The 85,507-nt window shown below is 32.4% G+C and carries 82 protein-coding genes and 3 pseudogenes (1 of these 85 cut by a window edge); 21 read left to right on the top strand and 64 right to left on the bottom strand.

Going from position 1 to position 85,507, the window contains the following annotated elements:
* Positions 1 to 209: 209 nt before the first annotated feature.
* From ERL59_RS03590 to ERL59_RS03570, 5 genes are all read right to left on the bottom strand, one after another.
* Positions 210 to 1,025 carry an ABC transporter permease gene (locus ERL59_RS03590; RefSeq protein WP_235929771.1) on the bottom strand — a complete coding sequence of 272 codons (816 nt, stop codon included), beginning with the start codon at positions 1,023 to 1,025 and terminating at the stop codon, positions 210 to 212.
* A 5-nt stretch (positions 1,026 to 1,030) separates the two neighbouring features.
* Positions 1,031 to 1,807 (bottom strand): ABC transporter ATP-binding protein, encoded by a 777-nt coding sequence (locus ERL59_RS03585; protein WP_160644561.1) that lies wholly within the window; start codon positions 1,805 to 1,807, stop codon positions 1,031 to 1,033.
* 16 nt (positions 1,808 to 1,823) lie between these two features.
* Positions 1,824 to 2,831, bottom strand: a complete 1,008-nt coding sequence (locus tag ERL59_RS03580; protein ID WP_160644559.1) for an ABC transporter substrate-binding protein — start codon at positions 2,829 to 2,831, stop codon at positions 1,824 to 1,826.
* A gap of 348 nt (positions 2,832 to 3,179) precedes the next feature.
* Positions 3,180 to 3,788, bottom strand: coding sequence for a hypothetical protein (locus tag ERL59_RS03575; RefSeq protein ID WP_160644557.1), 609 nt, complete (start codon positions 3,786 to 3,788; stop codon positions 3,180 to 3,182).
* Between the two features lie 242 nt (positions 3,789 to 4,030).
* Positions 4,031 to 6,937, bottom strand: a complete 2,907-nt coding sequence (locus ERL59_RS03570; RefSeq protein ID WP_160644555.1) for a hypothetical protein — start codon at positions 6,935 to 6,937, stop codon at positions 4,031 to 4,033.
* Between the two features lie 588 nt (positions 6,938 to 7,525).
* On the opposite strand from ERL59_RS03570, the gene ERL59_RS03565 reads away from it, so the two are divergent.
* Entirely contained in the window at positions 7,526 to 8,275 is a 750-nt protein-coding gene (locus ERL59_RS03565) for an HAD family hydrolase (protein WP_160644552.1), read from the top strand.
* 46 nt (positions 8,276 to 8,321) lie between these two features.
* Here ERL59_RS03565 and ERL59_RS03560 read toward each other — a convergent pair whose 3' ends face one another.
* The gene (locus ERL59_RS03560) at positions 8,322 to 10,211 is read right to left on the bottom strand and encodes a terpene cyclase/mutase family protein (protein ID WP_201763461.1); all 1,890 of its coding nucleotides are present in this window, start codon (positions 10,209 to 10,211) and stop codon (positions 8,322 to 8,324) included.
* Positions 10,212 to 10,286: 75 nt separating this feature from the next.
* On the bottom strand, positions 10,287 to 11,045 hold the full coding sequence (locus ERL59_RS03555) for a carbon-nitrogen hydrolase family protein (protein WP_160644550.1): 759 nt from the start codon (positions 11,043 to 11,045) through the stop codon (positions 10,287 to 10,289).
* A gap of 232 nt (positions 11,046 to 11,277) precedes the next feature.
* Here ERL59_RS03555 and ERL59_RS03550 point away from each other — a divergent pair, with 232 nt between their 5' ends.
* Positions 11,278 to 11,658, top strand: coding sequence for a hypothetical protein (locus ERL59_RS03550; RefSeq protein ID WP_160644548.1), 381 nt, complete (start codon positions 11,278 to 11,280; stop codon positions 11,656 to 11,658).
* Positions 11,659 to 11,745: 87 nt separating this feature from the next.
* Here the strand turns inward: ERL59_RS03550 and ERL59_RS03545 are convergent, their stop codons facing one another.
* The 4 genes from ERL59_RS03545 to ERL59_RS03530 all read right to left on the bottom strand — a co-directional run bounded on the left by ERL59_RS03545 (position 11,746) and on the right by ERL59_RS03530 (position 15,998).
* Positions 11,746 to 12,369, bottom strand: coding sequence for a histidine phosphatase family protein (locus ERL59_RS03545; RefSeq protein WP_160644545.1), 624 nt, complete (start codon positions 12,367 to 12,369; stop codon positions 11,746 to 11,748).
* A gap of 51 nt (positions 12,370 to 12,420) precedes the next feature.
* Positions 12,421 to 13,029, bottom strand: a complete 609-nt coding sequence (locus tag ERL59_RS03540) for a transglutaminase-like domain-containing protein (RefSeq protein WP_160644543.1) — start codon at positions 13,027 to 13,029, stop codon at positions 12,421 to 12,423.
* 252 nt (positions 13,030 to 13,281) lie between these two features.
* On the bottom strand, positions 13,282 to 14,853 hold the full coding sequence (locus ERL59_RS03535; RefSeq protein WP_160644541.1) for a copper amine oxidase N-terminal domain-containing protein: 1,572 nt from the start codon (positions 14,851 to 14,853) through the stop codon (positions 13,282 to 13,284).
* A gap of 107 nt (positions 14,854 to 14,960) precedes the next feature.
* Positions 14,961 to 15,998 (bottom strand): M42 family metallopeptidase, encoded by a 1,038-nt coding sequence (locus tag ERL59_RS03530; RefSeq protein WP_160644539.1) that lies wholly within the window; start codon positions 15,996 to 15,998, stop codon positions 14,961 to 14,963.
* A 194-nt stretch (positions 15,999 to 16,192) separates the two neighbouring features.
* On the opposite strand from ERL59_RS03530, the gene ERL59_RS03525 reads away from it, so the two are divergent.
* Positions 16,193 to 16,918: an EcsC family protein gene (locus tag ERL59_RS03525; protein ID WP_160644537.1), complete on the top strand. Its 726-nt coding sequence runs from the start codon at positions 16,193 to 16,195 to the stop codon at positions 16,916 to 16,918.
* A gap of 65 nt (positions 16,919 to 16,983) precedes the next feature.
* Here ERL59_RS03525 and ytxJ read toward each other — a convergent pair whose 3' ends face one another.
* The 28 genes from ytxJ to ERL59_RS03385 form a co-directional block, all read right to left on the bottom strand.
* Complete coding sequence (gene ytxJ / locus ERL59_RS03520) at positions 16,984 to 17,325, bottom strand: bacillithiol system redox-active protein YtxJ (protein WP_160644535.1); 342 nt, start codon at positions 17,323 to 17,325, stop codon at positions 16,984 to 16,986.
* 98 nt (positions 17,326 to 17,423) lie between these two features.
* Positions 17,424 to 18,203, bottom strand: coding sequence for an ABC transporter permease (locus tag ERL59_RS03515; RefSeq protein ID WP_160644533.1), 780 nt, complete (start codon positions 18,201 to 18,203; stop codon positions 17,424 to 17,426).
* Entirely contained in the window at positions 18,200 to 19,177 is a 978-nt protein-coding gene (locus ERL59_RS03510) for an ATP-binding cassette domain-containing protein (protein ID WP_201763460.1), read from the bottom strand. Before ERL59_RS03510 ends, ERL59_RS03515 begins: the two co-directional genes overlap by 4 nt.
* Positions 19,178 to 19,444: 267 nt before the next feature.
* Entirely contained in the window at positions 19,445 to 19,648 is a 204-nt protein-coding gene (locus ERL59_RS03505; RefSeq protein WP_160644531.1) for a hypothetical protein, read from the bottom strand.
* 82 nt (positions 19,649 to 19,730) lie between these two features.
* Positions 19,731 to 19,937, bottom strand: a complete 207-nt coding sequence (locus ERL59_RS03500) for a hypothetical protein (RefSeq protein WP_160644530.1) — start codon at positions 19,935 to 19,937, stop codon at positions 19,731 to 19,733.
* A 72-nt stretch (positions 19,938 to 20,009) separates the two neighbouring features.
* Entirely contained in the window at positions 20,010 to 20,216 is a 207-nt protein-coding gene (locus ERL59_RS03495; RefSeq protein WP_160644528.1) for a hypothetical protein, read from the bottom strand.
* A 252-nt stretch (positions 20,217 to 20,468) separates the two neighbouring features.
* The gene (locus tag ERL59_RS03490; protein ID WP_160644527.1) at positions 20,469 to 23,579 is read right to left on the bottom strand and encodes an MMPL family transporter; all 3,111 of its coding nucleotides are present in this window, start codon (positions 23,577 to 23,579) and stop codon (positions 20,469 to 20,471) included.
* Positions 23,580 to 24,035, bottom strand: a complete 456-nt coding sequence (locus ERL59_RS03485) for a MarR family winged helix-turn-helix transcriptional regulator (RefSeq protein WP_160644525.1) — start codon at positions 24,033 to 24,035, stop codon at positions 23,580 to 23,582.
* Between the two features lie 201 nt (positions 24,036 to 24,236).
* Positions 24,237 to 25,685 carry a YcdB/YcdC domain-containing protein gene (locus tag ERL59_RS03480; protein ID WP_160644523.1) on the bottom strand — a complete coding sequence of 483 codons (1,449 nt, stop codon included), beginning with the start codon at positions 25,683 to 25,685 and terminating at the stop codon, positions 24,237 to 24,239.
* Between the two features lie 255 nt (positions 25,686 to 25,940).
* Positions 25,941 to 26,132 carry a CDGSH iron-sulfur domain-containing protein gene (locus ERL59_RS03475; RefSeq protein WP_160644521.1) on the bottom strand — a complete coding sequence of 64 codons (192 nt, stop codon included), beginning with the start codon at positions 26,130 to 26,132 and terminating at the stop codon, positions 25,941 to 25,943.
* Between the two features lie 158 nt (positions 26,133 to 26,290).
* Positions 26,291 to 26,749: a GNAT family N-acetyltransferase gene (locus tag ERL59_RS03470; RefSeq protein WP_201763469.1), complete on the bottom strand. Its 459-nt coding sequence runs from the start codon at positions 26,747 to 26,749 to the stop codon at positions 26,291 to 26,293.
* Between the two features lie 231 nt (positions 26,750 to 26,980).
* On the bottom strand, positions 26,981 to 27,670 hold the full coding sequence (locus tag ERL59_RS03465) for a YhgE/Pip family protein (RefSeq protein ID WP_328699893.1): 690 nt from the start codon (positions 27,668 to 27,670) through the stop codon (positions 26,981 to 26,983).
* A gap of 173 nt (positions 27,671 to 27,843) precedes the next feature.
* A complete protein-coding gene (locus ERL59_RS03460; protein ID WP_160644517.1) occupies positions 27,844 to 28,416 on the bottom strand; it encodes a TetR/AcrR family transcriptional regulator in 573 nt (190 codons plus the stop codon).
* A gap of 113 nt (positions 28,417 to 28,529) precedes the next feature.
* On the bottom strand, positions 28,530 to 29,063 hold the full coding sequence (locus tag ERL59_RS03455) for a chromate transporter (RefSeq protein ID WP_160644515.1): 534 nt from the start codon (positions 29,061 to 29,063) through the stop codon (positions 28,530 to 28,532).
* 2 nt (positions 29,064 to 29,065) lie between these two features.
* Positions 29,066 to 29,713 carry a chromate transporter gene (locus tag ERL59_RS03450; protein ID WP_160644513.1) on the bottom strand — a complete coding sequence of 216 codons (648 nt, stop codon included), beginning with the start codon at positions 29,711 to 29,713 and terminating at the stop codon, positions 29,066 to 29,068.
* 116 nt (positions 29,714 to 29,829) lie between these two features.
* The gene (locus ERL59_RS03445; RefSeq protein ID WP_160644512.1) at positions 29,830 to 30,885 is read right to left on the bottom strand and encodes a glycoside hydrolase family 15 protein; all 1,056 of its coding nucleotides are present in this window, start codon (positions 30,883 to 30,885) and stop codon (positions 29,830 to 29,832) included.
* Positions 30,886 to 31,017: 132 nt separating this feature from the next.
* Positions 31,018 to 32,226: a chromate efflux transporter gene (gene chrA / locus ERL59_RS03440; protein WP_160644511.1), complete on the bottom strand. Its 1,209-nt coding sequence runs from the start codon at positions 32,224 to 32,226 to the stop codon at positions 31,018 to 31,020.
* Positions 32,227 to 32,282: 56 nt separating this feature from the next.
* Positions 32,283 to 32,792, bottom strand: coding sequence for a dihydrofolate reductase (locus tag ERL59_RS03435; RefSeq protein ID WP_160644509.1), 510 nt, complete (start codon positions 32,790 to 32,792; stop codon positions 32,283 to 32,285).
* Between the two features lie 28 nt (positions 32,793 to 32,820).
* On the bottom strand, positions 32,821 to 33,294 hold the full coding sequence (locus tag ERL59_RS03430; RefSeq protein ID WP_160644507.1) for a DUF523 domain-containing protein: 474 nt from the start codon (positions 33,292 to 33,294) through the stop codon (positions 32,821 to 32,823).
* Positions 33,295 to 33,345: 51 nt separating this feature from the next.
* A complete protein-coding gene (thyA, locus tag ERL59_RS03425; protein WP_160644505.1) occupies positions 33,346 to 34,140 on the bottom strand; it encodes a thymidylate synthase in 795 nt (264 codons plus the stop codon).
* A gap of 137 nt (positions 34,141 to 34,277) precedes the next feature.
* A complete protein-coding gene (locus tag ERL59_RS03420) occupies positions 34,278 to 34,949 on the bottom strand; it encodes a hypothetical protein (RefSeq protein ID WP_160644504.1) in 672 nt (223 codons plus the stop codon).
* Between the two features lie 9 nt (positions 34,950 to 34,958).
* Positions 34,959 to 35,492 (bottom strand): PilN domain-containing protein, encoded by a 534-nt coding sequence (locus tag ERL59_RS03415; RefSeq protein WP_160644501.1) that lies wholly within the window; start codon positions 35,490 to 35,492, stop codon positions 34,959 to 34,961.
* Positions 35,489 to 36,421, bottom strand: coding sequence for a type IV pilus biogenesis protein PilM (gene pilM, locus ERL59_RS03410; RefSeq protein WP_160644499.1), 933 nt, complete (start codon positions 36,419 to 36,421; stop codon positions 35,489 to 35,491). Before pilM ends, ERL59_RS03415 begins: the two co-directional genes overlap by 4 nt.
* On the bottom strand, positions 36,391 to 37,152 hold the full coding sequence (locus ERL59_RS03405) for a prepilin peptidase (RefSeq protein WP_160644497.1): 762 nt from the start codon (positions 37,150 to 37,152) through the stop codon (positions 36,391 to 36,393). The genes pilM and ERL59_RS03405 overlap by 31 nt, the downstream gene beginning before the upstream one ends.
* A gap of 34 nt (positions 37,153 to 37,186) precedes the next feature.
* Positions 37,187 to 37,618, bottom strand: a complete 432-nt coding sequence (locus tag ERL59_RS03400) for a type II secretion system protein (protein WP_160644495.1) — start codon at positions 37,616 to 37,618, stop codon at positions 37,187 to 37,189.
* A 31-nt stretch (positions 37,619 to 37,649) separates the two neighbouring features.
* Positions 37,650 to 38,858 (bottom strand): type II secretion system F family protein, encoded by a 1,209-nt coding sequence (locus ERL59_RS03395; protein WP_160644493.1) that lies wholly within the window; start codon positions 38,856 to 38,858, stop codon positions 37,650 to 37,652.
* On the bottom strand, positions 38,839 to 39,912 hold the full coding sequence (locus ERL59_RS03390) for a type IV pilus twitching motility protein PilT (RefSeq protein WP_160644490.1): 1,074 nt from the start codon (positions 39,910 to 39,912) through the stop codon (positions 38,839 to 38,841). The genes ERL59_RS03395 and ERL59_RS03390 overlap by 20 nt, the downstream gene beginning before the upstream one ends.
* Position 39,913: 1 nt before the next feature.
* A complete protein-coding gene (locus tag ERL59_RS03385; RefSeq protein ID WP_160644488.1) occupies positions 39,914 to 41,611 on the bottom strand; it encodes a GspE/PulE family protein in 1,698 nt (565 codons plus the stop codon).
* A gap of 317 nt (positions 41,612 to 41,928) precedes the next feature.
* On the opposite strand from ERL59_RS03385, the gene ERL59_RS03380 reads away from it, so the two are divergent.
* Together ERL59_RS03380 and ERL59_RS03375 are read left to right on the top strand one after the other, a co-directional pair.
* Positions 41,929 to 42,351, top strand: coding sequence for a hypothetical protein (locus tag ERL59_RS03380; RefSeq protein ID WP_160644486.1), 423 nt, complete (start codon positions 41,929 to 41,931; stop codon positions 42,349 to 42,351).
* Position 42,352: 1 nt separating this feature from the next.
* Positions 42,353 to 42,868, top strand: a complete 516-nt coding sequence (locus tag ERL59_RS03375) for a PulJ/GspJ family protein (protein WP_160644483.1) — start codon at positions 42,353 to 42,355, stop codon at positions 42,866 to 42,868.
* A 30-nt stretch (positions 42,869 to 42,898) separates the two neighbouring features.
* Here the strand turns inward: ERL59_RS03375 and ERL59_RS03370 are convergent, their stop codons facing one another.
* Positions 42,899 to 44,416 carry a hypothetical protein gene (locus ERL59_RS03370; protein WP_160644482.1) on the bottom strand — a complete coding sequence of 506 codons (1,518 nt, stop codon included), beginning with the start codon at positions 44,414 to 44,416 and terminating at the stop codon, positions 42,899 to 42,901.
* Between the two features lie 391 nt (positions 44,417 to 44,807).
* Here ERL59_RS03370 and ERL59_RS03365 point away from each other — a divergent pair, with 391 nt between their 5' ends.
* From ERL59_RS03365 to ERL59_RS21540, 3 genes and pseudogenes are all read left to right on the top strand, one after another.
* The gene (locus ERL59_RS03365; RefSeq protein ID WP_160644480.1) at positions 44,808 to 45,647 is read left to right on the top strand and encodes an SDR family oxidoreductase; all 840 of its coding nucleotides are present in this window, start codon (positions 44,808 to 44,810) and stop codon (positions 45,645 to 45,647) included.
* Between the two features lie 265 nt (positions 45,648 to 45,912).
* Positions 45,913 to 47,052, top strand: a pseudogene (locus ERL59_RS03360) (S8 family peptidase); the annotation flags it as partial.
* Positions 47,032 to 47,658 (top strand): choice-of-anchor J domain-containing protein, encoded by a 627-nt coding sequence (locus ERL59_RS21540; RefSeq protein WP_407925674.1) that lies wholly within the window; start codon positions 47,032 to 47,034, stop codon positions 47,656 to 47,658. The pseudogene ERL59_RS03360 and the gene ERL59_RS21540, both read left to right, overlap by 21 nt.
* 175 nt (positions 47,659 to 47,833) lie before the next feature.
* On the opposite strand, the gene ERL59_RS03355 is transcribed toward ERL59_RS21540, so the two are convergent.
* The 3 genes from ERL59_RS03355 to ERL59_RS03345 are packed head-to-tail and all read right to left on the bottom strand — an operon-like array spanning position 47,834 to position 51,001.
* Positions 47,834 to 48,799, bottom strand: coding sequence for a 2,3-diaminopropionate biosynthesis protein SbnB (locus ERL59_RS03355; protein WP_160644477.1), 966 nt, complete (start codon positions 48,797 to 48,799; stop codon positions 47,834 to 47,836).
* A gap of 12 nt (positions 48,800 to 48,811) precedes the next feature.
* Positions 48,812 to 49,780, bottom strand: coding sequence for a 2,3-diaminopropionate biosynthesis protein SbnA (gene sbnA / locus ERL59_RS03350; RefSeq protein WP_160644475.1), 969 nt, complete (start codon positions 49,778 to 49,780; stop codon positions 48,812 to 48,814).
* Between the two features lie 21 nt (positions 49,781 to 49,801).
* A complete protein-coding gene (locus tag ERL59_RS03345; protein ID WP_160644473.1) occupies positions 49,802 to 51,001 on the bottom strand; it encodes a phenylacetate--CoA ligase family protein in 1,200 nt (399 codons plus the stop codon).
* A gap of 208 nt (positions 51,002 to 51,209) precedes the next feature.
* Between ERL59_RS03345 and ERL59_RS03340 the strand changes: the two genes are divergently transcribed.
* On the top strand, positions 51,210 to 52,166 hold the full coding sequence (locus ERL59_RS03340; protein ID WP_160644471.1) for a YheC/YheD family protein: 957 nt from the start codon (positions 51,210 to 51,212) through the stop codon (positions 52,164 to 52,166).
* Between the two features lie 203 nt (positions 52,167 to 52,369).
* Here the strand turns inward: ERL59_RS03340 and ERL59_RS03335 are convergent, their stop codons facing one another.
* On the bottom strand, positions 52,370 to 53,056 hold the full coding sequence (locus ERL59_RS03335) for a hypothetical protein (RefSeq protein WP_160644469.1): 687 nt from the start codon (positions 53,054 to 53,056) through the stop codon (positions 52,370 to 52,372).
* A gap of 314 nt (positions 53,057 to 53,370) precedes the next feature.
* Between ERL59_RS03335 and ERL59_RS03330 the strand changes: the two genes are divergently transcribed.
* Positions 53,371 to 55,473 (top strand): neutral/alkaline ceramidase, encoded by a 2,103-nt coding sequence (locus ERL59_RS03330; protein ID WP_160644467.1) that lies wholly within the window; start codon positions 53,371 to 53,373, stop codon positions 55,471 to 55,473.
* Between the two features lie 143 nt (positions 55,474 to 55,616).
* Here ERL59_RS03330 and ERL59_RS03325 read toward each other — a convergent pair.
* From ERL59_RS03325 to ERL59_RS03295, 8 genes and pseudogenes are all read right to left on the bottom strand, one after another.
* Positions 55,617 to 56,407: pseudogene (locus ERL59_RS03325) on the bottom strand (aminoglycoside N(3)-acetyltransferase).
* Between the two features lie 142 nt (positions 56,408 to 56,549).
* Positions 56,550 to 57,248, bottom strand: a complete 699-nt coding sequence (locus ERL59_RS03320) for a LiaF transmembrane domain-containing protein (RefSeq protein WP_160644466.1) — start codon at positions 57,246 to 57,248, stop codon at positions 56,550 to 56,552.
* Between the two features lie 73 nt (positions 57,249 to 57,321).
* Complete coding sequence (locus ERL59_RS03315; protein WP_160644464.1) at positions 57,322 to 57,516, bottom strand: hypothetical protein; 195 nt, start codon at positions 57,514 to 57,516, stop codon at positions 57,322 to 57,324.
* Between the two features lie 315 nt (positions 57,517 to 57,831).
* Positions 57,832 to 57,915, bottom strand: a complete 84-nt coding sequence (locus tag ERL59_RS21535; protein WP_407925673.1) for a putative holin-like toxin — start codon at positions 57,913 to 57,915, stop codon at positions 57,832 to 57,834.
* 119 nt (positions 57,916 to 58,034) lie between these two features.
* Positions 58,035 to 59,417 carry an ABC transporter substrate-binding protein gene (locus ERL59_RS03310; protein WP_407925672.1) on the bottom strand — a complete coding sequence of 461 codons (1,383 nt, stop codon included), beginning with the start codon at positions 59,415 to 59,417 and terminating at the stop codon, positions 58,035 to 58,037.
* A 15-nt stretch (positions 59,418 to 59,432) separates the two neighbouring features.
* Positions 59,433 to 60,239: a carbohydrate ABC transporter permease gene (locus tag ERL59_RS03305; protein WP_160644462.1), complete on the bottom strand. Its 807-nt coding sequence runs from the start codon at positions 60,237 to 60,239 to the stop codon at positions 59,433 to 59,435.
* Entirely contained in the window at positions 60,236 to 61,177 is a 942-nt protein-coding gene (locus ERL59_RS03300) for a carbohydrate ABC transporter permease (RefSeq protein ID WP_160644460.1), read from the bottom strand. The genes ERL59_RS03305 and ERL59_RS03300 overlap by 4 nt, the downstream gene beginning before the upstream one ends.
* Positions 61,174 to 62,295: an ABC transporter ATP-binding protein gene (locus ERL59_RS03295; protein WP_160644458.1), complete on the bottom strand. Its 1,122-nt coding sequence runs from the start codon at positions 62,293 to 62,295 to the stop codon at positions 61,174 to 61,176. The genes ERL59_RS03300 and ERL59_RS03295 overlap by 4 nt, the downstream gene beginning before the upstream one ends.
* Positions 62,296 to 62,676: 381 nt before the next feature.
* On the opposite strand from ERL59_RS03295, the gene ERL59_RS03290 reads away from it, so the two are divergent.
* The 4 genes from ERL59_RS03290 (at position 62,677) to ERL59_RS03275 (ending at position 68,446) form a co-directional block, all read left to right on the top strand.
* Complete coding sequence (locus ERL59_RS03290; RefSeq protein WP_160644457.1) at positions 62,677 to 63,594, top strand: proline dehydrogenase family protein; 918 nt, start codon at positions 62,677 to 62,679, stop codon at positions 63,592 to 63,594.
* A 28-nt stretch (positions 63,595 to 63,622) separates the two neighbouring features.
* Positions 63,623 to 65,167, top strand: coding sequence for an L-glutamate gamma-semialdehyde dehydrogenase (gene pruA, locus ERL59_RS03285; protein ID WP_160644455.1), 1,545 nt, complete (start codon positions 63,623 to 63,625; stop codon positions 65,165 to 65,167).
* 357 nt (positions 65,168 to 65,524) lie between these two features.
* Positions 65,525 to 67,039, top strand: coding sequence for a sodium/proline symporter PutP (putP, locus tag ERL59_RS03280; protein ID WP_160644453.1), 1,515 nt, complete (start codon positions 65,525 to 65,527; stop codon positions 67,037 to 67,039).
* Between the two features lie 162 nt (positions 67,040 to 67,201).
* A complete protein-coding gene (locus tag ERL59_RS03275) occupies positions 67,202 to 68,446 on the top strand; it encodes a PucR family transcriptional regulator (protein WP_160644451.1) in 1,245 nt (414 codons plus the stop codon).
* A gap of 175 nt (positions 68,447 to 68,621) precedes the next feature.
* Here the strand turns inward: ERL59_RS03275 and ERL59_RS03270 are convergent, their stop codons facing one another.
* The 5 genes from ERL59_RS03270 to ERL59_RS03250 all read right to left on the bottom strand — a co-directional run bounded on the left by ERL59_RS03270 (position 68,622) and on the right by ERL59_RS03250 (position 71,266).
* Positions 68,622 to 69,170 carry a GNAT family N-acetyltransferase gene (locus ERL59_RS03270; protein ID WP_160644449.1) on the bottom strand — a complete coding sequence of 183 codons (549 nt, stop codon included), beginning with the start codon at positions 69,168 to 69,170 and terminating at the stop codon, positions 68,622 to 68,624.
* Positions 69,171 to 69,573: 403 nt separating this feature from the next.
* On the bottom strand, positions 69,574 to 70,293 hold the full coding sequence (locus ERL59_RS03265; protein WP_160644447.1) for an AAA family ATPase: 720 nt from the start codon (positions 70,291 to 70,293) through the stop codon (positions 69,574 to 69,576).
* Between the two features lie 16 nt (positions 70,294 to 70,309).
* On the bottom strand, positions 70,310 to 70,483 hold the full coding sequence (locus ERL59_RS03260; protein ID WP_160644445.1) for a hypothetical protein: 174 nt from the start codon (positions 70,481 to 70,483) through the stop codon (positions 70,310 to 70,312).
* The gene (locus ERL59_RS03255; RefSeq protein ID WP_160644443.1) at positions 70,467 to 70,676 is read right to left on the bottom strand and encodes a DUF3951 domain-containing protein; all 210 of its coding nucleotides are present in this window, start codon (positions 70,674 to 70,676) and stop codon (positions 70,467 to 70,469) included. The genes ERL59_RS03260 and ERL59_RS03255 overlap by 17 nt, the downstream gene beginning before the upstream one ends.
* 263 nt (positions 70,677 to 70,939) lie before the next feature.
* Positions 70,940 to 71,266, bottom strand: coding sequence for a hypothetical protein (locus ERL59_RS03250; protein ID WP_160644441.1), 327 nt, complete (start codon positions 71,264 to 71,266; stop codon positions 70,940 to 70,942).
* A 292-nt stretch (positions 71,267 to 71,558) separates the two neighbouring features.
* Here ERL59_RS03250 and ERL59_RS03245 point away from each other — a divergent pair, with 292 nt between their 5' ends.
* The 5 genes from ERL59_RS03245 (at position 71,559) to ERL59_RS03225 (ending at position 76,224) form a co-directional block, all read left to right on the top strand.
* Positions 71,559 to 72,500, top strand: a complete 942-nt coding sequence (locus ERL59_RS03245; protein ID WP_160644439.1) for a helix-turn-helix transcriptional regulator — start codon at positions 71,559 to 71,561, stop codon at positions 72,498 to 72,500.
* Positions 72,501 to 72,524: 24 nt separating this feature from the next.
* Positions 72,525 to 72,944: a VOC family protein gene (locus tag ERL59_RS03240; RefSeq protein WP_160644437.1), complete on the top strand. Its 420-nt coding sequence runs from the start codon at positions 72,525 to 72,527 to the stop codon at positions 72,942 to 72,944.
* Positions 72,945 to 73,190: 246 nt separating this feature from the next.
* On the top strand, positions 73,191 to 74,003 hold the full coding sequence (locus ERL59_RS03235) for a polysaccharide deacetylase family protein (RefSeq protein ID WP_160644436.1): 813 nt from the start codon (positions 73,191 to 73,193) through the stop codon (positions 74,001 to 74,003).
* Between the two features lie 837 nt (positions 74,004 to 74,840).
* Entirely contained in the window at positions 74,841 to 75,095 is a 255-nt protein-coding gene (locus ERL59_RS03230; protein WP_160644434.1) for a YpbS family protein, read from the top strand.
* 178 nt (positions 75,096 to 75,273) lie between these two features.
* Entirely contained in the window at positions 75,274 to 76,224 is a 951-nt protein-coding gene (locus ERL59_RS03225) for an AraC family transcriptional regulator (RefSeq protein WP_160644432.1), read from the top strand.
* Positions 76,225 to 76,444: 220 nt separating this feature from the next.
* Here the strand turns inward: ERL59_RS03225 and ERL59_RS03220 are convergent, their stop codons facing one another.
* The 3 genes from ERL59_RS03220 to ERL59_RS20670 all read right to left on the bottom strand — a co-directional run bounded on the left by ERL59_RS03220 (position 76,445) and on the right by ERL59_RS20670 (position 80,380).
* Positions 76,445 to 77,791, bottom strand: a complete 1,347-nt coding sequence (locus ERL59_RS03220; protein ID WP_268894484.1) for an aspartate aminotransferase family protein — start codon at positions 77,789 to 77,791, stop codon at positions 76,445 to 76,447.
* Between the two features lie 69 nt (positions 77,792 to 77,860).
* On the bottom strand, positions 77,861 to 78,841 hold the full coding sequence (locus ERL59_RS03215) for an LNS2 domain-containing protein (protein ID WP_160644430.1): 981 nt from the start codon (positions 78,839 to 78,841) through the stop codon (positions 77,861 to 77,863).
* An 81-nt stretch (positions 78,842 to 78,922) separates the two neighbouring features.
* Positions 78,923 to 80,380 (bottom strand): phosphatidylinositol-specific phospholipase C domain-containing protein, encoded by a 1,458-nt coding sequence (locus ERL59_RS20670; RefSeq protein WP_201763458.1) that lies wholly within the window; start codon positions 80,378 to 80,380, stop codon positions 78,923 to 78,925.
* Positions 80,381 to 81,214: 834 nt separating this feature from the next.
* Between ERL59_RS20670 and ERL59_RS03205 the strand changes: the two are divergent.
* Positions 81,215 to 81,331 (top strand): annotated as a pseudogene (locus ERL59_RS03205) (hypothetical protein); the annotation flags it as partial.
* 473 nt (positions 81,332 to 81,804) lie between these two features.
* A complete protein-coding gene (locus ERL59_RS03200) occupies positions 81,805 to 81,948 on the top strand; it encodes a hypothetical protein (protein WP_160644427.1) in 144 nt (47 codons plus the stop codon).
* Here the strand turns inward: ERL59_RS03200 and ERL59_RS03195 are convergent.
* The 4 genes from ERL59_RS03195 to ERL59_RS03180 all read right to left on the bottom strand — a co-directional run.
* Positions 81,935 to 82,555, bottom strand: coding sequence for a GyrI-like domain-containing protein (locus tag ERL59_RS03195; RefSeq protein ID WP_160644425.1), 621 nt, complete (start codon positions 82,553 to 82,555; stop codon positions 81,935 to 81,937). The genes ERL59_RS03200 and ERL59_RS03195 overlap by 14 nt on opposite strands.
* Before the next feature lie 71 nt (positions 82,556 to 82,626).
* Entirely contained in the window at positions 82,627 to 83,547 is a 921-nt protein-coding gene (locus ERL59_RS03190; protein ID WP_160644423.1) for a helix-turn-helix transcriptional regulator, read from the bottom strand.
* A gap of 263 nt (positions 83,548 to 83,810) precedes the next feature.
* On the bottom strand, positions 83,811 to 84,041 hold the full coding sequence (locus ERL59_RS03185; RefSeq protein WP_160644421.1) for a hypothetical protein: 231 nt from the start codon (positions 84,039 to 84,041) through the stop codon (positions 83,811 to 83,813).
* Between the two features lie 82 nt (positions 84,042 to 84,123).
* On the bottom strand, positions 84,124 to 85,507 hold the 3' portion of the coding sequence (locus tag ERL59_RS03180) for an NCS1 family transporter (RefSeq protein WP_160644418.1). 110 nt of this gene lie beyond the right edge of the window; the window shows 1,384 of its 1,494 coding nt (coding positions 111-1,494); the start codon falls outside the window, past its right edge; it ends in the stop codon at positions 84,124 to 84,126.

Raw genomic sequence — 85,507 nt, 5'->3', positions numbered from 1 at the left:
TCAGTTTTCAAGGTGCAAATATTTGTCGTCTCATTGTTTGAGAGCGACTTATTTATCATACAACAAATGCTTGTATATTGTCAAGCATTTTCTATTATTCAATGTCGTCTATTTTAGCGGCGACTTGATTAATATATCATATGCTAGATATTAATTGCAAGCATTTTTTTTATGTTTTTAGGTAATAATATACTTTATTTTTTACTATTTCATTTATTTAGTCTCATTTCTAAATAAGCCACTCCCTGATACATTATTGTTGCAAAAATGGCAATAATAAATAAACTGCCCATTACTAATGTAAAATTAAAAACTTGGAAGCCATAAATGATCAAATAACCCAGTCCTTGTTGAGATACTAAAAATTCCCCAACGATAGATCCTATCCATGCCAATCCTACGTTAACCTTTAACGTTGACACTATAGTTGGAATAGAGGCGGGCAAAATAACTTTCATAAAGGTTACTGTTTTACTTGCACCAAAAATCTGGACTACCTTTATATAGTTTGAATCAATTTCTCTAAAGCTATTTAAAACAACTAAAGTTGTTATAATAACGGTGATTGCAAGTGTCATTGCAATAATTGATAAATATCCTGGTCCTAACCCTACAATAAAAAGTGGACCTAACGCTATTTTAGGCATACTATTCAATACAACCAAAAAAGGATCTAGCACTTTTTCTAATATTTTAGAACTCCATATTAAAATGGCTAAAAGGGTTCCACATAAAGTCCCTAAGAAGAAGCCAATCACTGTTTCAATTACAGTTGTACTTATATGAGGTAACAAAGAACCATCGATTAACTTCATATATAGTAAGTTTAATATTTTACTTGGATAACTAAAAAGCAATACATCTATCCAATTAAAACGTCCTGCAACTTCCCATAAACTAAAAAATGATAACAGAATAATCATTTGTATAACAAAGACCATACGTTTTTCTTTTTTCTTTTTTCTAGCAAAATTTCTTTGAATCTTATTTACAAGTGAACTTGGATCAGAATTTTTCTGTACCAAAGGGATCACCCTTTATCCTCTATATTTTCTAACTCATGCCATATTTCATTAAATAATTTTCTAAAATCCTCTTCTTCTCTTGATTGAAAAGGCAACATATTTCTAATTGTATCTGGAATATTCATTATTTTGTGAATTCTTCCTGGATTTCGATTTAAGATAACAACTCTATCACTCATTGCAACAGCTTCAGAAATATCATGCGTTACTAAAATAGCGGTTTTATTATGTGTTTTTAATGTTTCAAAAACTAAATCTTCTAATTTTAATTTGGTTTGATAATCTAGAGCTGAGAATGGTTCGTCTAGCAATAAAATATCAGGTTGAGTTGCTAATGTTCTTACTAAAGCGACTCTTTGTCTCATCCCACCAGATAACTGATCAGGGTATAAATCAAATGTATCAGATAAGCCCATCTCATTTAATAAATACATTGTATGAGATTTAGTCTCAGCATTTAATTTTTTCATGATATCTAAACCAACTAAAGCATTGTTTAATATGGTCCTCCAAGGAAATAAATAATCATGTTGAAGCATGTAACCTATTTTATTTGAAGGACTTGATATTTCTTGATTAAAAATTGACACACTGCCCTGAGAAGGTTTAATTAGTCCTGCTAATATAGATAAAATTGTTGTTTTTCCACATCCACTAGGACCCACAAAACTTACAAATTCCCCTGATTCAATAGAAAGGTCAATATTTTCAACTGCAAGAAGTGCCTGTTGTTCAGAAACATAAACATGTGAGACATCAATTAATTTTACAGCATGATTCATTCATCTCATTCCTCTATTACTCTAGATTGTCAATTGCTTTTTTAGCAAAAGAATTATCAACTAATATTTGATGCGGTGCCCTTTCTTCTAGTTCTCCAGCCTCTATCATCACATCTAATAAGTTGTTCCATTCATCTTCATCTACAATAGGATCTGCAGCATATGATCCTTGATCTCTGTAACGATCAATAACTAGTTCTATGATCTCACCATCAATATCTTCAAAATATGGTGAAATTGCATCTTTAATTTGTTGTATGCTGCTAGTCTCTACCCACTTTTGAGCCCTATGAATTGCATTCGTATATTTTTGAATGGCATCTTTGTTGTTTTTAATAAAACTCTGCTTACTCATATAAACGGTGTATGGTAAATGTCCGCTTTCAATACCAAAAGAAGCCATGACATATCCCGTTCCTTCTTGTTCAAAAACTGTAGCTGTTGGTTCAAATAACTGCACAAAATCACCAGTTCCAGAGGCAAATGCTGAAGCAATATTAGCAAACTCAATATTTTGAATTAATTCCATATCATTGTGAGGGTCAATACCATGTTTCTTCAGAGCAAACTCTCCAGCCATTTGAGGCATCCCGCCTTTTCTCTGACCTAAAAATGTACTTCCTTTTAAAAGCTCCCAACTAAATGAACTAATCGGATCTCTCGACACTAAAAAACTTCCGTCAGTTTGTGTTAACTGAGCAAAGTTAATTATAGGATCATCTGAACCTTGCTGATAAACATATATTGAAGTCTCTGAACCAACTAAAGCAATATCAATTCCATTTGCAAGCAGTGTAGTCATTGTCTTGTCTCCACCCCATGTAGTAGTTAGTTCTACTTCTAAGCCTTCATCTTCAAAAAAACCTTGAGATAATGCTACATATTGTGGAGCATAAAATATGGATCTAGTTACTTCACCAACACGCAGTATAGTAGGCTCATCCTCATCACTTCCACAACCACTAAGAATGGTTCCAAAGGATAAAGCGGAAATCAACAATAATATAAACATCTTTTTTCCCATATAATCACCTTCCTTTTAAGTAAAAAATGATTCTTCTTTTTATGAAAGATCTATGTCTTATCATTATTAACTAACTATATAAACACCTACAGTCCACAATCAATTGCACTGAAATGCAGGATAAAAATATAATATGCTTTCGCCTAGAAAAAGGTTATTCTATTGTGAAAAAATCATTAAAAATTGTAGGCTTACTAAAAAAAGGAGTCTGAAATATGAAGACATTATAAGTAATCACTTTTAAAAAAGAGGCAGTCCAGAAAGTGAATAATGTCAATCATTTCACTAACTGAAACTGCCTCTTTTAAAAAAATGTCATATGTTATCAGGTTAACTTTATAGTGTAAATTACTTTTGTAACCGTGAAGACAATTCTTGAGAAATTTTATCTTTATGTTTTATTAGATTCAATATATTTTCATTCTTTTCAATTTCGTTGAACTCGGAATAATATTCATTTGTTTCATAAACAATATCATCAACAATGAAGTAATATTGAATTTTTTCTTCAGCAGATTCATCATAATTTAACGGGCTTGAATAAGATATATTTGTCTGTTTTATATAAACTGAATTAAAGTTAATGATATAGTATTCGTTCTTTGTTTGACCCATTTCACCAAAAAAATGAATACTAAAATAAATTGGCAAGGAGTTATGCAATTTAATTTCAACATTTCCTCCTTCAGTTGAATATCCCATATAATCAAATTCTAATTTTTCCATCCCTTGATTCGAACCTACAAATGAAACCACATTAGAAATTTCTTTATTATAACTTTCTTCAGGTATTTGAATTTCGTTCAGTTGTTTTTTAATTTCATTTATTTCCTCAATTAATTCCTGATTTTTCTTGTTAGATTCATCTAATTCCTTCGTTATCTGATTTAATTCACTCTGATTACATCCTGTTAAGAAAGTAATTATTGCCAAACTAATAAATAAACTTCTAAGCATTTAGTTCATTCCTTTATTTAATTTTTAAAATCATTATTAAACACATTATAATATAAGTTCTTAATTGAAAATATGTAATTTATTTGATATATTTCCTAATTATAATCAGTATCTAATAAAATACAAAGTTAATGATTTTATAAAGTATTGCTACTAAAAATTTTTAATAAAAAGAAGCAGTCCCTTAAGTGATTTTCAAACATTTCACTAGATGGAACTGCTTCTCTTATTTATTATTATTCTTAATATTCTTCAATGATTATTGAACTGGCATTATTTTCCCCTACGGCTTGATTACTAAGCTCCCCATCGTACCAACCGTCAGTAGCTACTGTTTTGCTTCCTCTAAAACTAGTATCTGAGAATAAGGTTACTCTATAATCACCGATAACAAACATTGCACTTAGTGAATTATCTGGAAAACCTAAGTGCTCTATGGATCTATATTCTCCTGGAGTGGTTACAAACTTTTCGGCTCCACCCACAAATAAATGATTTTTATCTCCTAAATAGACTCCTTTGGGGAATATTCTAAATGATGACATTGCATTATCTCCTAATCCACCAGTATTTGCCATATTACTTATATGAGATCTCGTTGGATACATATATCCATTATAATTATAGTGATGAAACATTCCAATTCCATAGTCTCCAATCACTAGTACAGAAGATAAAGTATCGTTAGCAAATCCACAATTCGGTGTCCAACTACAATTATAAACATGACTTGGTGCGAAATGTTTAAACTTTCCTCTATAATTAGTATGTTCAAATAGCCAAACACCTTCACCACGAAATAATATCATTGATGAAGTCTTATTATCCAAGTTATGCCTATCTAAATTATGATGTCCATAATCCTCTTTAATTATAGCTTGATTCCCTGTATAATCATCATTCTCAAATAATGCTAATGCATAGTTTCCAACCACTTTCACTGATGATACCCCATCTTGAAGAAACCAATAATTCAAACTTTTACCACTCATACCCCAATGCAAACCATCGTCAGTAAACATCATCGGTTCTAAGGTACCACTAAAGTCTGGTCCACTAAATAGATATACACCACCATAATTATCAAAATGATTTTTAACATAAACGGAAGACACGGTATCCGACCCTATAATCGTATCTTTAAAGTCTCGAACAAAAGCCAATCCATCTTCATTTGTGAAAAATGCTTGTGCATACCCACCACGATTAAATTCTGGCCATAGTTGAACCCATATATGTCCTTGTACCAACATGGATGATAATTTGTTATCAAAGTCATAGCCTGTCTGATTTAAATTATCGATCACACCTAGTGATACTGTAACACAATCCCCCTTGAAGTTTGGTTTGTCAAACAAAAATGCTGTTTTTGTCACTGTAAAATGATTAGGAATTGAAACTCTTTCAGATTGAATGGGCTGACCATTATAAAGGACTGTTTTTGTTATATAAAAAGATTGATCAAGGTTCTCTTTCAATAAGTCATATAACTCAGGAGAAATGTTTACAGAAGCATCACTTCCTTCAAAATCACCCATTTTTGTACTACCAAGATATATGGAATAATAAACTCTCTCCCCAGTAGGTATTTGATCATCCGTCCAAGCAAATGGAATTGAACATCCAATAACCATATTTCTTAATTGCGCGTCATTTAATTCCACCTTTGAATACACTATATTAGAAGGAGTGGAAATTTGTACTCTTTTTAATACTATACTAGTGAATTCATTAAGACTAAATGATCTGACAAAATACCTATTGTTTTGATCAGGTCTTATTTTATTGTCTATCCATTGGGTTCTAGTTGGATCAAAGATCGTTGCAACAATCACATCATTTTTATAAACATAGTAACCAGCCACTTTTCCATTGTTCACTTTATCATCATCAACAGGACTTTGAGCCATCTGATCAGCAGGTACTGGATCCCAATTCAGAGTAATCGTTAAGTTCTGAAAATCTGGGGATGCTGTTAAGTTATTCGGTTTTGCTAAGTTTGCATCTTCATCAAAGATAGGTATTTCCTTAACTGAATATATACTATTTTTAATAGTGACCATATGAGAGCTCATATGAGGTGTAAGTCCATAATCTTTTACGTTTCTAAGATCATCATCAAGTTCTTTAAAATTTTGTGCTTGTGCATAATTCACTTTTGTTTGGGTAACTAAATCATATACAACCCAAACAAATGGATGACCATCAATAAGTTCCCCAAACGTTGCAGTAAATGTTTCTGTAACAGACGAATGGTAGGTTCTAGAAAATGAGGTTGTTTGATTTTTAGAATAATTATATTCAATACTATTTTTAAATTCCCATTCCGCTTCTCCAATTAAAAAGTTGGACTTTTTCTTAAAACCCCATTCAATCCCTATTGCAGTTCCATGTGTTATTGATGTTGATTTCTGCTTTTGATCATCTACACCAATCTCTCTTGAGATAGATTGAGTTATCTTAGCTCCATTTGAGTCTCCCTGTTTGGCTACTTCCCACCATTCTTCAACATCTAGCGTAAGACCTTGAGCATAGTATGAGTCTTTATTTAACAAAAGGGTAAGTGTATCCGGTGGGTTTACTGGGAAGTAATTCGTCACCATTCCATTTTCTGGATTATAAATTCCTATAAAGGTATCCACATTGGAGTCTTTCTTATTTAATGCATGATTTAAGTCGCTTAAAAATATTTCGTTCTCTGGATAAGGACCTTTATTTACACTGAAATTAACAGGTATAGAAGTTGCACGGTCTACTAATAAACCATGATGGATGGTTCTATTTTCGTAAGTGGATTGAGGCACATCGCTCAAACTCCTAATCCCTTCGATATTAAGTTCAGGTAAAGATCTTTTCATTTCTTCACTAACTTCTCCTGCAGTACTACCAACTTCCCCAGTATTACTTGCAGTATTCTTACTTAAATTAGATGATTTTAAGTTAGAAGGTAAAGACCCTGTATCGGATTCTACTTTTTCTGTTGGCTTAGGAAAATATACCTTATGAGTACCATAATCAACCATTTCATAACCTTCTCGTTCTTGTGCATTTACTTTTGTATCAGTGAATACACTCAATATAATTATTAGCGTCAATAGCATAGACAAAATTATAAAACTAGACAAAGAAACTCTTTTGAACATTACCATTCACATTTCCTCCCCTATAATTGCTTTCATTTGTTAAACTAATTCCCTCCCTTTTGAAAGCCCTTACAATTTTTGATGTTGTTGATAAGCATAAAACTACTATACTTTCATATTCTTGTATTCCATTTTTCTATTTTTGAATTAATAGAATAGAGAATCGATTAACTACACTTCATACAGTAGTTTGTTATAACTAACATTTTACGACACATTGTATAATTATTCAACATAATATTCTAATTTTTTTGAAATTTCTAAAAAATATGTATCTTTTTATTTAAAACTTAAAAACTCTAATTTCCGCCCTTTTACTCAATAGGCTGCAACTTTCGAGAATAATAAAACTATTTCTAATCTAATAATTTCCGTAATTTAAATAATATGTTCTCACTGATTACATCCAACCTGTGGTTATTTTAAAAAGAATTTTATTAAAAATAAAATTCAGTGCTTATATTGACAATTTCACTCCAATATCAAAATTTATATAATATTAATAAAACTCAAATAATTTGAAAATAAATATACATTAACATTGAGAATGTGTTATGATAGTCTTTAAACCAAATAGAGGATAGGAGGAAAAAAATGAGGAATCAGTCCGTATTATTTGATCTCGATGATACATTAATTCATTGTAATAAATATTATAAAAAAGTGTTGGACACATTTATAGAATTGATGAACGATTGGTTTGGTGAACATGGCATAACAAACCAACAAATAAAAGAAAAACAATTGGAGATAGACATTCATTTAGTTGAAAAATATGGTTTCTCAGCTGAACACTTCCCTCTATCACTAGTTAGAACTTATAAATTTTTCTGTAAACTTATTGTTAAAAAAATAGATAAAACTAAAGTGAAATTGCTAAAAGAGTTAGGGGAAACGGTATATAGTCAAGATGTAGAAGCTTATCCAAATATGTATGAAACGTTGGAGAGATTACAAAAAGATGGGCATCATCTTCATTTATATACTGGTGGTGAAAACTCCATCCAATATAAAAAAATAAAACACTTAGGTTTAGAGGATTTTTTTGAAGAACGTATTTATATAACTAAACATAAAACATTACAAGCTCTTAAAAATATTGTCTTTAAGGAGCAATTAAAAGTTGATGAAACTTGGATGATCGGTAATTCCTTAAGAACTGATGTTAAACCTAGTTTACAAATTGGGCTCAACACGATTCATATTCCTTGTGAAACTGAATGGAAATATAACATTGTTGATTTAAATATCAAGCCCAAAAATATTTTCTACACATTAGATCGTTTAGATGAAGTTCCTGATTCCATCGATCAAGGAATTAAAAAAAGATTGATTTACGAATAACTGTAAGATAATCCAAAATAAAATATTGATTCAATTTTTCAATGTATCAAATTTCACTCTTTATATATTTTTTATAGTAATGACTTAAAGCTAATAATGGGAATATTTGATTGTAACTATGGTAATAAATGTATGATAAATCTGGAAATCCAGCACCAGTTGGATAATCCAGGTTTCTTTTGTTTTCTACTATAAATTTAATACCACGCTTCATTTCTTGTGTAGGCTGATTCTCTATAGCAATTAAAGTGTCTACTACCCATGCAGTCTGTGATGTTGTACTAAAACTAAGTCTCACATACTTTTTCAAAATGTTACTTGAACATGATTCTCCCCATCCTCCATCTTTATTTTGGATTGAATATAACCAACGCTTTGCCCTTTGTATGACTGAATCTTCAACTTCTACTCCAACAGCTAATAGTCCTGTTATGGCAGCCCAAGTACCATAAATGTAACAAATACCCCACTTTCCATTCCATGAACCATCAGATTCTTGATTTCTTTTTAACCAATTTATGGCTGATTTTACTTGTGGATGATCTTTTTTTAATTTTGCATAATTCCCAAGTAACTCTAGAGTTCTTCCAGTTAAATCTGCACTGGAGGCGTCCAATGCCCCTTCTTCCACATGATCAACCGGCAATATGGTAAATATTTTTTTATCTACATTTTTCTCAAATGCAGCCCACCCACCATCATCATTTTGCATAGATAGAATCCAATTTAAACCACGATTCCATGCTTGAAGAATTTTTTTATCATGTTTTGATGTTTCATACATTGCTCTTAATGCAGCAGTTGTATCATCAATGTCTGGATTTTTCGTATTTCCCTCTGTAAAACCCCAACCTCCAGGTTTTCCATCTGGATTATGAATGGCCCAATCACTCTTTATACGTTGTTGTTGACCCTCTAAGTAATGGATTGAGCTTTTTATACTAGAATCTTCATAAGGAACACCTGCTTCTTGCAAACTATAAGATATAAGCGCAGTATCCCATATTTGAGAAGGTGAATTTTCCACATGTTTTTTACCATCAAAATCACAGGTGTAAGTTTTCATTGAATTGATTGCATTATTTATCAATGAATGTGACTGATTATAACCAAGTGCTAAGAAGCTATAAATCATTAAACAAGTAGCACTCGTATAATTGTATAAAGTACCATCTGACTCTAATCTTTGTAACATAAACTTTTTAGTTTTTTTATAAGCTCTATTTTTAAGCAGACAAGAAATATTATATTGCTTTTTAACCTCTTCTTCGATGTAATTTCTAAAAGAGATGACGTCTTCGTGTTCAGTTGGAGACCTTTGTATATCAGCAGAAGTGGAAGGAGACATTAAATGAGATATATCTGGTGTGTATTCCGTTTTTATAGAATAATGTAAATTACCTGCAATCATGATTGGTGCAAAATGTACTCTTGCATAACAGCTTAAATCAAAAAAATTCAATGGAAATTTTGTTGGTAGTAATATGAAAGTGATAGGAATTGGAAAAGGTTTTGGCCAAGGATATTGCCCATTTACTGCTAGTAATGCTTTAACCAAAAAATGAGCTTTCCTCAATCCACCCATAGCGAGGATTTGCTTTTCTGCTTTTTTCATATTTGGATCGCTTTTCTTAAAGTAACCTGAAAAAAGCAAAGCATTGTAAGCTGAAACAGAAGCAGTAATATTTCCTGGGGTTTCATCTTTATAATGCTTCCATGCTCCGTTACTATCTTGTTTATCTACTATATATTCAGTGACTGAACGTATAAACTTTTCGTCTTGATGCTTTATTGCTCGCATGGTCATAATCATAAATGCATCAAACATCACACCATCTTGAAAACAGTAATGCCATGCGCCATTTGAAGATTGCTTTTCCTTTAGGCTTTCTGTGCGATTTTTTATTTCTTGAATGATTTTACTTTCTGTAATCAAAGTTGATCATTCCTTTTTAAGTGGGTTAATAATATGTATTAATCCACTTAAAAAGCTATTCATCTCATCATAAATTCATTTTAATAAATCTGGTTTATAACGTTTGGCTAACAACCGATGTGCTTCTGCTATATCGATATCCCTCACTAATAATTCCTCTACATTTTTTTGACCAACTACGAGTCTTTCACCTGAAGGGGAAATTAATGCCGATGTACTTTTCTGACTTTCAGTTGCATAATTAATACTTGCATAAAAAATATTGTTTTCAAGACTCCTGCATACCATGGCTTGATCAAAAAACTCTGGATTATGTACGTTGCCAGTAAACTGAGGATGAAAAACAATAGTTGCTCCACGAACAGCAGCCCACCTCACTGTTTCTGGATACCTAACTCCCTCATGACAAATGGAAATTCCAAATTTGACATGATTAATTTCAAATAGATGTCTTCCATCACCCGGAACGTAACCAAAAAAATCTTCATCTGGATCAATTTGATTTTTGGTTTGATAACCTAAAACTTTACCATTTTGATTTATGACAAATGCAACTAAATGAAAACCAAGGTCATCTTTCCATTCCATAGGTAATATGATGGATATATTAAATTCTTTTGCCAATTCACAAACTTCTTCAATTGCAGATGATTGAAAGTTGTGGTCATATTCATCAATTTCATAGCCTACTCCTCGTAATCCAGGAATAATAGATTCTGGAAAACAAACGAGATCACATTGATTAAGGTGAGCTTGTTTTATCATCTGTTTTACAATTGCTAATCCTTCAATTGCAGACTTAGGAAACCTTGTTTGAGCCAATCCGATTCTCATGTTATACCTCCCATGAATCTCCATAAATTTAGTTTTCTATAGTCATGTATTATACTAGATTTATCTGAAATCTACATCAATCATGCTATAGAACACTTGTGTTTTACAAACCTATACTCATGGTATAGGATAATAGATAAATATCTATTCAAGTGAAAAATTGCTGACTATGCTTTTGGTTTGATCAAATTAATTAATCTTCTTATTCAATACAAAGAAAGGAGCAATACAAATGGGTTTAGTTAAAAAACTCCTCATTAAAAATGGTTATCATGCAGCCATTATCAACGCACCAGAATCATTCTCACTGCCTGCTGATGAACTCCCATCAGATGTAGAGATTTCGAATCACCTTGATGGTGAATTTGATTTTATATTGTTATTTGCACACAATCAGAAGGAATTAAAAGAATATACACCAGAAATAATCTCTCAATTAAAGAAAGATGCTTTATTTTGGGTTGCTTATCCCAAAAAAAGCTCTAAGATTAATTCTGATATTACAAGGGATACAGGTTGGGAAAGTTTGAAGGAATTAGGTTACCTAGGTGTTTCCCTTATCTCTATAGATGAAACTTGGTCTGCTTTCAGATTACGGAATAAAGGGAAATAATACCATATCCTTGACAGAAAATAACCAAGTGTAAAAAATTACACTTGGTTATTAAAAACTATAACTCTATATTAAGGATTTAGAATTTCAAGACAATTCCTTATAATGAGAAGTATCTCCATACAATCGAATGAAAGGCTCATTCCTCTCAAATTCTATCATACTAAGACTAGTTTGATAAATATGTGGAGAATCCCAAAAATCTATCAACTCTTTTTTTTCAAAGTAAGACATGATGGTTTTTAATGTAAGGCCATGTGTTACAATTAAAATCGTTTTCCCTTGATGTTTTAATAAAATATCCTTTACAAACGGGATTACCCGATTATGCAAATCCTGAAAAGTTTCTCCCCCCATCGATTCATATAAATGGGGTGTTTTCCAAAATGCATGGTGCTGTTCAGGATATTTTTGTTCTAGTTCACTAATGATCTGCCCTTCCCATTCTCCCATGTTTATTTCTTTTAATACATCTGATGGAATGATCTCTATTTCTCTTTGATTCCTGACAAGCTTGGCTGTTTCCCTCGTTCTTCCACTTGAACTAGTATAAATAATATCAATCACTGTATCATTCAATGACTCTCCTAACCACTCTGCTTGTTGAATACCTAACGAAGTTAACGGAGAATCTTTGTGACCCTGCATTCTTTTTTCTAAATTCCACTCGGTTTGTCCGTGTCTTGCAACATACAGTTTTGTTGTTGGCAAATGATTCCCTCCCAATTGTACTTCTTCTATGATTTATATTAATCTATCTTATCACAATTCGGTAGGAAGTTTATGAAGATACATGTTTATGCAATTTGTATTTTCTTTTAACGTTTTAATCGTTTTTGTATTCGGCTTTGAGAAAATGATTGGATAATCTATTTCACTATATTGTTCCCTTATAGGAAATGCCAGTTTTTCTTCACTAAATGAGAATTGAGCATTAACTCCTTCTTTATTCCCTCTAGCATCTAGACGAATCCATCGCTCTAAAGATTGTATATACACAGCATTCAAACAGTGAACACAATATCCTGATTCTGGTGAGGAGCCAACGGTTAATTTTTGATAACAAAAACCAGTAGGAATTCCTTTACATCTTAGTAAGGCAGCAAGTAAGTTTGATTTTGCATAACAGATACCTTCTTTATATTCCAAAACCTCAGATGCTTTATTTGTTATACGAGTACTCTGAATATCCCATGAATGAGAAATTTGATCACGTACAAATTCAAAAGCAGTTTGAATGATTTCAATTTCATTGATTTTATTTTGAAATAATTCTTTTACTTTATCTTTAATTAAAGGATGACTGAAATCCACTTCATCTAACTCTAATAAATATTCTTGTACTGTATTAGTTTCACAAATTAGTTTCATTAAATCCCTCCACTACAATAACTTGATAGAATTATTTTAAAATAAAATGAATATTTACTCAACTTAAAAAGTTGCCCTATGATATGACAACTTCTTATCATTTTAACTATTCTTTCTGAGCTACAATCAAAAACCGATGTAACTTTACTTCTATAAAACTTTCTCTTTGATTTTTTATGCACCTAACTGTCTTAAGAAACAAAAAACGGGTATTGGTTGAATACTCCAATACCCGTTCTCCAGTTTAATAGTTTAATATTCTTTTGTTATCGTAATACGTTTTATATCTTGATCATAATAAATCTCACTATCTAAATTTTCAACAATAAATCTAAGAGGTACAAAAGATTTTCCATCAATAATCATAACATTTGTTTCCAGTTGAACTACTTCACCGTCAACTAACACTTCATTGCTGTCAATTGTAAAAACTAGCTCTTTACCATTTATGCTGTCAGCAATGTTAATCTGTTTAGTATCTCCATCCCACTTCACAGCAGCATCCAATTCAGTAGAAACATAACGTAAAGGTGCATAAGTAACTCCATTTTCAACAAAAGGCTCATCCATAAGTTGCGCTAACTCTTTATCATTTTGAGGATACAATAAAACTTCTAATTTATTCATTTCCAATAAACTCAACAACTCATACAATGGTGATTTCTTATCCATTTCTTTAAATAAAAACGCAGGAGATGAAGCATTCTCTAGATCCATAAAGTCAATTGCATTCGTCGTATCAATTTCATCTATTTCTACATCTCCATTTATATTCCACATTTCATTTTCACCATAGAATTTAAATCCTTTAATCGCAGAAAGCTCATCTATTTCAGGTTGAACGACTAATTCCATTGCTTGTTTACGAATGTTTAAATCTTTGTCTAAGTATAAATCCATTGTTAAATAATTATCTTCACTGAAAATAGCACTTAGTGTTGGGTCATTATTAAATTCTTCTAACGTTACATCCAATTCTTCTACAAAAGGTTTAACTTGAGTATTTAAAGTAGTAAAAATATACTCAATAGCTAGATCTCTGTTTAACAACATTTGTAAATTAGGGTCCATTAGGTCTTCTTCAGTCATGAAAGATTCAATCATAGGTAAATATAAATCATACAATTCTGCGATAAATTTCTTAAGTTCCTCTTCATCTTCAAACATGTTTTGAACAGTTTCTATCAATAAAGGTAGTAATTCACTGCCATCAATTTTAATATGAACTTTCTTTAAATCAACATCTTGCCCATTGATTTCTTCTTCTACACTATCAACCGTAACAGTTGAAGGGTTAGGTGCGTTGCTGATTAGAAATTCAGCTATAAGTTTTTGTATATCTATGCTTGATTGTTCAAATTCTTCAAAGTCAGATAAAAGTTCAATTGATTCATCGTCTAATTCTTGGATTGAATCCATTCCTAAATAAAATGGTTTTTCAATACCATCGATTAAAAATGTATAATTAAGATCGTTATAATGTTGATTCAAAACCATCTCAAACGGAATGGCTTCCAATGCAGGTAACTGTATAGATCCTTTCATTGATTGTTTAAAGGCATCTTCAACTTTTATATCACTAAATATTATCTTCACATTGTTTAAAAATTCTAACATTTTTGCTTCATCTTCTGAAAGTTCTTCACTTTCATCAACAATAAATTCAAAAGAATATTCCCCGGAACCTTCATATGTAGGTACATCAAATTGTGACATAAGTGCTTTGTTTATGTCTACTCCTCCAACAGATTGGCAACCAGTCAGTATAGCTCCCATAAGCAGAATAAATACCCCTGCAAATGAAAAGACTTTATTTCTTTTCATTGAAATCCTCTCCCTTTTTTCTTTTTTAAATAAGCTCATTACTATTAAACGTCATTCTATGAAAAAAGTTTCATTTCTAAAAAGTAAAATTGTGTAAATTCTATGAATTATTTTATAACATAGGCAGAAATTAAAGCACCTGTATTGATAATTGCTTTCATATGAGTACGCTCCATACTATGTGATGCATGCACACCTGGACCAATTAAAGCAGCTCTTATGTCATTCCCTCCCCTTAATGCAGCAGATGCGTCAGAACCATACTGTGGATAAATGTCTACTACAAATTCTATTTCCTCTTCTTTCGCTAATTGGATCAATCTACTAGTCATGTCATAATCATATGGACCTGATGAATCCTTAGCACAAATGGAAACATCTAGTTCTGAACATGACAAATCATCTCCAATAGCCCCCATGTCTATCGCGATGAACTCTTCAATATTATGAGGGATGAAGGCTGCTCCATGCCCCACTTCTTCATATGTAGTAATGAAGATTTTAATTGTTTTTTGAGGCTGAATATTTTCTCTTTTCATCAATTCCATAAATCCAAACAAAGCAGCTACACTTGCTTTATCATCTAAATGTCTAGATTTCACAAATCCATTTTCGAATAATTTTGGTCTGGCATCAAAAGAAATAAAATCCCCAACACGAATCCCTAGTTCTTCTACTTCTGATTTAGAATGTACGATCTCATCAATACGAACTTCCATATTTTGATCTTCACGTTTCATATCTCTTGCATCTTTATATACATGAACGGATGGATGGGTTGTAAGTATCGTGCCTTCATATACACGGCCATCTCGTGTATGGATTTTACAATACTCACCTTCTATTGCATTGAGCATATACCCACCTATAAGTGTAAGCTTTAAAGTGCCTTCTCTAGTAATAGAACGTACCATAGCACCCAAAGTATCAACATGAGCAGATAAACCAAGACACTCTTCTTTAACACCTGGAATCGTGATTATGCCATTTCCTTTATTCGTTTTTTCAAACGAGAACCCAAGATTTAAAACTTCTTCCTCTACTATCTTCATAATATCATGACAAAATCCACTAGGACTCGGAGTTGATAGTAATTTCATCAGTATATCTTCTACATACTTTTGATCGATTTTTGACTTAAACATAAATTCACCACTTTTACTATTTTTTTATGATTCTATATTGAAATATGAGGCAAAAGATACAAACTGTCAAGATGGTATAAAGAACTAAATTTATACTTCTATGAATTTTAAAAATAGTGTTACAATAAATTATAAAATACGTAGTTTTTTGTTGAGTTATATTTTATATTTTTTTAAAGAAAGGTAATAATTTCATGACATATGAAGAACAAATGAATTTAAAGTTAGAGCAATGGATACTTCAATTGCAAAAAAAGCCTGGAATTTTAGAAAGAAGTTCTAGAGGTTTATCAAAAAAAATAAATCAAAAAATCCCACAAAAAGCACATGATACCATAACTGCAGCAATCAAAGGTATGATACAATCCATTATCTATGGTGTTGACATTACGCCTAAGGGGAAAGTTTTATCAACTGAACTGCCTTTAGAAATAAAGGATCAAAAAGCAGAGGAATGGATTATAAAATATAAAAAAATAGCAGCGCTTGAAGGTGCAGGAACAGGAGCAGGAGGTATTTTTTTAGGACTGGTAGATTTCCCAGCGCTTCTATCGATTAAAATGAAGCTACTATTTGAATTAGCTCATATTTATGGATATAATACGAAATATTTTCATGAAAGATTATACATCCTCAATATTTTTCAATTAGCTTTTTCTGGTTATGATCACCGATTAAAAACATTAAGCAGCATCCATAACTGGGACTCAACAGCAAAAACTTTAAATGACCCTGAAAACATTGATTGGGAGAAATTCCAACAGGAATATCGCGATTCGTTGGATTTTAGAAAAATGTTGCAAATGCTTCCTGGTATAGGTGCGGTAGTAGGAGCATGGGCTAATTTTGGACTTATACAGGAGCTTGGTGATACTGCGATGAATTGTTATCGAATGCGAATATTAAAGAGTGAAATCTGATGTTAAAACCCACAAAAAAGTACTGAATAAGAACTTTTTGTGGGTTTTGGATTGATATTAATTGTTTAATTCAATACTGCCTTCATGTGCTCTACAGTTATGGACCAATGAGATGTATTCCAATAAGGCTCCCTATTTTTAACATAAATCACTTGAGGTGATTCATGCTTCACATTTAAGTCTTCAGCAATTTGATTAGAAACAGGTCTTGATTCGATAACCTTCACCATCAAATATTCCACTTCTTCATTAGGTTCAGTTTTTAAGTATTTTTGAAACTCCCTCAATCCGTTTGAGCTAACAGGACACGTTGTACTATGTTTTAAAATTACAAAAGGATTTTCTCTAGATGCATTTAAATAACTTTTCCATTGTTCTAATGTAGTAATTTCCTTCCAATCTCTCATCGTATACACCTCATGTTCTAATATCTTTTGTATTATCAATTATTTGATATTTAAAATTTCTCTCAAGCCTTATCATACCACAAGCTGATTTTAGTTTCCTAATCACGACTCACTGCTTTTTTCGCACTTAGAGATGCAAATGTTATCGTAATGGAACAAATCAATACAATCACTAACGCTGCATTCAGCAACGGCTCAGCCTCCCACCCATTAATTAATACAGAGCGCATTCCATCAAAAATGTATGTAGTTGGATTTATTTTAGAAACAAATTTTAACCAATCTGCTTCAATGAGTTCATATGGAACGAATGTAGTACTTAAAAAAACTAGTGGGAAAAAGACAAAAGTTCCTGCTTGAGAAGCCTGTGCATCCTTCGTTTTCAAAGCAAAAGCCACAGAATACCCTGCAAACGCTAATCCAAAACCGGCAGCTAATAAAATAACAACGATAGCTCCTCCAAATCCAGCAGCAATTTCTAATCCCATCCATATTCCAACTAGTAAAATTAATACCGTTTGAATAAATAGTTGAATCATCCCTGCTAAAATTGGACCTAATACTATAGCTACTCTTGAAGTGGGCGTTAGTAGCAACCTTGAAAAATATCCATTTTCTAAGTCTTGTACTAATGATTGACCTGCTCCTCCAGATCCGCCTATTGCTCCACTGACAATGGAAACTGGTAATATAAAAGCTAGATAACTAGCTCCAGCAAAAGCAGGAATATTGGAAATTCCACTTAAACCCGCTTGATATACGACTAAGAAAAATAAACTGATAATAATATTAGGTATAAAGATAAATGGATTTCGGAATATTGCAATTGTACTTCGTTTAGTCATTAAATATGTATCAACAATAAAATTGGAATTCATTTAGATACCACCCCTTCCTGTCTGTTCCCCTTCTCTTCTAGATGATCCCCAGTTACCCGTAAAAAAACATCATCCAAAGTTGGAGGTGCTAAATTCAGACTTACAGGAGGAATGCCTTCTCCGTCTAACTTTCTAACCATCTCAGGAAGAAAAATAGCTCCGTTATCTACATAAAGCGTTAATTCTTCATTTGTCAGTCTAAAATCTTTCATCCATGGTTCAAGTACATCTTTTGCTTTTTCTGCATCTTCTCTTTGATGAAAAGTTAATTCAATGACATCCATACCCACCGTTTTTTTCAATTGTTGTGAAGTTCCTGATGCAACAATTTCGCCCTTATTTATAATAGAGATTCGATCAGCTAATTGATCTGCTTCTTCTAGATATTGTGTTGTTAAAAAAATAGTCGCTCCAAACTGACGATTCAAAGTTCGAATTTCATCCCAAATCGCATTTCTATTATACGGATCTAAACCCGTTGTTGGCTCATCTAAAAATAAGATTTTAGGTCGATGGACAAGACACAGTGACAAATCTAATCGTCTACGCATACCACCAGAGTATTTTCCAACTTTACGATCCGCATCATCTGTTAAGTTTATTAATTCTAATAATTCTTGAGCACGTTTTTTTGCATCTGACTTTGAGAAACCAAACAACCTTGCTTGTAAATGTAATAATTCTCTTCCAGTAAGGGATGGGTCTATTCCTGTTTCTTGTAGGGCAACACCAATTTTTCTTCGAATGGAAAATGGATCTTTCTGTACATTGAATCCTGATACAACTGCACTGCCAGAAGTTGGGTTAAGTAAGGTTGTAAGCACTTGTATCGTTGTTGATTTTCCAGCACCATTAGGTCCTAAAAATGCAAAAAATTCTCCTTCCCTGACTTCAAAGGATATGTCTTTAATTGCTTTCACGTCTCCCTTAAAGGTCTTCACTAAATTTTGAACAACGATAGCATGATCAGACAAATGATAACCTCCTTATGATTTCCAATTTATAGATATACTTTATTATTATTGTAGAGTATTTCCATCTGAATTCATACTATATTTTTTTAAAGAGATTGCTGTAAAAATCCAAACTTAATACATGTTTATAAAATATATAAAATTATAAAAAAAGAACACCAAACAGATTCATTGTCTGGCGATCCTATACATTCATCGATTATAATTTATAGTTAGATTTAAGAGCTATGCTTTAACATTGATTACAATTTTGTAATTATTTTACTTTTATTGATCTACGTCTCCTCTAATATGAATAGAACCATGACTAGTATGCAAAACTGCGTCACCTTCAACATGAAAGTTTGTGCTGAATAAATGTGCCATGACCGTATTTTTAGGAACCTCTATGACCTTATCCCCAGTTATAATCCTTACATCATCTCCTAAAGCTTGAATAGAGACACATCTATCTGTCAAATATCTACTCATATTTCACCCCCTTATTATCACTTAATATATAAACCAATGGTCAATAAAAGTACAATGGTGTTAGAGAAATAGCAACCTTGTATTACTTCTCACCTTCTCCTCCTCTTAGATGAATAGAACCATAAAAAGTATGCAGTACTGCATCACCTTCAACATGAAAGTTTGTACTGAAAGGATGTGCCATGACTGTATTTTTGGGAACATCAATTGTTTTATCCCCAGCCACAATCCTTACATCATCTCCTACAGCCTGTATATAAGCACATCTATCAGTCTTAAATCTACTCATATTTCATCTCCTTTCTATAATTGATAAATATAATGTCTATTTACTGATGATAACTAAATAGGCAACCTTGTATTACTTTTTATCTTCACTTCCTCTGAGATGAATAGGACCATGAAAAGTATGTAATACCGCGTCACCTTCAACATGAAAATTTGTGTTAAAAGGATGTGCCATGACCGTATTTTGGGGAACATCTATAACCTTATCTCCAGTCACAATCCTTACATCATCCCCTAAAGCATGTATATAAGCAACTCTATCAAGCTTACTACTATACATTTTCTCCCTCCTTATTATTTGAACAGAGATAATCTTGATGATCATTTAAAATATATTCAACAACTTTAGAGGTATTCGACATTTCTAAAATATGAAGTAATAGATTCAATCAAATATTAAAACAAGTTAATTTCAAATTTTGATATGACTGACTCTTCTATTGGGATAAACCACACAAATAACAAACACCTGCATATTAGCAGGTGTTTGCATCTTATTCATGCTTATCATGATTTAGTGTAATAGATTAAATTATTTTTGAAATGGCCACCAATTTGCTTTTCCAAATAATTTTACCATGACAGGTACAAAAAACGGTAAAAATACTACAGAATATAAGGCTAGTCCTGTTACAACTACCGTAGCAATTTCAACAAGAGATAATACACCAGATGGATACATTGCGGCAAAAGTTCCGATAAGAATAATCGCTGCAGATATTATCACGGTACCCATATTTTTCATAGCTAATAAAATAGCCTCAGTTGCTGATTTTTCTCGGTATTCGTTGAAACGATCCATTAGAAAAATACTGTAATCGACACCAAGTGCCATTAACATTACAAATCCAAAGAATGGTATGGCCCAGTTTACTCCATCATAATCCAGTACATTGGTAAAAATAAATTCAGTTAATGCCATTGAAGTAAAATAACAAAGAACTAGTGAGATCACTAAATATATAGGCATTACAATTGAACGAAGTAATATAATTAGAATGATTGAAATACCAATCAACATAATAATCATCGTTCTATTATAATCTTCATCGGAAATTCCTTTTAAGTCCGTATTAATCGATGTAACACCTGTTATTCCAAATCGATCATTTTCCAATTCTGTGCCTTTTACTGACTCAATCACGATGTTTTCAATTTCTTCAATCGCAATCATCGCATCTTCCGAATAAGGATTATCCGTTAAAATAACGTCAAGTACGGCAGTTGTTCGATCATTTTTTAAATACGTGTCAAATACTTGTTGGAATTCAGGCTCTTCGATGATTTCTGGTGGTAAATAAAAACCAGAAGCTTCTTTATTGGAATCTGAAGAAAGCTGACTTAAATAATCTTCTGCCATTTCCAACCCATCAGACACTTGAGTTAAACCATCAACACTAGCTGACATTCCTTCTTGAAGTGTGTCTAACTGTTCTATTAACTCATCATATCCCCCTTTGAGTTCACCTTGACCACTTGCAATTTGAGATAACCCTTTCTCCATCTCTGGTATACCCTGAATGACTTGTTGTTGTCCATTTGCAGCGGCTTCAAAACCAGTTTGAAGTCCTTCTATTCCCTTGCTAATTTGCAATAACCCGCTATGAAGTGCTTGCTGACCTGTATTTACCTCTTCAAATCCTTTGTTTGCTTCAATCATCCCATTGTTAACTGCAAGCAATTCTGAATTTAAAACCTTCAGTCCTTGGGTTAGTTCTAAAACACCTTGTTGTACTTGAGATACTGTACCTTGAATAGTTAAGAAATCTGCATCACTAGCCAATTGTGGATATTTTTCTGCTAAGTTATTGAATGGTGCATTTAATCCAGATAATGCTGCTTGTACTTCATTTAAATTTGTTTCAACCTGAGCATAGGATTGTTGAATTTGTCCTAAACCTGATCCTACAGAAGTATAACCTGCTAATAATTCTTCACTAGCAACAATGATTGTTTCTAAATTTTGATTTGCCTCATCAAGTCCAGTTTTTAATTCTAATGATCCAATTGAACCTTCTCTTAAACCTTGTTCAATCTCAGATAAACCGCCTTTAATTCCTGATACACCTGTTTTGAGTTCCAAAGTACCTGCAACCAATTCATCTATGCCTGATGAAGCCTGTTCAAGTTCAGGTTTTGAATCGAGAAGCCCTTGGCTTGCCTCTGAAAGACCATCTTTTATCTCGAGAATTCCTTTATTTCCTTCTTGCAAACCTTCTTCAAGCGCTTCAACTTGTGAGGCAACATAAAAATCTTCAATTTCCTCACCTAATGGTCTCGTAGCACTTCTTACTTTATCTACGCTGTCCAGTTTAGCCACTTCTCTGCTTATTTCCTCAATAATATTTAAATATTTGACTTTATCTAGTTCTTCATCGTGCTCTATAACAATTTTTGCGGGCATAGATTCTCCAGGTCCAAAACTATCTGCTATAATTTCAAATCCTTTTACAGAATCATAAGTGTCCCCAATCTCATCTAATGAATTAAACGATAAATCTCCATCATATGAAATATACAATGGAACTACAATAATAGCTACGAGACCTAAAGCTAATAAAGGACGAGCTAAAGAAAATCTACCTAAGGCTTCCCACAATTTGCTTTGTTTATGTTCAATCTTTCCTCTGACTGGCCAAAATAACTTTTTCCCTAAAACCGCCATAAAAAATGGAACAATCGTGATTAAAGCTAACATTAATATTGCAATACCAATGGCAACAGCTGATGCAGATTGATACAAACTAAAAGTTGAAAAACCTATAGCTGAAAATCCAATTAGTACTGCTAATGCACTGAATAAAACCGTTTTACCTGCTGTTGTATAGGTATGAATAATTGCACTTTTAATATCATCATATTTTGAAAGTTCTTCTTTAAAACGACTGAGCAATAATATGCAATAATCGGTTCCAATTCCAAATAATATTGCAACTAAAAAGATTTGCGTAAAATTAGAAAATGGGAAATCAAACCAATCCACTAAAAATCCAACAATGGATTGACTGACTATAAAAGTAATACCTACTGTTACAAGTGGTATAATTGGAGCAACCACTGATCTAAAAACTATAAATAGAATGAGTAATATAAATATGACGGTAATAATTTCCGTTTTTCTTAAACCTTCCTGTGAACTTATAATTACATCTTCATTTATAAAAGCTGCACCAGTAAAATAATGAGGAACAGAAATGGGTCCAATTGCAGAAATTAATTCCTCTCTAACTTCAGAAACCTCTCTGTCGTTTGGATCAACAGACAAAGAAGCTATAATCGTTTTATTACCCTGTGAAATTAATTCATCAGACATCTCTGGTGTATTAATATGAGATATAAGTTCAGTTATACCTAATGAAGATTTGTTTTTATCTAAATTTCCAATTGCTTCTTCAATTTGTTGTATATCATCATTATTCAAACCATCAGGATTATGAAATACTAAAGCACTGGAAATCCTATTTTCATTATCATTATTGCCTAAAATTTCTTCAGCGATCGATGATGAATATCCTTCTGGTACAGTGATTTGACCTTTCTCACGCACTAACTCCCCCATGTTTGGAGAAGTAAATAGTAAAAAAACAATCACTAAGATCCATAATAAGAAAATAAACCATCTACCTTTTATGATTATATTCATTTATACTTCCCTTTCAATTTGATCTGTAAGAACCCTTGCAATCTTTTCATACATCGTTATAAACTGTTCAATTTCTTTTTCCTCAAAATGATGAAGAATTGATCCTATAAATTGGTGTACTTTTTCTTGTCCTTTTTCTAATACTATTTTCCCTTGTTCTGTAATTTTAATTAAAATAACCCTGCGATCAGTATCACTAGGAATTCTTGTGGCAAATCCTTTTGAAACTAATCGATCTACCATTGCTGTAATCGCACTTCGATTTACATCACATAATTCAGCAAGTTCTGAAGAAGGACAAGGTCCAAAGAAATTTAAAAATCGAAGTGTAGTAAACTGATCTTTAGTCAGTTCAATCTCTAATTGCTCTTCCATCATCGAGTTTATTTTCCTTGATGCAACCACATATACTTCTTCATAACGTTCTATCAAAGAATTTAATTTGTTTTTATCCATCACACCATCCCTTTGGTTTTTTGTATAAATATAATTCATATAGTGAACTATATTACACATGAACTATGTTACCTGAATTATAGTGATACTGTCAATGATTTATGATCTACAAAATATGGAAAAATTATTAATTTTTCTATAAAAAATGACTTCGAAAAAAATTCCCCGAAGTCATTTGATATTTCAATATAAGTTATTAAATTATTTCTTTAGTATGAACTCCCCACTCTGAGCTTCTATAAATGCAAGTTCTTTTATCAGTAATGGATAAATAGGTTTATATTCCATTTGATATGTGCCTTCAACATTTTCTTGATTATATTCTTTCGTCCACTGCAACTCTACATCAAAATGCTCCTTAAACATTTCTTTTGCCTTTAATTCTGAAACAGATGGTTGTGTGTTTAACATTATTACCTTTTGGGGATCAACATCTGGTCCCATGTAATGATCCACTGTACCTTTTGTTTGATTAACAGTGACTACAACATTTCCGAAACGAATAGGGACTTCTTGATGATTCATTTGAAAGTGGAATGAAGCCCTTGAGTCTTTACTTTCAGTTTTTGATGGAACCAATTGAAAATAGGAATCTGCTTTTGGAAAAATTTTAAATAAAAATTGAACTGCAATCTCGAAGCATTCCTCTTGATTCAGTTTTAAAGCACCCTGTTTTTCCATAAATGAAAATACACCTTTTATTTCACCAGAGTTTTTATCCTTGATTAATTTAATCGTATTTTCATTTCGCTTCTGATAAAAACCCAATATACTGCGATCAGAATCATCTGGTTCATCTACTTCCATTCGCCATACAGTACCTATAGTAGAACCTAAGTCCGTTTCTCGTATTTTTTTAAAGATATTAAAATTTAATCCTATTAATTCTTCTATATTTGTTTGACCCTCAACTCTACTAGGAAGAGCTTCAAGACCTGATTCATTTATCTCCTCATTTTCCCTAAGTAATCCATCTCTTTTAGGGTCAGCTGGCACATTAACGAGCGGAAAATTAGGTTCAAAAACTAAATGAGGTAAATTATCTGCATTTTCATTTTCATATATTTCACTACTAAGGTTTGTAATTAATAAATTCATGTTTAATTCGTTCAGAAAAATGTCTAATGCTTTTTCCTTAGTCATGATTTCATTTGGAAAACTGATATTTTGAGCTCTACCATAGTACTTAAAGTTAACGATTTCACCTTGTTTTGTTACATCAATATAAAATCCAGTATTAGGTAATGGAAGATTTAATTCATATTGTGTGTAGGTCAATCTTATTCGTTTATCATTTATCAGCTCCCTTTTATTCATTTTAAACATTTGAATTGCATCTGGATAATGATTGTTTACGAATTGTAATGCAATTTCCTTTAACTGAACATCTGTTAATACATCATCATGATGATGTTCAACTTTTAAGTTTTTTGAAAAGAAAGTTAAAGAACCACTCCCATCTAACTCAATGCTTATCTCCTCATTTTTATTGATAGTATTTTTCCAAGCAAATAGCACCCTTTCCTCACCCTTTTTTTTCTCCACATAATCTTCTATCTCAAGCTCATATTCTCTTGGGATTTTTGCAATCTGTTCAGCTTTTTCTTTCAACTTTTCTTTTAATTTTTCTTTTAATTTTTCTTTTAACATTTTCATTTTCCTTTCCATAAGAATAATCACACGGTGATATTTTTCATCTATAAATTCTATTGCCTCTTTTAAGTATAGTAATTCATCATAATCAATATGAATAAAAGATAGATTTATATCTACTATTTTTTATTTTATCACCCACCATATAAATCGCTCCAGTTACATCAATTCATAAATTGTTATTAAAATATTAAAAAGCTAGAGACATCATTGCCCCTAGCTTGTTTATTTATCCTATTTTATGTACATTCATTATTTAGCTCTTGGAGTATTTTCAAATTTTCCTGCATGAGCTCCGTTACAAAATGGTGCAGTTGCTGTTAAACCGCATCTACAAAGTGCTCCTTTTTTCTCAAATGTATTTCCTTCCGCATCAACAACTTCAATTGTACCTTGTACTAATAAAGGGCCATTGTCCAAAACTTTAATTTTTACATCAGACATTATTCATACCTCCTCTAATTATTCATAATTATTGATTCATGAACGATCTTGATGTTGAAAAAATTATACACCATTCACTTACTTTTGTCTATTAACTTTTGGAAATATGGTTATTATTATAATTATGAATAAATATGTACAATATATACAACAATCTTTTATAAATTTTTGTAATAAATAACGGTTGTATGTAATTCCCCTCCAGCAGATTTTGCATAGTCAGGAATACGTCCAACTTCTATATATTCCAACGAAATATAGAGTTGGTTAGAAGGATCTCCTTCACGTGTATCCAATACGATTAAGGAAATTTGTTTTTCTCTAGCAGTCTCTTCAGCCATTTTCATAAGTTGTCTTCCCACACCATTTTTTCTAAATTGTGAGTGAACCATTAATTTGCATATCTCTGCGCGATGGTTTCCATTCTCTTTGACACTACAATCTAATTGAACAGTACCTATTACTTTCTCGCCATATTTTGCTATTAATAAAATGTTATTAGGCTTTATGGCTTTACCCCAATACGCTTCTGATTTTTCTTTTTTTAATGGGGATAAAAAGCCTATAGATGCGCCATGATTGACAACGTCAACTAATAGTTCTGACAAATCATCCATTTCATTACTGATTTTTTCTATTTTTTCAATTTGTATTTCATTTGATATCACCAATACAATCACTCCAAAAAATAAATTATAAAAACTATAATGATCAACAATTTAAATTCAATTATACTCTAAAAAATGTATTTAGAGAGTGAAATAATAAAAAATGACAATCTAAATCTGTAATAAAAGGCTGTCTCAAAAAAGAATTCATCATCCTTTTCAAGACAACCCAAAAAATAATTAAATGGGTAATTCAGTATGATTAACTGTTCCATTTCTCATTTTTCTATATTTATAGATGAAATAAATCAACGTTAATACACTAAATATAGTAATGAAGGTAAGTTGTACGATTGCAGCTTCCTGCCATATTATAGAATAATTAACCCCACCTGAAATAATTTCTTTAAATCCAGTAACTGAATAAGTCATTGGTAACCAAGTGCTTATCGTTTGTAGTGAGCTCGGAATTAATTCTAATGGGAATGTTCCATCACTTGTTGTCAGTTGTAATATTAATAATACAATGGCTACAAATCGACCTGCATCATGAAATACCGTAACTAAAAATTGAATAAGGGCCATGTACGTCAAACTTGTTAGTATGCTATACATATAAAATAATGGTATGCTCTGTACTTCGACATTTAAGCCATATTTTAGCACTGATACAGCTACGACTGCTTGTAGAATGACTATAAATGATACAAGTATCGTTTTGCTAAAGTACCAGCTAAAACCTGAAGATGGTAATAAAGCTGGTTCTCTAATCGGGATAACAATCGTTAGCAATAAACACCCTACAAACAACCCTAGAGATAAGAAATAAGGTGTAAATCCAGTCCCATAATTCGGAACTTCAGTATATTTTTCCTCTACAATTTGAATTGGACTTGCAAACATTTGATATAAGCTTTCAGTTCCCTGTATGTTAGAAGTTTCAATTGCAGCTTCATTTAATTTCGTGGATCACCAAGTAGACTTTGTCAATATCCTTCCCACTCCTATTGATCACTTTGACCGATATATTCATTTAGTCATTTTATTGCAAAAAAAAATCTTTTTTTTTATATAAATATTAAATTGAATGTACCCAATATTGTTTATTTTTGCAAACCTTCAACTAAATATAATTGAAACAACTTAGATATTTCTTCATTTGTCAAGGGCTCGTGTCTCTTTTCCCAATCCGAAATAAATGCAACATACAATTTTAAAATCACGAAAGCGGTAATTTCAGGATCACATTCCTTCATCTCACCATTTTCCACAGCACGTTCTACTTGCTTTTTAATGAAGGCTAACATCACATTTTCCATCTTTTTCATAGCTTCCTTAGCAGCAGGTGTTCCCATTTCTCTAATTTCAAAAGACAGCTTTATTGTAAGTTCGTGTGATCTACGAAAATCTAACATATTGTATAAAACGGTATGCAAGTTTTCAAAAAACGAAATATCTGTTCTAATTGATTTTTGGGCAACGATGCTCATTTCGTCTATTAATTGTGTTAGTATTTCATTAAATAACTCTTCTTTATTTGTAAATAAGGTATATATGGTTCCTTTTGCTACACCAGCAATTTTTGCGATCTGATCCATTGTTGTAGCTTTATATCCAAATACAGAAAATGATTTGCTAGCTGCATCTAAAATCTGCTTCTTTTTTTCTATACTCACTTTTCATCACCGCCTATGAAAAAAATAAAATAATGACTATTTTTTAATTTCGGTCAATTTTACATGAAATAACTTTACTACGATTTTTAACGAAAAGCAAGTATTGTTTTCATTCAACCGAAAAAGGCCATTCCAACTAGTCCTGACAACACAATGATTAACAATGGATGTTTATGATGGCGTATTAATAAATAAAGTGCCATTATAAATATGAACAAATTAACAATTAAATCCCAAGAGAAACTAGAATACAGCGTTGAATTCGTTGCCATTATCAAAGCAGCAAATATAATTAAAGCAGTAATGACAGGTCTAAGTCCATAAAAAACCGACTTCACAATATCATGATGAAATACTTTATATAATAATGATGCGATTAAAATCATAATCAATAAGGATGGAATTAACATACCTAAAGTTGCAACTATTGCTCCCCAAATATCTAGTATACTATACCCAATATAAGTTGCTGTATTTATTGCGATTGGTCCTGGAGACATGCCTGCAATCGCTATGGCTTTTACAAATTGTGCTTCATTCATCCATTGATGAATTGAAACTTCATGTTCAATGACAGGAATCATAGCATATCCTCCGCCAAAAGAAACAAATCCAATTTTCATAAACGTCCAAAATAATTCCCACATCGTTAAATTCCGTCTCCCATATAATAATCTGTATATTTGTATTGTTCTTTGGACTTTTGATCGTTGGTTACATTTTTAAAATATCCTAATTGTGTTTTCACTTTCATAATTAATATACCTGCAAAACCTCCTGCAACAATAACGATCATTGGAGGAACTTTTAAATAGATGAGTAAAAATAAAGTAATGATTAATGTTAAAAATGTACTTTTATCATAGATGGATGTTTTTGCCATCTTATAACCTGCATAAGATACCAACGCTATTATCGCAATTTGAATACCCTTAAATGCTGCATTTACTTTTTCATTGTCACTAAAAAAAGAAAAAAACAAACCTAATATAAAAACGATCAAAAATGTTGGCAGACTCATCCCCACTACTGCAGCTATCGATCCTTTGATGCCATGTAATCTATAGCCTATAAAGGTTGCTGCATTAATCCCTATTCCACCAGGAGCTGAACCTGAAATGGATAAAACATCGCTCATTTCTGTTTCATTCAACCATTTTCTGTTGTCTACTATTTCTTTTTCAATGGCTGGGATCATAGCGTAACCACCTCCAAAGGTGGTCGGACTAATTTTTAGAAATGAAAACAAAATGTCAATAACAAGTCTAGTCCCTTTTTGATGTTGTTCTACTTTCATGTGCCTGTCCCCTTAGAGTATCATTGATTCCCATTATACATTTAATCTAACATAAATGTGAAGATCCATAAAAACGGGAATGATATCAAATCCTATGTATGAAAAAACCGTTCATGTTATACATGAACAGTTCTTTTGGCTAAAGCTTCTTTTGCTAAAATATACATGGAGCAGCTCCATCCCAATGGCGTATTCGGATTAGGGATCTGTGTACCCGAATAATATAACTCTGGAAGCAGACCTGGCTCAATCATGATCTGTTCTGTTTTTTGTACATATTCACTTGCTTTTTCAATATGACCTAGTTCAAGATGACATAAGGCTAACCATGGTAATCCAAAACACCATTCCGCTTCTGAACCTTTATAAAACTCTCTTGGCTTCTCTCGTCCATGTTTTTGTTCAAGTGTACTATAGTAACTATCTCCTTCGTATCGGATAACACCGTTTTCACGAAGAAGCAACTCTTCAACCCTAGATACGATAACTTCCCCCATCAAACCATTTATAATTCGATATGGATATATAAGGCTCAATTGGGCTAGATCAATTGATTTATCAGCACTCTCACGTGGATAAAGCTCAAATAAAGACTTAAAACCACTATCTATTAATTTGGATGGGACATCCACGATTTTATCAATGGACTTTAATCCTGCTAAACAAGCACCTAATGAGGAAGCATGAATTTCTCTCCATTCCTCCCACATCCCATTATCTGGATCATGCCAATACTCTACATTTTGCAGATAATAAACTAACTTCTGTAAAATATCCAAATCCTTTTGATCGCGTATCATTTCTTTGTCATGTTGAATACCTAATCCAATCCCAAACAAAAAGGCTCCAATCATATCATGCTGAACGTGTCCCCATGCTTCGTCATGTATTTCTTTAACCTCATCAGCACTGTAACGAGCGTGAATGTATTCCCAAACCCATTTTGGTTTATGTTCTAATAAAATGTCTATTTTCCATTCGTATTCCCTAAATAAATCCAACAAGCGAAAATACGTTTTTTCATACCATTCATTATCTTTATTTACAAAAGGGAGTGAGATATACACATTATCACGAATCCATACATATTTATAAAATTTTGATGGACTAGCAATATATAAACCGTGAGGCTTACGAAGTTTGTCTAACACCCGATAACTTTCTTGCAACATCACGGATTCCTCCTCTTTCAAAAGGGTAATACATACTATGCATCCCTCTTGAGAAGGTGACCTGAATCCCATATTTCGAGTCATATGTCTCGGGTGGCATTTACCTAAGTGTAAACATTAAAAATACTTAATCTAAGTTAACCAACCTATGATACTTCCACCGATTGCAGAAACGACAACCACGATCCAAGGTGGAAGTTTCCATAACATTAATAAACTAAAGGTTATGATCACTAATACAAAATCATAAACATTATTCACTGAGCTAGTCCAAACAGGATCATATAATGCTGCTAATAAAATACCTACAACGGCTGCATTGATTCCCATTAGTGCAGACTGAAATTGCTGTTTTTGACGGATCACATTCCAAAAAGGAATAACACCAATCACAAGTAAAAAGGAGGGGAGAAAAATAGCGATAACAGCAATTAATGCAACGAGTATAGCGTTCATATTCGTATCCATTACTGCACCTAAGTAAGCTGAAAATGTAAATAAAGGACCAGGAACTGCTTGCGTTGCTCCATATCCTGCTATAAATTGATCATTTGTAACCCAACCTGGATTAACAACTTCACTTTGTAACAAAGGTAACACAACATGTCCACCACCAAAGACTAAAGAACCTACACGATAAAAGCTATCAAATAACGATAATAAAAATGTAGGCTGAATCACTGTCAAAATAGGTAATACTATAAGCAAACCAGCAAAAATAACAAGTGAAATAACAGCAGTAGATTTATGTACAGGGACATGGATGTTAGTTGATGGACTTTGTCCAGACTTTGATAGGAAAAACAAACCAATAAAACCTGCTAAAACAATAATGAGTACTTGAGTAAACACATAAGAAAAAATAAGTGAAACAATGGCAGCAATGATGGCAATTGTACCTCTCATTCGATCGAATGCATGAGATTTCATCATACCCCACACTGCTTGAGCTACGATGGCTACTGCTACTAATTTCAAACCGTGTAACCAACCTTGATTGGCTAATTCAAATCCACCTACTGCATAAGCAAAAATAATCAAGGCTATGACAGATGGCATTGTAAATCCAATCCAAGCTGCTATTGAGCCCAAAACCCCTGCACGTAATAATCCAATTCCTATCCCTACCTGACTACTTGCTGGTCCAGGTAGAAATTGACACAATGCAACCAGATCTACGTAAGTTTTTTCATCTATCCATTTTTCACGTTTTACATAAGTTTCACGAAAATATCCTAAATGTGCTATAGGACCTCCAAATGAAGTAAACCCTAATTTTAACGCTGTCCAGAACACTTCAAATACTGAGCCTCTTTTAATTTCTTCTGTTGATGTTGACATCTCATCCCTCCATAATCTGCTATATAGAGTTAAGTATTTTTATAAGTGAAATATCTTTATTGTTTCCGTTCATATGTAATAAAATAATAATCATAAGGATTTTTTTCATCCTTTATACCCCGAACTTTACTTGTTTGTTCCCATATCTTTTCATCAATCTCAGGAAAGTAAGAATCTCCATCAAAAACATGTTCAATTTGAGTGACATATAACTTATTAACATAGGGTAAAAAAAGTTTATAAATTTCAGAACCTCCAATGACAAAATTCTCTTCATCATTACACTGTTTTAGTGCTTCTTCTATCGTATTTACTACTGTACAGCCCTCTGCTTTAAAGTTCTTATTTTGTGTTAAAATAATATTTTTACGTTTTGGGAGTGGTCTTCCAATTGATTCATATGTCTTTCGACCCATAACAACTGGATGCTGAAGAGTCGTTGTTTTGAAAAACGCTAAGTCTGCTGGCAATCTCCAAGGAAGTTGATTATCCTTACCGATTAATCGATTTTGATCCATAGCAAAAATAATTGAAAGGTTTTTATGCTTAAAAGGTTCTGATTTCATCTTCTCAACAACCGCCTTTTGTGTTCTTTTAATTATTCTGTTTGTTATTTATGTGTTTGTTATAAATGACTTCCGAAATGACCTTGAATCCATGTTTTGTTAATAATGCAGTTGTTACACCTAATCCACTGACTTTCCTTCCAGAAAAGTCTCCGTTGTATATATAACAGCTCCCACAAGAAGGACTATCTTCTTTTAAAATCACATACTCAGCATTTACACTTTGGGCCATTTCTAACGTTTTTTTAGCTCCTTCTACGTATAAATCAGTTATGTTTTTCCCTGTTTTATCAATCACTTGTGCTTTTCCATTAATAACATCATTGCCATTTCCTCCTACAATTTCTGCAGGCTCTCGAGGTGTAGATAAACCACCAAGCAATTCTGGGCATACTAAAGTTGCCTTTCCTTCTTCAACTAAAGATTGAATGGAGGAATCTAATTTATGAGTTGCGTTATAACGACAATTCTCTCCAGCTAAACAGGCACTCACTAAAATCATAAAACACCTCCAATTTCTCCCAAGATTTATTCACACCATAAATGGGTGTTTCTAAATCGCTACCTCTGCTTTAATATGCGGGTGTGGATCATAATTCCTAATTTCGAAATCCTCAAATTTATACTCAAAAATGGTAGCTGGCTTTCGTTTTATGATTAGCTGTGGTAATGCTCGAGGTTCCCGAGTCAACTGCAGCTTCGCTTGTTCCAAATGATTGGAGTAAAGATGAACATCTCCACCCGTAAATATTAATTCACCCACTTCTAGTTCACATTGTTGTGCAACCATATGAGTTAAGAGAGCATAACTAGTAATGTTAAAAGGCAAACCTAAAAATGTGTCTACCGAACGTTGCTGCCACATGCATGACAACTTACCATCGGCTATGTAAAATTGAAAGGCATAGTGACAAGGTGGTAATTTCATGTTATCTATTTCCCCTACATTCCAAGCATTTACGATCAACCGTCTGGAATCAGGGTTTTCTTTAATTTGATTTACAACTTGTTCGATCTGATCTACAAACTTGCCATCTTTTGTTTCCCATTTTCTCCATTGAGAACCATAAACAGGTCCTAAATCTCCATTTTCATCGGCCCATTCATCCCAAATAGATACTCCATTATCTTTTAAATATTGAATATTCGTATCTCCTTTTAAAAACCACAATAATTCATGGATGATAGATCGAGTATGACATTTTTTTGTTGTTAATAGAGGAAAACCAGCTTGCAAATCAAAACGTAATTGTCTGCCAAATACTGAGATAGTGCCTGTACCTGTACGATCCTCTTTTTGTATCCCATTTTCCAAAATATCTTCTAGCAAGTTTAAATATTGACGCATAATATGTACCCTCCGAAATTTATTTCACCTTATTTATTTTCAATGATTTCACTGAAAAAATCAATATCAAGATGAAACAAGACAGTCACAATAGACTACTTACTTGTTTATAGAAAGAATGTGTTACTTTGATGATTTTAATTGTATTTTTCTGGTAAGTAGTATGCAGATAGATTCAAAGAAAAGTGATTATCCACTTGATTTTCGAAGCTTTCACCTAGAACTAATTCTCTGTTTAACTCAAATTCCATAGATTGCACCAAATAAAATCGTTTATCATTTTGTATATTTGTTAAAAAATCAATAAATTCATCATATGTCCCTGATAATTGTAAGAAGATATCAATTTCATATAAATCAGGAATAACATCTTGGATTTCTAATTGTTTTTCTTGCGTTTGTTCATCATCTTGATTTAATAAAAGATCCAGGTAATTAATTTCATCATCTGACGAATCATTTAATTCAAATTCACCATCATTAAACTCAATGTTAGAAATGGTTATACCTGTGGTAACCTGTAGTGTTTCTAATGTTTTTATCATTTCATCCGCTCGATCCACATTAGGTAATTGATCTTCAGCGTTTATAAAATTTTCTTGATTTTCACCAGATACTTGTTCCCTTGAACTCTCTACAACCATCTCAGTTTGTTCTAAAATCTTTTGCACATTTGTTTTTTCTTCTACCTTCTTTTCTAACAACTCCAAATTTTTTTGAAAATATAAAAAATAATAAGCTGCTAGGATGACATAAGATATGGTGATCCCGATAATCCACTTTGTTTTATTTTTGTACAGTCTTTTCATCGGATACCATCACTCCTGTTTTTTTAAATCAATGATATAACGAATTGAATAGTATTGATTTTCTTCTTTACTAATGACTTGTAAATCTGCTTGATTTACAAATGGAAGATTTCGCAGATTCACCAAATAGTCTGCTGCATGAGACAAACTATTTAATTCACTAATAATGGATAACTGTGATGGAAAACTAAAATAAACACTTGTTAGTTTTCCGTTCGTTGGTAAAGAAGAATTCATGTTTTGCAATATATTAGGTGCATCCAGACGAATATAATGCAGCACGTTTAAAATATCCTTTTTATCGATTTCTTGTTCAGCTAATTTAATCGCATTTAATTCATTTAAAACATTGTTTAACTCTTTTTGTTCAGATAATATTTCGTTAACATTTATTTCCTCTTGAATAATTTTTTGTTGTACTGATAAATTTTGATAGATAATCATTGAAATCAATAAAAACCAAGAAATAATAAAACAGATAATAAGTAAAGGAATCAGATTTTTTTCTCGATCTTTTTTTGGCAATAGATTAATATTGATCATTTGCGACCCATCCCTTTTAAAGCTAAGCCATATGGAAGCGTAAAATCAATGTCATCCTTTATCAAAGGATCACACAAATCAATATTTTCGATAGTTACTCGATCAAAAAATCCATTTAAATAGGAAATAAGTTGTTCTTTATAAGGGTAAGCTCCAATCAAAAGAATTTGCGAAATTTGTTCAGTGCCTTCATGGATATGATTTTCAAAAAACTGAATCATTCGATACATTTCCGATTGAATTTCTCCCCATTTCCATTCATGATCATGATCTTCATCGATATTCCTAAATAAATTTTGAATAGATATCTCCCTAGAAAGTTCGGGTGCTCCGTAATGATATAATAAAATCTCTACATGATCATTGGTTAAATAAACAAGCATCATATTTGGTGGAATTTCCTTCTTTACATGGTTGGTTACACGATATAAAGATAGAGAAGATAAATCTACTGTTTTTACCTTTAAACCTGCTTTTTGAAAAAGCGTAACATAAGACTCCACAAGTGTTAACGGTGCTGCAACAACCAATACTTGATTTTGATCTGCTTTTTTCTCATCTAAAACTACATAATCATAAATTGGGTTTTCAAAAGGTAATTGAATAGAAGTTTCAATTTCCAACTGTACCATTTGTTTTAATACCTTCCCTTTAGCAGGTGGGATCTCCAAACTTCGAATATATGCTTTAGATGAAGGTATGCAAATATGAATGGACTTACCAGTTAATTTTTCTTGTTTAATCCATGGTTTTATATTTGCTAACAATAAATCATAATTTACAATTTCATTGTCAAAAATCAATCCATCTTCAATAGGCAAAAAACCTGTTTTTGCGATTTTTTCAGCCTTTAACTGAACATATCGAATTCCTGTAGATGTGATCGTTATCCCAATGTTCACAGTTGTAAAAGGAAGGAAAGATACCATTGTAATATTTCATCTCCATATCCATAAGTAATGAGTGTACCTAATGCCAAGTAGGGTCCAAAAGGAATGGGTTGTTTTTTTTGCGTTTTTTTTAATACAATTAAAGTTATTCCTATTAAACTACCAACTACACTTGCTATAAATAATGCAAGTACAATTTGATTAATTCCAATGATCAATCCAAAAATAGCAAATAATTTAACATCTCCCATCCCCATGCCACCTCTACTAATGATAACTAATAACAGTAATACCCCTCCACCTACAATAAATCCAACAACATAATGCCAAATTGGTTGTGATGGAAATAGAAATCTAGCCAAGATAATAAAGGGAAGGAAAACTAGCAATACTTTATTAGGAATAATCATGTATTTTAAATCAGAAACGGTAATGATAACAGATAGACTAACGAGTAATAATCCAATCATTAATTCCCCAGAAAAACCAGTGATGAAATATATCCACATAAATAAAATACCCGTTATAAGTTCACCAAACAGATAAATAGGGGAAACTTTCAGACCACAATGTCTACATTTCCCCTTATAAAATAAGTAACTAAATATAGGGATTAAATCCCAAACCCCCAGTCGATGCTGACAATGGGGGCATTGGGATGGTGGATATACAATGGATTGTTTATTAGGAACTCGTAATCCAACTACGTTAAAAAACGAGCCAAATACTAGTCCAAGAATGAAAAGATAGATATAGATTAGTGTTGTCATGTATTTGCTCCAAAAAATTAATTAGAAGGCTTTTTTAATTTAGGATGTCTTCTCCTACTACGTATTCTTCTTCAATACTATTGGTATCCTCTACATAATTTACTGTTATACTCTCACCATTAGCTGCAAACGTTACATTAGTATCATTTACGTTTAGAGCTTCTCCTGTTGCTGGATCAACAACTCCACTAAGAAATCCAGAATCATCCAAATCAGATAGAGTAATAACAACATCATCTTCATTATTACTTACATCTGTATTACTTATTGTTACACTTAATCTAGCAGCTTCATATAATTGTATTGCAACAGCTTCTCTAGCCTGAACTTCAGTATCGTTAATAATTCCATTAATTGAAGGTACTGCTATTGCAGCAATAATACCTAAAACCACAATAACTGCTAACAATTCTACTAAAGTTAATCCTTTTTCTTGTTTGTACATGTTTTGAATTTTTTTTCTCATTTTTAAACACTCCTCATTTTTAATCTATTAATTATCCTAAGTTAGAATATATGGATAACATCGGAATAAGTATAGCGGCTATGATCGTACCCACCACAACTGTTAACATTAAGATTAACAGTGGCTCTAGTAAAGACTTTAAACGATCTACTAAATTCTCTACATCTTTTTCATAGAATTGAGCAACTTTTTCCAACATTTCTTCCAATGTACCTGTTTCTTCCCCAATTGCAATCATCTGTGTTACTAATGGAGGGAATACCCATGATTTTTTTAGTGGTTCTGACAATGGTAGTCCTTTTGTTAATGAATCTTTAGATTCATGTAATACTTTCCCTATCACTTTGTTATCTACAACTTTCTCAACGATAGTTAGTGAATATAGAACAGGTACCGAACTAGCATAAAGGGACGATAAAGTTCTCGACATTTGTGCTATCACTGTCTTCTGATTCAACTTACCAAAAAATGGTATTTTCAATTTCATAACATCTAAAATGTAACTCCCAAATTGAGATCTCTTAAATCCTTGAAATGCAACCACTAGAAGAATAACGCCTAAAAGCCATAAATACCATTGTGACTGCATACTATCACTTGTTGAAATAACTATCTTCGTTATGAGCGGCAATTCTGTACCTAAATCTTCAAATACAGTTACAAATCTTGGTACTACAAAATTCAATAAGTAAATGATAACGATGAATGAGATTATACCAACGATCATCGGATACATCATTGCAGACTTCACTTTTTCTTTCGTGTAATGTGCCTTTTCAAAATAAATGGCTAACCTCTCTAACGTATCCTCCATCTTCCCTGCTTCTTCCCCTGCACGAATCATATTAATAAAGATGGGCGGAAAGATGTGTTTAAATTCAGAAGTTGACTGAGAAAAAGAATTCCCTTTTAACATTGAAGTTACAACAGATGTTAAGGCTTTTTTTAACGGTTTACTTTCTGTCTGTTCAGCCAAAACTCTTACGGATTCTACTATAGACACCCCAGCCCGTGTTAATGCAGATAACTGTCTGCAAAAAATAATAAAATGTTCATTTTTCACTGGGTTCCCAAAGTAAATTTCCTTTGACCACAAGGTAGGGTTGTAATCCTTCAAAGAATAAACAATCCACTTTTGTTTTTTTAACTCCGACATTGCTGTGGATTTATCAAGAGAAGTTAAAACTCCTTTATATCTTTTTCCTTGTACATCTTTACATTTATATTCGTATTGAGGCATCCTGATCTTTTCCCTCCGAGAGGTAGGTTTTAGCTGTTTTTTCATCGATTAAATTTTTTCTAAGTAATTCTTTCAAACTCATTTCCATCGTATGCATACCTATCATGCCATTGGTTTGCATAATGCTTTTCAGCTGATGTACTTTTTCATTTCGAATAAGATTAGCAACAGCATGATTATTGATTAATACTTCTGTTGCACAAACTCTCCCTTGTCCTGATTTATTCGTTAATAACCGTTGAGAGACAACACCTTCTAAAACTAAAGAAAGTTGAATTCGAATTTGTGCTTGCTGCGAGCCAGGGAAAGAATCAACAATACGATCTATGGTTTGCATTGCATCGATGGTATGTAATGTTGCCAATACAAGATGCCCAGTTTCTGCAGCCGTTATTGCTGTACTTATCGTTTCAGGATCTCGCATTTCTCCAACTAAAAGAACATCAGGATCTTGTCTTAATGCGGCACGTAGTCCAGTAGTGAAATTCAACGTATCTAAGCCAACTTCACGTTGATCAATGATACTTTTTCCGTGTGAATGTAGGTATTCTATCGGATCCTCTAAGGTGATGATATGTTTCCTTCCATTTTGATTGATATAATCAATCATCGCCGCTAGAGTCGTTGATTTTCCGCTCCCAGTTGGACCTGTTATTAATACAAGACCGTGGCTTTTATTGGATAGTTGGGATAATACTGGAGGTAACCTCAGTTCTTCAAGTGTGGGAATTTTGGTGGGAACAATTCTTGCCGCAATACTAACTGAATTCCTTTGACGATAAACATTTACTCGAAAGCGAGAGATACCAGGTACACTAATTGAAAAATCCACTTCGCCATTTTGTTCAAAAAATTCGTATAACTTTTCATTCAAGATGGATTTTGCATAATTTTCTGTTTGTGATGGCTTAAGAACTTCTGTGTCGAGTGGTTTTAATACCCCATTAACACGTATAATCGGTGGTGATCGAACTGTAAAATGTAAATCAGATGCTTCTGCTTCAAAAGCTTTCTTTAATAAAAATTCAAATTCTTTCTTTACATCTGCAGACATCTTATCTCTCCTTTCTTGAATTCAATATTGGCTTTTCTATAGAGGCTTCCTTTATGACTTCTTGTAAAGTTGTTAATCCATGATTCACTTTTTGTAAACCGTCTTCAAAAATCGAAATAAACCCGTTTTTAGTCGCATACCGCCTAAACTCCTCACTAGTAGCATTTTTTAAAATTAATATTCTCATTTGATGATCAATCCACAATATTTCGTGTATTCCAATTCTGCCTCGATAACCTGTACGGTTACATACACCACAGCCTTTTCCCTTGTAAAGAACCTTCAAAAAAACACCATGTTCTGATAGAAATATTCTTTCCTGTTCGCTAGGTTCATAAGTAACTTTACATTGCTCGCAGATTTGTCTAACTAAACGCTGTGAAATGATACCAATAAGAGAAGATGATATCAAATAGGGCTCAACACCCATTTCTCTTAAACGAGTGATCGTACTGATTGCACTATTAGTATGTATCGTGGAAAAAACCAAATGACCAGTAAGTGAAGCACGAACAGAAATATCAATCGTTTCAATATCTCTAATCTCACCCACCATTACAATGTTTGGATCTTGTCTTAAAATGGAACGTAATCCTTTACTGAAGGATAACCCGGTATGTGAGCTCACCTGAACTTGATTTATTCCATCTAGTTGGTACTCAACTGGATCTTCAATCGTAATAATGTTAGTTTCATTACGGTTTAAATGCTGCAAAGCAGAGTACAACGTCGTTGTTTTACCACTTCCAGTTGGTCCTGTGACTAAAACCATTCCATGAGATTGATCTAACATATTTCTGAAAATTTGTAGATTACTTTCATTTAAATTCAAATTGTTAATTTGTTTCACACTTTGGCTTAAATCCAAAATACGAAGTACTACTTTTTCACCATGGATTGTAGGTAATGTAGCAACTCTAATATCTACCTTTTTAAAATCTACATTTATCATGATTCGTCCATCTTGTGGATGCCTTCGTTCTGCTATGTTTAAATCTGCCATAATTTTTAATCTTGCTATCAAAATACCTTGTACATTTTTAGGCAATATTCTTTCAGTACGTAAAGCACCGTCAATACGATAACGGATCAAAATACGATTCTCCATAGGATCTACATGGATATCACTGACACGAAGTTGTACAGCTTGCTCTATCATTTCATTCACTAATCGAACTACAGGTGAATCTTTATCAGTTATCTCAGTTTCATCAATGTCATCGAAATCCTTTTTCACATCATTTATGACTTGATTCATTGATTCATGCAAACCGTATAAATTTGCTAATGCACTTTGTAATTCATCTTTTGAAATTAATGCAGGTTCAATGATGAAACCCGTTAACAAACGTAAATCTTCGATTGCAAAAAAATCTAGTGGATCAACCATAGCAACTAACATTTTCTTTCCATTTTTCCGAATAGGAATAACTTGATATTTTTTTGCAATTTGTTCAGATATGACGTTTACTAAACTCATATCTATCTCATATGTAGCTAGTGTGATATGAGGAATGCCTAACTGAAATTCCAAAGCTTGAATTAATTGTTGTTCAGTTATCATTCCTTTATGTATTAATAAATCTCCAAGTTTAAGGTTAGAATCTTTTTGTTCAGTAAGAGATTGCTTAAGCTGTTCACTAGTAATTAAACCTGAATCTACTAACAAATCTCCAAGTCTTTTTTTAGTAACTGCCATATGCATCTCAGCTCCCAATCAACTGTTATTAACCACTATAATCTATTAGGTAACTAAAATAAATCAACTACAATTACGTTTTTTAATGTAGGTATTTTTAACTAAACTTTGTGAAAAACAGGGAATAAAGACCTATTTGATTCAGTATACCATAAAATAGCATATTTGTAGTCCATAAATTTACATTTAATGTTAATCACTTTCAATTTTTATCAATCTATTAGATTTTAAATGGATTCCTATCGTATTTTTTTATAATATAGTAGTGAGAGAATCAAATATTTTAATGTCAAATTAAGAGGAATGAGGCAATAGAATTGATTTTAAAAAAGTGGATCATAAACTTGACTAGTCAAAAAGGCCTAAGCATGGTGGAGATCATTGGATCTATAGTAATCATATCAATAGTATTTATTACCTTTGCTACGATGTCACAAATCTACCTAAAAACAGATAGTAAACAAGACCATAAAACGGACGCAGTTCAAGTGGCTGAAAAAATATTAAATGAATTAAGATATAACGTTGATTATCCAAGAAACGGAGAAGAGAATATGAATGAAACTGTTTTTTTATATGAGATTGTTACTGATCCAATTGATCTAAGAGATATAAATGACCAATATGAATTACATTTAGTCGGGGACAATTCCTCAACGGAAGTTACGATGTATACTTTTCTTTACGATAATAATAATAGTACTCAAATTGCAACTGTTCATGTTTCATGGGAGGAATAACATGATCAAATTTATTAAAAAAGATGAGGGTTTAACCTTAGTAGAATTACTCGCAGCAATCGTTCTTATCTCTATTATTGCTACAATAGGCATTATGTTATTTTCTTCAATTCATTCATTTTGGGAAAATTCTATTGACAAGTATTCAAATGATGCAAATGCAGAATTAACGATGACTACTATTTCTAAATATGTTACAGACTCTAGTGATATTTTTACTATAAACAATAATCTACATACAGAAGAAGTAAGGGTGAAAACAGGTGAAGAATCTGGTACATATCCTTTTAAATCGATTAAGTTTGAGAATAACTCATTAACTTTTTATGAGTTAAATATTAGTGATGAAGAATTTAGATTAAATGATTTAGCAGAAAGTGTTTATGAATCCAAGATATTCTTAGCAGATAATGTTGAAAATTTTCAAGTTTCTATGTCAGAGGAGAATTTAGTTCATTTTTCAATTCAATTTGACCATGTTAAAAAAAATACTTCTATAAAGATATTTGATTTTTAAAAAGAAGTAGACTTTAATTGCTTTTTTATTTCAGTTCTTTCGCTCAAAGTATATCGTCTCTCCTTTTAATATATCAGGGTCCCAGAATGTATTCCAATAACTTCGTTCAATTTTATTCTCATTATTTCTATTGTTTTTATTTTTGTCCAATAATATATAGTATTGTATTAACGATATTGGTTGTTTTACTGTAACACCATCTTCACTTATAGGTGGCAGAGAATATATAGCTTCAAATCTATCATTATCTTCTTTATACTCCATTTGAAAGGTTTGCCTAGGTAAAATAGACTCCGCTTGAACTTTTTTATATTTTTTAATTCTATCATCAGGAATATACCATATCATCGCTTCTTTTTTATCTTGACTTAGCTCTACGCCATGAACAGGGACTTCAATTGATTCAGTAGTGTAAGTTTTATCTATACTATTTTTTTTAAATTTGAATTGATAATCTAGTCTTTTGATTGATTCATTTGTCGTTATAGTAGCCTCATATTTACCAATATCTTTATTATAATCTAAAATAATTTGATTATTATTATTTCCTGGTATACTATATTTGAAATTGACAGATTCATAGTCCGGGTCACCCGTTGTAGTAAATTCATCGGGTGTAAACCAAACATAAAATTCACTACTGCTATTAAAGGAGACTCCAAAAGGTGTAATCCAGAACGATTCCAACTGTTTTCCATCATGAAATTGTTCTATCGTTTGTGTAACGATTTTATACTGAATAATCGCTAAGTTACCTGTGTTAGTAGTAATGGTATGATCAACATCTACATCATTACATTCAGTACTTGTATTTATATAACAATAAACAGAATTGTTCGTATTAATGGGGAATTCCACTGTGCGATTGTCATGATCATCAGTAATATAATGATATTCAACAAATCGATAATTCTCATCTTCTACATCAAACCAGAACCCTGTTTGTTTGAGAAATTTTGCGCTACTATTCTCTCCAAGAATGTATCTCAACCCAATATTCACATTTTCTTCTACTTCATCATTGACATCTTCTGGAATATTTGGCTCCCCTTCTCCGTCTCCAGGATCTCCTCCATTACTTCCATCATTTAATATATATGTAATCGTCTTCTCCTGTTTTGCTGTCCCACTGCCAATACTTGTGGACACTGTAACTTCGTAATATGTTTCACTAGAATCGTCAGGATCAGGTTTTTTATCAATATCCATAATATATTTTGCTTTTAATCCATTAGGAAGTATGATTTCAATTCCATTATGATCAGTATATCCAGGATATCTAAGATCTTCTCGACCACTACTTTCATCAAATTCATATAAATCTTCTATACTAACTAAATCATCTTTTACATCTTCAACGTATTTAAGAAACGTCTCCATCCCACTCACTGTTGATAAAGTAACAAGTTTTAAGTCTTCATTTTTATCTTCCATTGTGATTGTTGAAATCATCATATCGAATAAGATGGGGGTAATGAGCATTAAAAAAGCAGAAATAATTAGAACATAAATAATAACTGCACCTTTCTCATTTTTTAAGAAACTCATATTTGTCCTCTCCATTTCAATTTTTAAAAATAACAACTTAACCTATTACTTTTACCTACAACTACTAATAAAATTCTATCGTACAAACTGTAATTTAACAATCATTGTGTATGCATATTTTTACTCACCTTTCCGCAGGAGTCCAATCCAATATGATATGATCTGAATAGAATACATTAGATATATATATAAAATTAGTGCATCCTTTCATGAACACAACTACCCATTGTAAAAATTAACGATGACTTTCATTCAAATAAACACAATAACAATCTATTCTCTAAAATTGAATAAAACAATGTATTATGAATAGTTTAGTTGAGCTCTCTTGTGATAATCTTATCATTAGGGAGCATTTTTTGTTGCTCTTATTGTAGGTGAGGTGAAAATTATGAAAGCAAAACAGGCAATAGTAACAGGTGCTTCAAGTGGTTTTGGATTACTTACTGTATTAGAACTAGCACAATCAGATTATCATGTCATCGCAACGATGCGTAATTTAGAGAAGTCTAAAATATTGGAAAATGAATTAAGCAAACTGCAAATAAGTCAAAACGTTGACATGTTAAAATTAGATGTAACCTCCACTGAGGATTTGAATGAATTCAATCATAAATTAGATAACTACAATAACATTCAAGTTCTAGTGAATAATGCAGGTTTTGCACAAGGTGGTTTTACAGAGGACGTAACGATTGAACAGTATAGGGATCAGTTTGAAACGAATGTATTAGGTGTTATAGCGGTTACCCAAGCAGTCATTCCAAGGATGAGAAAACAAAAATCTGGAAGAATTATTAATTTGAGTAGTGTATCAGGTTTAATTGGATTTCCTTCTCTATCTCCATATGTAGCATCTAAACATGCCTTAGAAGGGTTTAGTGAATCACTTCGTTTAGAACTAAAACCTTTTGGAGTTGATGTCATTTTAATAGAACCTGGATCTTATGCAACAAATATTTGGAGCAACAGTATATCAAAGACAAAATCATTAGAAAACAATTCAACCTACAACGTATTTATGGAAAAAATTAAATCAAGGTTAAAAAATGAAGAAAAAAACTTAGGTAATCCAATTGATGTTGCTAAACTTATCACTTATGTAGCCAAAACACCTAATCCAAAACTGCGCTATGCTATAGGAAAAGGGGTAAAATTAAATCATTTCTTAAAAAGAATACTTCCTTGGCGCATGTGGGAGAAAATAGTTTTAAAGTTATTATACAAATAATGAAATAAACTACATCACTCTATGAATTGAAAATTTAGTACCATTTTACACACCCTCACCTCATAGAAACTAAATCTATCATTGCATTATTGCTTTACTTGCATTTCTTATTGATTCAATCTAGTAAAGCGTCAGTGTATTATGGTTTAATTTTGTAGTTCATATGAACTTATTTTATATAAATTATTCACATTATTGTTAATATAAGGTAATATTTAGTTGAGTGGATGGCTTTTATATCAACAAACTAAATGGAGGGTGTATAATGAATTTAAAACGATTTTTTTCTGTATTTATGGCAATTGCACTAATTCTATCTTTTTCAATTACTAGTTTAGCAGAACCTACTTCAGAAGACAGTACAATCATTGTAAAGTTCAAAGATAAAACATCTAAAAGCATGAAGCAACAAATACATCAAGATGAAAAAGCAGAAGTCTTAAAGAAAAATAAACAAATCGGTTTTGAAGTTATAAAAGTGAAAGGAAAATCTGTAGAAAAAGCCTTAAAAGAATATAAGAACAGAGCAGATGTTGAATATGCAGAACCTATTGTTGAATATCACGCTCTATTCACTCCAAACGATCCACTTTATCTATCAGACCAATATGGTCCTCAAATTATGGATCTTGAGCAAGCTTGGGAAATTACACAAGGTAGTTCATCAGTTGTCGTTGCTGTACTTGACACTGGAGTTCAGGCAAACCATGAAGACTTACTAGGACAAGTCATTCCAGGTTATGACTTCATTGATAATGATAGTGATGCTTCTGACGAACAAGGACATGGCACTCATGTAGCTGGAACAGTTGGAGCACTTACAAATAATGGAGTAGGCGTTGCTGGTGTAGCTCCAAATGTTAAAATTATGGCTATTCGTGTTTTAAATGAAGTTGGTAGAGGAACGAATGCCGGAGTTGCAGATGGAATTACTTATGCTGCTGATAATGGAGCAGATGTAATTAACTTAAGTCTTGGAAGCACTGTTTCTTCCGCTGCAGTAGAAGATGCTGTTAACTATGCTTGGGAAAAAGGAGCGGTTATCATTTCAGCTGCTGGTAATGATGGAGTGAATGTACAAAATTACCCAGCCGCCTATCAAAATTCTTTGGCCGTTGCAGCTACTGATTCCAACGATAATAAATGGTCTAGTTCTAATTATGGTTCATGGGTTGATGTGGCTGGACCAGGTGTAGGTATTATTTCAACTCGACTGGGTGGAGGTTACGTTTCATCTAATGGAACATCGATGGCTACACCACATGTAGCAGGTTTAGCAGCTCTACTTGCATCCCAAGGAAAAACAAATGTTGAGATTCGCAATATAATCGAAAGTACAGCAGAATCGATATCAGGTACGGGTACTTATTGGGAACATGGAAGAGTGAACGCATTTCTTGCATTAAATGGAGGGGACGTCCCTGATCCCGATCCAACTGTAGTATTTGAAGATGATTTCGAAACAAATAAAGGGTGGACTTCAGACCCTAGCGGAAGCGATACTGCTACAACAGGTTTGTGGGAACGTGCTAATCCTGAATCCACAAGTTATAGCGGAACGAAACAACAAGGTACTACACCAAGTGGAAGCTATGATCTTGTAACAGAAGGAAGTGCAGGAAGTTCTGCTGGTGTCAATGATATTGATAATGGAGTGACTACTATTCAATCACCAGCGGTTTCATTACCAGCTGAAGGATCGCTTACACTAGCTTTCTCTTATTACTTAAGTCATTATTCTAACGCGAATAGTGATGATTTCTTCCGTTTAAATCTTGTTCGCTCAAATGGAAGCGTTGTCACTTTATTTGAAGAATTAGGAACTTCCAGCGATCAGGATGCTGCATGGTCGAATCAATCTCTTGATCTTTCAGCTTATGCAGGAGAAGATGTTTATCTTCAATTCGAAGCGGCAGATGCTGGCAGCCCTAGTTTGGTAGAGGCTGCAGTAGATGATGTCAAAATCACACAAAGTACAGCATCCATTTTCGTAGAACAAGCGATAGATTAAAGAAGGTTTTTTTAATAAACTAAATAGTTTAACTTATATTTTTGATTATAAAAGTCATCCATAAACATCCTAAGCCTAACTCATCTGGGCTTAGGACTTTTTTTTTCATTTTTTTTGGCACCTGAAGGGTTTTTTTATGACAGTATACGTGAAATACAAAATTATAACTTCTTACTTAATCTAATAACACTCCAATTCCCTTATTTTTTGCTAAATTAAAATAATAAGCCGCTATACTAATATCAAAAACACCCATGCCCATAGGGTTAAACATAATCGTTTTATGATGATCTATTTTAGTTAAAGCTTGATCACATACGACCTCAACTAGAGACATTGTATCTTTTTTCTCTAATCCTTTTTCAAGATGAAATTTTTCAATATCTGTATTTTCCCTGCATACCTCTTCCCAATCATCTACAACAATAGTTTCAATTTGTTCCATGACATTCACCTGATAATCTCGTAGTGAAACATTTAATAACACTGCTCCCTGCTTCGGCTTAAGATTGATATATCTGTGATCAGAAACTGTGCAAGTGATAAACACATCAGAATGTAGATACGCCTCTTCCCACGTATCTACAATTTTCACTTTATTAATATCTTTTCCATCTATTTTGCTTTCGTTTATACCTTTTATATCATACAAGTAAATATTTTTTATTAAATCACCAAAAACGGCTGTACACATTTTATAATGATAATACCCTATAGGTCCCCATCCAATCAATCCTATATTGATTTTTTTTGATTTACGTATTTTTAAAACCTGTTGTAACATTAAACCACTTACTGAAGCAGTCCGGAGAATACTAATTAAAGGGGTGTGAATCATGGCCATCGGTATACCCGTATCCGCTTCATTTAAAATAACCACGCTATGTGCTCTTGGGATATCTTTTGTAATATTTTCTGGAAAACTGGCAATCCATTTAATTCCTGCCATTTGGATTTCTCCACCAACGAAAGCTGGCATAGCGATGATCCTATTTTTCAGATTTTTATATCTCAAATAAGGTTTGATCGGTTGTGAAAAATCATTTGATTGAATGCACTGTACTGTTTTTTCTATATTTTTAATTAACGTCTCCCAATGAATTCCTAACAAGTTAATATCTTTTTCATTTAAAACGATCATTTCATCACCTCCCTACCAAAAATAGTTCACTTCACCATATTGCTTTTTTACCCATTCATCTGAATAGATCGTTTCTAAATATCGGTCACCACGATCTGGAAAAATCGCAACACATGTTGAATCCTTTGGGATGATAGGCTTTAACTTATTTACAGCTGCAATTACTGCCCCAGAAGATCCACCCGCTAATATGGATTCCTCCTGAATTAAATGACGACAACCCGTTATACAATCTAAGTCAGATACATGAACAATATGATGGATTGATTCCTTGGGGCACAATGCCGGAACCAAACCTGCACCTATTCCTGGAATCAACCTTTGACCCGTACTTTCCTTAAAAATAACACTACCAATTGAATCTACAGCTACTACTTTTGTTTTTAACTGGTGATCTCTTATAAAATCTACACAACCACGAATCGTCCCACAAGAACTTACCGCACAAAACATATAGTCTACATGTTTTAAATCCATAAAGATTTCATTCATTGTCATAACATAGTGTGATTTTGAATTATTGGGATTTGCATATTGATTTGGCCAAAAATGATTTTTCAACTTTTTTCGCAACTCATTAACTTTATCAATTCTTGCTGGTAAAAACTCTCCTGTATTAGGCTCAGGTTTTTTGACTATTTCAACGATTGCATTAAAAGCCTTTAATATATTTAAATTTAGTTCCGTTGTTTTTGGATCCACTACACATATGAATTTCAAACCAAGATAATTACAGATTTTAGCGAGGCTTATGCCTAAGTTGCCAGAGCTAGATTCTATAATGGTTGTATCCTTTTGGATTTCTCCTGATTTAATACCTTCTCTTATCATAAACAAAGCAGGTCGATCCTTGGAGCTCCCACCTGGGTTTAAAAATTCTAGTTTTGCAAATAGTTTCATAGATTGATTTTCAAATATTTTATTTAATTGAACCAGAGGTGTATGGCCAATGGCTGTTAATATTCCTTCATCTATGTTCACTTTAATGAACACCACCTAGTTTTATTTTTCATAGTAAATTTTTTTATTTTTGACTTTTCCTGTGTTTAATTCCTCATTTGACACCGCTAATACCTGTATTTCATCCAATATTTTATTGTTGATCATACGCCCTATTTCAGGGATTTTTCCTTGAATATCCTTTTGAATGGTTGTGAGCATTGAACGATTCAGTAGCTTGCTGTGAATATAAATTGTAAGTGTATTATTTTGAAGCTTGACTCGTACACTTGCTTCTTTTAAATGTTGATATACGATCTCCTCAATGTCATAAATACTAATTTTTTCTCCATGTTTAAATTCAGGCCCAACTCTTTTTACAATGTTTTGGAACGTTTGTTTTTCAACGCCATCGATGACCATGGTTCTTAAATCTCTAACAACATCATAGGTAACAAATCGAATTGCAGGAAACATAGAACGAACAAAGGAAGTTAATACAAGAATGGACTCCTTACTTTCCAACCTCTCCATCTTTAAACCGATTTCATCTGATTGAATTCCCTCTGCATACAAATGATCTAAAAATACATATCGCCTAATGTCATGTGAATAATACGCAATGGTGCCAATTTCAATGGAACCTAATGTATCCATCATATCTTCTCTTTGTATTTGAAAAATATTAGCTATTTTTTGCTGCCACTCCTCTGATGCGATTTCTCCAACTAAAATGATCTTCTTGATTCCAAAGTCAGCTGGGTTTTCAGCTGCATAAATTAAATGATCTAATATAGAGGGCATCGTATATAAAACGTCTGGTTTAAAGGTTTTGAGCTGTTGGATATGCTCCTCAATGGGGAGATCAAAGGAAATAGACTTACTTTCCATTTGTAGTTTTTTAAAAATAAAATCGGCAGTACTAGCAGCATGACCTGTACCTACATCCGAAAATGCCTTTTTACAGGCACTATTATTTAGAAATTGTTTATAAACCTCCATTTTTAATGATACATACCGCTGTTCATCTTCTTCGGAATAAGCGATTTTTTTTCTAATATTAGAGCTAGTTCCTGAGGTTTGATACACATGGATAGAATCATCATATTCCTGATGATAATAATGTTTTTCCAATATATCTGTGGTCATGTAAGGGAGATCATTGAAATCCTTAATGTGCTGATTTATATAAAACTGTTCGTACCACGGATAAATGATTTTAACTTCTTTCAACTTATCTTTTAATTTTTCAAGCAAGTCCATCGCTGCCTCCTATACTTTATTCAGATTTCAATTTCTGTTGAACTACCTACTAAAATTATATGATATGGAATATAGAAGGTTCTTTTCTTAAATAAAATTGCAAGAAATAGGCAATGAAACAAGCAATGATGTCGTCTTAAACGTACATTAAAATATAAACACTTTGGCTAATCATTTAAATAAAATCCAAGGAGTTGTCAATCAATAGATGAATAAAAGAGAAAGTAAGAAAAAATATGTTTCCAGTAAGTGGATCAAAACATTAGCTCTGATAAAAAATACGGACTTAATAACCTATATCCCTGAAACAAGAAAGGTGAATTTTGAAAGTTTAGATGAAATGTTAAATAAACACCACGTTGTATATGTGAAACCGAGTCGAGGTTCATTAGGTAAAGGTGTGATGAGAATCAAAAAAACGAACGAAAATGAGGAAGAAATTTACGAATGGCAGCAAGATTTAGAAGTCAAACAATACAGTTCGTATAATGCATTATATAATGACTTAAACCATCAAATTCAAAAAACGAAACGACTTCATATCGTGCAAAAAGGTATCGATATGGTGAAATATAAAGACCGTTCTGCAGATATTAGAGTTATGGTTCAACAAAATACAAATTCAGAATGGGAAGTTACTGGCATCATCGCAAGATTGTCTCATCCTAAAAAAGTTGTTACTAACATCAGCAGCGGTGGCATTATCTGTAATATCGAAACGCTAATTAACCATTTATGTCCAGATGATCATAATTTAATAGAGAAACTGAAGTGGATTGGTCTTGAAACTGCAAAACAAATGAATAAAACATATCCCAATATGAAAGAAAGTGGGTTGGATATCGCTCTGGATCAAAACCTGCATCCTTGGATTCTAGAAGTGAATACAAAACCGAGTGTGATTCCGTTTACTCGGTTAGAAGACAAAAGAATCATCGATAAAATAGTTCGATACGGGAAGGCTTATGGAAGACATTATTATTTAAAACCAAAGTTTGATATAAAGGGGAACAGAATAATTAAACCTAAAAAAAGAAGTAGGAAAGGTGGTAAAGGCATAACTAACATTTTAGAGAATACGCACCCTGAAAAAAGACAAAAAGCAGCAAAACCTTTCCCTCGAAAATATACACGCTATAGAAAAAGATTCCCTCTAAAAAGGTGATTTTATAAGTATTATACACTCACACCAATAAACTCCTTAAGGAATAGTTGGTTCAGCATATTATGTTCCTTAAAAATATGGGCTAAATCATTCCCAAAAAAGCCTTGAAGGAGGTTACTCCCCCCTTCAAGGCAGTCAAAATAAATTTAATTTTTAGACAGTTTAAATTTTGATTAGTTTTTTATATCTAAAACTCTCTTCTACTAAGGAATGTATTGTTCCAATATTTGTACGATTTCATCTTCTATTATATAAAAATGATAGATTGGTCTATAATCCTCCTCATACGTTTCCATATACTCATTTACAATGTCAATAAATTCATTTGTGTATTTTAAACTTGCCTCTTCTATTATGTAGGATGAATAGTCTGTTGATAATTGATAAGGAATTCTTTCTTCTTTAATATTACGAATGTAAAATCCATTTGGAATTTGTTGCTCTGCTTCTTCTCTACTCAAGTTTTCATCTTCTTGTATAGCTTGAATAGCTTGCTCTTCACCTAACCATTCAACCGTATCAATTTCAAAAAAGACAGTATCATTTTCTTCTTTTACATTTATAATCTTACCCATGATAATTTCTAAATCAGGAAATCTTTTTACAACATGTTCTAATCTATATATTTGTTCATAAAACTCTTTCATTATGTCTAATTTGCTATCAATCATTTTAGATTCAAAACTATTCACTTGCTCCATTAATTGTTCATTTTGAGTTTTTAAATTTATAATTTCTTCTTTTAGCTCATTCATTTCATTTTGTATATCAACTGTATTTTTTGCAACTTCTTTTGGCTGTTCAATTTGGTTTTGGCACCCTATTAAACTAGTTATACAAATTAATAAGATAAGACAAAAACCAATATTTTTAAAACTATAAGTGAACATTTTCAGTTTCGAACCCCCCTTTTTCATTACAGATAATGAATTTATTCAATACAAATGAAAATTTTGATAATACATGGTGAATTATACCACGATAAAATATAAAAAGGTAGAATAATAGTATGGAATTATTTTTTTTGAAAATTTCATCTATACTACTATACTAAATTAGCCAAATAGTATAATATTATGGTATATTTTAATAGGATATGAAATTTATTTCAATTATCTGAATATTGAGATAATTATTCTGTCCATACTTTTTATACTTTACATAATTTTTCTTTATCTTTAAAAATTTTAAGGAGGATGAAATGATGACATTAAAGTATTTAAAACAAAGTTTTATCATTTTACTTGCACTTTTTATTCTGTTTTCTTACTTCCCTACGAACAAAAATGTAAGCGTTTACGCAGACAGTGATTTTGATTATTACGTTGGTGCAGGTATTTATGACATCACGGGTCCCCCAGCAGAAGTGGTGATGATGGGATATGCAAATCCATCCATGACTACAAAAGGTATCCACTTCCGTTTAAAATCAAGAGCGTTTATTATGAAGGAAAAAGAAACGGAGAACAGTGTAGTTTTTGTAAGTGCAGATCTTGGTCAAATTTTCCACTCTGTCACACAAGGTGTTGTTCAAAAATTAAAAGATAACGGATATGGAGATTTGTATAGCTATAATAATGTATTGTTAAGTGCTACACATAATCACAGTGGTCCAGGAGGATACGCGCATGATGGGTTATACAATGTAAGTACTTTTGGTTTCCATGAAGACAATTACAACGTCATCGTCAATGGAATCTATGAATCCATTGTTAGAGCTCATCAAAATTTAGAACCAGGTTACATCGAAATCAATGAGGGAGTTGTGGATGGAACTAGTTCTAATCGTTCTGAAGTAGCCTATAACAATAATCCAATAGAAGAACGAAATCAATATGAAGATAATGTTGATAAAACTATGACCCTTTTAAACTTTAGAAATACAGATGGAGAACTTCTTGGTATCATCAATTGGTTTGCAGTACACGGTGTTTCCATGGGACAAGATAATCAGTATATTTCAGGTGAAAACAAAGGTTATTCTTCCTACTTATATGAAAAAGAAATGCAATCCAATAATGGTGATGATAAAACATTTGTAGCTGCATTTGCTCAAGCTAATTTAGGGGATGTAACACCAAACATATTTGGAGATGGAGTTGGTTATGGAGATAACGACTTTGAAAGCACTAAAAAATCTGGGGAAATCCAATATGAAGCTGCAAAATCGTTAAGTGAAACTGCACACGTTAGAATATCCGGTCCCATTGTTACCAAACATGAATTTAAAGACTTTTCTAATTTAGAAATCGATGGTAAATATACAGATGGAGAAGCTAAAAGAACGTATCCATCTGCATTAGGTTACTCTTTTGCAGCAGGAACTGAGGATGGAAGACCTGATTTAGGTATGTTTGAAGAAGGAATGACTCAACCTGAGTATAAAATAGACGGATACGATAATATCATCACTTATGCACGTGATCTTCTGGTCATCGTACCACAAATCGGTGAGATGAGTGGTTCCTTATATCCTGAATTATGGGAACAACATTATCCTAAACCTATTTTATTTGCGCCATCTCAAGTAAAACCAGATCCTTGGACACCTCAAATTATTCCATTACAAATGGTTCAAATAGGTCAACTATCTATTCTAGCTGTACCTTCTGAAATCACAACAATGGCTGGTAGAAGATTAATTGATATTGTTCAAGAAAATATGGCAGATCAATTTAGCAACAACCACATTGTAATTGCAGGATTAGCTAACTCTTATTCTAGTTATGTTACAACACCTGAGGAATATGAAACACAACAATATGAGGGTGCATCTACACTATTTGGAAAATGGACATTAAGTGGGTACTTACAAGAATTTGATAAACTTTCAAAAGCCATTATTAACAATGAGAATATTGAACCAGGACCGATTCCAAAAGATTTGACAGACGAGCAGGTTTATCTCCTTCCAGGAATCGTATTTGATGCCCCGCCAATTTTCAGGGATTTTGGCGATATTAAAGATAATGTTAATACCAGCTACAACGTTGGAGATAATGTCAAAGTTAGCTTTTGGTCTGGTCACCCTAACAATAACTTTAGAACTGAATCTACCTATCTAGAGGTACAACAACTAATAAATGGTGAATGGGAAGTCATTGCAGACGATGGCGATTGGGAAACTAAGTTTCTATGGAACCGTGAATCAACTTTATTTGGAACATCATCTTCTACAGTTGAATGGGAAATTCCATCTAATACTGAAAGTGGTACGTATCGAATCGTACATTATGGAGCTTATCAAACCATAACAGGTAATGTTTATGAGTATACTGGGAAATCTTCTGAGTTTTCCATAAATTAATTTACAGTGACATTTTTCGATCGCAAAAATTAATATTGTAATAATAGGACTGTAAAAATGAACTGCACCCCAATTGTTATACAAAACTAATAATTGGAGGTGCAGTTTTATATCACCCATAATTCTATAGAGTGAATTAGCCATTAGACGTTAGCTTTCCTTACTCTTAACCACTTCTCACCAAAATCCACACATTCTTTTTGTTTAAATAATTTTGCTTTGGCCATGCCAATGAGACCTTTAAATACATGATGAACTTTTTCAAAATCTTGACCAATTTCATTAAAACAATTAGAGTCAAGTCCATATCAATGTGACTAAATGTTTTCCATACTCTTTTCCCGTTTTCTATAATAGGAGCGCCTTGAGCCTCTCTGGTATGTATTGGTGCTCTATATTCTGATAAATGAAATGAAGTATTATTTTCATAACCAACACCAAGTAATAAAACATAACCATTCAAATCATATATTTTTGAAAGAGGTGATTTCTCACCTAATCCATCTTCTAATGAATGTTCTTTCGTCACTTGTTCAGCATGTTTTCCCCAAGCAGCAAATGAATATAAAGGATGGTAACTTCTTTTCACATTCGGGAACGTCCGAAATGTTTCTACTATTTTCCCCATATACCACGTGGGTGTAAATAGAGGATCAAATGCAGGCATCGTATCTCTAATCACTTGCCACCAGTTTTTTGGAACAGGAGGATTTTCCCAATAGGAAGGTTCTGAAAGATTGGGTGAGTGAGTTGCCATAATCAATGTTCCTTCTTCTGTAATTATCTTTATCAAAGCTTGTACTACTGCAACTGATCCTCCACTTACCCAACCTAATGAGCTTAAAGATGAATGAACGATCACAGTCATGCCTTTTTTAAGTCCTAATTTTATAAAATCAGTTTTTAAGGTATCTTTTGTATTTAGTTGTCTGATTTGTTTATAACATTTGCTTCACTCAAAAACTAAAACCTCCACATTTGTTTATCATTACATACGTATTAATGCAAGTTCTATTTCTGTTTAAAAATTGAGAGCTTTATTTTTATAAATACTTTTATAATTTTCAAATGTTGTTTTAATTTTTTATATCCACTTCACCAAAAACAATGACACAATCAACGACTAACGTAGGAGCATCTGGATTACTAGATCGGTTGTAAGTTCTATTTCTCCAATCGCCAAAAACTGGAACCCCATTAATTTCGATATTCCATTCCTCAGGGATCCTGATATCAACTTCTCCAAACGCAACGACAATATCAATCGTAATTTCATCTTGTGCGATGTTTGCTTCTCTTAGATCCAAGTTTACTTCACCAAATCCTACAACTATACTCCCACCTTTAAATTCTTGTGAAACATTTTTCAAGTCTGAACCAGAAAAGGCTCCAATCGTTTTAATCTTATCTTTAGTATCAAGATTTAATTTACCCTTTTTAAAATTATATTCTTTATTTGAATTAGTCCTGTTTGAGAACATAATCCATACACCTACAATGATAAGAAGTACAGGCCAATAGGAAGCATACTCAAAAATATTAAAAACATCTAAAATGCGTAGTTGCAATAATACACCTATTGTTAAAAGAATAAGACCACCAGATTTTGAATTTGAATGATTGAACATGCTTACTATACCTAAAAAAACTAATATTAAAGGCCAAAAGTTTCGAAATAAATAACCTAAATTCAAATCTATAATTTCCGTACTATTTAGTAAAAGAAATACGCCTATGGCAATCACGATGATTCCAAATATGTATTTACTTTTCATTTGTTTCCCACCCTTTACTTTAGTTTCATCTAAACATATGAATATGAAATAAATTTATTACAGAAGGAGAAAATTAATCCCCTCCTCCACCGCCAGAATCACCACTGCCACTATCTCCATGTCCAAATAAACCGTTACCTGACGTGGTATTTGAGTCATATGATCGATTAGAATGTCTCTTGCTGTCTCCAAATATTAAATTTGAAACAACAATTACTACACATATTAGTATAAAAAATAAGAAAATGAACCCGATTCCTGATGGCATAATACTCCCCCTTCATTTGCCATTTATCTCTATTTTATTCGAAATGAAAAGCAATGTATATATGGTTTTTCATCACACTCACTGTTCTCTGAAACAAAAAACGATCAATAGCAAAACAATATATTTTAAATATAAATCATTTCATAATGATATTAAAACAAGTATAATCTAAATAAAAGAGTATCAGATTATGAACAAATGAATAAACTGATAAAGACCGCAGATGTGCCAGCATCTACGGTCTTACAATGATTGCCTCAGGGTGATCGGTTTAAAGATGAAAAGTCCCCCAACATAAACTGGGTTAATGGGGGATTATTTTTTTTTGAGGTATGAAAGTAAAGTTAGAATAAGCATACTGAACATGATCATCAATATTAATGCATCATTAATTTCCATGGCGTCACCTCCTTTCTCAGGAGATGGGCCAATCACCAGTGAGTCTATATCCCATTGCTTACATATTATACCACATTTTGTCGAATGAAACGCTTGTTCTATTCATTAAATTTAGTGTTTTACTCTTTATTTTTGGTACGATTCGCTATTTCCATTGCACGTTCTGTTCCTCTTGCTGCCTGGTTTAAAGCTTCCTGCGGAGCCATGCCTTGATATAAATTTTCCAAAGCAGTAACAACCTGTTGTCGTGATTCAGGAAATACAGAAATTAGCGCTCCTTGTGTAGCTGGTTGTGACTTTGTTGATTGCAATTGATCTACGGTTACTTTAAGCTGTGGATATTTTGAATGCTCATCTTTGACTAATTGCTCCTCATAAGCTGCTGGTGTGATAGCGAAATATCCTGTTTCAACATGCCAGATCGCTTGAATTTCTGGAGTTTGCAAATATTTCATAAAATTCCAAGCTCCATCCTGTATGCTCTCATCAATTCCTTTTGATAACCACAATGAAGCACCACCTATCACTACCCCTTGAGGTTCCATATTGTCAGGATGAGGTATAAAGCCTACGCCTACTTCAAAAGGTGAGTTCTCAATAGCATTACGAACTCCTGACGAAGAATCCATATACATGGCAACCTTACCAGATTGGAAGGCGGCGCGAATATCATCCCAATTAGATCCAAAATTTCCAAACGTCCCTGCCTGATTCATACCATTTAATAAATTAAATATTCTCAGCCCTTCTTCACCATTGAACAATACATTTTCTGCATCACCAGAACGACCATTGTTTTGATCTACATACAACCCTCCTTGTGTTGCAAGAAGTTGTTCAAAAAACCAACCATATGTCAACATTGAAAAACCGAATCGATCTGTCACATTACCATTCACAGAAGTTAACTTTTTAGCTGCTTCTTTGATCTCACTATATGTACGCGGTGCTTTGTTTTCATCTAAACCGACTTCAGTAAAAGCATCTTTGTTGTAAATTAAAACAGGAGTGGATGAATTAAATGGCATGGAGTGAAATTTCCCATCAACTTTGTAATAATTAATAATGTTTTCTTCCAATAAATCCATTTCATAATCTTCTTTATCAATAAAAGTTTGAATCGGTTCAAAAAAACCACTATCAATCATATATTTTGTTCCAACCTCAAACGTTTGCATGATAGCTGGAGCATCATCTGTACCGCCTACACTCCGTAGTTTAGTTAAAGCTTCTTCATATGAGCCTTGATATTCAGCAACAATTTCGTATTCATTTTGTGATTGATTGTACTTATTAACAATGCTATCTAACGTTTCTTGCAATTTTCCTCCCATGGAATGCCAGAACACAACTTTTGTCTTATCTCCATCTTTAGTTCCTACCCGTTGATCCTCTGATGATTCGTTTGTCTTTGTTAATTCATTTTTAGAAGTTTGTTCTGAACAAGCAGACATAATGAGAACAAACCATAAAATGATAATTGAGTAACCTACTTTTTTCAATTAAATCCTCTCCTTTTATTTAATTGATCCTTGAGTCAGACCTTTTTGCAATTGTTTTTGTCCTAAAAATAAAAGTAATAAAGCTGGAATGATCACAATGATAACTCCTGCCATCACCACACCCCATTCCGTTGCTATTTCTTGTGTCTGTAATTGTTTAATACCAATCTGCACTGTTCGTACAGAATCATTACTCGTCACTAGAAGAGGCCATAAATACATATTCCATGTGGTTAAAAATCCATAAGCACCTAATGTGACTAAGCTGGTTTTTGAAACAGGTAATACAATTTTGTAAAAAAACTTAAATTGACTTAAACCAGCAACCTGGGAAGCTTCATATAATTCTAACGGAATTATTTTAAAATGCTGTCTCAATAAAAATGTGCCAAAAGCCAAGGCGAAAAATGGTATGGTTAATCCTTCATACGAGTTAATCCAACCTAATTTTTGTATGGTCAAAAAATTTGGAATCATCGTTGCTTCCCAAGGAATCATCATCGTTGAGATAAAAATAAAAAACACAACATTTCTCCCATGAAAAGGAATAAAAACAAACGTAAAAGCGGCGAGGCTTGAAACAACTAACATGCCAATTGTTACAGATGTTGAAACAATGAAACTATTCCATAAATATTGCAAAAGAGGTACGCTTTTAAATGCATCGATGTAGTTTTGATAAGTTACAGATTTGGGAAGTATTTGCCCTTGAAGAATCTCCCCACCATCCATAAGACTAATAAAAAATGCATAACATATTGGAAAGATCAAACATATTGAACAAATCATTAAAAGAGGATAAACGACCCATTTATTAATCATTGATAAAACACCCTCTTTTCTCCAAATTTAAATTGTAAAATCGTGACAATCAAAATAAAGAAAAAGAGAACGATAGCCTGAGCACTTGCTGTTCCAAATTGATAGTTGATAAATGCTTCTCGATAAATGGAGTAGACTATTAAATTTGTAGATTCAGCTGGACCACCTTTTGTTAAAATATCTACTTGACCAAAGGTCTGGAAAGCATTAATTAACGTGATTGTAATGATGAAAAAGAGCGTTGGTGATAACATGGGAATAGTAATACGCCTCATTTTATACCAAAAACTAGCACCATCAATGGATGCACTTTCATATAAATTTTCATCTATATTTTGTAATCCCCCAAGCAAGATTAAAAAGGTGAAACCCGTATTCATCCAAATGGTTGTGATAGAAATGGAAATGAGTGCCCAACTCGGGTCTACTAACCATTCTATGGCTTGAATATTAAAAATAGATAGTAAACGATTAATTGCTCCTATGCTAGGATGGAATAAAAATAACCAAATGACAGAAGAAGCAGCTACTGACATCCCCATAGTTGAGGAAAATAAAGTACGAAACACACCGATTCCTTTCAGTTTTTCATTTGCTATAATTGCTAAAAAAAGTGCTGTCACAATACTTATGGGCACGGTATATAAAACAAATAATAATGTAGCCTTTATACTTTTATGAAAACTTTCTGATTGTATTAAGTATTGAAAATTTTCTAAACCTACGAATTCTGCTGGTCTCCCTTGTAAATCCGTTAAAAAGAAACTTAAATATACCGTTTTAAACATAGGATAAAATACAAATACACTAAATAGTACAATAGAGGGCAATAAATATAAAAGTGCTGTTCGATTATTTAAGGTACGGGACAAGAAACTTAATTTATTTATAGTAGCAGGTATTTGCCCTTTATGTTCTTCGTCTACTACAACTTTCATAAGTTCACCTCATTAATTTTATAATGAGTGTCTGCTTTAGCATTTTTCAAAGCAGTTCCCGTCTTAGAATCAAATATACTTAACACCTGATAATCCAAACTAATAGGGATACGATCCCCAATAGCTATTCTCCATTGTCCATTCCATTTCATGGACCACTGCTGATCCTTTATCTTAAATGAAATTATCGTTTCAGTACCTAACACTTCAACATTCACAACCTCTATTTGAAAATGAATAGGTTCGTTTCTAGCCAAATGAATATCTTCTGGTCTAATTCCAACAATAATATCTTCGTTTGATATATTCCTAACATCATGTAAAGGAACTAAGATCTCATGATGATATTCAATTTGAATGGTTTGTTTTTGTTTGTTAAACGTTGCTGGAATCAGATTCATAGGTGGTGAACCAATGAATTGAGCGACAAAAGCATTAGCAGGATGATTATAAATCTGTAACGGATCACCAATTTGTTGTATTTTACCTTCATTTAATACCATAATTCGATCCCCCATGGTCATCGCTTCGACTTGATCATGGGTAACATAAATCATGGTTAGACCCAATCGACGTTGGATTTGTTTAATTTCTGACCGCATATGTGATCTAAGTTTTGCATCTAAGTTGGAAAGAGGTTCGTCCATCAAACAAATTGGGGCCTGACTTACTATTGATCTAGCCAGTGCTACTCTTTGACGTTGTCCTCCTGATAACTCGCGAGGTTTTCTTTTTAAAAATGGGATTAAGCCTAACATATCTGCAACTTCAATACATCTTTTATTTCTTTCATTCTTTGGTACCTTTTGAGCTTGAAGTCCAAACACAATATTTTCTGCAACAGTTAAATGAGGGTAAAGTGCATAATTTTGAAAAACAAAAGAGATCCCTCGTTGACTAGGTCGTAATAAGTTGGCATGATGGCCTCCAATGAATAACTTACCTTGTGAAATATCTTCTAACCCTGCAATCATACGTAATAGTGTGCTTTTCCCACAACCTGATGGGCCTACAAGTACAAAAAATTCTCCAGGCTCAATACTAACATTAATATTTTCTAATACATTCGTATGATGATTATACGATTTTGAGATTTGAACTAGTTCAACTTTTTTCATAGCATCCATCCTTCATGTATCATTCATTCTTCATAATTATGTACATGCTCTGTCAATGGTAGATTAATAAAATGTAAACTTTCAGTTAAAATAAATTAGAATACATAATTTACCCTTAAAAGTGAAAATAAATGATAAATAGAATCATATATTTCCAGTCTATGTCATTTGTTTTTCAATATGTAACATTTAATTTGTGTCTAAACCACAATGATTGTACGACAATCTTGTATGCACTACACATTGTTCAATAAATTCCTCTACACATATAATAAATATATTAACTTCAATTCAAATTTGAACACCATAACATAAAATCTTCAGACTAAAATAACAAACTATGACTGTGGATTGTACTTTAAGAAAAGGAGGTTAGTTACTGTGGAAGCGTTATCTAGAAACTTTTTCTTATACTTATCTAAAAATAAATCTTTAAACAAAATGGCAAAACGATACGGTTTAAAATTTGGTGCTTCAAAAGTGGTTGGGGGAATTGACTTTGATTGTGCAGTTCCAGTCATTAAAAAGTTAAATGAAAAAGGTCTATGTACGACAGTGGATCATCTTGGTGAATTTGTTAAATCTATGGATGAGACACGTGAGAGAACATTACAAGAAATTCACACGATTCAAACGATAGCAAGAGAAAAACTTGACTCACAAGTATCTGTAAAACTCACTTCATTAGGACTGGATATTGATTATAATTTAGTCTTTGAAAATATGAGAACCATTTTGAATGAAGCACAGGAACATGGCATATTTGTCACCATTGACATGGAAGATGAATCAAGATGCCAAGCCACTTTAGATATTTTTAAAGGGTTGAAAGCTGAGTTTAGTAATGTCGGTACCGTCATACAGTCTTATTTATATCGTTCCTTAGATGATATAAATGATTTAAAAGAACTTTCTCCTAACTTACGTCTAGTAAAAGGTGCTTATAAAGAATCAACTGAAGTGGCATATCAAGAAAAGAAAGACGTAGACGAAAATCTTAAAAAAATGATTAAAAATCATCTTTTAAACGGAAACTATACTGCCATAGCTAGTCATGATGATCAAATGATCAACTTTACTAAACAATTTGCTAAAGAAAATAATATTAGTCGTGATTTATTTGAGTTTCAAATGTTATATGGTATGAGAACTCAAACGCAGCTAGACTTAGTTAATCAAGGATATAAAATGCGGGTTTATGTTCCTTATGGAAATGATTGGTATGGCTATTTCATGAGAAGATTAGCTGAAAGACCTGCAAATGTAGCATTTGTATTAAAAGGAATTTTCAAGAGTTAATAAAATTATATAAAAGGAGAGTATTAATATGAGACCATATAAACACGAACCATTTTTAGATTTTTCAGAGGAAAGTAATCAACAAGAAATGAAAGCAGCATTACAAAAAATTGAAGAAGAATTTGGTAATGATTATGAATTAATCATTAACGGGGAACGAATTAAAACAGAAAGTAAAATAGTTTCCTACAATCCAGCTAATAAAGAAGAAGTGATTGGTACTGTTTCAAAAGCAAACCAAGAACTTGCTGGAGAAGCGATTAATGCCGCTGAAGCTGCTTTTAAAACATGGAAAAAATGGAAGCCGGAAGCACGTGCTGACATCTTATTTCGTGCAGCTGCAATCATCCGTAGAAGAAAAGCTGAATTCTCTGCACTTTTAATTAAAGAATCGGGTAAACCTTGGAATGAAGCTGATGCTGATACAGCAGAAGCAATTGATTTCTTGGAATATTATGCTAGAGAAATGATAAGATTAAAAGATGGTACACCTGTATCTAGTCGTGAAGGTGAATATAATAAATATATTTATACACCAATGGGAGTAACAGTGGTTATTTCCCCGTGGAACTTCCCATTTGCAATCATGGCAGGAACAACAGTGGCTCCTATCGTTACTGGAAACACAGTTGTTCTAAAACCAGCAAGTAGTACACCTGTTGTTGCTTATAAATTTGTTGAAGTATTAGAAGAAGCAGGTCTCCCTAGAGGGGTAGTTAATTTTTGCCCTGGAAGCGGAGCTGAAGTTGGAGACTTCTTAGTAGATCATGCTAAAACAAGTTTAATTACTTTTACTGGTTCACGTGAAGTAGGTACTCGAATTTTTGAACGTGCATCAAAAGTAAATCCTGGTCAAATTTGGTTAAAGAGAACGATTATTGAAATGGGTGGAAAAGACACTGTTGTTGTAGATAAAAATGCCGATTTAGAAGTGGCTGCTGAATCTATTTTCAGATCTGCTTTTGGATTCTCTGGACAAAAATGTTCTGCAGGTTCTCGTGCAGTTATCCACCAAGATGTTTATGATGAAGTTTTAAATAGAGTCATTGAAATAGCAAAAGATAAAATTGTTGGAGATCCTACTGATTATAATACTTATATGGGACCAGTCATCGATCAAGCTTCATTTGATAAAATTATGTCTTATATTCAAGTTGGTAAAGAAGAAGGTCGTTTAGTTTTCGGTGGAAATGGTGATGATTCAAAAGGATTTTTCATTGAACCAACTATTATTGCTGATGTGGATCCTAAAGCAAAAATCATGCAAGAAGAAATTTTCGGACCTGTTGTTGCTTTTGCAAAAGCAAAAGACTTTGAAGAAGCAATTGAAATAGCAAACAATACAGAATATGGTCTAACAGGTGCACTAATTTCTAATGACCGTGAACATATCGAATATGCAAAAGAAAACTTCTATGTGGGTAACCTATACTTTAATCGCACATGTACAGGTGCGATTGTAGGATACCAACCGTTTGGCGGATTCAACATGTCAGGTACTGATTCAAAAGCAGGCGGTCCTGATTACCTAATCCAACATATGCTTCCTAAAACAATCAGTGAAACACTTTAGTATCCAAAAAGTGAAGCAAACCATTGAAGATTAATCATATTACTTTTTCGGGGCCCTGGACTAAGAAAAAGTGAAGTACAACTCAAATAATATTATATAAAACTTTAACAAAAGCTACCTTGAAGAAGATTAATCATATCTCTCAAGGTAGCTTTCCTCCTTTCTTTCATCTATCATAAGAATAGGAATATTTTTCATATTATAAAATGAAAGCGATTACTTGCAAACGATTATCATCGGAGGTGAGTCAAATGGAATATGAATTAACGGCCGCAACTTGGTTTTGGTTACTTGTGCCTATGTCATTATTGGTGATAATAAGTTTAATCACATATTTGCAAGAAAGGAGAAATTAATATGATTAGTGGAGCTACTTTAACTACATTTATTATTTACTTAATTGGTATGCTTATCATAGGTTGGGTTGCCTATAAAAAAACGGACAACTTATCTGATTATGTGCTGGGAGGTAGAAGATTAGGTGGCGCAGTTGCTGCATTAAGCGCGGGAGCCTCTGATATGAGCGGTTGGTTGTTATTAGGATTACCCGGTTACGCGTATGCAGCTGGGATGGAGGCAACTTGGATATGTGTTGGTCTAGCTCTAGGCGCTTTTTTAAATTGGCAATTTGTTGCTAAAAGACTTCGTATTTACACAGAACTAGCAAACGATTCAATTACGATCCCTGATTTTTTTGAAAACAGATTCCAAGACTCTTCTAAACTCCTACGAGTGATTTCTGCATTTGTTATTTTATTGTTTTTTACTTTTTATACATCATCTGGTTTAGTAGGTGGAGCCCTTCTTTTTGAGAATACATTTGGATTGGAATATCAGCTCGCTCTTTGGATTGGGGCTTTAGTCATCATTTCTTATACCTTGTTAGGTGGGTTCCTAGCCGTAAGTTGGACAGATTTTTTTCAAGGTATATTAATGTTTCTAGCTCTTATTGTCGTTCCTATTGTCATGATTGGAAATATGGGAGGTTGGAATGAAACGATTCAACGCATTGGAACAATTGATGCAAACAGACTGGATGTATTTAGTGGTGTTGGTATTCTAGGAATTATATCATTAATGGCATGGGGATTAGGATATTTTGGCCAACCACATATTTTGACGAGGTTTATGGCAATAAAACATCATAAAGAAATTCCAAAAGCAAGATTTATAGGAATGACATGGATGGTTATTTCTTTATTTGGCGCTATTTTCACTGGTTTTGTAGGAATTGCTTATTTTTCTGGTACTCCGTTAACAGATGCCGAAACTGTTTTTATTGAAGCCGCAAATGTATTATTCCATCCTGTTGTTTCAGGATTTTTACTTGCTGCTATTTTGTCAGCTATAATGAGTACGATTGATTCACAGTTGCTTGTATCATCTAGTGCCATTGCTGAAGATTTTTACAAAGTATTAATTCGTCCCTCTGCATCCTCTAGAGAATTAATTTGGGTAGGAAGATTCTCGGTACTCGTTATCGCTTTAATTGCGATTTTCCTTGCCTTTGATCCCGAAAGCTCTGTTCTCGATTTAGTGAGTTATGCATGGGCAGGTTTTGGGGCAGCATTTGGCCCTATTGTTATTCTCTCATTATTTTGGAAAAGAATGACTCGAAATGGAGCTTTAGTCGGAATGATTGTTGGTGCTGCTACTGTTGTAATTTGGAAACTCCTTTCTACCCCTGAATTAGATGATGCTGGTGTTGTAATCAAGGAAGAAATGATCCCTTTTGAATTATATGAAATCGTGCCTGGATTTATATTAGGATTTATTACGATAGTCGTCGTTAGTTTCATCGGCAAAAAACCTGAAAGCTCCATCATAGATCATTTTGAAAAAATGGAAACCTTGTTAAAATCAAAATCTTAATACTATTTAAATATTACTGTGCGAAAAAATCTCTTGGTACTGAATCCAAGAGATTTTTTACTTAATATAAAAGTCTTTTAAACAATATCTTGACAATTGTGAGACTTTTCATGATGATAAATATAGAAAAAACAATAGAGTGTTTATTAGAGGAGTAAAATTATGGTGTCCAATGAATTGAGCGAAGCATTTGAAATTACTGATCTTGATCTTTTAACGGAACATATTAGTTCAGTTTTAAAAAAACCGCTCATTATAGAAAATAAAAGTTTTGAATTGATTTCCTATAGTTCTAAATTTGCTTATCATTTTGATACATCACAGCAAAAAACCATTTTATCAAAAAAATGCCCCTTGTTTATAATCGATCGCTTAAAAAAAGATGGTATTTTTCGACAACTAGAAAAATTTCCAGACCCCATTCGAATTAACGCAATCGAAGAACTTGGACTGTATCAACGAATCGTTGTCAGTGCTAAGCATAAGGGACAGATTCTCGGTTATATTTGGGTACAAGAAGCCGATATAGTTTTAAACGAAGAAGAATTACATTTTTTAAAAGAAGTATCCAATCATGTTGGTACCTTATTATTTAAACGTCTAAAAGTTAAAAACTCTAATCAAAATACAAAAGAACAAATGATGTTTGAATTGTTAAACCAAGATGACAACGAGCAACAAGTATTAAACCATGCAAAATCTGCAAATATATCCTTACCTGTAAGATTTACTGTAGTTGTTTTTTCAGCTCATCATAACGAAGAGTTAAATCTAATGAAACCCTTATTAAACAAGGAATTTCAAAAAGCTAAACCAGATGCCATCGTTTTAAATGAAAATAATCAGACGATTGTCATTATAGGGAGTGAATCTGACAAGGAATATTTCACATATGATAAAGCGAGAATGTTAATTCGTAATATACGTGAATTATTAAATGAAGAGCAACATAAAAAACTGTTGATTGGTATGGGAAATGAATACGATAGATTAGGAAATTTAAGGAAAAGTTATGTAGAAGCTCTAGAAGTTATTCAATCAACAGAATTTGTAGATCGAAATGACTATGAAGTACCTATCGAAAATAAAGATCTAGGAATATATCGATATATCTCTACGATTCATGAACGAAACGTTCAAGAACGTTATGATAATGAAATGATCTTAAAGTTGCAAAATTACGACAATAAAAACAAGACAAACCTTATTCGTACTTTAGAAATTTATTTAAAAAACAACTGTAAATTAAAACGAACAGCTGAAGAACTATTCATCCACCCTAATACGATGAATTACAGATTAAAACAAATTATTGATCTAACATCAATTGACTTTGATAATTTTTATATCAAATGTCAACTATATATAGACCTATTACTATTAAAGAAAAATAAACCTATAATATAAGAATAAGTTTAATAACAACAATTCATACATCGGTAAACTAAAGAACCTCTTTTGATAAAATATTTCTAAACAGGTTCTTTAATTTATAAATTAAAATTAGTCCAAATGATAGTTTAGAGCGATGTTTTAATGAAAAAAAGTCTCTGCAGAAATAATTTTCCATATACTCCTTGTGTCATTTCATTTTATTTTTAATCCACTCTTCTTTACATAACAACATTTGAATTTGATCCCACCATTCCCCGGTGCTTGACTGATAAAACTTTGGATTTACAAGTATTTGTTTAAAACCTACTCGCTCATAACACTTCATCGCACCTTTATTGATATTAAAAACATTAAGTTTCAACCCATTTAAGTTAAATTGTTCAAACCCAAGGCTAGCTAATTTATGAAGTGCAGCTTGTCCAACACCTTTACCTCTGTATTTTTCATCTATAATGAATCTACCAATGACGGCTTCTTTTTTCACTTCATCAAATCTTGCCAATTGCACAGAACCAATATAATGACTTGATTCAACATCTATAATTTTATATACATAAGCACTGCCTTCTTTAGTGTTTATTCCACGTATGTAGTGCTCTGTAATTTGTTCCATAGATAAAGGAAACTTATAAGTTAGCCCTGCCCATTGAACCATAAAATCAGAATTATAGGCATTTACCCATTCAACAATTTTTGAAAAATCAGATTCATTTAACAATTCTAATTTTATATTCATGATGTTGCCTCCAAATATTCGATTTATTATACTATTTTCTCGTCCTCTTTCACTTGGTATTTTATAATAATGGTTTTAATTGCTTCCTTTTCTTGTAGCTCTTTCACCCTAACATACCACAGCGTCTGTTTTTCACTAAAACCTATATAATAATTAATTTTTATAAAAATAGTTGTAAAATCTTCTCTCCTGGTCATTTTTTAATTCGTATCCAATAAAAGTACGATGAAAATGATGCTTTTTATTGAAAATTTCCTTTTCACGCTTACCCTACCAATAAACTTTTTACCTATAACGTAATGAAGATCTTTTACAAGATCTCTTTGAACTCTTCGATATATTGTGTTCCTCCTAGAAAATTAAAGCCCAATATTCCAATTTAATCTTTTTTTTAATTCAATCCTTAATCCATTAATTCTCTTAGGTATACCTTTCTATTTTCCAGAAACCTCCTAGAAATTTGATAATGATTTGTATCTTCATACTTGATTTGTTCTATAGGGACTTCATCAAAATTAAAAATATCCGCGTTTGGATATCCCATTAATATTGGAGAATGTGTAGCGATTATTAATTGCGCATGTTTCTGTAATTCATGAATTATACTTAAAAAAGCTAATTGTCTGGCCGGAGAAAGAGCGGCCTCTGGTTCATCTAAAATATATATACCAGATTGACCAAATCGATTTTTGAACAAAGACAAAAAAGACTCTCCATGTGATTGTTCATGAAGGGACTTTCCACCATAATAGCTGTAAATACCAGGGTCATCTTCAGCTAGCTCATCAATATGAGAGGCGAAGTGATAGAATGACTCTGCACGAAGGAAAAAACCTTTATTCATTTTAGGCATCCATGAAAGACGGATATAATCACCTAATCTAGCTTCAGAAGAATCCACCTCATAAGTATTGTTCCTGCTTCCACCCGCAGTATTAAATTCACATTGATAAGCAATTGCTTCAAGTAATGTAGATTTACCTGAACCGTTTTCTCCTACAAAAAAGGTTACATTTTTCTTTAATGATAATGTATCTAGTGTTTTAATGGTTGGAATGTTAAAAGGATATTGAGTGTGGTTTTGTATCTTTTTGTTTAGTTTTATAATTTCTCGTAAATACATTTATACGCCCTTTCCTTTAAAATTTTGAAATTTCTATTGCATCTACTTCAAAAACAGAAGTGGAGAAAAGTTTGGAGTTCCTTCCATAACCTCCACCAGGGATTAATATCTTTTTCACCTCATATCTTTTAAATAACTCCTTAGCAATTTCAGCAGTCTTACTAGGTTGATCTTTAGTCTCTATTCTCATCTTGATCATTATCCTGTTCAAACTCTTCTTTTTCATCACGAAATTCAACATCTGATTGTCCAGTTATATAATCAAATGGAGTGTAAGGGTTATCTGGAATTTCTTTTTTTAGAAATGTCCTTACAACAATATATCCAATTAATAATGTAACGAATCCAGATACAAATAAAAAGAAATAAAAGTTAAAGCTCATAACATCAATTCCTTATTTAGATTTCTATTTACTTTTTACTTCCATTCTTAGTTTTATTACGTGAGAAAGGAACCACTCTTATAACCTCTTAGTATTTAACAGAAGCTTTAAAAGATTCAACCACCTTAGGATTTGCTCCATCTAACAAAACGACCTCAGAACTACCATCCTCAAATCGAACCATGTAATAATCTTCCTTGGTGGTTGCTAAAAGCTCCTTAATTTTCATTTCTTTTGTTTTATAGAAACACAGCATCAGAAGGTCAAACCATTGAATTTGTAGTTTCATAAGCTGAGTTTGTGTGCTCTGATTTTGAAACTGGCTTACTTTCTTGTTTTTGAGAAGTAGATTCTGTTTGGATACTTCTTAATCTAATCTCTCCCTGATTATAAATTCCTTGTAAAAGATTTATTACTTCAGAAAAACCTAGAAAAACTACGCCGGAAACCCCAAAACCTAATATTACTTGTATTCCTTCTAGCATTCCAATTTCAACCACTATAATAATCCAAAAAATAAGTCCTAAACAAAAACATAAATACCCAATTATTCTCAAAGTATAAGCAATAAAATTTCCTTGACTAGTCAACTTCATTCACCTTTCTATTATTTATTTGAAAGTGAAATTTTGGAGTTGCAGTACTTTTCATCTCTAACACCAAGCAATCTTTTATATGCTTCATTATAACATCTAACTTCTTTTATATTAACCTGCCACAATTTGATTAATTTACATTTTGGAAAAAACTAAATCTAATTCAGACTCTTTATTTTTCCAGTAAATTTTTATTAAAATTATAAAACTGGTTAATAATTAGTGACAAATATAGTGTCACTAATAGCATGTTATGATGTTTATATAAAAGGAGGTGACCACGATCTTGAAAAGGACCGATAGAATCATGGCTATTCTCATCGCTTTACAACAACGACCTGAAACTGCTCAGTCACTGGCTGAAAAGTTTGAGGTATCAAAAAGAACAATTTTAAGAGATATGCAGTCACTTTCTGAGATGGGAATTCCATTATATTCAATGACTGGTCCAAATGGTGGTTTTCGTCTGATGGAGGGTTATCAATTATCTCCATTACAATTCGATTCCAAAGAGGCATTAACGATTCTCTTTGCACTAAAAGCCATGACAAAAATACCTGACACACCATTTAACCAAGAAAGGTGGACAGTAATTGATAAAATCAAAGCTATATTACCTGAAGAGACATTACAACAAATAGATCCAATACTTAATCATGTAGAAGTAGAAATTCCAAATCGGAACTATAAAACCCCCTTATTAATGCCATTACTAGAGTATACTACGGCATCAAAATGGCTCAACATTCTATACCGTTCAAAAAAACATAATCGATGGTTGCAAATCTTCCCTTTAAGAATTTATACAGCTCATGGATTTTGGTATTGCGAAGCTTATTCTAATACACATCAAGGAGAACGAACCTTTAGAGTGGATCGAATAGATCAAATTGAAGTGAATCAATCTACAGATCTAAAGCTACCTAATCTACCTAATAAAAATGTAAAAGAAACACATCTAATGGAACCTTCAATACGTGTCATAGCAAAATTAACATATCAAGGTGCATTAATGACAGAGCAAGACCCTCATATCGGACATTTAGTAAAAAATATTACTGAAGATGAATGGGAAGTTGATTATCTGTGTCCTGCTACAGAATGGGATTATTCAGTGCAATACTTCTTCTCTCTAGGTTCGAATGCTGAGGTAATAGAACCAGAATCAATGAGAAATGAGATTTATAAACTTGCATGCAGAATGTGTTCCCGTTATGAAAATAAATAATGCTTTAAAAGGAGAGTATGAATGATGAAATTAAAAAAATTTACGACAAACTTTATTAGTGAGGATTTGAATACTTCCATAGCATATTACCGTGATATATTAGGGTTTAAACTTGAAATGGTCGTAGATGATAATCAAATTACGACGAAAGAAATAGATCAAGATAAAAATTATGTTTTTGCCATCATGAGTAAAGATGATTTCCAAATCATGTTCCAAACACCGGACAGTATTGCTGAGGATGTACCTATTTTTGAAGAGATGCCAAAAGGTATATCTACTTGTTTTTATTTAGAAGTAGAAGGTTTAACATATTTTTATGAAGAAATACAAGAAAAAGTTGAGATTGTAAGAGATCTATATACTACTTGGTATGGAATGCAGGAGTTTCATATTAAAGATTGTAACGGGAATGTTTTAGGATTCGCAGAAAAAGCTAATTAGTTAGTGTAACAATTAGTTAACTAAATCTATATACATTTAGAATTTTTCCAAAGATTAAGTAGTTAGGGGCATTTGCCCCTAACCTTTGAACTTCTCATTTTCATATTGTATCATTCAATCTTAAGAGAACCCCTCCCAGAGGTGGTTTTTTTTGGTATCATGAAATAAGATAAATTTAGAATGTAGGGCAAAAAAATTATTGAAATTATTTTACTTAAAGTAACTTAATTTAAAGGAGTTGGGGAAATGCAGAAAACAGGTTTTGTTATTATATTATTATTCACATTAATAATGTTATCGTCATGTGATATAGATAATGATGTATCTAGTGTTGATAAAAATGATACTTCAGGAAGTGAAGTGAGTTTGAATAAGAAGAAAGGAACAAACAATGAGACTAATCTGACCTATGATATCGTGCAGGAATCTTACATTGAGAACAAAGAAATAAAAATAAAATATCCCCAAATTGCAAATTTATCAGGGCCTGATGTCAATATAAATGACAAAGTAAAAAATATTAACCAATTGATCAAGGATGAAGCATTAACAATCCTAAATTTATATTCCCATGCAGATGGTCCACTTACTATTGAGATAAACAATAAGGTTACGTGGAAAAGTGAAAATTTAATAAGCATTCAATACTTTGGCGTTAGTTATGTTGATTTGCCAGCAGCTTATCCAATTAATGTATTTTATACAAGCAACATAAATATCGCAACAGAAAAAAAGGAAAGACTAAACGATATTATAGTTATAGATAAAAAATTTATTAATAAATTAAAAAATGGTGAGTTTAAAGCTCTTAAACCTGAACATGACAATGTACTAGATTCATTTTCTGAAGAAGATTTAATGAAAATGCTTGGGAACGCGGATTCTTTAGAGATTGAGGGAAAAAAAATATTTAGTTATTTTACAGACAAGGGACTAGGTATTAGTGTGAATGTTATTCACGCCTTAGGTGATCACGCTGAATTTGAGATCAATATTCAAGATTTAAGGGGGATTTTAAAAAAAGATCATGAAGTGTGGAAAAACGATGTTGAAAATTAACAAGGTTTATTTTTAAAGTCAATAATTTCATATTAAAATCTTCTTCCTTATTGGAAGAAGATTTTCGTAACTGGTTATAATTAATGTTGATAATTCTATTTACTAGTTATTCACTCTATTATTTAAAATTTTACACTTTTTACGTTTTACCTTTTGTTTGAATATCTTCTTTTAAATAGTGATGAATATGATGATCTGCTAGAATCAAAACATCTTTTTCACTCAACAAAATGCCATCTTTTATCGATTTAGATTTTACCTGTTTACCTATTGCTTCTTAAAATTTTGGAGAGAAGAAGATCTGAATAAATACAGTAAACGATTTGATGCAACCTTATTCAGTTTCCATTTTAACTTCACTCAGTTATATATAAAATTTATTTGCACTTCGTTGTACCCCTATATTTAATACATCCATTATTGCTTAATTGTTTAATAAATGCATTAACATATTAACGAAATATTAATTTCAAACGAAAAAGATATACCATTAAATAGCAAGCATTCCCTTAGATAAAATTCAATAAGTAGAATTACAATGGATAATATTTTTAAAAGATTATTTTCGTGCATGGAATGATATATTGAACTGGAAAGATCATTATGCCATGAAATTTTTATTATTTAGATGAATATTTCCTTTTAAAATTTCTTACCTCATTGTATTATATGTTAAGAATGCATGATCATCATTTGTTTATTCGTCAATATCATTCATATCAAAATGAGCTATAGAGAAATATTTTGTAAACTCATCACGATTCTCATCGATTCCCGCGCTCGCCCGGGAAATAATTAGAGGAAATACAATGAAATAACATAGAGAGGACAGATAATATGGATACGAGAGAAGCCTTAACTGAACATACAAATAAATTGCATAAACATCTGGTACAATTCCAAGAGCTAGATTTACTACGAGAGAAAGCCATAGATGAGGCAGTTCAATTATGCAAAGAAGGCAAACCTTTTTCTACAGATAAAATCAATCATTGGACTGGTAAAATCAACGATCACGCTAAACAAGGGATATCACCTACACGCGTTTTTGTAAGTGATGATATGGTAAGAGAGTTTGTGAACAGAAAATAGTAATCAAAATCGATCAAATGACCTTGTTAGGTGTTTAGTGCACCCAAGGTCATTTGTTTTTAGTTTTTCTCTTTCATATAACAATTTTCCCTCTAATTTAGCAAGATAAGAAAAGCGATGCATATTGGTTAATGATAAAATGATAACACTAACATTTATAGTAATGGAGGTTTTATTTATGGATAGCACAAAAAGTTCTTTATTACATCGAGAATATGTTTCACGAATTAATTTAGTTCAAGACTATATTGAAAGAAATATAAATAAAGTCTTTACATTGGAAGAACTCTCAGCAATTTCAGGGTTTTCCAAATATCATTTCCATAGGATATTTGGAAGCATCATGAACGAAACACTTTCTAACTACATCAATAGATTGAAACTAGAAAAAGCAGCAAGTTACTTGCTTCATGCCCCTCATAAAACAATTACTGAAATTGCTTTAGATTTATGTTTTACGAATTCAGCCATGTTTGCCCGATCATTTAAAAAATATTACGGAATGAGTGCAACAGAATATAGATTAACTTATAGCAAGAAAAGCCAAACCAATAGCAAGATTAGAAAAGTCAATAATGCGCCTCTAAGATACAATGAAATTGATAAAACAAATGATTGGAGGCAAAAAAAATTGAAATTGGAATGTAAGGTGGATATTGTTGATGTTGAAGAAATGACTGTGATTTATCTGCGTCATGTAGGTGCTTATTCAGAATTTGGAAAAGTATTTCAGAATATGCTTGGTAGATTAGTAACTTGGGCTTCAGCAAAAGGGATTGTGAATGATAAAGGAATAAAACTATTAACTATCTATCATGACAACCATGAAATTACAAATGAGGATAAACTGAGAACAAGCGTATGTATGGCCGTTCCAAAAGATACGATAGTAGATGGTGAATTAGGCAAAATGGCTATCCCTGCAGGGAAATATGCAATTGGACATTTTACGATTGATAATGGTGAGCAACATGGTGATGCGTGGAAGTATTTATACGGTGAGTGGTTGCCTAATAGTGGATATCAGCCTGATGATGGAGCAAGTTTTGAAATGTATTTAAATGATCCTAACACACATCCCGAAAAGAAGCATCTTATAGATATTTATCTGCCAGTTAAACCGCTATAACAACTTAATCCTAAGATATTCAACAAAAGTAGATAGCCTCATTGCACCTATGTCTTTGGTACATTGAAGTGCCCATTAGTTATTACCAATTAAAATGAAAATCTAACTAGGATCTTAATATACGAAAAGGAGCCTTGCCTTTGATATTGTTAAAGTAATCAAAACAATAACTCCAAAGAACCAGGCTCCTTAATGAAACTTGACTATTGAAACTCAATGTCTATTTTATTTTTTGTAAAGCATCCACTAAAGTTTTAATAAGAAATTCTATATCTTCTTTTCCAATCGTAAGAGGTGGAGACAAAATAATAACATTATTATATCCAGCAACAGTTGCACCATTTTTCCCTATTATTAAACCATTTTCCTTACAAATACTGATGACTTGATTAACCAGCCTAGATTCTAATGGTTCCTTTGTCTCTTTGTCAGATACTAGTTCTAATCCTATTAGTAATCCCTTTCCTCTAACGTCCCCTACATATGGATGATCCTGTAATATGCTCTGAAGTTCATTTAATAAACGATTGCCAACTTCCTTAGACCGATCAAATAGCTTTTCTTTTTCCATGATTTCAAGATTTTTAAGGGCAAGTGCACAAGCAGTTGGATTTCCACCAAACGTATTTACATGTCGAAAATATTCGTATTCTTCTGAACCTATAAAGGCTTCATAGATCTCCCTTCTTACAGCAGTTGCTGATAAGGGTAAATAGGCGCTAGTGATCCCTTTTGCCATCGATATGATGTCTGGTTTGACTCCATAATTCATAAACCCAAATGCCTCTCCCGTTCTGCCAAATCCACAAATGACTTCATCAACAATGAATAGTGCACCATGTTTTTCACATACCTCTTTAACACCACTCATGTAATTATTAGGAGGCATGAGCACACCCCCACCTGTAATGATCGGTTCCATGATCACTCCAGCAACTGTTTCACTTAATTCCCACGTCATTGCACGATCTATAGATTTAACTGACTCTAATTCTTTTGGATCGTTAGCGTTTTCATTCATACGATAAGAATCAGGTGGTGCAACGTGAATAAATCCTGGCGCTAATGGTTCATATTTATACTTGCGTTGAGCTTGACCTGTAGCCGCAAGTGAACCTGCTGTGTTACCATGATAAGCTCGATATCTGGAAATGAATTTGTAACGAGAGTGTTCTCCTTTTTGTTGATGATATTGTCTAGCGACTTTAAAAGCAGTTTCGTTTGCTTCTGAACCACTATTGGAGAAAAATACAACATATTCATCATCTAACATTTCATTAAGCTTTTCAGCTAGTTTTATCGCAGGTTCGTGAGTTTGTGTAAGCGGATAATATGCTAGATTGTTTAGTTGCTCATAAGCAGCTTCAGCTAATTCATGTCTACCATATCCTACATTTACACAATAAAGACCTGCCATGGCATCTAAATATGTTTTTCCTCTATTATCCGTAATCCAAGATCCTTTTGCTTTTTTGACCACCAATGTGGCTTCAGGATTATAAGGTTTCATAGAATGCCAGACATACTGCTCATCTTTTTTTAACATATCAGACTGATTCTGAAACAAAGTAAATCCCCCCTTATATAGTTAGTCTATTATAAGTACGGGGGATTTACTACAAAAGAGTCTGATGTTTTAGTTCTCTATTAGAGTCATTAGATGATCTGGATAATTATTAACGGGTGTAGTACCCTCAATGCCTGCATTCTCTCCGATTATAAATATCCGATCCCTGTTTAAACCAACGCTAAAATATGCTTCTATATCCGTTAGAGCGTTTCCATAAGCAAAATCTATCATACCTCCACTACTTAATACATCTGATAAATAGTTTTCTTTATATCCTGCTGCATCTTCAGTAAAAGTTGCCCCCGGATAGGTATGTAGAGTCCCATGTGGAAAACTATTGTCTACTAGCCATCTTTGTGAAACTTCAGATAACCAATATGGTCTTGCTGTCAAATAGATTATACTGTATCCTTGTTCAACATAATAATCTACTACTTCATTAGCACTTGTATACATTTCTGCACGATATGTCTCTGAAAAAAATTCATCAGCATATTCTTTTACAGATTCAAAATCATCAGTTGTTAATGTACCATCAATATCAAAAACAACAAACTTTTCACCTTGATCAATTACGTTTATAAACATATTTGCAAAAGTTGCATCACCTTCAACATGCAATTTAATTAGGTGTAATCCATTTCCTAGTATCTGATCTTCTGATATAGTATATGATATTCGACCATCTGAGTCCGTTTTTTGTCTACCAATCTGTGTCCATGTAGGCTCTTCATCTGAAAACGACCACAAATATATTGAAACCCATTCACCTTCAAGGTCTTTCCTAATATCCCCATATTGAAATTTTCCTTCAATAATCTGAGAATCAGTAGAATTATAGATTCTGTCATACCCATTATGATGTGGAGTATGAGTGGATATGAAGTATTCATTAAAAAAATCGTTAAAACCCTCCGGTTGTAGGTTAAATGAATCTACTGACAGATCATAATACAACTCGCTTGAATTCTCTGAGGCATCAGCTAAATGATATGTTGGGAGAATTAGTATAGCTGTCAGGATCAATAAAAATAAATATTTTTTCATTTCATCATTTCCTTTTAATATATTTCACTTTATTTCCTCAGATGGTATATATGATACTGTATGGGTAAATGACTAAAAAAATTATTTAACAGCATAAACTTTAACAGTGAATGAATTTCCACCTGTGTTTGATGGATCTGCAATATATAATTTGCCATTCCTTATGATACCAGTGTAAGAACCACTGCTTAATGAGTTAAATATAATTGGATCAGTCCATATGGAAACATCCTCTTTCACTCTAAATCTAATTGCATCTGTATTGGAGTTATTCACAACTTCCCAATATAACTTTTCAGTACCCGAGGGAATGTTTACAGTAGAAAAGTTATGACTTGAACGGTGTTTCTGACCTGGTTGAGGTCCTCCATTTGATGTTATTGAAGCAATAAGAGTTCGTTGTTCTACAGGTCCTTGATACTCACTTCCTTCGTTCATACTTCGAATGATATTAACGATATCAGTTTCATGAATCCAATCCAGCATAACAATATTTAATGGTTCATTAGCCCAATCATTCAGTACCCATCTTGGAACTTCATTATTGGCTGATCTTGCTAATTCATGTAATGAATGTACACCTATCGCTGAAAACGGATCTAAACCTCCAAGTACTGCATCGATAATTAAATCATCACTAGGTGTTAGTACCCCTTGTAGTACAAAAAACTTATTAGAGTTTGCTGATGCAATGCTCTGATCAAGCCTTTGTTTTAATACATTCACATCAGTAGTATTAGCCCAATCAGATTGAACATTCGATCTACGATCCCAAAGCCAACTACTAAAATCATTAGCATAAATGCTTCTTATATCTATTGAATTAGTATAACGCTGATTATCACTACCATATAAAACGATGACTCTCTTATTTTCACTCCAGAGCTGGTTAAGTGTAACATTCACTCCATATGAAGAAGGAATTAACAAGTCTCCAAAAGTATTTTGGAGTAATTGATTAAGATGATTGTAGCTATTATGTGTCATTTCATAAAAATGTTGAAAATCTAGAATTACAATTTCCTTTTCGTTTTCATCCAGAAACCTTTTCGTATCAGCAATAATTTCACTCACCGACTCCCCATATAAACCATGAAGAGTACGTAAATTTGTTTCTTGAATTTGATAGCTGTCAAAAACTGGCTTCCAAACATTAGGTGCAACACGCAAATCAAAATATCGAATCCCTTCATTTAACTGTTGTTCAATGGTTAAACCTTGTGTCTGAGACCAATCTGCAACAATTGATTTTCCAGCATGTGCAGCTGCATTTTGAAATAAATCTTTAAGATTCCAAAAATCTGGACCAGGGTCTCTAGGGTCGTTTGCATCATCCATTGTAGATGTACCTGCATCATGAGTTCCTGGTAATATGACTTCTCTTAATGTGCGATTACCAAACTCAGGATTATTAGAATTAACTTGCTCCATCCAATTCTCGTTACTAGCAGACATTACAAAACTACTGTTTGTCAAAACTAAAGGGAGTAATAGTGTAAAAATAATGATGAAATTCATTGATTTCTTGATCATTTTCATTAAAAATATCCTCCTAAATAGTGTAGTTTATAAAACCATGTCAAAAATCAGACTCATTCTTCATGCTTAAGAATGAGTAAAAGGCCATTGTATCTGATACTCTAACATTGATTCCTAACATTCCTGCTTTATTTTTTTCAAGAAATTGGGTAAATTACGATTTCGACTTCTTTATAAATGGCTGCTCCGTTTCATAAATGTTGGCCTTAAAAAATTTCCTTCCTTAAAATCATGCGTTTTTTTAGTCTCACGTAGTAACCAAACCTTCAACAAAATCTGTCTTAATTTGATATAGAAATTTTTATCACGATAGTTCTATGCATGACAGGAGATAATATACTTCATCTTCTATTCTAGATAATAAATTGATTAGTCTTCCCTTTTTATTTATGAACAGTTTAATCATATCTGCATGAAAAAATAAATGATTTTTCATAGGGAAAGCGCTTACACTTTTTGGCTAAAAACTATTATTTCATAGATTTGTATACTATTTTTTAATAATTATTTTTAATTTTCATAATTTTCAGTTAATAAATAACATACGTTTTAAATTTTCGAACGGTTGTATATTTCTCCAAGTCATAAATATTTTATTTGCTTTATAAACTGCTTTATTTTAAGTTTTTTGTTGAAGGAACTTTCATTATACTTCCAGGTGCATGATTTCAACTTCTTAAGTATTTTTAGTTAGATACCACCCACTTTCCATTTATATACTTTCTACACTATCATTTCAAAACCCTCCTTAAACTTTGAAAAATATATTTTTTTTACAATATTTTTACAGTAAGTCTCATAAGGTTTTGCATTAAATAGAGATTTAAAAGTAACTGGACAGGTTTTCATCCTGGAGAAGGCTTTTTAGGTGTAGTGGATGCAAACCAGCATACCTTTAAATGGAGTGATTATTCAGTTGCATTTACTCGCTATCAAATACATGATAAATAAATCCGAAAAGCTTTTTCTACATTATGAAGATCTTCTCAGAATTACTTTACAAGATAATTTTACACAACAATTTCCGTTATTTTGATAATAGCCAATCATATCTAAATCCTGGACTTGTAGAACGCAGGACGTAACATCCCTACTTATATTATATCTACTTGTAAAATAACGAATGTACTTTTTCAATAATATTTACTAAAAAAGCTTTTCCATAGTTGATATGATCTCCTTGTGGTAGACAGTTAAAAAAGTATAACTGTTTATCAAGTCGGGAGTCAACGGTCTCTTAGATCGTAGAGGGAAGAGAAAGCTTGATAATCACTTACCGAGAAGGAAAAACTTTAAGCAGAGAGTGAACTCGTTTAAGGCAAAGCTTAAACATCGTGAAATCAGATGGAGATTCTACTCCACCTGATTAGGAAGAAATTACCTATAGAGGGGTGTCTTAACGATAAAAATCATAGGATAAACTGTTGGAAGCAAAACGTTTAGATTTGAGTGCCATTTTAGATCTGTGTGAGGAAGCATTGTTTCGTATGTACTTGGCAAGTCGAATAAATGCACTTGCATTTGTGGAATATTTAATATCTTCTAATTTCCTTATTATTGCACTTTAAATCTCAAAACTGTTTTCAAATTTTCTGTTTTCGTTTTTCTAAAATCAGAAAGATATATTTCTCGATGTTTCATTGATATTCTTTTTAAATCATTCTGAATGCAAAACTGTTTCATTATTTCAAAACTAATGGGTTCATCATCATAACTTCCTAAATGTAACATCTGTACACATCTACCTTCTTCTATCGTTTTAAACTCAACTTCTTCTAACAAACGATGAGGCTTTTTTTGTTTAGTCAATTCTATTAGTTGATTCGCAAAAGTTTCTGTAACAAAACTTGGTTGTCTAATCATTAACTCAAAAGCTAAATTGTCTTTATCAACAACTCCTGGAATATATTTAGATTTATCAGCGATATCCCATACACCTTCAAGTGGATAAACTGTATACTCATAATAATTTTGAGGTGGATTCCTCCATTTATATGACATTCTTGTTCCATAAGATAATGAGTATAATACAGCTATATATTCTCCAAAGGTTTCTTCATTTGGATTTCCTTTTCCTTTAATCATGAAGTAATTAAAGGAAGGTATTTCTACTAGTTCTGGTTTATTCTTGGGTAAATAAATCTCCTTTTCATGTTTTCTCCATTCTTTTTTCATCATCATCCCTCCATCTATTAATCAATTGTAACTATAGTTTAACAAGGTTAATCTGACAACATCATGTCATATTATGAATTGTCTAAATATCTTTCTAATGTTTTTGTTAATTTTTGCACTAAAATTTTATTAATATAATCTGGTTCAATAATATTAATTTCTTCTCCAAAAGAAATTAAATAGCTATATAACCACTCATCCTCATTAAGGACAATGTTCACCTCAAGATTACCATCTGACAATTCAGTAATGACATGATCCGCAAACTCTTCAAAAATCCGATGTTTAATATTTGACGTAAAAACCATTTTTAGATGGATTGGATTATCGATTTTGTTTGATGGAAATGTTGGATTTAACTTGTTTAAATCATATTTACTTCTATTAAATAAAGTATCAGTGACGATTAGATTGTTGATTCTATTCACTTTAAAAAATCTATAATCATTTTTTAGCAAGCAATACCCTTCTAAATACCATGATTTTTGTTTAAATATGAGCTTTAATGGGTCAACCATTCTAACGGTCATACTCCCATATAAGTTACGATAATCAAATTTAATACTAATACAACTTGTTAATGCATATTTTAATTTATTGAATTTTTCCTTTTCAAGTTTAGAGCTCCCCCAATAAGAAAAATCAACTTCGATCCAACTTTCATCACTTTTGTTAAACAGTGTTTTCAATTTAGAAATTGCTTGATCCACATCCCCATATTCCGTTGCTTTAATCATTTCTAGTCCAATTAAAATTTTGTTCTGTTCTTCATTTGATAAAATAGATTTGTCCATAATAAAATGGTCAAGTAAACTAATACCCCCGCCCTTCCCTTTATTCGTATAAATTGGAATCCCTGCCATAGATAGCTTATCTACATCTCTATAAATGGTTCTAGTAGAAACCTCAAATTTTTCAGCCAGTTCCTTTGCAGTTACTTGATTTTTATCTAATAAAATATATACAATTTGAAATAATCTGTCCGATTGCATAATCATCACCGCCTTTTAACATTATATCTCATATATATAACACCTAAATGTCTAGTTTAAACTTATATTTTCTTATGTTTATTTTTCAATAGAAATAGGACAGATATAAGCTTTAATATAAGCTTTTTATCCATCCTTTTAAGAGTTTGATAAACCTATTCACTATAAGTTGAAATATACATATTTTAAATTAGTATAATTAAATGGTCTCCGAAATTTAAATACTTCATTCTATTTCTTTATATTTATGTTTTTTACAGCATTTAATCTTTCTTCTCCTGAATAATTAACGATGAAAAATACTTCCTTGCATCTGCATTTGTTACAAGTAGTGTTTTTTTATTTTCAAACTTTCTGTTTTCACTAATATCTTTTAATTCAAACTCAACAAATGAACCACTCAAGTTCTCACGAACATTCTTTATTTTGTATCCTCTTTGAAGTAATGCATCTATTTTTTCTTTTTCAACTAGATATTGATTATAAGAAGACATCAGTTATACATCCCCCCCTAGCTTTTTATTTTAAAAATCAAATAATAAATACTCTAAGAACCGATTACTATCTCCTCATTTTTTAAACTTTTTGTTCTGATGATAGTGAGGGTACAATCCGTGCTGCATCTTCTATAATCACAGGATCACCTGCTTTAATTTCCCAATCTCTACCGACAGTTATGCCTAAATACTTCTCATCACTAGGATCCTCGATTTCACTTTGTTTGTATTTATTAAACCACCAATATTTTGCTAGGAAGTAATAACAAGCTCCACCTACTATAAAACCTACGACAAAGGAATATGTAGATAATAGATACGCCATTCCTCCTCCGATAATCCATGAAATGAATCCAGCCAAATTAAAACCATTCAAATATTTAAATTGCCCATCATCTTTATACAATTCATGGACATTCACTCTTCTTTTTCGAAGAACATAATAATCTACAAATAATATGCCTACGATAGCAGATAAGATACCGCCTACAATCAGTAATGCTGGGATTATGATTTGGAATAAATACCAAGGTTGAACAATAGAACCGATAATTCCTGCTGCAACTACCCCAGCCCAAAACGGAACCTTCGGACCTCCCATATTGGAAAAAATGGTAGCGGCGGGTATTAAGTTTGCAGAAACATTGGTTGACCATTGTGCAAGGACGATCATGAGTAAAAGGATGCCTAATATAATACCACTAGCAGCTTCTTGTAGTGCGACAACGGGGTCATAATTTCTCACAGCAATATAAGAAACCCCACCGATGATGATCATAAAGGTTTGGGTTGCAGTGAGTGCAAAGATATTTCCAACTAATGAGGATTTATTACGTTTAAACCAATTCCGTTCATTTTTAGGTGCCTTAATAAAACGGGAAATTGAAGGCATATCAGCAGCTAAAGTCGCCCAGAATCCCATATTACTCATTATGATAACAATAAACGCTGTAAACGCTGCTCCACCAGCAACTGGGGTTTCAATCCATGACCATACTTCTCTCCCTTCTGCTAATGCTTTATCAGATAATGTAGAGTACATCCATGCAGAAATAATAATAATTATAGGAGCTGCTAAATCAGCAAATCTCTCCACAGCTTTTATTCCAAATGAGGTGTTAATGACCTGAACAGTACCAAATATGAGAAAACAAACAAACCAATTATCAAATCCAAATAATACGAATAAAATACCGTTCATAGCAGTAGATCCGAAATAAGTATTAATACCAAACCAACAAGAAGCAGCAAATCCACGTATAAGTGATGGAATATGCGTACCAACTGTTCCAAAAGGAGCTCTCATATACACTGGGAAAGATAGTCCATGTTCAATTCCGATATCGCCTATAATGGTCATAAATGCTCCAATCGCTACTGTTCCAATGACGGTTGCAAGTACAACCCATCCAAGTGATAAACTCTGAACACCCGTACCTCCAATAGCAAAAGCGGCTAAAACT

This window comes from Chengkuizengella marina (assembly GCF_009910845.1).
GTDB lineage: Bacteria > Bacillota > Bacilli > Paenibacillales > KCTC-33759 > Chengkuizengella > Chengkuizengella marina.
The sequence above is the reverse complement of the archived record's forward strand: the minus strand, read 5'-3'. Positions and strand labels throughout refer to the sequence as shown.

What these genes read in the sequence shown, in the direction of transcription:
- ERL59_RS03505 (WP_160644531.1), bottom strand. Translation starts at nt 19,648, where the DNA reads ATGAGTAGATATTTGACAGATAGATGTGTCTCTATTCAAGCTTTAGGA.
- ERL59_RS03580 (WP_160644559.1), bottom strand. Translation starts at nt 2,831, where the DNA reads ATGGGAAAAAAGATGTTTATATTATTGTTGATTTCCGCTTTATCCTTT.
- ERL59_RS03330 (WP_160644467.1), top strand. Translation starts at nt 53,371, where the DNA reads ATGACATTAAAGTATTTAAAACAAAGTTTTATCATTTTACTTGCACTT.
- ERL59_RS03570 (WP_160644555.1), bottom strand. Translation starts at nt 6,937, where the DNA reads ATGGTAATGTTCAAAAGAGTTTCTTTGTCTAGTTTTATAATTTTGTCT.
- ERL59_RS03480 (WP_160644523.1), bottom strand. Translation starts at nt 25,685, where the DNA reads ATGTTAAAAGAAAAATTAAAAGAAAAATTAAAAGAAAAGTTGAAAGAA.
- ERL59_RS03320 (WP_160644466.1), bottom strand. Translation starts at nt 57,248, where the DNA reads ATGAAAAGTAAATACATATTTGGAATCATCGTGATTGCCATAGGCGTA.
- ERL59_RS03435 (WP_160644509.1), bottom strand. Translation starts at nt 32,792, where the DNA reads ATGAAATCAGAACCTTTTAAGCATAAAAACCTTTCAATTATTTTTGCT.
- ERL59_RS03275 (WP_160644451.1), top strand. Translation starts at nt 67,202, where the DNA reads ATGGTGTCCAATGAATTGAGCGAAGCATTTGAAATTACTGATCTTGAT.
- ERL59_RS03240 (WP_160644437.1), top strand. Translation starts at nt 72,525, where the DNA reads ATGAAATTAAAAAAATTTACGACAAACTTTATTAGTGAGGATTTGAAT.
- ERL59_RS03315 (WP_160644464.1), bottom strand. Translation starts at nt 57,516, where the DNA reads ATGCCATCAGGAATCGGGTTCATTTTCTTATTTTTTATACTAATATGT.
- ERL59_RS03375 (WP_160644483.1), top strand. Translation starts at nt 42,353, where the DNA reads ATGATCAAATTTATTAAAAAAGATGAGGGTTTAACCTTAGTAGAATTA.
- ERL59_RS03185 (WP_160644421.1), bottom strand. Translation starts at nt 84,041, where the DNA reads ATGTCTTCTTATAATCAATATCTAGTTGAAAAAGAAAAAATAGATGCA.
- ERL59_RS03490 (WP_160644527.1), bottom strand. Translation starts at nt 23,579, where the DNA reads ATGAATATAATCATAAAAGGTAGATGGTTTATTTTCTTATTATGGATC.
- ERL59_RS03450 (WP_160644513.1), bottom strand. Translation starts at nt 29,713, where the DNA reads ATGAAAGTAGAACAACATCAAAAAGGGACTAGACTTGTTATTGACATT.
- ERL59_RS03215 (WP_160644430.1), bottom strand. Translation starts at nt 78,841, where the DNA reads ATGAAAAAATATTTATTTTTATTGATCCTGACAGCTATACTAATTCTC.
- ERL59_RS03345 (WP_160644473.1), bottom strand. Translation starts at nt 51,001, where the DNA reads ATGGACTTGCTTGAAAAATTAAAAGATAAGTTGAAAGAAGTTAAAATC.
- ERL59_RS03385 (WP_160644488.1), bottom strand. Translation starts at nt 41,611, where the DNA reads ATGGCAGTTACTAAAAAAAGACTTGGAGATTTGTTAGTAGATTCAGGT.
- ERL59_RS03550 (WP_160644548.1), top strand. Translation starts at nt 11,278, where the DNA reads ATGGGTTTAGTTAAAAAACTCCTCATTAAAAATGGTTATCATGCAGCC.
- ERL59_RS03270 (WP_160644449.1), bottom strand. Translation starts at nt 69,170, where the DNA reads ATGAATATAAAATTAGAATTGTTAAATGAATCTGATTTTTCAAAAATT.
- ERL59_RS03485 (WP_160644525.1), bottom strand. Translation starts at nt 24,035, where the DNA reads ATGGATAAAAACAAATTAAATTCTTTGATAGAACGTTATGAAGAAGTA.
- pilM (WP_160644499.1), bottom strand. Translation starts at nt 36,421, where the DNA reads ATGGTATCTTTCCTTCCTTTTACAACTGTGAACATTGGGATAACGATC.
- ERL59_RS03265 (WP_160644447.1), bottom strand. Translation starts at nt 70,293, where the DNA reads ATGTATTTACGAGAAATTATAAAACTAAACAAAAAGATACAAAACCAC.
- ERL59_RS03300 (WP_160644460.1), bottom strand. Translation starts at nt 61,177, where the DNA reads ATGAAAGTTGTAGTAGACGAAGAACATAAAGGGCAAATACCTGCTACT.
- ERL59_RS03475 (WP_160644521.1), bottom strand. Translation starts at nt 26,132, where the DNA reads ATGTCTGATGTAAAAATTAAAGTTTTGGACAATGGCCCTTTATTAGTA.
- ERL59_RS03535 (WP_160644541.1), bottom strand. Translation starts at nt 14,853, where the DNA reads ATGAAAAGAAATAAAGTCTTTTCATTTGCAGGGGTATTTATTCTGCTT.
- ERL59_RS03525 (WP_160644537.1), top strand. Translation starts at nt 16,193, where the DNA reads ATGACATATGAAGAACAAATGAATTTAAAGTTAGAGCAATGGATACTT.
- ERL59_RS03335 (WP_160644469.1), bottom strand. Translation starts at nt 53,056, where the DNA reads ATGTTCACTTATAGTTTTAAAAATATTGGTTTTTGTCTTATCTTATTA.
- ERL59_RS03225 (WP_160644432.1), top strand. Translation starts at nt 75,274, where the DNA reads ATGGATAGCACAAAAAGTTCTTTATTACATCGAGAATATGTTTCACGA.
- ERL59_RS03365 (WP_160644480.1), top strand. Translation starts at nt 44,808, where the DNA reads ATGAAAGCAAAACAGGCAATAGTAACAGGTGCTTCAAGTGGTTTTGGA.
- ERL59_RS03400 (WP_160644495.1), bottom strand. Translation starts at nt 37,618, where the DNA reads ATGAGAAAAAAAATTCAAAACATGTACAAACAAGAAAAAGGATTAACT.
- ERL59_RS20670 (WP_201763458.1), bottom strand. Translation starts at nt 80,380, where the DNA reads ATGAAAATGATCAAGAAATCAATGAATTTCATCATTATTTTTACACTA.
- ERL59_RS03390 (WP_160644490.1), bottom strand. Translation starts at nt 39,912, where the DNA reads ATGTCTGCAGATGTAAAGAAAGAATTTGAATTTTTATTAAAGAAAGCT.
- ERL59_RS03260 (WP_160644445.1), bottom strand. Translation starts at nt 70,483, where the DNA reads ATGAGAATAGAGACTAAAGATCAACCTAGTAAGACTGCTGAAATTGCT.
- ERL59_RS03585 (WP_160644561.1), bottom strand. Translation starts at nt 1,807, where the DNA reads ATGAATCATGCTGTAAAATTAATTGATGTCTCACATGTTTATGTTTCT.
- putP (WP_160644453.1), top strand. Translation starts at nt 65,525, where the DNA reads ATGATTAGTGGAGCTACTTTAACTACATTTATTATTTACTTAATTGGT.
- ERL59_RS03470 (WP_201763469.1), bottom strand. Translation starts at nt 26,749, where the DNA reads ATGGATGATTTGTCAGAACTATTAGTTGACGTTGTCAATCATGGCGCA.
- ERL59_RS03230 (WP_160644434.1), top strand. Translation starts at nt 74,841, where the DNA reads ATGGATACGAGAGAAGCCTTAACTGAACATACAAATAAATTGCATAAA.
- ERL59_RS03515 (WP_160644533.1), bottom strand. Translation starts at nt 18,203, where the DNA reads ATGAATTCCAATTTTATTGTTGATACATATTTAATGACTAAACGAAGT.
- ERL59_RS03555 (WP_160644550.1), bottom strand. Translation starts at nt 11,045, where the DNA reads ATGAGAATCGGATTGGCTCAAACAAGGTTTCCTAAGTCTGCAATTGAA.
- ytxJ (WP_160644535.1), bottom strand. Translation starts at nt 17,325, where the DNA reads ATGAGAGATTGGAAGGAAATTACTACATTAGAACAATGGAAAAGTTAT.
- ERL59_RS03305 (WP_160644462.1), bottom strand. Translation starts at nt 60,239, where the DNA reads ATGATTAATAAATGGGTCGTTTATCCTCTTTTAATGATTTGTTCAATA.
- chrA (WP_160644511.1), bottom strand. Translation starts at nt 32,226, where the DNA reads ATGTCAACATCAACAGAAGAAATTAAAAGAGGCTCAGTATTTGAAGTG.
- ERL59_RS03565 (WP_160644552.1), top strand. Translation starts at nt 7,526, where the DNA reads ATGAGGAATCAGTCCGTATTATTTGATCTCGATGATACATTAATTCAT.
- ERL59_RS03530 (WP_160644539.1), bottom strand. Translation starts at nt 15,998, where the DNA reads ATGTTTAAGTCAAAAATCGATCAAAAGTATGTAGAAGATATACTGATG.
- ERL59_RS03420 (WP_160644504.1), bottom strand. Translation starts at nt 34,949, where the DNA reads ATGAAAAGACTGTACAAAAATAAAACAAAGTGGATTATCGGGATCACC.
- ERL59_RS03395 (WP_160644493.1), bottom strand. Translation starts at nt 38,858, where the DNA reads ATGCCTCAATACGAATATAAATGTAAAGATGTACAAGGAAAAAGATAT.
- ERL59_RS03255 (WP_160644443.1), bottom strand. Translation starts at nt 70,676, where the DNA reads ATGAGCTTTAACTTTTATTTCTTTTTATTTGTATCTGGATTCGTTACA.
- ERL59_RS03370 (WP_160644482.1), bottom strand. Translation starts at nt 44,416, where the DNA reads ATGAGTTTCTTAAAAAATGAGAAAGGTGCAGTTATTATTTATGTTCTA.
- ERL59_RS03455 (WP_160644515.1), bottom strand. Translation starts at nt 29,063, where the DNA reads ATGTGGGAATTATTTTGGACGTTTATGAAAATTGGATTTGTTTCTTTT.
- ERL59_RS03190 (WP_160644423.1), bottom strand. Translation starts at nt 83,547, where the DNA reads ATGCAATCGGACAGATTATTTCAAATTGTATATATTTTATTAGATAAA.
- ERL59_RS03295 (WP_160644458.1), bottom strand. Translation starts at nt 62,295, where the DNA reads ATGAAAAAAGTTGAACTAGTTCAAATCTCAAAATCGTATAATCATCAT.
- ERL59_RS21535 (WP_407925673.1), bottom strand. Translation starts at nt 57,915, where the DNA reads ATGGAAATTAATGATGCATTAATATTGATGATCATGTTCAGTATGCTT.
- ERL59_RS03445 (WP_160644512.1), bottom strand. Translation starts at nt 30,885, where the DNA reads ATGTTGCAAGAAAGTTATCGGGTGTTAGACAAACTTCGTAAGCCTCAC.
- ERL59_RS03195 (WP_160644425.1), bottom strand. Translation starts at nt 82,555, where the DNA reads ATGAAAAAAGAATGGAGAAAACATGAAAAGGAGATTTATTTACCCAAG.
- ERL59_RS03355 (WP_160644477.1), bottom strand. Translation starts at nt 48,799, where the DNA reads ATGATCGTTTTAAATGAAAAAGATATTAACTTGTTAGGAATTCATTGG.
- ERL59_RS03235 (WP_160644436.1), top strand. Translation starts at nt 73,191, where the DNA reads ATGCAGAAAACAGGTTTTGTTATTATATTATTATTCACATTAATAATG.
- ERL59_RS03405 (WP_160644497.1), bottom strand. Translation starts at nt 37,152, where the DNA reads ATGACAACACTAATCTATATCTATCTTTTCATTCTTGGACTAGTATTT.
- pruA (WP_160644455.1), top strand. Translation starts at nt 63,623, where the DNA reads ATGAGACCATATAAACACGAACCATTTTTAGATTTTTCAGAGGAAAGT.
- ERL59_RS03415 (WP_160644501.1), bottom strand. Translation starts at nt 35,492, where the DNA reads ATGATCAATATTAATCTATTGCCAAAAAAAGATCGAGAAAAAAATCTG.
- thyA (WP_160644505.1), bottom strand. Translation starts at nt 34,140, where the DNA reads ATGCGTCAATATTTAAACTTGCTAGAAGATATTTTGGAAAATGGGATA.
- ERL59_RS03540 (WP_160644543.1), bottom strand. Translation starts at nt 13,029, where the DNA reads ATGAAACTAATTTGTGAAACTAATACAGTACAAGAATATTTATTAGAG.
- ERL59_RS03575 (WP_160644557.1), bottom strand. Translation starts at nt 3,788, where the DNA reads ATGCTTAGAAGTTTATTTATTAGTTTGGCAATAATTACTTTCTTAACA.
- ERL59_RS03495 (WP_160644528.1), bottom strand. Translation starts at nt 20,216, where the DNA reads ATGTATAGTAGTAAGCTTGATAGAGTTGCTTATATACATGCTTTAGGG.
- ERL59_RS03340 (WP_160644471.1), top strand. Translation starts at nt 51,210, where the DNA reads ATGAATAAAAGAGAAAGTAAGAAAAAATATGTTTCCAGTAAGTGGATC.
- ERL59_RS03430 (WP_160644507.1), bottom strand. Translation starts at nt 33,294, where the DNA reads ATGATTTTAGTGAGTGCCTGTTTAGCTGGAGAGAATTGTCGTTATAAC.
- ERL59_RS03500 (WP_160644530.1), bottom strand. Translation starts at nt 19,937, where the DNA reads ATGAGTAGATTTAAGACTGATAGATGTGCTTATATACAGGCTGTAGGA.